The 115,343-nt window shown below is 47.3% G+C and carries 93 protein-coding genes, 1 tRNA gene and 1 riboswitch (1 of these 95 running past the window's edge); of the genes, 63 read left to right on the top strand and 31 right to left on the bottom strand.

Annotation, left to right across the window (positions count from 1 at the left end; all coding sequences use genetic code 11):
* A riboswitch (cobalamin riboswitch) is annotated at positions 1-40 on the bottom strand; it reaches 172 nt to the left of the window's first position.
* Positions 41-385: 345 nt separating this feature from the next.
* From FHW36_RS28675 to FHW36_RS28640, 8 genes are all read left to right on the top strand, one after another.
* Positions 386-2,548 (top strand): glycoside hydrolase family 31 protein, encoded by a 2,163-nt coding sequence (locus FHW36_RS28675; protein WP_145674650.1) that lies wholly within the window; start codon positions 386-388, stop codon positions 2,546-2,548.
* Positions 2,549-2,726: 178 nt separating this feature from the next.
* The gene (locus tag FHW36_RS28670) at positions 2,727-3,305 is read left to right on the top strand and encodes an RNA polymerase sigma factor (RefSeq protein ID WP_145674648.1); all 579 of its coding nucleotides are present in this window, start codon (positions 2,727-2,729) and stop codon (positions 3,303-3,305) included.
* A gap of 85 nt (positions 3,306-3,390) precedes the next feature.
* Positions 3,391-4,545, top strand: coding sequence for a FecR family protein (locus FHW36_RS28665; protein ID WP_145674646.1), 1,155 nt, complete (start codon positions 3,391-3,393; stop codon positions 4,543-4,545).
* Between the two features lie 175 nt (positions 4,546-4,720).
* Positions 4,721-8,149 carry a SusC/RagA family TonB-linked outer membrane protein gene (locus FHW36_RS28660; RefSeq protein WP_145674644.1) on the top strand — a complete coding sequence of 1,143 codons (3,429 nt, stop codon included), beginning with the start codon at positions 4,721-4,723 and terminating at the stop codon, positions 8,147-8,149.
* A gap of 12 nt (positions 8,150-8,161) precedes the next feature.
* Positions 8,162-9,634 (top strand): RagB/SusD family nutrient uptake outer membrane protein, encoded by a 1,473-nt coding sequence (locus FHW36_RS28655; RefSeq protein ID WP_145674642.1) that lies wholly within the window; start codon positions 8,162-8,164, stop codon positions 9,632-9,634.
* 10 nt (positions 9,635-9,644) lie between these two features.
* Positions 9,645-10,481 (top strand): DUF4843 domain-containing protein, encoded by an 837-nt coding sequence (locus FHW36_RS28650; protein WP_186452660.1) that lies wholly within the window; start codon positions 9,645-9,647, stop codon positions 10,479-10,481.
* A 58-nt stretch (positions 10,482-10,539) separates the two neighbouring features.
* On the top strand, positions 10,540-11,904 hold the full coding sequence (locus FHW36_RS28645) for a PKD-like family lipoprotein (protein WP_186452659.1): 1,365 nt from the start codon (positions 10,540-10,542) through the stop codon (positions 11,902-11,904).
* Between the two features lie 13 nt (positions 11,905-11,917).
* Entirely contained in the window at positions 11,918-13,051 is a 1,134-nt protein-coding gene (locus tag FHW36_RS28640; RefSeq protein WP_186452658.1) for a TlpA disulfide reductase family protein, read from the top strand.
* 159 nt (positions 13,052-13,210) lie between these two features.
* Here FHW36_RS28640 and FHW36_RS28635 read toward each other — a convergent pair whose 3' ends face one another.
* The 6 genes from FHW36_RS28635 to FHW36_RS28610 form a co-directional block, all read right to left on the bottom strand.
* Entirely contained in the window at positions 13,211-13,669 is a 459-nt protein-coding gene (locus tag FHW36_RS28635) for a nuclear transport factor 2 family protein (RefSeq protein ID WP_145674636.1), read from the bottom strand.
* A 74-nt stretch (positions 13,670-13,743) separates the two neighbouring features.
* Positions 13,744-15,282, bottom strand: a complete 1,539-nt coding sequence (locus FHW36_RS28630) for a DHA2 family efflux MFS transporter permease subunit (protein WP_145674634.1) — start codon at positions 15,280-15,282, stop codon at positions 13,744-13,746.
* 54 nt (positions 15,283-15,336) lie between these two features.
* Positions 15,337-16,071: an SDR family oxidoreductase gene (locus FHW36_RS28625; RefSeq protein WP_145674632.1), complete on the bottom strand. Its 735-nt coding sequence runs from the start codon at positions 16,069-16,071 to the stop codon at positions 15,337-15,339.
* 50 nt (positions 16,072-16,121) lie between these two features.
* Entirely contained in the window at positions 16,122-16,706 is a 585-nt protein-coding gene (locus tag FHW36_RS28620; RefSeq protein ID WP_145674628.1) for a TetR/AcrR family transcriptional regulator, read from the bottom strand.
* A 73-nt stretch (positions 16,707-16,779) separates the two neighbouring features.
* Positions 16,780-17,520, bottom strand: a complete 741-nt coding sequence (locus FHW36_RS28615) for a class I SAM-dependent methyltransferase (RefSeq protein ID WP_145674626.1) — start codon at positions 17,518-17,520, stop codon at positions 16,780-16,782.
* A gap of 76 nt (positions 17,521-17,596) precedes the next feature.
* A complete protein-coding gene (locus tag FHW36_RS28610; RefSeq protein WP_145674625.1) occupies positions 17,597-19,018 on the bottom strand; it encodes an arabinose isomerase in 1,422 nt (473 codons plus the stop codon).
* A 170-nt stretch (positions 19,019-19,188) separates the two neighbouring features.
* Between FHW36_RS28610 and FHW36_RS28605 the strand changes: the two genes are divergently transcribed.
* Positions 19,189-20,085, top strand: coding sequence for a helix-turn-helix domain-containing protein (locus tag FHW36_RS28605; RefSeq protein WP_145674623.1), 897 nt, complete (start codon positions 19,189-19,191; stop codon positions 20,083-20,085).
* 91 nt (positions 20,086-20,176) lie between these two features.
* Positions 20,177-21,652: an RICIN domain-containing protein gene (locus tag FHW36_RS28600; RefSeq protein WP_145674621.1), complete on the top strand. Its 1,476-nt coding sequence runs from the start codon at positions 20,177-20,179 to the stop codon at positions 21,650-21,652.
* A 69-nt stretch (positions 21,653-21,721) separates the two neighbouring features.
* On the opposite strand, the gene FHW36_RS28595 is transcribed toward FHW36_RS28600, so the two are convergent.
* Positions 21,722-22,921, bottom strand: a complete 1,200-nt coding sequence (locus tag FHW36_RS28595) for a glycoside hydrolase family 27 protein (protein WP_145674619.1) — start codon at positions 22,919-22,921, stop codon at positions 21,722-21,724.
* Between the two features lie 557 nt (positions 22,922-23,478).
* Positions 23,479-25,023, bottom strand: a complete 1,545-nt coding sequence (locus FHW36_RS28590) for a TROVE domain-containing protein (protein WP_145674617.1) — start codon at positions 25,021-25,023, stop codon at positions 23,479-23,481.
* 106 nt (positions 25,024-25,129) lie between these two features.
* On the opposite strand from FHW36_RS28590, the gene FHW36_RS28585 reads away from it, so the two are divergent.
* Positions 25,130-26,140, top strand: a complete 1,011-nt coding sequence (locus FHW36_RS28585; RefSeq protein WP_145674615.1) for a helix-turn-helix transcriptional regulator — start codon at positions 25,130-25,132, stop codon at positions 26,138-26,140.
* 20 nt (positions 26,141-26,160) lie between these two features.
* On the opposite strand, the gene FHW36_RS28580 is transcribed toward FHW36_RS28585, so the two are convergent.
* Complete coding sequence (locus tag FHW36_RS28580; RefSeq protein WP_145674613.1) at positions 26,161-27,552, bottom strand: glycoside hydrolase family 28 protein; 1,392 nt, start codon at positions 27,550-27,552, stop codon at positions 26,161-26,163.
* Positions 27,553-27,657: 105 nt separating this feature from the next.
* Between FHW36_RS28580 and FHW36_RS28575 the strand changes: the two genes are divergently transcribed.
* The 6 genes from FHW36_RS28575 to FHW36_RS28550 all read left to right on the top strand — a co-directional run bounded on the left by FHW36_RS28575 (position 27,658) and on the right by FHW36_RS28550 (position 35,179).
* Positions 27,658-29,301, top strand: a complete 1,644-nt coding sequence (locus tag FHW36_RS28575) for an acyl-CoA dehydrogenase family protein (protein ID WP_145674611.1) — start codon at positions 27,658-27,660, stop codon at positions 29,299-29,301.
* Between the two features lie 95 nt (positions 29,302-29,396).
* Positions 29,397-30,608 (top strand): acyltransferase family protein, encoded by a 1,212-nt coding sequence (locus FHW36_RS28570; protein WP_145674609.1) that lies wholly within the window; start codon positions 29,397-29,399, stop codon positions 30,606-30,608.
* A gap of 22 nt (positions 30,609-30,630) precedes the next feature.
* Positions 30,631-31,656 carry a sensor histidine kinase gene (locus FHW36_RS28565; RefSeq protein ID WP_145674607.1) on the top strand — a complete coding sequence of 342 codons (1,026 nt, stop codon included), beginning with the start codon at positions 30,631-30,633 and terminating at the stop codon, positions 31,654-31,656.
* On the top strand, positions 31,656-32,366 hold the full coding sequence (locus FHW36_RS28560; protein ID WP_145674605.1) for a LytR/AlgR family response regulator transcription factor: 711 nt from the start codon (positions 31,656-31,658) through the stop codon (positions 32,364-32,366). Before FHW36_RS28565 ends, FHW36_RS28560 begins: the two co-directional genes overlap by 1 nt.
* 106 nt (positions 32,367-32,472) lie before the next feature.
* Positions 32,473-33,591 (top strand): glycoside hydrolase family 88/105 protein, encoded by a 1,119-nt coding sequence (locus FHW36_RS28555; protein WP_145674603.1) that lies wholly within the window; start codon positions 32,473-32,475, stop codon positions 33,589-33,591.
* Positions 33,592-33,937: 346 nt separating this feature from the next.
* Positions 33,938-35,179, top strand: a complete 1,242-nt coding sequence (locus FHW36_RS28550) for a TCR/Tet family MFS transporter (protein WP_145674601.1) — start codon at positions 33,938-33,940, stop codon at positions 35,177-35,179.
* Between the two features lie 73 nt (positions 35,180-35,252).
* On the opposite strand, the gene FHW36_RS28545 is transcribed toward FHW36_RS28550, so the two are convergent.
* Positions 35,253-35,429 carry an ABC transporter permease gene (locus tag FHW36_RS28545; RefSeq protein ID WP_186452657.1) on the bottom strand — a complete coding sequence of 59 codons (177 nt, stop codon included), beginning with the start codon at positions 35,427-35,429 and terminating at the stop codon, positions 35,253-35,255.
* Positions 35,430-35,832: 403 nt separating this feature from the next.
* Here FHW36_RS28545 and FHW36_RS30640 point away from each other — a divergent pair, with 403 nt between their 5' ends.
* The 5 genes from FHW36_RS30640 (at position 35,833) to FHW36_RS28525 (ending at position 40,294) form a co-directional block, all read left to right on the top strand.
* Positions 35,833-35,997, top strand: coding sequence for a hypothetical protein (locus FHW36_RS30640; protein ID WP_168767565.1), 165 nt, complete (start codon positions 35,833-35,835; stop codon positions 35,995-35,997).
* Between the two features lie 228 nt (positions 35,998-36,225).
* Positions 36,226-37,113 (top strand): aldo/keto reductase, encoded by an 888-nt coding sequence (locus FHW36_RS28540; protein WP_145674598.1) that lies wholly within the window; start codon positions 36,226-36,228, stop codon positions 37,111-37,113.
* On the top strand, positions 37,113-38,288 hold the full coding sequence (locus tag FHW36_RS28535; RefSeq protein WP_145674596.1) for a mandelate racemase/muconate lactonizing enzyme family protein: 1,176 nt from the start codon (positions 37,113-37,115) through the stop codon (positions 38,286-38,288). The genes FHW36_RS28540 and FHW36_RS28535 overlap by 1 nt, the downstream gene beginning before the upstream one ends.
* Positions 38,289-38,307: 19 nt before the next feature.
* Positions 38,308-39,870: a sodium:solute symporter family transporter gene (locus FHW36_RS28530; protein WP_145674594.1), complete on the top strand. Its 1,563-nt coding sequence runs from the start codon at positions 38,308-38,310 to the stop codon at positions 39,868-39,870.
* A 10-nt stretch (positions 39,871-39,880) separates the two neighbouring features.
* Positions 39,881-40,294, top strand: coding sequence for an L-rhamnose mutarotase (locus tag FHW36_RS28525; RefSeq protein WP_186452656.1), 414 nt, complete (start codon positions 39,881-39,883; stop codon positions 40,292-40,294).
* A 1-nt stretch (position 40,295) separates the two neighbouring features.
* Here FHW36_RS28525 and FHW36_RS28520 read toward each other — a convergent pair whose 3' ends face one another.
* A complete protein-coding gene (locus FHW36_RS28520; protein ID WP_186452655.1) occupies positions 40,296-41,162 on the bottom strand; it encodes an AraC family transcriptional regulator in 867 nt (288 codons plus the stop codon).
* 409 nt (positions 41,163-41,571) lie between these two features.
* Between FHW36_RS28520 and FHW36_RS28515 the strand changes: the two genes are divergently transcribed.
* Entirely contained in the window at positions 41,572-43,884 is a 2,313-nt protein-coding gene (locus FHW36_RS28515; RefSeq protein WP_145674588.1) for a glycoside hydrolase family protein, read from the top strand.
* A gap of 111 nt (positions 43,885-43,995) precedes the next feature.
* Here FHW36_RS28515 and FHW36_RS28510 read toward each other — a convergent pair whose 3' ends face one another.
* Both FHW36_RS28510 and FHW36_RS28505 read right to left on the bottom strand, forming a co-directional pair.
* Positions 43,996-45,357, bottom strand: coding sequence for a DNA/RNA non-specific endonuclease (locus tag FHW36_RS28510; RefSeq protein ID WP_145674586.1), 1,362 nt, complete (start codon positions 45,355-45,357; stop codon positions 43,996-43,998).
* A 31-nt stretch (positions 45,358-45,388) separates the two neighbouring features.
* The gene (locus FHW36_RS28505; protein ID WP_145674584.1) at positions 45,389-45,790 is read right to left on the bottom strand and encodes a nuclease A inhibitor family protein; all 402 of its coding nucleotides are present in this window, start codon (positions 45,788-45,790) and stop codon (positions 45,389-45,391) included.
* Between the two features lie 185 nt (positions 45,791-45,975).
* On the opposite strand from FHW36_RS28505, the gene FHW36_RS28500 reads away from it, so the two are divergent.
* Together FHW36_RS28500 and FHW36_RS28495 are read left to right on the top strand one after the other, a co-directional pair.
* The gene (locus tag FHW36_RS28500; RefSeq protein ID WP_145674582.1) at positions 45,976-46,725 is read left to right on the top strand and encodes an AAA family ATPase; all 750 of its coding nucleotides are present in this window, start codon (positions 45,976-45,978) and stop codon (positions 46,723-46,725) included.
* A 30-nt stretch (positions 46,726-46,755) separates the two neighbouring features.
* A complete protein-coding gene (locus FHW36_RS28495) occupies positions 46,756-47,220 on the top strand; it encodes a GNAT family N-acetyltransferase (RefSeq protein ID WP_145674580.1) in 465 nt (154 codons plus the stop codon).
* Between the two features lie 32 nt (positions 47,221-47,252).
* On the opposite strand, the gene FHW36_RS28490 is transcribed toward FHW36_RS28495, so the two are convergent.
* Positions 47,253-48,104 carry a DUF6263 family protein gene (locus tag FHW36_RS28490; RefSeq protein ID WP_145674579.1) on the bottom strand — a complete coding sequence of 284 codons (852 nt, stop codon included), beginning with the start codon at positions 48,102-48,104 and terminating at the stop codon, positions 47,253-47,255.
* A gap of 219 nt (positions 48,105-48,323) precedes the next feature.
* On the opposite strand from FHW36_RS28490, the gene FHW36_RS28485 reads away from it, so the two are divergent.
* The 10 genes from FHW36_RS28485 to FHW36_RS28440 all read left to right on the top strand — a co-directional run bounded on the left by FHW36_RS28485 (position 48,324) and on the right by FHW36_RS28440 (position 61,563).
* The gene (locus FHW36_RS28485) at positions 48,324-48,689 is read left to right on the top strand and encodes a hypothetical protein (protein WP_145674577.1); all 366 of its coding nucleotides are present in this window, start codon (positions 48,324-48,326) and stop codon (positions 48,687-48,689) included.
* 219 nt (positions 48,690-48,908) lie between these two features.
* Positions 48,909-49,835 carry a signal peptidase I gene (gene lepB, locus FHW36_RS28480; protein WP_145674575.1) on the top strand — a complete coding sequence of 309 codons (927 nt, stop codon included), beginning with the start codon at positions 48,909-48,911 and terminating at the stop codon, positions 49,833-49,835.
* Between the two features lie 70 nt (positions 49,836-49,905).
* Positions 49,906-51,735, top strand: a complete 1,830-nt coding sequence (locus tag FHW36_RS28475) for an O-antigen ligase family protein (RefSeq protein WP_186452653.1) — start codon at positions 49,906-49,908, stop codon at positions 51,733-51,735.
* Between the two features lie 296 nt (positions 51,736-52,031).
* Complete coding sequence (locus tag FHW36_RS28470; RefSeq protein ID WP_145674571.1) at positions 52,032-52,265, top strand: hypothetical protein; 234 nt, start codon at positions 52,032-52,034, stop codon at positions 52,263-52,265.
* Positions 52,266-52,353: 88 nt separating this feature from the next.
* Positions 52,354-53,550, top strand: a complete 1,197-nt coding sequence (locus FHW36_RS28465) for a DUF4221 family protein (protein WP_186452652.1) — start codon at positions 52,354-52,356, stop codon at positions 53,548-53,550.
* 30 nt (positions 53,551-53,580) lie between these two features.
* Positions 53,581-54,048, top strand: coding sequence for a hypothetical protein (locus FHW36_RS28460; protein ID WP_145674567.1), 468 nt, complete (start codon positions 53,581-53,583; stop codon positions 54,046-54,048).
* A gap of 7 nt (positions 54,049-54,055) precedes the next feature.
* Positions 54,056-56,329 (top strand): hypothetical protein, encoded by a 2,274-nt coding sequence (locus FHW36_RS28455; RefSeq protein ID WP_145674564.1) that lies wholly within the window; start codon positions 54,056-54,058, stop codon positions 56,327-56,329.
* Positions 56,330-56,406: 77 nt separating this feature from the next.
* Entirely contained in the window at positions 56,407-57,993 is a 1,587-nt protein-coding gene (locus tag FHW36_RS28450) for a transglutaminase domain-containing protein (protein ID WP_145674562.1), read from the top strand.
* 58 nt (positions 57,994-58,051) lie between these two features.
* Positions 58,052-60,778: a TonB-dependent receptor gene (locus tag FHW36_RS28445; protein ID WP_145674560.1), complete on the top strand. Its 2,727-nt coding sequence runs from the start codon at positions 58,052-58,054 to the stop codon at positions 60,776-60,778.
* A complete protein-coding gene (locus FHW36_RS28440) occupies positions 60,775-61,563 on the top strand; it encodes a GLPGLI family protein (protein WP_246121247.1) in 789 nt (262 codons plus the stop codon). Before FHW36_RS28445 ends, FHW36_RS28440 begins: the two co-directional genes overlap by 4 nt.
* A gap of 59 nt (positions 61,564-61,622) precedes the next feature.
* Here the strand turns inward: FHW36_RS28440 and FHW36_RS28435 are convergent, their stop codons facing one another.
* Positions 61,623-62,951, bottom strand: coding sequence for an amidohydrolase (locus FHW36_RS28435; RefSeq protein ID WP_145674558.1), 1,329 nt, complete (start codon positions 62,949-62,951; stop codon positions 61,623-61,625).
* Between the two features lie 195 nt (positions 62,952-63,146).
* On the opposite strand from FHW36_RS28435, the gene FHW36_RS28430 reads away from it, so the two are divergent.
* The 5 genes from FHW36_RS28430 to FHW36_RS28410 all read left to right on the top strand — a co-directional run bounded on the left by FHW36_RS28430 (position 63,147) and on the right by FHW36_RS28410 (position 68,042).
* Positions 63,147-64,367, top strand: coding sequence for an amidohydrolase (locus tag FHW36_RS28430; protein WP_145674556.1), 1,221 nt, complete (start codon positions 63,147-63,149; stop codon positions 64,365-64,367).
* Positions 64,368-64,517: 150 nt separating this feature from the next.
* On the top strand, positions 64,518-65,375 hold the full coding sequence (locus tag FHW36_RS28425; RefSeq protein ID WP_145674554.1) for an AraC family transcriptional regulator: 858 nt from the start codon (positions 64,518-64,520) through the stop codon (positions 65,373-65,375).
* A 65-nt stretch (positions 65,376-65,440) separates the two neighbouring features.
* Positions 65,441-66,178: a helix-turn-helix domain-containing protein gene (locus tag FHW36_RS28420; RefSeq protein ID WP_145674552.1), complete on the top strand. Its 738-nt coding sequence runs from the start codon at positions 65,441-65,443 to the stop codon at positions 66,176-66,178.
* A 16-nt stretch (positions 66,179-66,194) separates the two neighbouring features.
* The gene (locus FHW36_RS28415) at positions 66,195-67,460 is read left to right on the top strand and encodes an FAD-dependent oxidoreductase (RefSeq protein ID WP_145674550.1); all 1,266 of its coding nucleotides are present in this window, start codon (positions 66,195-66,197) and stop codon (positions 67,458-67,460) included.
* A 99-nt stretch (positions 67,461-67,559) separates the two neighbouring features.
* Positions 67,560-68,042, top strand: coding sequence for a RidA family protein (locus tag FHW36_RS28410; RefSeq protein WP_145674548.1), 483 nt, complete (start codon positions 67,560-67,562; stop codon positions 68,040-68,042).
* A 117-nt stretch (positions 68,043-68,159) separates the two neighbouring features.
* Here FHW36_RS28410 and FHW36_RS28405 read toward each other — a convergent pair whose 3' ends face one another.
* From FHW36_RS28405 to FHW36_RS28395, 3 genes are all read right to left on the bottom strand, one after another.
* Entirely contained in the window at positions 68,160-68,789 is a 630-nt protein-coding gene (locus FHW36_RS28405) for a carbonic anhydrase family protein (RefSeq protein ID WP_145674546.1), read from the bottom strand.
* A 118-nt stretch (positions 68,790-68,907) separates the two neighbouring features.
* Positions 68,908-69,405, bottom strand: a complete 498-nt coding sequence (gene purE, locus FHW36_RS28400; protein WP_145674544.1) for a 5-(carboxyamino)imidazole ribonucleotide mutase — start codon at positions 69,403-69,405, stop codon at positions 68,908-68,910.
* Between the two features lie 6 nt (positions 69,406-69,411).
* Positions 69,412-70,530 (bottom strand): 5-(carboxyamino)imidazole ribonucleotide synthase, encoded by a 1,119-nt coding sequence (locus FHW36_RS28395; protein ID WP_145674542.1) that lies wholly within the window; start codon positions 70,528-70,530, stop codon positions 69,412-69,414.
* Between the two features lie 129 nt (positions 70,531-70,659).
* On the opposite strand from FHW36_RS28395, the gene FHW36_RS28390 reads away from it, so the two are divergent.
* Together FHW36_RS28390 and FHW36_RS28385 are read left to right on the top strand one after the other, a co-directional pair.
* A complete protein-coding gene (locus tag FHW36_RS28390; RefSeq protein ID WP_145674540.1) occupies positions 70,660-71,334 on the top strand; it encodes a TetR/AcrR family transcriptional regulator in 675 nt (224 codons plus the stop codon).
* A gap of 576 nt (positions 71,335-71,910) precedes the next feature.
* On the top strand, positions 71,911-72,225 hold the full coding sequence (locus FHW36_RS28385; protein ID WP_186452651.1) for an ABC transporter permease: 315 nt from the start codon (positions 71,911-71,913) through the stop codon (positions 72,223-72,225).
* 413 nt (positions 72,226-72,638) lie between these two features.
* Here FHW36_RS28385 and FHW36_RS28380 read toward each other — a convergent pair whose 3' ends face one another.
* From FHW36_RS28380 to FHW36_RS28365, 4 genes are all read right to left on the bottom strand, one after another.
* The gene (locus FHW36_RS28380) at positions 72,639-73,658 is read right to left on the bottom strand and encodes a PDDEXK nuclease domain-containing protein (RefSeq protein WP_145674536.1); all 1,020 of its coding nucleotides are present in this window, start codon (positions 73,656-73,658) and stop codon (positions 72,639-72,641) included.
* Positions 73,659-73,960: 302 nt separating this feature from the next.
* Positions 73,961-74,044 (bottom strand) — tRNA-Leu (locus tag FHW36_RS28375).
* Positions 74,045-74,173: 129 nt separating this feature from the next.
* Positions 74,174-74,623: a KTSC domain-containing protein gene (locus FHW36_RS28370; protein WP_145674533.1), complete on the bottom strand. Its 450-nt coding sequence runs from the start codon at positions 74,621-74,623 to the stop codon at positions 74,174-74,176.
* Between the two features lie 107 nt (positions 74,624-74,730).
* A complete protein-coding gene (locus FHW36_RS28365; protein ID WP_145674531.1) occupies positions 74,731-75,366 on the bottom strand; it encodes a LysE family translocator in 636 nt (211 codons plus the stop codon).
* A 108-nt stretch (positions 75,367-75,474) separates the two neighbouring features.
* Here FHW36_RS28365 and FHW36_RS28360 point away from each other — a divergent pair, with 108 nt between their 5' ends.
* Both FHW36_RS28360 and FHW36_RS28355 read left to right on the top strand, forming a co-directional pair.
* Positions 75,475-76,392, top strand: coding sequence for an alpha/beta fold hydrolase (locus FHW36_RS28360; protein WP_145674528.1), 918 nt, complete (start codon positions 75,475-75,477; stop codon positions 76,390-76,392).
* A gap of 139 nt (positions 76,393-76,531) precedes the next feature.
* Positions 76,532-77,179, top strand: a complete 648-nt coding sequence (locus FHW36_RS28355; protein ID WP_145674526.1) for an NADPH-dependent F420 reductase — start codon at positions 76,532-76,534, stop codon at positions 77,177-77,179.
* 11 nt (positions 77,180-77,190) lie between these two features.
* On the opposite strand, the gene FHW36_RS28350 is transcribed toward FHW36_RS28355, so the two are convergent.
* A complete protein-coding gene (locus tag FHW36_RS28350; RefSeq protein ID WP_145674525.1) occupies positions 77,191-79,098 on the bottom strand; it encodes an AAA domain-containing protein in 1,908 nt (635 codons plus the stop codon).
* Between the two features lie 158 nt (positions 79,099-79,256).
* Between FHW36_RS28350 and FHW36_RS28345 the strand changes: the two genes are divergently transcribed.
* From FHW36_RS28345 to FHW36_RS28335, 3 genes are all read left to right on the top strand, one after another.
* Positions 79,257-79,643, top strand: a complete 387-nt coding sequence (locus tag FHW36_RS28345) for a DoxX family protein (protein ID WP_186452650.1) — start codon at positions 79,257-79,259, stop codon at positions 79,641-79,643.
* 234 nt (positions 79,644-79,877) lie between these two features.
* Positions 79,878-80,276, top strand: coding sequence for a hypothetical protein (locus FHW36_RS28340; RefSeq protein ID WP_145674521.1), 399 nt, complete (start codon positions 79,878-79,880; stop codon positions 80,274-80,276).
* Positions 80,277-80,278: 2 nt separating this feature from the next.
* Positions 80,279-81,457 carry a hypothetical protein gene (locus FHW36_RS28335; RefSeq protein ID WP_145674519.1) on the top strand — a complete coding sequence of 393 codons (1,179 nt, stop codon included), beginning with the start codon at positions 80,279-80,281 and terminating at the stop codon, positions 81,455-81,457.
* 59 nt (positions 81,458-81,516) lie between these two features.
* Here FHW36_RS28335 and FHW36_RS28330 read toward each other — a convergent pair whose 3' ends face one another.
* The 6 genes from FHW36_RS28330 to FHW36_RS28305 form a co-directional block, all read right to left on the bottom strand.
* Positions 81,517-81,912 carry a DoxX family protein gene (locus tag FHW36_RS28330; protein ID WP_145674518.1) on the bottom strand — a complete coding sequence of 132 codons (396 nt, stop codon included), beginning with the start codon at positions 81,910-81,912 and terminating at the stop codon, positions 81,517-81,519.
* A 61-nt stretch (positions 81,913-81,973) separates the two neighbouring features.
* Entirely contained in the window at positions 81,974-83,209 is a 1,236-nt protein-coding gene (locus FHW36_RS28325; protein WP_145674516.1) for an RNA polymerase sigma factor, read from the bottom strand.
* A 59-nt stretch (positions 83,210-83,268) separates the two neighbouring features.
* Positions 83,269-83,607 (bottom strand): YciI family protein, encoded by a 339-nt coding sequence (locus FHW36_RS28320; protein WP_145674514.1) that lies wholly within the window; start codon positions 83,605-83,607, stop codon positions 83,269-83,271.
* 45 nt (positions 83,608-83,652) lie between these two features.
* Positions 83,653-84,117: a carboxymuconolactone decarboxylase family protein gene (locus FHW36_RS28315; protein ID WP_145674512.1), complete on the bottom strand. Its 465-nt coding sequence runs from the start codon at positions 84,115-84,117 to the stop codon at positions 83,653-83,655.
* Positions 84,118-84,251: 134 nt separating this feature from the next.
* Complete coding sequence (locus FHW36_RS28310; RefSeq protein ID WP_145674510.1) at positions 84,252-86,225, bottom strand: M1 family aminopeptidase; 1,974 nt, start codon at positions 86,223-86,225, stop codon at positions 84,252-84,254.
* Between the two features lie 50 nt (positions 86,226-86,275).
* The gene (locus FHW36_RS28305; RefSeq protein ID WP_145674508.1) at positions 86,276-87,073 is read right to left on the bottom strand and encodes a helix-turn-helix domain-containing protein; all 798 of its coding nucleotides are present in this window, start codon (positions 87,071-87,073) and stop codon (positions 86,276-86,278) included.
* Between the two features lie 151 nt (positions 87,074-87,224).
* On the opposite strand from FHW36_RS28305, the gene FHW36_RS28300 reads away from it, so the two are divergent.
* The gene (locus FHW36_RS28300; protein ID WP_145674506.1) at positions 87,225-88,751 is read left to right on the top strand and encodes a serine hydrolase domain-containing protein; all 1,527 of its coding nucleotides are present in this window, start codon (positions 87,225-87,227) and stop codon (positions 88,749-88,751) included.
* 68 nt (positions 88,752-88,819) lie between these two features.
* Here FHW36_RS28300 and FHW36_RS28295 read toward each other — a convergent pair whose 3' ends face one another.
* Positions 88,820-91,162, bottom strand: a complete 2,343-nt coding sequence (locus FHW36_RS28295) for a TonB-dependent receptor (RefSeq protein ID WP_145674504.1) — start codon at positions 91,160-91,162, stop codon at positions 88,820-88,822.
* Between the two features lie 172 nt (positions 91,163-91,334).
* Between FHW36_RS28295 and FHW36_RS28290 the strand changes: the two genes are divergently transcribed.
* The 14 genes from FHW36_RS28290 (at position 91,335) to FHW36_RS28225 (ending at position 114,026) form a co-directional block, all read left to right on the top strand.
* The gene (locus FHW36_RS28290; protein ID WP_145674502.1) at positions 91,335-92,171 is read left to right on the top strand and encodes a helix-turn-helix transcriptional regulator; all 837 of its coding nucleotides are present in this window, start codon (positions 91,335-91,337) and stop codon (positions 92,169-92,171) included.
* A 67-nt stretch (positions 92,172-92,238) separates the two neighbouring features.
* Positions 92,239-92,646, top strand: coding sequence for a DinB family protein (locus tag FHW36_RS28285; protein WP_145674706.1), 408 nt, complete (start codon positions 92,239-92,241; stop codon positions 92,644-92,646).
* A 17-nt stretch (positions 92,647-92,663) separates the two neighbouring features.
* A complete protein-coding gene (locus tag FHW36_RS28280; RefSeq protein WP_145674500.1) occupies positions 92,664-92,951 on the top strand; it encodes a DUF1330 domain-containing protein in 288 nt (95 codons plus the stop codon).
* Between the two features lie 280 nt (positions 92,952-93,231).
* Positions 93,232-93,870 (top strand): RNA polymerase sigma factor, encoded by a 639-nt coding sequence (locus tag FHW36_RS28275; protein WP_145674498.1) that lies wholly within the window; start codon positions 93,232-93,234, stop codon positions 93,868-93,870.
* A gap of 122 nt (positions 93,871-93,992) precedes the next feature.
* Positions 93,993-95,177, top strand: a complete 1,185-nt coding sequence (locus FHW36_RS28270) for a FecR family protein (protein ID WP_145674496.1) — start codon at positions 93,993-93,995, stop codon at positions 95,175-95,177.
* Positions 95,178-95,450: 273 nt separating this feature from the next.
* On the top strand, positions 95,451-98,786 hold the full coding sequence (locus FHW36_RS28265; RefSeq protein WP_186452649.1) for a TonB-dependent receptor: 3,336 nt from the start codon (positions 95,451-95,453) through the stop codon (positions 98,784-98,786).
* Positions 98,787-98,804: 18 nt separating this feature from the next.
* Positions 98,805-100,382: a RagB/SusD family nutrient uptake outer membrane protein gene (locus FHW36_RS28260; RefSeq protein WP_145674491.1), complete on the top strand. Its 1,578-nt coding sequence runs from the start codon at positions 98,805-98,807 to the stop codon at positions 100,380-100,382.
* A gap of 76 nt (positions 100,383-100,458) precedes the next feature.
* Positions 100,459-103,377: a glycoside hydrolase family 2 TIM barrel-domain containing protein gene (locus tag FHW36_RS28255; protein ID WP_145674489.1), complete on the top strand. Its 2,919-nt coding sequence runs from the start codon at positions 100,459-100,461 to the stop codon at positions 103,375-103,377.
* 77 nt (positions 103,378-103,454) lie between these two features.
* Positions 103,455-105,842: a glycosyl hydrolase family 95 catalytic domain-containing protein gene (locus FHW36_RS28250; protein WP_145674487.1), complete on the top strand. Its 2,388-nt coding sequence runs from the start codon at positions 103,455-103,457 to the stop codon at positions 105,840-105,842.
* 257 nt (positions 105,843-106,099) lie between these two features.
* Complete coding sequence (locus FHW36_RS28245) at positions 106,100-106,666, top strand: RNA polymerase sigma factor (protein ID WP_145674485.1); 567 nt, start codon at positions 106,100-106,102, stop codon at positions 106,664-106,666.
* A 77-nt stretch (positions 106,667-106,743) separates the two neighbouring features.
* A complete protein-coding gene (locus tag FHW36_RS28240) occupies positions 106,744-107,904 on the top strand; it encodes a FecR family protein (protein ID WP_145674482.1) in 1,161 nt (386 codons plus the stop codon).
* Between the two features lie 199 nt (positions 107,905-108,103).
* Positions 108,104-111,403 (top strand): TonB-dependent receptor, encoded by a 3,300-nt coding sequence (locus FHW36_RS28235; protein ID WP_186452648.1) that lies wholly within the window; start codon positions 108,104-108,106, stop codon positions 111,401-111,403.
* A 28-nt stretch (positions 111,404-111,431) separates the two neighbouring features.
* The gene (locus FHW36_RS28230; RefSeq protein WP_145674473.1) at positions 111,432-113,159 is read left to right on the top strand and encodes a RagB/SusD family nutrient uptake outer membrane protein; all 1,728 of its coding nucleotides are present in this window, start codon (positions 111,432-111,434) and stop codon (positions 113,157-113,159) included.
* Between the two features lie 30 nt (positions 113,160-113,189).
* The gene (locus tag FHW36_RS28225) at positions 113,190-114,026 is read left to right on the top strand and encodes a DUF5018-related domain-containing protein (protein ID WP_145674471.1); all 837 of its coding nucleotides are present in this window, start codon (positions 113,190-113,192) and stop codon (positions 114,024-114,026) included.
* Between the two features lie 51 nt (positions 114,027-114,077).
* Here the strand turns inward: FHW36_RS28225 and FHW36_RS28220 are convergent, their stop codons facing one another.
* Positions 114,078-114,617, bottom strand: a complete 540-nt coding sequence (locus FHW36_RS28220) for a prolyl-tRNA synthetase associated domain-containing protein (RefSeq protein ID WP_145674469.1) — start codon at positions 114,615-114,617, stop codon at positions 114,078-114,080.
* 121 nt (positions 114,618-114,738) lie between these two features.
* Here FHW36_RS28220 and FHW36_RS28215 point away from each other — a divergent pair, with 121 nt between their 5' ends.
* Positions 114,739-115,251: a hypothetical protein gene (locus tag FHW36_RS28215; RefSeq protein WP_145674467.1), complete on the top strand. Its 513-nt coding sequence runs from the start codon at positions 114,739-114,741 to the stop codon at positions 115,249-115,251.
* Positions 115,252-115,343: the final 92 nt, after the last annotated feature.

The following is a 115,343-nucleotide window of genomic DNA, read 5'->3' as shown; positions in this document are numbered from 1 at the left end:
CCAGGCTGGTAAGAGGTGAACCATATCACTTTTGTGTATCATCAAGACGTAAAGACTTTAGTCAAAAAGTCCATCCGGATTTTAACAGGGCAAATATAGATTAAAAGTTCGGTGGGTGGGCTAAAAAATATTCAGCCGGCTCCTGGTGATGAGCAGTTGCATGATTGGTAATGAATAAATTATCTTGTGAAAATACTGGTAGGAATCGGTCAAATGCTACTATGAAATCGATAACGGCCTTATTATCTTTCCATGTAAATTTAATAGTGAATGGCGGCTGAATGGCTGCTGAATAGCTGCTCACCAAACACCTGGAATTGAACAGTAATCTTAAACAAACAAACAGATGGGAGGGCGGTGTATTTAATCCCTTGCAATAATTTTTATGAAGACGAAATTGTTTTTTTTTCTGATCTGCATTTTTATCGGATCAGTAGCGCAGGCGCAGCGAGTACCTTTAAAATGGGAACAGGTAGCGCCAGGTGTCTGGAAAGCCACTGTAGGACAGCCGGATAAGGTAGATCTGTTGGGAACAGCAGGGGGAAGTCCACGGAAAGAGGCGTTGCAAAAGCTGGGAGAGCAGCCATTTCCACTTTCTTTGCCGGATTGTAATGCGGAGGTAAAGGAGGGAAAGGTTTACCTCCGTTTCCCTTTACAGGCAGAAGAACAGCTGTTTGGCCTGGGGCTGCAATTTAAAACGGTTAACCGCCGGGGGCAGGTGCTGAACCTTCACATGGACCACTATGGCGGCAGCGATAATGGCCGTTCTCATGCCCCGGTTCCTTTTTATGTTTCCAGTAAGGGCTATGGCGTGTTGGTAAACAGCGCCCGTTACATTACGGTATATGCAGGATCAGCGGTACGGGTGAACAGTGAACATCCTCCCAAAGTGTACGACCGGAATACAGAAGCCGACTGGAGTGCGCAGCCCTATTCTGATGCGGTGGAAATGTTGGTGCCAACCACCGGTACAGAGGTGTATGTTTTTGCCGGTAATACGCCGATGGAAGTAGTGCAACGTTATAACCTGTTCAATGGTGGTGGGGTGTTACCTCCCAAATGGGGACTCGGTTTTACGCATCGTATGCCTACGTTATCTACTGCAGACCAGGTGGAAGCAGAAGCAGGAGCATTCAAACAACATGGCTTTCCATTGGACTTTATCGGGCTGGAGCCGGGTTGGCAAACGAAAGCCTATCCCTGCACTTTTGAGTGGGATAAAACAAGATTCCCGGATCCGGCAGGTTTTGTAAAAGACATGAAGGCAAAAGGTATTCGTCTCAATTTATGGCTAAATCCTTACCTGTCGCCGGCTTCATCGCTGTACGAAGCAGCGAAGCCGTTATCAGGTTCTCATACAGTGTGGAACGGGCTGGTACCGGATTTTACCATGCAGCCCGCGCAGGAGCTGTATAAACAGCTTTTCAAAAAGCAGCATGTTGATATAGGTGTGTCCGGTTATAAAATTGATGAAGTAGATGGATACGATAATTGGCTATGGCCGGATGTAGCTACTTTTCCGTCCGGAACGAGCGCTGAGCAAATGCGCCAATTGTTCGGGGTAATGATGCAGCGCGCCACTGCCGAATGGTTCAAAGAGAAGGGGGTGCGTACTTACGGATTGGTGCGTGCTTCCAATGCCGGCGCGTCTTCGCTGCCATATGTGATCTATAATGATTATTACAATCATCGTGATTTCATCACGGCGTTGTGCAACAGTAGTTTTATTGGAGTACTCTGGACGCCGGAAGTAAGGGCTTCCAAAACAGCAGAGGAATGGTTGCGGCGTATGCAGTCGGCTTGTTTTTCCCCGATGGCTATGCTCAATGCATGGGCGGATGGAACCAAACCATGGAGTTTCCCGGAAGTAGAAAAACAGGTAAAGGACGTAGCATTACTGCGCATGCAGTTATTCCCCTATCTCTATACCGTTTTCTCTCAATACTACCTGGAAGGCAAGCCGCCGGTTAGAGCCATGAACCTGGTGGAGGGCTTCTCTTTTAATCATCAATCAGAGAAAGCAGCGTTGGATGGGACAGAAAATCCCTATCAGGTTGCCCTGCGGGAAGATGTAAAAGATCAGTTTATGCTGGGAGATAACCTCCTGGTAGCACCGATGTTTGCCGGCCAGGCCGATAGAAAGGTGATACTGCCGCAAGGCAAATGGTACGACTTTTACACCGGCGAATATGTTGGAAATGGCAGTATCATTGTTGCTAAGCCTGGCTTAGATAAGATACCCTTATACGTAAAAGACGGTGGCATTATTCCTATGATACCACCGGTATTGCATACTCCGGCGCCCGGAGAGCAACTTCCGTTGGAAATCCGTCACTATGGAGAAGCAGAAAGCACATCGGTGTTGTATGACGATGATGGGGAATCTTATGATTACCAGCAAGGGAAATATATGCAGTACCAGCTTTCCGCTAGAAAGAATAAGCAGGGAAAATGGCAGGAAAAGGTAGTGATAGAAAACAAGCAGGGAGTAAAGCAGGCATATAAGGATATTAAATGGCGGTTCATGCTTCCGGCTGGTAGTAAATAAGCATTTCCCGCAAGGAATAATTCTTTCGTTTGTTCTAATAAAGAGAAAAAAGGGGTGGAAACATCCCTTTTTTCTCTTTAGACCAGGGGCTGTTTGTCGCCGGTTAACATTTGCATACCACCATTAAAACAAAGAATCCTTTTACAAACCGAAACTATTTTTAGTTTTATGGTCAATTATGGGGAGGGATGAATTACTGCATGCAAATGACCAGGACCTTTTAGCAGAGATCGGCAGAAGGAATGGGCTTGCTTTCGACGTTTTATATAACCGTTACTGGAAGGATGTTTTCAACATCGCTTTTAAGCGTATACGTAATGCAGATGTGGCGCAGGATGTAGCGCAGGATGTATTTGTTCAGTTATGGACCAGGGAAAAAGCTACTCCCATTGATAATCTTCCCGGGTATCTGCGTATAGCTACGCGCAACGGAGTTTTCAGGCAAATGGAAAAGGAAAGCCGGTATGGCGACTTACCGGATGACAGCGAAGACCAGCTGCGAAGCTACGGCCTGGCTGACGGGCATGTGCTGTATAAGGAGTTCCAGGCCGCGTTTGAAGCACTCACCAATACGCTGCCGGCGCAACAAAAGCAGATTTTTAACCTGCGCTTCCAGGAAGGGCGCAATACGCAACAGATCGCCGAACAGCTGGGCGTATCAGAGAAGACGGTCAGGAACCAGATGGGCAGGGCCCTGGCCAAACTGCGGGAGTCGCTAATCCTGCTGCACGTTGCCCTGTTATTGACTATGAAATAACTCCTCATTCATATGTGAATTAAAAATATTTATTATCTGCGTGGGCGGATTTGAATATTTCTACTCATTCTAATAGAAACAGGCCATGATGGATAACCGCGAGCGGGAACTTTTCAAATTAATGCTAAATCGATTCAGAACTGGAAACGCCACTGGTGAAGAGATCGTGTTCCTGGAATCCTGGTTTGATTTGCATGACACGGAAGAAGAGCTGATCACAGCGGAGAATGAGTCGGCCTACGAGGACATGAGAGCCAGGCTGAAAAGCAGGATTGACGCCGAAATAGCGGAAGCAGTACTGCCAACGCAACTGAAGCGCATGCCGGTATGGCGATGGGCGGCGGCGGCAGCCATCGTAGCTGTGATCGGCATAGGCGCTGTATTTTTCCTGCGCCAACAACAGTCAACATCGCAACGGTCGCAGGCAAGGGCGTATGCCACCGGCGCGCCCACGCTCCGCCTGGCCGATGGCACGGTGATAGCACTCGACAGCGCTGCCGGCGGCCAGATCGCCAGCCAGCGAGGAGTCGTTATCACCAAAGAAAAAGACGGCACATTATTATATAAAACCACATCCGCTGAAAAAAGTGATCCTAACCAGGAAAATGTATTATCCACCCCGGCAGGCACGAAGTTCAAAATCGTGCTGCCGGATAATTCCACGGTATGGTTGAATGCGGCCAGCACATTGAAATATCCCGCCGCTTTTGACGCGGCCAACAGAACGGTTAGGTTAACCGGCGAAGCCTACTTTGACATTGCTGCCGATCCGGCCAGGCCATTTGTGGTACAGGCAGGCCAGCAGTCTATACAGGTATTGGGTACGGTGTTTAACGTAAATGCTTACCCGGAAGATGGGCTGTCTAAAACCACGCTCCTGCAAGGGGCCGTGAAAGTGAGCCACAACGGCGGATCGGTCGTGATCCAACCCGGTCAGCAGGCCATCTGCGAAGGAAGCACCGGCAATAGCATCCAGACGATCACCGCTGATACGGAAAAAGAAACGGCCTGGATCAACAACCTGTTCTCCTTTAAAAATGATAACCTGCCATCTGTGATGCGCGATGTGGCCCGCTGGTACAACGTGCAGATCAGGTACAGCGGTCATATACCGGAGGAAAGATTTTTCGGGGAAATATCCAGGAACAGCAAACTGGAAGATGTTTTAAAAATACTGGAGATCAACGGCATCACATTCGAAGTAAAAGACAACGTTATCACGGTAACCAATAAAAATTAATGCGGTCATAGCACCATCACTGTCAACTAAAATTTCAAGATTGTATGTATGAACGAATAATCAGCTAAAACCAACTTACCAAATCAACCTGCATGCGATAACGCCGGATGCCATCAGTAGTATCCGCTACCAGCCGGCGCTTATACGCTCATTTTATCGACTAAATCCGACCAACATGAAATTTAAGTTTCATTGTCCTCCTTTGTCGTTCGCGGCAAGGGCTGGGAAACGCTTGCGCTCACCTTTCAGATCGTGGTTCCTGCTGCCACTGATCGTATTACTTTATTTGCCTGTGCACGCAGCCAGCCAGTCTGTCACCATCAGCAGGCACAATGCCACGCTGGAAACCATTTTCGGCGACATTAAAAAACAAACCGGCTTTACATTTTTTTACAAGGGCAACGTAAATCCTGCCTTGCTCAAAACAGATGTTGAACTGAAGAATGCCAGCCTGGATGCAGCATTGCAGGCCTGCCTGAAGAAATTCAACCTTAACTACACCATCGTCAGCAAAACGATCGTCATCACTGCCGGAAATAGCGTTGACCATGGAGCGCCGTCCAGCAGCAGTACTGCAAAGGATAGCCTTGTTTACGGAAAAGTAGTGGATAGCCTTACCAGAGAAGCGGTGATTGCGGTTTCGGTATTTGTAAAAAACACCACCGCGCGGGCGCTCACCAACGACAAGGGGCAGTTTAGTATTAACGCCGATTCTGGCGATGTGCTCCTACTTACCAGCGTAGGTTATAGCACTAAAGAAGTACCCGTACGCGCTATCCGCAACCAAACCATCATCCTGTCACCCAAGGCCAGCTCCCTGAACGATGTGGTGGTAACAGGTTACCAGGTAATCAAAAAAGACAACTACACGGGTAACGCTATCGTTGTGAAAGGGGAAGACCTGAAGCGCCTCAACCCACAGAATATGCTCAAAGGCCTTGCTTCCTTTGATCCCTCGTTCCGGATAGCCGACAACAACCTGTTCGGCTCCGATCCCAACGCCATGCCCAAGATCAACATCAGGGGAACTACGGCCATGCCTAACGGCGAGATATTGGACAGGAACAATCTCTCCAGCTCCTACAACCTACCGGTATTCATCATGGACGGATTTGAAGTACCCCTGCAAAAGGTGGTAGACATGGACATCAACCGCATTGCCAGCGTTACCATCCTGAAAGATGCCGCCGCCACAGCGGTGTATGGTTCCCGTGCTGCCAACGGCGTTATTGTGATCACCACCAAAGCGCCGCAACCCGGCCGCCTGCGGTTATCTTATAATGCAGAGATGAAGGCTACCGCCCCGGATCTTAACGACTACAGTGTGCTCAACGCCACCGACAAGCTGGAATATGAAAGACGCGCAGGATTATATTCTTCCAAAAACAACACTGCCAATACACAAGATGAGCTGGATCAGCAATACTATTCAAAACTGAAAAATGTAGTGAGCGGCGTAAATAGCTACTGGTTGTCGCAACCTCTCCGCAATGCCTACTCACAGAAACACACTGTATATGTAGAAGGCGGCGACTCCAGCTTCCGCTATGGTGTAGATCTCCGGTATCAAACAGATCCCGGGGTAATGAAAAACTCCGGCCGTAACCGTTACAGCGGCGGCATGAGCTTTACCTACAATCCCAACCGCAGGTTAGTGCTGAAAAACGATCTGACCGTTACCCAGGTGAATGCCCGTAACTCCAACTATGGCGACTTTGCTACGTATGTAGCCATGAATCCCTATTATCCTATTTATGGAAACGATGGTAAACTGATCCGGGAAATCGCCAACTGGCGCGTGGATACGCATCAGCCAGGCAGTAGCCAATACAAGAATGTACCGGTATTGAACCCGCTCTACGAAGCCAGCCTGGGGAATTTCGATAAATCAGACTACCTGGAATTGATCGATGCATTTTCGGCCGATTGGCGCATCACGCCCGCCTTGCGCGTAATAGGCCTCATGAGTTTGAATAGTACCAGATCTACCACCGATAAATTTGTTTCCCCTTTCAGTAATGCGTTTTACCTGGACCCTCCGGAACAGGCCATGAACAAAGGCTCCTATGATTACACGGCTACACGCGCGCTCAACCTGGATGGTAACATCCGCATGGTATATAATAAACTGATTGGTCAGCACTCCATCAACGCGGTGCTGGGGGCTAACGTTACCTCGGCTACCAGCGATTACAAAGGCTTCCAGGCACGTGGCTTCTCAAACGATAAGTTCAGCAGCATTGCCTTTGCCCGTACCTATACGCCTAACGCTGCGCCCAGTGGCAACGTGGATGAAAGACGCCTGATCGGCTCCTTCTTCAGCGGCAGCTATTCCTATAAAAATAAATACCTCTTCGATGCAGCTGTTCGTTTGGATGGATCCTCCGCTTTCGGCGCCAATAAAAGGTTTGCGCCTTTCTGGTCTGGCGGTATTGGCTGGAATGTACACAACGAAGATTGGTTTAAAGGCAGCCTGCCTTTCCTGTCGAGGTTGAAACTTACCGGTACTGCCGGCGTGACCGGATCGGTGGATTTCCCGCCTTTCCTGGCAAGAACTACCTATAGCTACCAGACTTCCAACTGGTATTCTACCGGCATCGGCGCTATTGTAAACGGCTACGGTAATGATAACCTGCAATGGCAGAAAACAACCAACTACGAAGCCCGCGCGGAAATCGGCCTGTTGCAGGACAGGATTATTCTCACACCGGTGTATTATTATAAGTTGACCAAAGGGCTGTTGACAGATATCAATATTGCGCCTTCTACCGGTTTTTCTACCTACAAGGAAAACCTGGGCGATATGGCCAACAAAGGCTACGAGCTATACGTAACCATCAACGCCCTGCACAAAGAAAACCTGAACATCAATATCACTGGTAACCTGGCGCATAATACCAATACCATTGTTAAAATTTCCAACGCGCTGAAAGCTTACAATGAAAGTGTTAACAACTACCAGATGGATCCGAGCAAAGGCGCACAGGGAAAGCCATTGCTGCGTTTTGCAGAAGGACAGTCGTACAACACGATCTATGGTGTAAAATCACACGGTATCGACCCGCAGAACGGACGGGAGATCTATGAGAAACCAGATGGAAGTCTCACCTATGACTATGATGTGGCCTACACACGCCCTATCGGCGATTACACACCGAAAGCGGAAGGCTTCTTCGGCAGTAATATCACCTGGAAACGCTGGATGATGAGCTTCAGCTTCCATTACAGATTTGGCGGCGACATGTATAACCAAACGCTGGTGGACAGGATCGAAAATGCAGACCCACGTTTCAACGTTGACAGCCGGGCGCTGACCATGCGTTGGCAACAACCGGGCGATCAGGCGTTGTATAAGAACATCACCGATCTTAGCCAGACTTATGCCAGCAGCAGGTTTGTGCAGAAAGAAAACCTGCTGGAGCTGCAGTCGCTCTACTTTTCCTACGACCTGGCACAAGGTGTTGCCAAAAGCATCGGCCTGCAATCGCTGCGTGGAGCAGTAACCATGAATGATATTCTCCACATATCCAGTGTAAAACAGGAAAGGGGAATAGATTATCCGTTTGCGAGAAGTCTTACGTGTTCTATCCTTGCTACCTTCTAAACAGCCATGATCATGAAGAAATTAATAGTAATACTGAGCCTGGGCGCATCAATGATTTCCTGCAAGAAGTTCCTGGACATAAAGCCACAAACGCAGGTCGACAGAGATGAGCTGTTCAATTCAGAGCAAGGTTTTAAAGAGGCGCTCAATGGCATTTACACGCTTTGCGCCAGTCAATCGCTCTATGGCGGTCAGCTTACCTACAACATGCTGGATGTGCTGGGGCAGAACTACACCTTCAGCGACGTTACTAACCAGGACATTGCCAATTTCGTTTATACCGGCGGCGCAGTGAAAGGCATGGTCAACGATGTATGGGGCAATGCCTACAAGGCTATTGCCAACTGTAACTACCTGTTGCAAGCTATTGATAAAGATACCACCCTGTTCAGCTCCGGCAATTACCGGTTGATTAAGGGAGAGACGCTGGCACTGCGTGCTTATCTGCACTTCGATATGCTGCGCCTGTTTGCACCATCTTATGTTAATGGCGCCACGCAGAAGGGCATTCCCTATGTTACCAGGGTGGGCACCACTTCTACGCCATTTTCGCCCGTAAATGCAGCACTCGACAGTGTGCTGCGGGATCTTAATACGGCGAAGAACCTCCTGCAGAACGATCCGATCAGAAATGCCGCCTATACCGTTGGTTACCCGGGCGATGATAAGGCAACCGAACTGAAAAATGCAGATCTGTTTATGCAGAACCGCCGGCACCGGTTGAATTATTACGCGGTTTGTGGTGAGCTGTCGCGTGTGTATCTATACCGGAACGACTATAACAATGCATTGAATAACGCAGTAGAAGTGATATCGTCTGCGAAGTTTCCTTTCACCCGGCAGGAAGACTTTTTCCAGACAGATATCCAGCTGCGCGACCGGATCTTTTACAAGGAGTTGATCGGCTGCTGGTATACAGAAACCCAAAGTATCATCGAATCGTTGCAGGCCCGCTTTACCCAGCAGAATCCTGCCTATAGTGGTACCGCAGACCAGGTGAATGATATTTATGAAATCGGCACGGTGGGTGCGGAGGACTGGCGACTGAAACAATGGTTCCTCAACACCGCTTCCACCACCGGGGGGCCTGATCGTGCCGTGTTGCAGAAATACTACCGGAATGCGCAGCCGCTTACTAACATTCACCCGTTGGTAGCCCCGGCCATCCGGCTGTCGGAGCTCTACTACATTGCTGCGGAAGCCAGCTACGACAAGGACCCTCAACGCGCTTTGAATTATTATAACCAGGTACGTGCCGCCCGTGGCATCGGGTACCAGGTGAGCAGTGTGGCCAGCAAGGCAGCTTTTATCGATCTCCTGGTAAAAGAAGCCAGGAAAGAGTTTTACGGTGAGAGTCAGATCTTTTTCATGTACAAGCGACTGCACCATGCGGTGACCATCAACGCCACCAATTCCAGACAACCATCGAACAGCATTTTCGTATTGCCGTTACCGGATGATGAAAACGCATACAGAAACAATTAACAAGCACACCATGAAAAGATTAAGTATCATCACCGTTCTTGCCTGCCTGTTATTCAGCTGTAAAAAGGAGAATATTGCGCCTTACGATCTGACCAGGGATAATATCTACCTGAATTATACAAATACAGACAGTCTTGTTTATTCCTTTGCCTATCACCCGGATCTGGAAAAAGATACCATCTGGGTGCCGGTAATCATCTCCGGAAAAACTACGCACCAGGACCGGCACTTTTCTGTAGCAGCAGTGGATAGTGCCACTACTGCCATAGCTGGTAAGCATTATGAGCCGTTGAAATCGACGTATACTATGCCGGCAGATTCAGGGACCACCCGTATACCGGTGATCCTGCTCAACACAGACACTGCCCTGGTGAATAAATCGGTGAATCTTACTATCCGGGTATCCGGTGGTACCGACTTTGCCTCCAATTTGCCTGTGCCTATCCGCTCTAAGCGCCTATTGTATTCCAATCGCCTGGAAGAGCCAGCGTGGTGGTCATCCTGGGCAGGTTCCATGGGTAAATATTCCCGGGTGAAACACCAGCTGTTCCTCATCAGCAGCGGCACTACGGATCTTGTTATCGCTAATTCCTACCCGGATTGGTACATGGAAATTCCGAGAACGCTGTATTATATCGCCAATACCAGGTACCTGTTGCAATATCCTATGGCATGGGTATCAGAACATCCGGAGTCGGGGTATGTACTGCAGAAAAGAAACGACAATACCGGCGATTATGATTTCTTCAGCAAAGCCGCGCCTGCCAAGCGTTTTCTTCTGAAGTTCTATCAGTCGGCCAACAAGTATGTGTTTATTGATGAAAACGGGGAACAAGTTCTCTTCTAAAAATATTACTATGAACAACAGATTAATTGTTCTCTTATCAATATCGGTCTGCTGCTTTATGGCTTGCAAGAAAGATCTGGGCAATTACAGATACCATTCGCCTGCAGAACCGGTTATCTCAGGGCTTATCGATAGCACCGTTAATGCCATCGTGGGAGATTCGCTGATCATACGTCCGGGTGTATCCCTGGCAGATGGTGATCCCGCTAAAGACCTGTTTTTCGATTGGGATATCCTGGTGGCAGAAGAGGCCCGGGCGGACCATTACACCGGCTACCCACTGCGGATTGTTTATAACCTGAAACCAATGGTGCGGGAGGCCAAGTTAACGGTGACCGACCAACGAAATGGCATCAAGTATTTCTATAAGTTTAAGATCGATGGTGGTACCCGGTTTTCGAAAGGTGCTGCGGTATTGAGTGTAGATAATGGCGTTACCCGCCTGTCGTTTATCCGGCCCGACAGTTCCGTAAATGCAGACCTGTACCATGCTTTACATAATGAGGATCTGCCGGTTAACCCTGTACAACTGTTTGCCAAACCGCTGGCTTACCAGGAAAATACGGTAGAAGATTATTGGGTGATCTGTAAAGATCCTGCCAAACAAAGCGTGATTATCGACGGTAGTACTATGCTACGTAAACGTTATTTTGGAGAGCAGTTTTTCAATCCGCCAACGCCAATGGAAACGCAGGCCTTCAATGGTGCGCAAGGGGTACCTACCGGGATCGTTAACGGAAAGCTGTACCTGAGCATAACTTCTACTGCACCGTTTGCACCGGACTTTGGCAAGTTTTCCAGTATGCAAACCGGTAACTATTACCTGGCGCCCTTCTACAGCCGTTACAATTTCTTCTTCGGGTTTGATACCATCCGTCATGGTTTTGTGACCTTCGACGGCGGTGGCAACTTTATGGGGAGCGACTACCAGGTGGTGGGTACAGCGTTCAATCCTGCCAATATTGGAGCAGGAGAGCTGTTGTTCATGCAGGCGATCCCCAGCGTTTCGTATGCATATTACAAATCAGCTGATGGTAATGTATATGAATATACGTTTACCGTTGATATGAGTAACTATGATTTACGCACGATAAAGCCTACACGTAAACGTATTTTCAAGGGTGCTGCGTTGTTAACGAATAACAGTCGCTGGCAGCGTTCTGCAGTAGATATCTTCTATTTTACTGCCAACGATAGAATTTACCGGTACAACCCGGTGAATGAAGATTTGCGTCCCTTAGACGCCAACTTTGGCGGTAAAAAGGTGACCATGCTAAAACTCAGTACAGATGGTAATACACTTACTGCGGGAGTAGACGGCAGCGTATTGCTGCTGGATGTAAGCGTGGGTAAGAATGGCGTGGTCACCGGTCGTGTAGATGGTATCCCAGGTGAACCAGTAGATATTGTGTCAAGAAAATAAAAAAAATATAGTGATGAAAAGAATATTATTACTGGCGGCTGTTGCGCTGCCACTGGCCGGCCAGGCACAGCAGGGCGCCTTTACCATTGAAGGACATATCGGTAAGCTGAGTAGTCCTGCTATGGCGTATATCGATTATATGAGCAACGGTGTTGGAAAGGAAGACAGCGCCGTGGTTACAAATGGTAAATTTACTTTCACCGGTCTTAGCACAGGGTACTCTTATGCCCGTCTGGCGTTGAGCCATGATGGCTCCGGCAAACAAAAAGCCGTATATACCGGCGATGTGATCTACTTCTATTATGGAAAAGAAAAAATTAAGATCACGTCGGGCGATTCACTCGCCAATGCCACCTTTAGCGGCTCCAAAGTATATGATGAGTTTACCGCTTACAACAAAGCGATCGGCGGTACTATCATGGAGTTGAATAAATGGGCCAACGGGCAGGTGAGCGCGGCTACCCCGGAACAACAGAAGGATACCGCCTTTTTTGGCCGCATCAATGTGGAATACCGCCGGCGTATGAAGGCCCGCGCTGATGCACAGATCGTGTATGCCCAACAGCATCCGCAGTCGTACTTTGGCATGGTGGCGCTCTCAGAAGGTACCGGTACCCCGGTGGATGTAAAAAAGATAGCGCCGATCTATAATGCTATGAGTAAAAGTCTGCGTGAGAGCGACCAGGGCCGCGAACTGGGCCAACGTATACTGGCAGCCAAAACCATTCATGTAGGCGCGTCGGCACCGATGTTCACCCAACAGGACGTACATGGAAAGCCATTAAAGCTGGAGGATATCAAGAGTAAATATGTGCTGGTAGAATTCTGGGCCAGCTGGTGCGGCCCTTGCCGTGCAGAAAATCCAAATCTCACCAAACAATATGCGAAATATAAAAGCCAGGGTTTTGAAGTAGTAGCCATTTCATTAGACGATCATAAGGATAAATGGGAAGAAGCCATTGCTAAAGATCAGCTCCCATGGCTGCATGTATCCGATCTGAAAGGCTGGAATAATGAGGTGGGCCGTCAATACGGTATCCGTGCGGTACCGGCCAACTTCCTGCTGGACGAAAATAAAAATATTATAGCCATGAACCTTCGTGGGGAAGAATTGAATAAGAAACTGTCTGAACTATTCGGAAATTAAGATCGATTAATTGCTGCGAATATTACATTTCGTTATGAACGTGGCCGGGGCATGTCTATGCCCCGGCGATACTATTCCCTCTTAATAAAATGTCCTCCGCAGCTGCGGAGGACATTTTATATTATGTAGATAGCAAGTAGGGTTAAGGAGAAAAAAACCTTAAGGCGCCGTTTCCACGCATTGATCCTTGCGCCGCGTATCCAGTATATACTGTATTTTCCAGGTCCCGTCCAGTTTTACCAGCTGAAAAGAATTAACCCCGCAATGAGAAAATTGTCCGTTAAAGTAAAAGCGGTAAGGTGTCCATACGGTGGCCATTGTGACGTCTGACTGGATGCTGCCAAAAACAATTCTTTCATCTGCGCTATGCGGCGTTAGTTTACCAACGATGGTGGCAAAGTCGGCTGGGGTAGAATTGCGCAACACGGTGTTACCAGTTTTATCTGTTACGATAGATTGCAGCATAGCGCCGGGTGCAAAACAATCCTTGATGGCATTGCTGTCGGCTTGCTGCATGGCGGTAAACAGTTTGTTGACAGCGGCTTTAATCGTATCGGTGGGCGATTGGGCATTTGCTATGGCCGGTAGTAACAGCAACAAGATATAAAGGTGTTTCATCTTTTTTATACCAATATAACGTATTTGTGCTGATCTGCGATAACAGTAGCAACGTACACCTCCCTACGAAAATATCAATGATCCATGACTATCACGTTAGCTGCTTTTTTCTTTTGGCCGGAGGCAATGAATAGTAAGGGCAGGGTGAGGAGAAAGATCAGGCCTACCAGCAGGAAGGCATCGCTGAAACTGAGCAGGGTACTTTGTTTTGCTACGATATTATCCAGCAGTTTAACCGCCTGGTGTTGTGCATCGGTAGCTGTGAAACCCTTGCTCATGAAGGCATGTGCGTAGTTGTTGATGCGGTTGGCTACGGCGGGGTTGTTGGTGTCGAGATGGCTTACCAGGTCGTACCGGTGTTGGGCATGGCGATTGGCGAGGTAGGTATTCACGAGGGCGATACCAAAGGAGCCGCCCAGTTGCCGCATCATGTTGTTGAGCGCGGCGCCTTGTGGAATATCTGCCGGCGCCAGTGCCGATACCGCCAGGGTGGTAAGTGGTACGGTTACCAGTGCCAGTCCCACGCCGCGGCATACCAGGTACCAGCTGATGCTGGCAGCATTGGCATCCTGGTTGAGTTGCGACATCTGCCAGCTGAAAAGTATAAACAATCCCATGCCGGCAATGATGAGGAATATGGGCGACAAGCCACGTTGCAGAAGCCTGGCCGAAATCATCAATCCGCCGATGGCGAGGCAGGCGCCGGGCAGCAGCAGTAGGCCGGTTTGCAGGGGTGTAAAGTTCAGCAGGCGCTGGGCAAATACAGGCGTGAGGAATACAGAGCTGAAAATGCCCATGCCGGATACAAATGTGAGGATGGCGGCAATGCTAAGGTTCCTGCTTTTCAGCACCCGCAGGTTTACTACCGGTTCTTTGATGCGCAGTTCCCACCAGATAAAAATCATGATGCTGAATGTAGCGATCACCGTGAGCCAGGTGATATACGGCGCTTCAAACCAGTCGTCGGTTTCCCCGCGTTCCAATACCGTTTGCAGGGCGCTTACGCCTACGGCGAGCAACAGTATGCCGGTCCAGTCTATTTTCCGGCGGACAGAGGGGATGGCAGGTTCTTTCAGCAGCAACAGGCAGAGGATAGTAACGATAATGCCTATAGGCACATTGATATAAAATATCCAGGGCCAGGAATAAAATTCTGTGATATAGCCGCCAAGAGTGGGACCGATAGTAGGACCAACAAACACGCCAACGCCGAACAGGGCGCCGGCTACATTTTGTTTTTCTTTGGGGAACTGTTCAAATATAATTACCTGGGATACCGATAAGAGGGCGCCTCCGCCTATGCCTTGCAGGAAGCGGAAGAGCACCAGTATCCAGATATTGGACGCTTGTCCGCATAAGAAGGAGAACAGGGTAAATGCGATGATAGAGCCGATGTAGTAATTACGTCGCCCAAGTGTGGCGGAGAGGAAGCCGGTAATGGGTATGATGATAACGTTGGCGATGGCATAGGCAGTAATGACCCAGGAGGTGTCTTCCAGTGTGGCGCCCAGGTTGCCGCTCATATGCGATAGTGCCACGTTGACGATAGAAGTGTCTATCAATTCCATGATCGCTGCGGTGATCACCACCAGGATCAGTACTGTCCTTTTCATATGTAATAATTATATACCGATTGGTATATTTGTAAAGAAAAAAATAGTGCGCGTTTATAAGTTGCTGTTGAGTGCCTGCAAGGCGCTGGCGGGTGAAGATCGCATCAACTGGTAGATCTTTTCCGTATCGCCTACATGGATTTCATAATCGTTTGCAACCAGTGCATCCAGGAGCGCCTCCGCTACCTGTTCAGGAGGAATCCCTTTGCTGCCGCCTATTTCCCGGGAGAAGTGGGTATTAACCAGTGGTGGCATCAGTTCAAATACATGCAGGGGCGCCACGCTCATTCGCAGGGCCTGTGTATAGGAGTGGAGGGCTGCTTTGCTGGCGGCGTAGGTGGGTACCCGTTTAGAGGCGGCGAAGGCTACCACGGAGGATACATTAACGAGGGCGGCTTCTTCCTGGCGACTGAGCAGTGGAAGCAATTTTTCGGTGAGCTGGATCACCGACAGGTAGTTGGTCAGCATTTCATCGGCCGCTTTCTCAAAGGCATTGGCGCTGGCCGACAGCTCGTAAGCTACCGCATGGCCGGCGTTATTGATCAGCATATTTAACTGTGGAAAATCTGTCGTTACTGTTTTTATCAACTGGTTAACCGCCTTTTCACTGGTTACGTCACAGTTAATGGCGGTAACATTGGACAGTTGCCGGGATACGGTGTCCAGTCTTTCCTGGTTCCTGCCGGTGATGATTACCTGGTTATGTTGCCTGGATAATGCGGTGGCGATAGCCAGGCCTATGCCTGCACTACCGCCGGTAATGAGTACTGTGTTACCGGATGTTTTCATGTTGTTTGTTATTTTATACCAATCGGTATATTTTTAAAGAAAAAAAATGTTTATAAATCGTCGATGAGTTTTTCCACGGTACGCATAATCGCTTTCTGGTAATGCGTTTTACCGGTTAATTTAGTCATCATAATACAACCTTCAATGGTGGCAATCATGCTCAGGGCGGTTTGTTCGACGGGTACATCTTTACGGAATTCGCCCAGCTGTATCCCTTTTTCAAGGAGGGTGGTAATAGCGTTTTTCCAGCGCTGTATTCCATCGGCGGCTCTTTGCCTGAGCGCTGCGTGGGTATCATCTGCTTCGGTGGCGGTATTGAGCAGGGGGCAGCCACCTTCCGGGAAGGGATGTTTCTGGAAGTTGCTGTATACCTGTACATATACCATCAGCTTTTCCCGGCAGGTATTGTGCTTACTCATTTCCTGCTGAATGATAGTGGTTACCTGCTTCAGATTATGATCAAATGCGGCGAGGGCTACTTCGTCTTTATTGGCGAAGTTGCCGTAAATACTGCCTTTGGTTAGCCCCGTGGCGTTGGTCATATCATTCAGTGAAGTGCCCACATACCCCTTCTCATTAAAGACAGGCGCTGTCTTTTCCACGATGAATTGCCTGGTTTTTTCCGCTTTATTCATAACCCTTGCACTTTGTATCTGCAAAAATATACCATTTGGTATAAAAAACAATTTCTTTTTTTGAGAAGGCTATTTAAACAGCGGGTTTTATCACCGACAACAGCAGGAAAATAGGACGGCGGGCTTCGTCCTTCATCCCGGGATATTGGGTAATAATATCGGCGGTAGGCGCCGGTTCTTCCACGCGTTGAAGCAGAAAACCCGCCTGGAGCAGGCTATTGACCCAGGTAGTAACGGTGCGGTGATACTTGATCACCTCATTTTCCAGGAAGCGGGTATACCGGAGTCCTTCTTCCTGGTAGCGATCTACGGGCCAGTGTAGGCGGTTCCCGGCAGCATCATAGTACCAGTCCTGCGCCGCAAGCGCCGTAAAAATGGGATGCTCCACCGACAATACGAATGCGCCGCCGGGCTGCAGGCTGTCAAACACTTTGCGGCATACCTGTGCATAGTCTGCTATATAATGTAAGGCCAGTGAGCTAAGCACCACGTTAAACGTGCGCGGTGGAAAGTCGATATCTTCGATTGCCAGCTGCCGGTACTCAATATTCGGTTCGGTAGTGATATCCCGCGCACGGGCCAGCATCCTGGCCGAAATATCGACACCCACTACCCGGCTGGCCTTTTGAGAAGCCGCGTACCGGCAATGCCAGCCAAAGCCACAACCCAAGTCCAGCACCGCCGCATTTTCCAGGTCGGGCAGCATATCCCGGAGTACATACCATTCGCCTGCGGCCTGGAGTCCGCCGATAGAACGGGGCATCTGGCTGTATTGCTCAAAAAAAGAAGGATCGTCGTATTTATTTTGTTTCATCAGCTACAGTTGAAGGATGAAGGTAAAAAACAGCTGCCTATCCAACAATGCCTGACGCTGAAATCTTACGTGTTCTTTAACATACTTTCACGGTAGCTATCCCCAGGATATGTCCCAGCTTTTCAATGTTATCGGCAATATGTCCTATGCCAATGGCGCAATGATGCGCGGGACCTTCTTTACACCAGTTGTTCACAAATGTTTTAATATCCAATGGAAATTTATACCGGCTGTTGGTATTCCCAATCTGAAGGATAGGACCGGGTACCGACTGCCCTTCGGCTACCAATAGTTTTAACCGGCCATGGCCGGTTTCCACTACGGATAGCAAGGTAACGGGGCCATGTTTTACTTTCATTTCGATAGACAATCCCTTGCCTGGTTTGCCATGATATAGGCCGAGCGGCTTCAATAGCGGGCGGCCTTCCGCAATGGCAAGGTGGCCGGGACCATCATGGCCCATGAGCACGATGTCTTCATTAAAATCCAGTCCATAGAATTCGGTGAAAGAGCCCCCGGCATCAAAGAGATCCATGATTTTCATGGCCTGCACATTTTTTACTTCATACTCGCCTGCTACCGGTACCCGATGAGCCGTTAAGAGAGAATTGCCCGCAATCACGGAAGCAATCAGGTCTTCATACGCGTTATCCGTAGTACCTTCATAATAATAACAGAGGGAACCCAGTTGATGATGGGCTACCATTTTATCTAATGCCACGGCGGTATGCGCGGCGCGCACCAGTTCATGTGGCGGGCATTCTTCCAGTACTTCCATTTCCTGGTGTATCTGTTGCAGCTTATGATCTATTTCCGTTTGACTTACCTGGCTATGGAAGGCAGCGAGGTCGCACATTTCGAGATGTTGTATATGTCCGCCAAAAGTAGCGGCTTGTAGAGTAAGGTCGGTGTAGATATCTAACATACCGTTGTAATAATGGCCCAGCACTCCGAGCCGGTTGTGGCGCATGCCGGCGGCCACGGTGGCTGCGGCTTTCCAGCCGGCAATTTCCAGCCAGGCCTCTTCATCTTCCAGGGTGCCGGTTACCTGGTAAAAGGAGATGCCGGCCCGGTTAAATACGTTGGCAATTTCCGGTACGGCACAGGCCTGGCAATTAGCCAGCCATTCGCCCGTCATCAGTCCCCGGTCGCCCAGGCCATTGAACCAGCCATAATCTATGGCGGCAACAGGTTGCAGGTTAAGAATAACCACTGGTACTTTACATCCCTGTACTACCGGTAGTACGGTGGCAGAAAGTGCATAGGTAGAAACATACAGGAAAATGATACTCACATCTTCCTGTTTAAAAAGCAGGGCAGCAGAACGGGCTTTTACCACATCATCTACCAGTCCCGCATCTACCACAGTGACATAGTCGTCCGTTAATTTGCCGGCAATGTATGATTGGTAACCTTCCAATCGTTCCTTCAGTTGCGCGAATTGCGGCCAATAGGTGGCCAGCCCAATGCCAAACAGGCCCACTTTGATGGTTGTCATATATAAACATTTATGATGGAGATAAGTCCTTCAAAACTACCCGTAAAAGCCGGGCAAGGCCTATGATATTTGAGGTAAAAAGTATGATTTTTGACAGGATGACGGAATACTCCGCAGCAATCGTTATTTTTATATAACAACCGGAATATGCCACGTGTAAGTTGCTATATATGAAGAAGACCCCTGCTTCACATATCAAATATCTCACTGTCAATGATGCAGACATGCATTGGGGACTTACAGTTACCACCGTAGGCTACCAGTACATTTCTCCCAATAGCAGGTATCCTTCACCGGAACATCCTTCCCGTTATTGGTTTCACCCCGAAAAAGGAAGAGTATTGCCGGAATACCAGCTCATTTATGTTACCCGGGGAGGCGGTTATTTCAGCAATGCGCAGCAGCAAAATACTTACGTAGCAGAAGGAACAATGTTATTGTTGTTTCCCGGTGAATGGCATAGTTATATGCCGGCAGCAGATACGGGCTGGGATACGTATTGGCTGGGCTTCCGGGGACAAGTGCCGGATCAGTTGACCCACTACGATTTTTTCAACAGCCACACAGCATTGCATCCCGTAGGATTTAATGAGCAACTGGTAGACCTTTTCCGGCAAGTGCTTACACTGGCTACGGAAGAACGGCCTGGTTATCAGCAGGCCATTTCCGGTATTGCGCTCCACATGCTTGGCGCAGTTTACTTTGCCACCCGCAATCACCAGTTTCAAAATCAGCAGGTAGCGGCAAAAATAGAAAAGGCCAGGCTACTCATACGGGAAAACCCCGATGGCAGCTATACCCCCGAGGCATTGGCGGAGCGGTTGCATATGAGCTACTCCTGGTTCCGGCGGATGTTTAAAGAGTATACCGGTTTGTCGCCCGCGCAGTACCAGCAACAGATCAGGGCGCAGAAAGCCAAAGAGCTGTTGCTCAGCTCCGGCAAAACGATCAAAGAAATTGCCTACGAACTGAATTTTGAATCTGCCAATTATTTCACGGCCTTCTTCAAGCAACATGCAGGCAGCACGCCTGCTGTGTTCCGGAAAACAGGCCGCTCGCCACGGTAGTACCCGATGCAGTGATTTATCAGCACTTCGGCCATTCGCCCGGTGTTAACTCAATCCACGATATTTCTTAACATCCAATAAAACCCAGTTTATGAAAAATCCTTCTGTTGTTATCCTGTTGCTTTGCTTTTTTGCCTGGAGCTGTAAAAAAGAAATGAACCGTACCCTGGCCGGGAGTACTGTGGCGCCTCCCTCTGTGCACGCAACGCTTGCCCTGAGTTCCACTGCTGCTTTCAAAGGAGGCAACTGGGCCGATCCCAACGATAATTTTGTCGATGGCGCCGTAGTACCCAGCGGGCTGATTACCGGCGACGACTACGCCACCACTAAAGCCAAGGCAGGTAATATCCTTGCCTATTTTCAGCAACAAGGTATTAACACCGTACGTATGCCCGTAAACCCACCTTCTGTATTGCAGTCGTGGTGGGGCTCCTATACCGGCGCTATCGATGACGCAGTGGGCAAAGGTATGAACGTGATCCTTTGCTATTGGGAGGGCGCCAGCTCCCGCGATGGCATCGTGGATAATCTCACCGACTTCTGGAACATGTGGCAAACGATTACCAGCAAGTATGGTAATACGGCCAATGTGTACTTCGAAGTGTTTAATGAACCGCATGGTTACAGCACCGCCAATCTCAACAACCTGTATGCCCAATGGTTAACCAACTATCCCGCTATTCCGCATGGCCGTGTACTGCTGGATGGTGTTGGGTATGCTACCGATGTAAATGCGGTGGGCGCCGACAGTCGCCTGAACACCTGTTTGTTGTCTTATCATAATTATACCTGGTTTGATAACAACAAAACCACCGTAGCCGACTGGGAATCTGCCATCGAAGGCCTGGCCTATCCCGATCGTACGATCGTTACGGAGTTCGGTATCCCGATGACCAATGGCAAAGATTACCTGGGCGCGCCTGGCAGCGACCGGGAAATCGCTTATTTCCAGGGGATGACCAACCGCGTAAGGGCCAGGGGACTGGGCTGCGTATATTGGCCGGCATTAAGGAACGGCGATGGTTATAGCCTGTTTACGCTAAGCGGTACTACGTTGACGGTAAACAATACTTCCGGCTTTTCCCGCCTGCAATATGCCTGGGGAGGAAATGCCATTGCTATCCCGTTGGGTAGCTTCGATGCCAACGCCTGGTATAAGGTTGTTTGCCGCCAGAGTAATAAAGGGTTGGATGTAAATGGGTCCTCCACAGCTAATGGCGGTAATATTGTACAATGGGACTATTGGGGCGGCAATAACCAGCAATGGAAAATCACGTCAGTAGGCGGCGGGTACGCCAATATCCTGAATCGCAACAGTGGCAAGGCGTTGGACGTAAACGGTATTTCAACTGCTGCTGGCGCAAATATTATTCAATGGGATTATTGGGGTGGCGCTAACCAGCAGTGGCAGATCATCGACATCGGGTTCGGTTACTATGAAGTCATCAATAAAAACAGTAGTCAATCATTGGATGTAAATGGCGCTTCTACAGCTAATGGCGCAGGTATTATTCAGTGGTACCTGAATGGAGGAAGGAACCAGCAATGGTTGATTCAGAAGTTATAAAGAACAAACAGGCCGCCTCCATATTTTATGAGGCGGCCTGTTTGTTTACTAACTGGTAATATGGCGAAGCTATACTTTTTTCAATCTGAAAAGGCGGGTTTCATGCGATAATACTTTCCCTTTCCATTTGTTACCGGAAGTAACCACCTGGTGTTGCCACAGATCACGGATCTCATATTTTCCGGTTAAACCTATGTCCTTCAAGAACAGTGAATAGTTGGCTGCTTCGGGGCCGCGATTCAACACAGCCACCGCATAATCGCCATTAGCCAATGGTTTTACCAGTACATTCCATTGACTATCCTTGATTTTTCTGATGGCCTGTTTACCCAATGGGTCCTGGTTTACAGCAATGGCTTCTTCATTCAGAAGGATACGTTTGGTGGCTTCATTCATATGTCTCACATCGCAGGTTACTACCAGCGGAGCGTTCATCATGCACCATAAGCTCATATTGGAAGCGTATTCAATGTCATTACATCCAATTCCTCCCAGGTCGCCGGAAGGGCCTTTTTTACCGTATAAGCCCACAATCAGCATATCAGGGTCATTCCATCTGCCTGGCCCTGCATAGTCGCTCAGTTCTGCATTTACATCGAGGATTTCCATCAGTCCCTGTCCGCTGTTTTCTCCGGGCGCCCGTTGCCATTTGTCGCGCACATCGCCGGTAGTTCGCCATAGTTGTCCACCGGCATTGGCGGCCCATAACCATGGCTTACGATCGCCCCATTCGCAGATACTGAAAACGATATCCCTTCCGCTCTTCCTGAGTGCATTGGCCATTGTTTTGTATCGCAGCTTCGCGGTGTTGGAATCGGTAGGGGCATTGCAATAATCATACTTCAGGTAATCAACATCCCAGGAGGCAAAGGTGGCAGCATCCTGTTCTTCGAAATGGAGACTGGCTGTGTAGCCGGCGCAGGTTAGTGGGGCTGCATCAGAGTAAATGCCTAGCTTAATACCTTTCTGATGGAGGTATGCTGCCAGCGCTTTAATGCCGGAAGGAAATTTAACCGGGTCAGGGATGATAGCATTCCTGTTATCCCGGCCACCCTGCCAGCCATCATCAATCATCAGGAAACGATAACCTGCTTTCACCATTCCGGATTGCTCCATTGCATCCGCCATTTCACGTAAATCTTTTTCATTGATGTTATCAGCAAAATAGTTCCAGCTCATCCAGCCCATAGGAGGCACCGGCGCCAGTTGCTGCGCATGGCCATGGAGGAAGAACAAGAACGAAACAAGTGAAAATAGCCATTTTTTCATAACATAATTTATTAAAACACCGGGAGATAATACTGTTGAGGTACTGATATCTTCAGCTTCCTACAGTTGATATTTATATTAAAGGAAGCAAAGGTAATATTTCATCTTTTTAGATTTTTAATTTTATCGGGGTTGGAAAATGGGATTCGGCGGCAGTTTTCGGTGTTTTGCAATAAAATTAAAAAGCTACCTCATGTATTTATGAGATAGCTTTTTAAAAAAAGTAACAGGGCAAATAACGTTACAGGACTATGGCCGGTGTTTACTATTCACTATTCCGGTTGCCCGGAAGCAGGAGTTGCACCTGCATCTCCGGCCTGGCGAAGTAACCCATAACTACGGCACCTGTTTGAATATAGCAGGGTAAAAGGATAACGAGGAGATGTTCTTGTAAAGAGAAGTAACTCGTTCAAACGACACCTGCTAATAAGATGAAGAAAGGGTAAAAAGCGGATGAGTGTTTTCTTAAGGGAAGTAACTCATTCCAACGACACCTTTCTTCAAGGTTAATTTAACTGTACAATGGATGTATGGGGCAACAAAACAATGGATGCATGCTACAGTGTGGTACGTTGAATATGTGCCAGTGCATCTTCCCCTTTTTCGAGGGCTTCCAGTACTTCAAATACTTTATCGCTCCATCCCCCGATCAGGTGAATATCTTTGTCGTGGATATTCAGTGGTGCTTTACCGTAGCCGCCAAGGTCGAACAGGTATAGCTTTGCGCGGGGCGCTATTTTTTTATACTCGATCCATTGCGCTCCAATCTGGCTGTCTCCCAGTGCTTCCCGTTGGGAATCCCACAGCTGACAGTCGGTGAAGAACATGATCTTATCTGCCACGTATTTCCTTTTGATCAGGTCTTCCAGTACTTTATGGCCGTTGGTAGCATATCCGACTTCACCTTCGCGGCGATAGAACTCATCTATGTTGGCCAGGATATTTTTCCCTGACAAAGCGATGGTTTTCCAGGTATCACCAAACATACCACATAGCACGTGCGCTGATTTGTATTGCAGCAACATACCCAGGATAAGTCCAATATCGTAGCAAAGAATTTTGCTTCGGGGGGATACCGGTTGCTGCATGGATCCTGATACGTCGCAGGCTACCACCACTTTGGTGTTGGCGTCGAAACCTTTCAGGTGTTGTACGCTGATCTTTAACGCTGTTTCCAGCGCCTCCTGCAACATGCCCGTCATTCCGTGCTGCACAGATTTCAATTCCCGGTAGGCAGCCAGGAAACGGAACGGCAACTGTTTGGAAGATAATACCGCTGCTTCATCTGATAAATATGCACATACCTGTTTGATATGCGCCTTGCTCACATCATGTGCCAACATGTTACGCAGGTTACGCAAGGTAGCCATATAGCCAAGTGCGTTGGTACTGATCAGCATTTCCCAGGTACGGCAAAAAGCGTCTTTCTTGGCCTGGTCAGATTTAAAGGTCTGCTGCCCTAATGCCGACAAGGTAGTTTCCCAGGTATAAGGGGTAGCCAGTTCGCGCTGTGCTATTTTATTAAACAGCTGCTGTTGGGCCTCGTCTTTCGCTTTGGGATGTACCAGGAAAAGTGCATCTCTCAGGGTAACAGCTCCTTTACGGTCGTATTTGGCAAACTGGTATTCATCAAATTTGTTGAATGCCTGCGCCAGCCCTTTCTGTATTTGTTTACTCAGCTGATGTAGTTTTTTCGTATGCCCGCGGTAGTTAATCTTTGCATAACAGGCGAGCAATTCCGTGATTTCGTCGGCTCGCTGCACCACACGGCGCACCGTGGTGCTTACCAGTGCATCGCCGGAATGATGGAATCCCAGCAATACGGCCATGGCCAGCGGCACGCTGCGCAGGTACATTTTTTCCCGGGCGTAGATGGCCAGTTTGGCCACAAATACCGGGTCGGTTTGCGCAATCAGCTCATACATACGGTTCATCCGTTCATCACCTGTTTCATAAAACTGATCGTTGAAAGAAGCAGTTACCACACTGCTATACAGTTCCATTTCAGGACTCATTGCATAAGCAGCGGCACCTTCATGATTACGCGGCTGAAAGTATTCCGCTTTCGCCGTATGTAGCCAATGTGTTGTGTTGAATTTCATATACCGTTTGTTATGGTGTGATTGATGATACAAAGATGTCAGTGCATGTGCGCAATGTTTTTGCGCACTTCTATTTTTTTTATATTTTTAGGAAAATTTTTTTGAGATGCCTGTTAACCGCAATGCATTAATCCGCTACAAAACCATCGACGCCTGCCTCAGAAACCGCCGCCGGCGCTGGACATTGGCTAACCTGATCGACAAAGTATCTGAGGCCCTGTATGACTATGAAGGCATCGACAAAGGCATCAGCCGCAGAACTTTACAGGCAGATATACAAATGATGCGCAGTGATAAGTTGGGCTACAATGCCCCCATTATTATCGTGGAAAAGAAATATTATACCTATGAAGACGCGGACTACAGCATTACCAACATTCCCCTGAGCGACAACGACCTGTCGAGGATGACCGAAGCGGTGGAAGTACTAAAACAGTTTAAAGGCTTTTCCCATTTCAAACACCTGAATGAAGTGGTGCAAAAGCTGGAAGGACACGTATATGCTTCTGCCCATGATCAGAAAACGGTGATTGACTTTGAGAAAAATGAACATCTCAAGGGGCTGGAACATCTGCACCTGGTATATGAGGCCATCATAAAGGAACAGGTGCTGGAACTACAGTACCAGTCGTTCAAAGCGCAGGCCTCCACTAAAATGCTGTTTCACGCCTGGTGGCTGAAAGAGTTCAAAAACCGCTGGTTTGTAGTGGGCACCCGGGATAATAGTCCTGCTATTACTACGCTGGCTCTGGACAGGATTGTAGCGATAAGTATCAATGAAACCGTTTTATATCTCCCTAACAACAACGGTCATACGCCGGAAACCTACTATGAGCATACCATTGGTCCCAGCGTAATGGAATTACCTCCGGAAGAAGTCATTATAGCCGTAACCGCCGAACACGCGCCCTATGTGATTACCAAACCGTTGCACCATAGCCAGCAGGTAATTGCGAAAGATAAGGATGGTATTACGATCTCCATACGGGTGGCGCATAACCTGGAATTGCAAAGGGAAATACTGGGTTTTGGTAATGGGATGCAGGTGCTGGCGCCGGAAAAGCTGCGCCGGGCCATCCGGTATAAGCTGGAGAAGGCAGCGGAGGCATATAAATAGGCTATGCCTCCGGCGATTATTTAAGGGGCGGTGATGACCTGGCCATTCAGCCGGCAACGGCTAAACTCCGCTCCGCTAACGTCTTCCAGCCGGAAAGCCGGACGGCTATCCGGTTGTCGGGTATGAACGCGGATGTTATCGAACATAATATTTTTCACATGCCGTACATAAAAGGCAGCTGCTGGTAAGATATTACCAAACATCCTGTTTTCCGGGTATGCGGCAATATTCTCTGGCACGGCAGTTACCTCTTCTGCTTTGTCAATGCCGCCGGGAGCGTTGATCTGCACATTGCTGATGGACACATTCTCTATATAACTACCAGGTATACCCGTAACAGCAGACGTTAATGCGCTTTCACTGGTGGCGATAACGTCATGAATAGATACATTTTTGAGCACACTCACTGCCTGTGTTACTTTGCGGCTCCGGTCGCCCAGCCGGATAAAGACAGGCGTTTGCACATCCTGCATGGTAATATTGGATACGATTACCTGGTCCATTACTCCGCCATCTACCACTTCGAGCGCAATGCCGGCAATGACTGTGGTATCCTGCGTGATCTTCATCCAGGGAAAGGCTTGCTTCCAGTGGCGGCGCTTTTCATCGCTGGCCTTGTGTATCACACAGTTGGACACCGTGATGTTTTTGAAACCGCTGGCAGAGCCGGTGCCAAACTTGATGGCGTTGCAGTTGCTGCGTACCACGCAATTGGATACCACCATGTTTTCACATAGCGTATGATCGCTTTTGAAACAGAGTGCATCATCATCGCTGTCGATCAGGCAATCTGAGATGATCACGTTTTTGCTGCCGTTGATATCAATGCCATCGTTATTGAAATTACAATGACTGTAAACATTCAGTCCCCTGAGCACTACACCATCGCAGCTGGCGTATTTCTGTACCCAGTAAGCGGAGTTGCGGATGTGGATATCCCGGATGCTGATATGCCGGCTGTTTTCGATATAAATCAGAATGGGGCGTACTGCGCCGGTTTTGCTGTCGTCGCCCAGCTGGAAGTTAGGATGCCCGCCTTGTCCATCGAGGGTGCCCTGGCCGTAGATTGTCACGTTTTCGATGTTGTTGCCGTAAATCAACGCTGGCGGCTGTCCTTTGGCATTGCCGGCAAACACTTTGCGATAGGTGTCCAGGCGGGTGCTGCCGGCCAGCGTAGCGCCGTTTTCCAGGTAAATGCTGATGTTGGAGGTTAAGAAGAGTGGACCGGTGACAAAGGTGCCGGCGGGAATAATGATGGTACCGTTTACCCCGGCTTCAATCGCGCGTTGAATGATCGCCGTATTGTCTGTTTTGCCATCTCCTTTGGCGCCCATATCGGCAATATTGATCGTATTGGCAAATAGCTGCATGGTAAACAGGCAGGCCATGAACGTGGAATAAATACTTTTCATGTTAGGTCATTTTACCTTATCAGAAGGTGGCTGCAATGTTAATCGTTTTGCAGGATAAACGCAATGCCTTATTTCGTTAAATTTAGATAGCCAAAACATACTACTATGTTGCCCCACGATTTTGATTTCCAGACCTCGCTGAACCAGGCGCCTGTATTGGCCGACTACAATTCCTTTACCACCCATGCCGCCTTACAGCAGGCGGTGAAGGCTTACGGCGGTGGCTGGGCCATGGAGCTGGGCGCCGCTTTCGGCGCCGTCATGGGTAGCCGGCAAATGATACAGGCCGGGGAACTCGCCAATAAATATGGGCCGGTATTAAAAACCCATGACCGTTTCGGTAATCGTCTCGATGTGGTAGCGTACCATCCTGCTTACCACGAAATGATGACCGTAGCCATCCGGTATGGCTTTCATTCCATTGCCTGGACCGAACTGCCCGGCGCCTACGTGGCACATAGCCTGCTGGCTTACCTGAAGCAGCAAATTGATGAGGGTAGCAGCTGTCCGCTTACCATGACATTTGCTGCAGTGCCCTCGCTGAAAATAGCCGGCGACATTGCCAAAGAATGGCTTCCCCTGGTATTATCCAATACGTACGACGAACGACACCTTCCTTATTTCGAAAAAAAGGGCGTCACCTTCGGTATGGCCATGACCGAACCACAGGGCGGCAGTGATGTGCGGGCCAACATCTCCTTTGCCGTACCGGCAGGTGATGGCAGCTATAAAATTACCGGCCGCAAATGGTTTTGCAGCGCGCCCATGAGCGACGCTTTCCTGGTGCTGGCTCAAACAACGAAAGGATTGAGCTGCTTCCTGGTGCCGCGGTTTACGCCAACAGGAGAAAAAAACAAGCTTTATTTCCAGCGGCTGAAAGACAAGTTGGGCAATAAATCCAACGCCTCCGCGGAAGTAGAATTTCATGCCGCCTGGGGAAAGATGATAGGAGAAGAAGGCAGGGGAGTGGCCAGCATCATGGAAATGGTGCGGCATACCCGCCTGGATTGCGCGGTAGGCTCCGCTGCCACCCTGCAGCGCGCCTTAACAGAAGTCGTTCATCACTGCCATCATAGGAGCGCTTTCGGGAAAAAACTGATCGCACAACCACTTATGAAGAACGTAGTGGCCGACCTGTGCCTGGAATCGGAAGCCGCTACCACGCTGGCTATGCGGCTGGCGCTCGGCTTCGACGAGGCACTGCAAAATGAAGAAGCCCTGTATTTTACCCGCATCGCTACCGCCATCGGAAAGTTTTGGAATACCAAAAGAGCGGTGCTGGCGCTGGGAGAAGCCGTGGAATGCCTGGGGGGCAATGGCTATGTGGAAGAGTCCATACTGCCGCGTTTATATCGCGATGTACCGGTAAACGCTATCTGGGAGGGCTCAGGTAACATCCAGGCATTAGATGTGCTCAGGTCTGTACACAAGGAACCCAGGAGCCTGGAAGCGCTCATGAATTACTACACGAAAGCACAGGGACTGGATCCCCGCCTGGATAAACAGCTGGAGCAACTACAACAGCTACTCGCTCAACCGACCCACCTGGAATACAATGCCCGCGCTATCATAGAAAAAATGGCCCTGGCCATGCAGGCCATTGAATTGATCCGCATTGCTCCTGCACCCATAGCGCAGGCGTTCTGCCAGGCCCGGCTGTCGGCCGACAGGAATATTACCTGGGGCGCCCTGGCGCCGGAAACGCCGATGGATGATATTATTCAGCGCATTTACCAGGCGCCCGCCTGAGCATGATTTGTCCATTGACCAACAAAAACCGTCCATGCGTCAAATATCTTTTTCCACCGGGTGGCTGGGGGATAGGTTTGTAGAAAATTACCATCATGCAAACCACTTCCCGACAAACTTACCTCGACTGGCTTCGTATTATCGCCATCATTGGCGTATTGTTTTTCCATTCCGCCATGCCTTATGTGGCCTATTGGGAATGGCATATCAAGAACCCGGAAACCAGCCACGTGCTGTTGGAAATGAATGATTTTCTGCACCGCTTCCGCATGCCCCTGCTTTTCTTTATTTCCGGTACGGTCAGCTATTATATGCTGCAGCATAGGACCGGTGGCGGCTTCCTGGGACTGCGTTTCCGTCGCCTGTTTATCCCGCTGTTACTGGGCATATTGGTCATTGTGCCACCACAGGTATACCTGGAAAGGCTTACCCAGGGATATAAAGGCAATTTCTGGCAGTTTTATGGAGAAATGTTTACTACCGGCGTATATCCCAAAGGCAATATGAGCTGGCATCACCTGTGGTTTATCTGCTACCTGCTGGTATATGATATTGTTTGCGCGCCACTTTTTGTATGGCTGGGCAAACCTAATGGACAACGGTTTTTACAACAGTTTGCTGTTTTGGCAAAAGGCGCAAGGGTATACCTGTTAATGCTGCCCAGCATTGTGTTGTATGCTTCATTGGTGTTTAGATATCGCGCTACCGGCGACCTGGTACACGATTACCTGTATGCACCTTATTACCTGTTATTCCTGCTGGCCGGCTTCCTTTGTATTGCCTGCCCGATGTTAATGGACAGCCTGGAACGTAATCGCCGCTTATCCCTCGCCATTGGCTTTATTAGCCTGGTATTTATCGACTATCTCCGCTGGACGCACCTTGATGCCATCCATTTTCTGCCTGGCTTTCCCATGGGAGTGAGATACCTGGCAGTGGCCATACATGCGCTGTGTGCCTGGATGTGGGTATTTACCGCCATTGGTTACGGGAAGAAATATCTCAATAAGCCCAGCCGCGTATTAGGCTATGCGAACGAGGCCGTGTATCCGTTTTATATATTACACCAAACGGTGATCGTTATATTGACCTACTACCTGGTACAGGTATCCGACGGTATAGGTATGAAGTACCTGTTTACCGTAGTGGTCACCTTTTTCGTCAGCATGACGCTCTTCCATTTGTTTATCCGGCCATATGCTTTTATGCGCCTGTTATTTGGAATGAAGCCGCTGCCACGAAAGAAAACCATCGAAGAAAATGCCGTGGTGGTCGACACCCCCTCTGTTTTAACTATGGGCGCATAAATAGTTGTAACTTACTGATAGTATGAAAATATTCTGGAGATATATTTTCCCCGCCATTTACGGCGCGCTGGTATATTACACGATCCGGCTGCTCACGGATAGTCTTTCGGGGATGCAGTTTTGGCATCGTCCGCTCCGGCTCAACATCACAGAGGTGGGCATGAGCATCCTGGTGGCTTACCTGTTTTTATGGTTGCTGAATGGCTTGTTGCGTTATTTCGACAAAAAGTGGCAATCCAATTTTTCTACCGGCAGAATTGCCAGGGAGCTGGGGGCTATCTTTTTACTGAGTATCATGATACAGAACTTATTCCTGACGCCATTTGCCGCGCTCACAGATGATGGTTTGCAATGGTTCGACCTGGCGGATATTAATGTGATCCCGTTATTGTATGCCCTCATCTATTACGGTTTCCGACGCAGTAACGGCTATTTGCAGGCATACGTGCAGAACCGGCTGCAGCTGGAAAAAATTACCAATGATAAATTAGCTACAGAGTTGAAGTTCCTGAAAGCGCAGTATCATCCGCATTTTCTCTTCAACGCTTTAAACACCATTTATTTCCAGATGGATGAGGATGTAGCGGCAGCAAAGAAAACAGTGGAACGGTTTGCTGAGTTACTGCGCTACCAGCTATATGATCAGCAGGAGATGGTGGATATCAGCAGTGAGATACAATATCTCCGGCATTTTATCGACTTGCAGCAGATCCGGTCTTCGTCCAAGCTGCAATTGTCCGTACATTTCGATGAACAGTTGGGTAGCCAGCAGGTGTATCCTTTGCTATTTCTACCGCTGGCGGAAAATGCGTTTAAATACGCCGGCGGGCATTTCAAGGTGAATATTGCCATGCAACAGGCGGAGGATGGGATACTTTTTTCCGTTAGCAACGACATACCGGCGCATGTACCGGGGAGCAAAACCGGTGGTATAGGGTTGGAAAACCTGAAACGACGGCTGGAGTTGTTGTACCCCGATAAACATACGCTGACAACACAAATACAAGACAATACTTTCGTGGCCGCATTAAAACTTACCTTGCGCTGATGAGTAACCTAAGCATCCGATGTATTATTACCGACGACGAACCCCTGGCATGGAAAGGGTTACAGGGATATGCGGAGAAAACCGGGTTCCTGGACGTGGTGGCTATTTGTGAAGATGCCGTACAACTGAATACCGTGCTAAAGCAGCAACCAGTGGATCTGTTGTTCCTCGATATAGAAATGCCTTATATTTCCGGGGTCGAATTTCTTAAAAATTTTCCGAATCCTCCCAGGGTTATTTTTACCACTGCCTATGAAAGGTACGCCATGCAGGGATTTGAGCTAGACGTACTGGACTACCTGTTAAAGCCGATTTCATTTGAACGGTTTTTAAAGGCAGCTAATAAGGCGTATGATTACTTTGCCAGCCAGGATACTGCAGAACAGCCCTATGTTTTTATTAAGACAGACAGCCGCCTGGAAAAAGTATTATACGACGAAATCCTGCTGGTGGAAGCCCTGGAAAATTATGTGGCGGTGTATACTACCGATAAGAAGATGATTACCCATGCCACCCTGAAGTCGGTGGTAGATATGTTGCCCGCCCGGCAGTTTATTCAACCACATAAGTCTTACCTCGTAAATATGAAAGGTATCACCGCCATTGAAGGGAATATACTGCATGTAGGTCCGCACCAGGTGCCGGTGAGCAAGTACCAGAAAGACGCCGTGATGGAGAAAATCATCAACAATCGCCTGCTGAAGAAATAAAACATTTCCCCGGTTATTGCATAGCTTGTATTTAATTGTTAAATTGACAGTTAAATAGAAGTTATATATTCTGCTCATTCCACGTTAACAGCAATCAATAACCAAGATGAAGAAGTACGGGTACCTTGTTTTTTGCCTTTTTAGCCAGTTGGTGTTTGCACAGCAGCTGCCGCCGCGTAACGCGATTTTATCACAGCTGCAACTAGCCAATCAGTATTTTATGCAAAAGTGGCCGGATCCAGGCAAGCCTACCTTCACCAATAAGGAACGGCCTTCCAATTTGTGGACCCGGGCGGTATACTATGAAGGGCTGATGGCGCTGTATGGGATAGACCGGCAGCCCGCGTATTATGATTATGCCGTATCCTGGGGCAACAGCCACCAATGGGGGTTATGGGGTGGTACCATGGTGAGGAACGCAGATAACCAATGTTGCGGACAAACCTATATCGACCTGTACCTGTTAGATAAAAAGGAAGAGAGGATCCGGGATATTAAAGTGGCGATGGACAATATGAAAGCCTCTTCAAAAGTGGATGACTGGTGGTGGATTGATGCCCTGCAAATGGCGATGCCGGTATATGCCCGGTTGGGAGCAGTGTATAAGGATACCAGTTATTTTAATCGCATGTATACCATGTATGCCTATACGAAATATCATCATGGAGAAAAGGGGTTGTACAATGCCGCTGATCATTTGTGGTGGCGCGACAAGGACTTTGTACCGCCGTATACCACCCCGGATGGCAAGCTATGTTACTGGAGCCGGGGCAATGGCTGGGTGGTGGCGGCGCTGGTGCGCACGCTGGAATTATTGCCTGCCAGCGATCCCCACTATGCAGAATATCTCCGGGACTACCGCGACATGCTGGCTGCATTGTTGTCGTTACAACGTACCGATGGTGCCTGGAACGTAAGTTTGAAGGATCCCAATGATTACGGCGGCCTGGAGTTGACCGGCACCGCCCTTTTTGTATACGGCATGGCCTGGGGCATTAACCACGGATTATTACCGCGGAATGAATACCTGCCGGCTGTTACCAGGGCCTGGAAAACATTGTCGACCCAATGTGTGGATACCAATGGTCGCCTCGGATATGTACAGGGAACGGGCAAAGAACCCAAAGATGGTCAGCCGTTGACTTTCGATAAAGTACCCGACTTTGAAGATTATGGATTGGGGTGTTTCCTGCTGGCCGGTACGGAAGTGTATAAATTAAAATGATTTATTTTACAGGATCCGGTTTATTGTTAATAGCCCTTCGTTGTAGGCGGAGGGCTAATTTTTTGCCGATAATTTTCGCTGGTGAACGCGGAAAAATAAAAATGTTATAACAGCTATTTGCCCCAGCTATCAAGGATTCCCCGGTTTTTCCTATTTTTGCCGTTTACCGTTTTTACCGGCAGAACAGGTGCTTTTACCGATATTGTCCGTATGCTAGCCTAAACATGTTTTAAGAAAGAAGATTGTACTGCTAATTTTGAGAATGGATTCTTCAGCGGTGGAGGGAAACCATTTATTGTATCGTCATTAGTATTTAAACAGCCAAACCCGTAAATCTCCAAATCATATGCAAACTTCGAAGAAAGCCGCCATGAGCTTTATTTTTATCACATTGTTGATAGATATAATGGGATGGGGATTAATTATTCCTGTCATGGCCGACCTGATTGCGCAGCTGAAAGGCATCCCGGTAAATCAGGCCAGTCCGTATGGCGCTATGTTATTGTCAGTTTTTGCTATCATGCAGTTTTCATTTGCTCCAGTGGTGGGTAACCTGAGCGATAAGTATGGTCGTCGCCCCGTATTGTTATTATCATTATTCGGTTTTGGTATCGACTACGTAATCCTGGCCCTGGCGCCTTCTTTTGGATGGTTGTTTGTAGGCCGCGTAATTGCCGGTATTACCGGCGCCAGCTTTACTACGGCTTCTGCCTACATCGCGGATGTAAGCACCGACGAAACCACTAAAGCGAAAAACTTCGGATTAATTGGCGCTGCTTTTGGGCTGGGCTTTGTGCTGGGCCCCGCATTGGGCGCACTGTTAGCGAAATGGGGTATCCGTGCACCGTTTTATGCTGCCGCGGCCCTGTGTTTGCTCAACTGCCTGTATGGCTACTTCCTGTTGCCCGAATCCCTCAGTAAAGAAAACCGCCGTCCATTTGAGTGGAAGAGAGCAAACCCTTTTGGCTCCCTCAAGTTTCTAACTTCCCATCCTGAAATCGGAGGACTGGCACTCAGCTTTTTCCTGATTTACCTGGGAGCACAGTCTGTGCAGGGTAACTGGAACTTCTTTACCATCTATCGTTTTCACTGGAGTGAGCAAATGGTAGGTATTTCCCTGGCAGTAGTAGGAGTGCTGGTAGGCGCTGTACAAGCGGGGTTAACCAGGGTCATCAACCCGAAGATCGGGAATGAAAAGAGTATCTACATCGGTTTATGTCTCTACACATTCGGACTAATACTCTTTGCCTTTGCTTCGCAGGGCTGGATGATGTTCGTGTTCCTGGTGCCTTATTGCCTGGGTGGTATTTGCGGACCTTCCCTGCAATCCGTGATTTCCGGTCATGCGCCCGCAAATCAGCAGGGCGAGCTGCAGGGCGCTTTAACCAGCCTGATGAGCCTTGCTTCCGTGATTGGTCCATTGATCATGAACAGCACATTTTCGTACTTTACCACAGATAAAGCGCCTTTCTATTTCCCGGGGATACACTTCCTCATTGGTGCTGCCTGTATGCTGATCAGTGTGATCCTCATCAGCCGGGTAATGAACCGCGACCGGCGTATGCAGCCGGAGCTGGTGAAGAAATAATCAGATTGCTTTTAAAACAGCAAAGGACAAACCGCGTGGTTTGTCCTTTGCTGTTTTTTATGAAGATGAATACTTACTCCGATCTTAACGATTTTACGGGATTCATCAGTGCAGCCCTTATCGATTGATAGCTGACGGTTAGCAGTGCAATAAGCAGCGCACCGCCACAGGTACTGAGGATGAGCCACCAGGAAATGTTTGTACGATACTGGAAATTTTTCAGCCAGTCGCTCATGAAGTAATAGGCCACCGGTACGGCAATTACCAGTGCAATGAGACTGCCATGCCGATAGACAGACCGGCTATATTGATCAGTGAAAAGGTTTTGTTTTTCAGGAGATTTCTCCAGGCAACTTTAGTATGACTTCTTAGCATGTCAAAATAGTTTGAACCGGAGTAGCAAGAAAGTTGACACTCCCGTAAAGTGCTTTGTATCTGTAGGTTACAGATTTTTGGCAACGGCAAAATGTTCGCTTATGAACAACGTATGTTGAAAAAGCGGACGATCGCCCGGTACGGGGAAAATAAGCAATTTTTCTTGTGACAGCAGTCCCGAGGCGCATCCCGTAAAACAGGGATTTATGGCGGGGGATGAATAGTTCTCATCCGGGGTGATTAAATTCGGTGATTGTTAACTTAAAAAATTGCCACCAATGAAACAGCACACCTCAAAAAAAATGCAGCTGGGAGTTATTAAAATTGCTAAGCTCAATGCGGCCGCAAATGCTACGCCTGCCCAGCCCAATCAATTATTGAGTAATTCCAGCTGCGGACATATCTGTCCGACTGTTTGCTCTTTAAACTGCACTACGCTGTAGAGCTGTACAGCAGAAAGCAGAAAGCAAAAAGCTATTGTAGCGGATCACCAACGCGATTTAAATATTCGCCAGGATCATCCACTACAATAGCTTTTTGCTTTCTGCTTTCTGCTTTTCTCCTGGTGCTTTCTGCTCTCACAATCAAAATAACATGTAAATTAGTCAAGATGCAACTGGTGTATTGCTATCAAAGCGGGTTACATTTGACTAGCTAGAAAAATTCCACACATGAGCTTTGATCAACTGGTATTGGGAACGGCCGGCATTGGGGGGATCTGGGGAGCGGTAGTACGGGAAGATTCCATACAAACCATTCTCCAGGCGCTGGAAGCTGGTGTTACGGCCATTGATACTGCCCCGGCTTACCGGGATGCAGAAGAGATGGTAGGAGCCGCGCTGCGGCAGTGGGCAGGCCCGCGACCTTTTATCAGTTCCAAAGCGGGGCGTTTACCCGGCAAAACCGCCGAAGACGCCCATTATGATTATAGCCGCTGTGCCATGTGGCGCAGCGTGGAAAATACCCTGCACAAGCTGCAGGTAGATTCCCTGGACCTGCTTTTCCTGCATGATCCCGAAGGCATGTCGGAACTTGAGTTTGCGGCAGCCGTTGCCGTAATGCAGGAGCTGCAGCAACAAAAATATACCCGTGCGCTGGGCATAGGAGGCAATCCTCCGCCTTTTGCCTGGAAATGGTTGCAGCAGGGCATCTTCAGCACCCTGATGGAATTTAACAGGCTCAATGCCATACAAACGCCGGCGCTTCATACTTCCTTATCGGCCTGCGCGCGCGCAGATATCCACTACTATGCCGCCAGCCCATTGTATATGGGGCTGTTGGGCAAGTCGCTGGAAAATTTCAGTACCACGCCACCGGCCTGGTTGCCCGCTGCGGCGGTTGGCAAAGCCCGGCAACTGGCGCTGCTGGCGGAAGAAGCAGGAATAACCCTGCCCACGCTGGCACATCGGTTTTTGCTATCCATACCCAATATATATAAAGTGGTGATCGGTGCCTCCAACCCGGCGGAGCTGACAACCACCCTGCAAGGCTTCGGGGAAGGCCCGCTGCCGGCGCATCTGTATGAAAAAATTTTACAAATCAGTCAGGATAATCAGTAATGAACCAATCTATCTCATACGAAGTATTTAATATCAGGAGCGTCCGCATCCAGGTGCTGGAGCCTGTTCCCGCCGTTACCCCGTTCCAGGATGCCACCATGGGGCCCTTCCTCACATTTGGACTGGCCATGATCATCATCGAAGATGAAAACGGCATTCAGGGAGAAGCCCCGGTTTTTTCCAGTTATACCAATATCCTGGAATCCTGCTTCCTGCCTATCCTGCTACACAGCAGGAATGTGCCTTACAGCGAACTATATACCCGCCTCTACTGGTCGATACGCAATGAGGGCTTCCGTGGCGCAGCTGCCGCCATGCTCGGACAGGTAGACATTGCCCTGCACGACCTGGCTGCACGCCGGGCAGGGAAAACCTTGCACCGGTACCTCGGCGCTACGCGCGATGCCGTGAAAATGTATGGCAGTGGCGGCGGTACCAACTATACATTACAGCAACTGGAAGCGGAAATGCGCGTATTCCTCGATGCAGGGGCAGATTGCTATAAAATGAAGATCGGAAAGGATTTCGGATCGAGGTTAGCCGAAGATGTAGAGCGGGTTAAATTTGCCCGCAGTTTCCTCGGACCAAAGGTAAGGCTGGCCGTAGATGTGAACCAGGTGTGGTCTGCCGAACAGGCGCTCCGCTTCCTGGATGCCACCGCTGACCAGGATCTTGCCTGGCTCGAAGAACCGGTACATTCGGCAGCGGTAGACCAGATACGCGTTTTGTGCTCGCAATCGCCCGTACCTATCGCCTTCGGCGAATCGGAGCGTACTTCCAAAGTATTTCCTACCCTGCTGGAAATGGGGGTCAGGCATTTACAGCCAGTGCCCACACAGATTGCCGGTGTGCGGGAATGGATGGAAGCCCGGGACCTGGCCGCATCGGCCGGGGTAGAATTTTCTTCTGGTGGATACTCTCTGCATACAGCGGGACTCATGACAACGGCCCATCCTGATTGTCACGTAGAATACCTATATTCCATTATGCATGGGTTAGAACAGTATTTTTCCGTGAAACCGGAATGGAAGCAGGGAGCCTTTATACTACCCGATATTCCCGGTATCCCGGTAAGAATAGATTGGGAGTATTGGAACCGTGCCGGCAAGGTGATCCGCAGTGCGCACTGGAATGCCACGGAAGTAAATGCTTACCGGCCCAACGTTACGTTATGATCCATAAAATCTCGATACCTTGCAATTTACGCTAACCACTCCCGATTACGGGGTATTATGCCTGTATTTCATAGCGCTGTTCATGACAGGATTTTACCTGAACAGGTATAACCGCGCTGCCGGACGGGATATATTCCTGGGTGGGCGCTCCCTGCGCTGGTGGCAGATAGGTTTCTCGATGTTTAGCGCCAATGCGGGGCCCTCGATGCTGGTTGGATTTGCCAGCATAGGATTTACCCAGGGCGTGGTAGGCAGTAATTTCGAATGGCTGGCATGGGCATTTCTTTTCCTGTTGTCCATGTTTTTCCTGCCGCATTATATTTCCACGAAAGTATCTACCATGCCACAGTTCCTGCTGGTGCGGTTTGGGAAGCCTTCCTATAATTTCCTGGTGATCTATAGCCTGATATCCATCCTCGTGGTTTGGCTGGGAAGCGCCCTGTATGCAGGGGGACTCATTATTTCACAGGTATTCGACATCTCTTTATTACATGCCGTGCTCACTATTGCGGTGATTGCCTCCAGTTTTACCGCAGTAGGAGGATTAAAGGCCGTGGTAAGAACCGGCATTTTTCAATCGCTCATCATCATCCTTTCTTCTATTATTTTAGGTTGGCTGGCGCTAAAGAAAATTGGCGGAATACAGGCATTTACAAAGGGGGCGCCAGCCGATTACTGGAAGCTTTTCCGCCCGGCTTCAGACCCCCAGTACTCCTGGATAGCCATCCTGCTGGGATACCCGGTGGTGGGCATTTATTACTGGTGCACTGATCAAACCATTGTACAAAAAGTGCTCGCGGCCAAAGATGTGCGGGAAGGGCAATATGGTGCTATTTTTATCTCTTTCCTGAAAATTATCATGCCGTTTATCTTCATATTTCCGGGTATCATGTGTTTTGTATTGTACCGGGATATTGCCCAGCCAGACAATGCCTATATTACGCTGGTTACGCAGGTAATGCCGCATGGCCTGCTGGGTCTCTGTATAGCGGCCCTGATAGCTGCATTGATTGATACGGTTTCTTCGGGACTCAACTCTTTCAGTACGGTGTTTACGTTGGATGTATTGTCGCGTGTCCGGGAAATGGACGACCGTGCCAAAAGACGTACCGGCCAATGGAGTACTTTGCTGGCGGCGGTTTTGGCGGTAGGCGTAGCCTGGCTTTTCTCCTTATCGGGGAAGGGTTTTTTTGAACTGAGCCAGGGATTGGTGTCTATCCTGGCACCACCTTTATCGGTGGTATTTGTTGGAGGCATTTCCTGGAAGCGGGTGAACAAAACGGCGGCGGAAGTAGTGTTGTATGGAGGAGGACTGGTATGCTTGCTGGTAGGGGCCTGCCATGTATTGAATTTTCCGTCGAAGGCTTTCTGGCCTCATTTCCTGTTGCTCTCGTTTTACCTGTTCCTCGCTATGTTGATTGTGCTGATTGGTGTAACGTTATGCACCAAGCCGCCCACCGAAAATGTATTACCCTCTATTGTAGAATCGTGGAAGGAGCGGGCGCCGGGCAGCAGGCGGGTTTGGGTGCTGTGGGCATTACTGGCGCTGGTGATGGGAGCCATCTATATTTACTTTAGTTAAAGATATGCATATGATGAAAATACTTTTGCTGGCAGCAGGTATCCTGTTGGCTGTCAGCTGTAGCGTACATAAATCACATTCAGTAGAGAAGGTATTTGTGGTGAATATTAAGCCGGGAGAAGAAAATCTACAGGCTTATCTCAACTATCACCAGCATATATGGCCGGAAGTAGAAGCGGGATTCAGGAAAGCAGGCTATGAAGACATCCGCCTGTTTCGCAGCGAACATACCGTAGTGATGATCGTAACCGTGCCGGAAGGCGCTGACCTCGATGCCATGGGAAAGAAGGCAGAAGCCTCGCATCCCCGCTGTGCGGAGTGGAATCGGCTGATGGCGGGTTACCAGGAAGGGGTGACCGGTACATCACCGGGACAAACCTGGAGCGCCATGGAACCACTTTACCACTTTAGCGGAAGCCGGTAAGTTATTCGGCGGTACTGTACTGTTTTACAAAATCCCTTGGAGATAAGCCCTTTACTTCTTTGAAGTGTTTATTGAAATTAGACAGGTTGTTATACCCGCTTTGGTAACAGGCTTCTGTAACATTATGTTTCTTCTCGAGCAATAACTTGGCGGCATGGCCTATCCGTACTTCTTTTACAAAGTCGATGAGCGTGCGGTTGGTGCGCGCTTTAAAGTAGCGGCAGAAAGCAGCTGGGGATAACGGTAAAATATCCGCCACCGTTTTCAGGGAGATTTCTTCCTGGAAATTCTTGAAGATATAATCAAATACCTTGTTGATCTTTTGTGCTTCCGTGGAGGAGTCTACCGCGTTGTAATAAGGCGACGACAGCACTTTGCCCTCTTCTGATTGAGCCAGCGTATCCAGTAAATTAAGCATCAATACTACCCGGGTCATACCGGAGGTAAACAGCATTTGCTGCATAAGCATTTTAGCTGTTCTTACTGTGGCGCCGGAGAAAGAAACACCTTTGGCGGCCCGTTCAAACAGCTCGTTCAGTTGGTGCGCTTCCGGTTTATCGAGCAGTTGCTGACCCAGGAAGGTAGGGAAGAAGTGGATCACTGTGGCCTGTGGCGGTATCATGGGATCCAATACCGTATAATATTGCCAGCAATGTGGCAGGTAGCTACCTAATAATACCAGCTCCGTACCTTCAAAATCCTCAATATGATCGCCAATGAAACGCTTACCGGCACAATTCTCAATTAAGGCAATTTCGAAGTTGATATGCGACTTTAGCGCGGTATATTTCTTTATCTCCAGTATTTCAGACCGGATGGTAAAAGATTGATCTGGAGGAAATGTAAAATTCTCGTATATGTATTGCATAGATAACGCGCTTTGTTCACCTGTAGGCCCCAATGAGATAAAAGTACTCATTTTAAATGAAAGCAGCACAATTGCAAAAAAAGCATAGCTAATAGTCAATTTCGGGGTGGCTGGCGCGTGAATATTATTGGAATTTTAAGGCAGCAAAGTATAATGCTTTTTGCAAATATAAAATCCCGTGATGATCATCTTTCAAAATACAGGTAAGTACTTGTTCAACTGTTATCAGCCGCCGGTGGCCGATTATAACCGGCGTATATTGTGCACAATCGCCAAGGTGGCCCCGGCTATTTTTAATGTATGAAAAGCGGCTATAGGCATGGCAGCACGGGAAACAGGATCTGATAAAATACAGCTCGAGTCTGTGAGCATCATCACTACACAAGTAGAAAAATTATAAGCACAACATATGAAGAGAGGCGGCATCGCCCTGTGGCTGCTGGCGGCGACAAGTATCGTTCACCAGGTGAAGGGGCAGGCACAGGCAAAAGATTTATTGCGGGCATTACAAGGCGGCATTCATGTGTCGTTACAACAATACCAGGGCGACTCCCTGATGCATCAATGGACATTTGATGGAAATACGCTCACCAACACCCAGGGCCGGTGGCAGCTGGAATGGCAGCAATCGGCCATACCGGGAAGTACTGCCGGCCAGGAAATTACGCTCACCTGCAAGCTGTTGGAGGGCACGGCGCCATCCACCGCGGTGGCAGTTGACTTTGGCTTTGGACACTGGCAACGGGAAAATTATGTGATGGTGCCGGCTATCGTGTATAATGGCAACCGCTACCGGGCTATCGGTAATGGCTATAACCCCGATTATCCGAAAGACATGTATTACAATCCGGCAGTACCCATTACTATTTCCAATAACCCCCGTTTGTCGGTCAGCGCTGCCGGGCCGTCTGGCCTGGAATTAAGTACCACCAATACTTCTGTGCCGGCTATGAGCTTCTATGCACCTGCTGCGAAGAAAGGATGGATGGTACTAACGGAGCAGGCTACACGTTACGGCAATAGTGGCCTGAACATCCGGGAAAACGATAGCCGCGATAGCTGCACTTTTACTATTACAGCGCCGGCCATGCGTAAGATGGCCGCAGGTTTTGGGGATTTTCATCCCAGCGGCGACCAGGCGCCCGACTGGCATGCAGGGAATGAGGTCACGATCAGGTTCCGGGTATATACTTTTTCTGCCAGCGGCATCCCCGACCTGCTGAAACAATTTATGACCTTGCGTAAATCACTGGCAGGTCCCAATCATCCGCGTAACCTGGTGCCCATGAGTAAGCTGGCAGCACTGGGAACGGATATCTGCCGGAATAATTTCGTGGAAACAAAAGCGGGCAGTTACTACCTGCCGGAAAATAGCCGGAATTTCCAGTTGGGATGGGTAAGCGGTATGATCAACACCTTCCCTATGCTGGCGCTTAACGATGAAAAAGAACGCGCTCGCGTAGCACGCGAATTGGATTTCATTACTTTCCGTATGCAAGGGAAGAGTGGTTTCTTCTATGGATTTATCAGTGAAGCGGGAGCGCTCGGTACAGAAAAAGGCTCTTCTGATTTTCCTGCCTTGCAGGCCATGGTCCGGAAAAACGGGGATGTGCTGTTTTGGTTAATGAAGCATTTACTACTGCTGAAAGCGCAGGGGCATGCACAAACGATTCATCCTGAATGGGAAGCGGCTGCGCAGAAACTGGCAGCAGCCTTTGTGCAGAACTGGCAGCGCTATGGTGAATTTGGACAATATATTGTACCGGAAACGGGAGAAATTTCCGTTTTTAATTCCAGCGCCGGCGCCATTGTTCCGGCGGGACTGGCACTGGCAGCAGATTATTTCCACCGGCCGGAGTGGCTGCGTACCGCGGAGGCAGCAACTACCTTTTATTACCAGCGTGATATCGTAACACGCGGCTTTACCAGTGGCGCCTGTGGTGATATTTCGCAGGATGCTGATTCGGAAACTGCCTTTGGATTCCTGGAATCGCTCATGGCGCTCTATCAATATACGAAACAACCGGTTTGGCTGGAACGGGCAAAAGTACAGGCGGCTCTTTGCGCTAGCTGGACAATGGCCTATGATCCTGTTTTCCCGCCAGGCAGCGAAATCGGGAAACTGCAATGCCATATGGCCGGCGCCGTATGGGCCAGCAGCCAGAATAAACATGCCGCCCCCGGCATTTGTACCTCGTCGGCCGATTACCTGTTTAAATTATACCGGGCTACCGGCGACGAACGTTATGCGGCATTGATCCGCGATATACAACATGCGCATACCGAAGCGGTAAATATGCCCGGGCATATCACCACTAACTACCTGATCGGATCCAGCATGGAGCGCATCCAATTGAGCGACGCAGAAGGCAAGGGAAGTATCGGTAATTTTATACATACCCGCAATTCGTGGACAGAAACCAACGGCATCCTGATGGCGATGGAATTACCTGGTATTTATGTGCAGCCAGGTGAAGGAAAGTTATTTGTATTTGATCATATCACCGCAACACCAATCGGGGAAGACAAAGGCGTTGTTACATTACGTCTTTCCAATACTACCGCCTATGATGCTGCTGTAGCGGTAATGGCAGAATCGACGGAGGCTGCGAAGAAGCCGCTGGGCTACACTGCCTTCCTGCATTGGCCGAAAGTGGCCGTAGCTGCCGGGGCAACAGTGAATATAAAAGTGGCTAAAAATGGTGAAGTAACGGTATTGTAAGCATAAAGCAAAAGCTTAAAGCAAAAAGCTATTGTGGAGAAGAACGTAGCGAATTTTAAATACTCGCTACGTTCTTCTCCACAATAGCTTTTTGCTTTAAGCTTTATGCTCCTACTGCACATCTATTTTCGTTTCCAGGCTGTCTTGCAGGGTGGTACGAAGATTAGAGAGGAGGTTATAACCGGTAACGTTTTCGATATCGCGTACAGTGGTTTTGTATTGGGTCCAGTCGGTGTTGATGCTATTGTTATTGGGCGTATTTACCGCAATAACCCGGGTAGCACCGTTGATGCGGCTCAGGTCATTGTTACCGGCGGGCAGTACTACGATCACTTTCCAGATATTGGCCGGTACGGTTACATGGCCATTGTCGATGGTGTTGGTAACGCCGCCCAGGGAGCCGGTACCGCCTTGTCCGTAGGAACCATCGATTACATATACTTCGTTGCCGGCGTTTACGAGGTCGCGGGTATAATTTTCGAGGTTAGCCCAGGTTTTCTGGTTGTTATTGGGTGCCTGGGGCATCATGTTGGTCATCAGGAACGTAGCGGAATTGGCATCAGTGGTGGAGGTTCTGTCGCCTGACGGGCAGTTGTGTCCGCGGTCGAACCCGGAGCCGGTATAGCTGCTGTTTTGCACCTGGTACCAGCCGGCGGGCAAATCGGTATCGGCCCGGAAGTCGTTGCTCCGGGAAACGCTTCCCAGATCGGATGCCTGTATGTGCCAGCTCACCCAGTTAGGGGTACCACGGCTACGGCTATATGATAAGCTGTAGTAAGTTTTTACCATCAGGTAGTTGTTTTCCGACGAAATATCGGCCAGGGCGTTGCTCGGGTTTCCCAGCAGCATATTGTTATCATCGCCCGGGGTGGTGCCACCACCGGTACCGCCGCCACTACTGCTGCCGGAAATGAGGGTAATGTCGTCGATGTTGATACGGTTGCTGCTGCCGGAAGTCTTGCGGATGGAGATGCGCAGGCTGCCGGTCGCCGAAAAGCTAAAGGTGGCTGTTTGCAGGCTGCCAGAGGTTGTAATGGTATTGCCTTGTTGCGTCCAGGTTTGGCCATTGTCGGCAGATATCCACAATTGCCAGGTACTGTTGGCATCTGTGCCATAGGTACCATGTTTTACGGTAACGGTTACCGTACCGGAGGCATTGGTGCTGAAGTTGGTCGTAACGCTACCGGTATTCCGGATGCGGATGGATTTGGAACCATTTTTCAGATCGGCTGCTAACGTGCCGATAAGCGCATCGTCGAGTGTCCAGGAGCCGCTGGCCAGCGATACGCTGCCGGCAGCGTAAGCAGTTTTAGTGCCGGATTCAACATCTTCGCTGAAGAGGGTAACAGATTCTGTGGTAACGTTGCTGGGTTTTTGGATGTCCTGGGGCCTGATATCTGCCTCTTTTTTACAGGCAGTAAACAGGAAGGCTCCCAGGCAAATGACAAGGCATTGCCTGATAAGTGCTTTCATGATGAGGATTTACGGGTGTACGTGATATGGGTTATGATTCTATCGCTGTGGTTATTAATGCAACGCAGCTGTTGTCTGGCTGATGGCAAACAATGTACACGGGAATGTTGGTATCTCCTTCTACACGGAATACCTGGATACGACTAAAATGTTCCTGCAGGAATTGATACAGTGCGGCGAATTTTTGTGCGTTGGCGACCATCGCTGTGTCGTTTGGATCGGCGATACGGGTTACCGCATTAAAAAAGTCTGCTGTGTTTACGGGGGTTAATGCGTTAGCAGCCACCTGGTGGATGCCGGCAATTTTTACCCGTACATCGTTGTCGTTCAACTGGCCCCATTGCTCAATGGTAAGCGGGTACTCAGATTCGCTGAAATAAAGTAGGCCCTCGGTTTTGTTGCTTAGGTTTTCCAGTAACATTTGCGCTTGCATGATGTGAAGTTAGGAGAATTAACCAAATGTTTTTATCATGATCATATTGGTAACAATACTTTAATGTAACCCCAACCAGGAAGGATAAAGAAAAGATATGCTGTTATTATGAGATAACTAATCTACCGGATGGCGTATATTTATAGTACCGTGTACCGCCATTTGTTCATTAAATAAGCTATCGCATGCTGCAGCAGAAAGGTTTAATGGAAGTTAGCCTGAAGAAAGATAAGATCCCGTCTAAAGATCAATACCCGTTTAATATTCCCGCCCTCCGGAATTTTTCTTCCATGAAATTTCATCCTAAGGTGACTTACCTGTCGGGCGAAAATGGGATGGGAAAGTCTACCCTGATAGAAGCCATTGCAGTAGCTTGCGGATTCAATCCTGAAGGAGGTTCCCGGAATTTTACCTTTGCTACCCATAACTCCCATTCGGTACTGCACCAATATCTGACGGTGGCCAGGGGTGCTGTAAAGCCACAGGATGGTTACTTCCTGAGAAGTGAAAGTTTTTTTAATGTGGCTACCAATATTCACGAGTTGGACAAAGAAGGAGGGGGAGGAAAGATTATTGATGCTTATGGCGGCGTACCATTGCATGAGCAGTCCCATGGCGAATCCTTCTGGGCGCTGTTTACACATCGTTTTGGCGGCAATGGATTGTATATCCTGGATGAACCGGAAGCAGCGCTTTCTCCATCCCGGCAAATGGCCATGCTTGCCCGGATGCATGATTTGGTGGAGCAGCAGTCGCAGTTTATCATTGCCACGCATTCTCCCATCGTAATGGCCTATCCTCATGCCATCATCTACGAATTAACTGAAAACGGTATTAAGAAGACCCGCTATGCGGAAACGGAAAATTATAAAGTTTCTCACCAGTTTATCAATAACTATGAAAATCTCCTGAAAATCCTGATGGGGGAGGAATAGGAGGAATACAAACAGTAAAATTGAGGGTATATGATCCGACCTTTTAAACCAACAGATGAAGGCGCGTTAATCGGTATCTTCCAACTAAACGTGCCACAGTATTTTGATCCCAGGGAAATAGAAGACTTCCGGCAATACTTAGCCCGGCATAGCGACACCTATCTCACTATCGAACATGACGGGAAGATTGCAGGTGGCGCCGGGTATTACATCAATAGCCTCCATCACTCCGGGAGTATTACGTGGATCTTCTTTCATCCGGATGCGGCGGGTCGTGGACTGGGAAAGGAGGTAGTTGCCTACTGTATAAAAATCTTTAACGCAGATCCGGGCATAGAAAAGCTGGTAGTAACAACATCTCAACTAGCCTGGAAATTCTTCGAAAAATGTGGTTACCAGTTGGTCCGTACAGAAAAGGATTATTGGGGAAAGGGACTCGACTTATACCTGATGGAGCGGGATAATACGCCATTTGAGGAGGGGCGCCAGGAATAGGCAGCCGCCTATTCCTGGTTGATTAGTTGGCCCTATTCTACATCTATTTTTACATTTGTTTTAGCCTTGCAATTGGCACTCATCGTCATACCGGAAACACCGAATTCAAACTGGAACTGGATATCAGAATTAGATTGTTCGGCTGTTTTTTTGTCGATATCAAAGATCATGGCGCCGGTGCCGGTACCAACACCTTTGCCCTTGTTGGCGTCCTGGGTACTCATATCCATGGTAATGTTCTGTTTCAGGTCGAATATGGCTTTGTTGCCCCTGATTTCTTTCAGGGTATACTTTGTAAGTAATGTCATTTTCATATCTGCCTGTGGTATGGGGAGATTCATGGGCACTTCCTGGTCGAAGGAGTCGCCGATTTTTAGTTCATTCTCCGGGAACTTGATGCTGGCCTGTATGCCGTTAATCATTTGACAGAGGGCCGCTTTCAGTGCTTCATCAGATACTCCTTTAATGGTATCAATGGTAATTTTTCCGTCTCCAATAGTAGTGCCTTCTATGACGGCATTGGCAAATGGGTTAGCATTTTGGGTGTTTTCCTGGCCGTTAACAGACTGGGTAATGCTTAAACTATCATAAGTGATCGTCAGCGGTATTTTTTTATCTGCCCGCACCGCGCCGGTCTTTGTGGTGGTGGTTACATTCTGGTTCATTTGCATCATAACGGGCAGCTTCATGCCGCCGGCGGTTATCTGGGCTATCATAGCCGAATCGCCTTTCACCATCATCTCCATGTCTGTCAGGTTAGTCATGGTGGTTTTGTAAGTCTTGTTCGGGGCCAGCGCTACTTTAAACAATACCTTTTTCTGGGCATAGGTGAGCTGGGATAAGCCGCCCAGGAGCAGCAGCAAAAACAAACGATAGTAATTCATTGCTATATAGATTTTCTCAAAGATGAAGAATTGTTTGGGATTTTCAGGAAAATCCTTTTCAGGCAGGTAAATGCCTCTCCTACAACGGTTTTTATCAAGGAGGGTCCATCCGGCCGTGAGGTTGGCCCCAATCCGCAGATACGCTTCCCCCTTTTTATTTGGGGGGCGGAGGCTGCCAACGTAGGTATATTCTCTTATTCAACTTATAATCAGCATACTATGAGAAGCAGATTCATTGCCATATTCATTCATGGTATAGTATTTATGATACTTCAGTATATGCCCTTACAACATGATAGCCGAACCGCACTCTGGGGCCTGAATAAAGCTGCCGATCACCCCGGGGAGAATGCTGTGCTGGCTGAACCTGGATCCTGTACAGTATGGATTGCGAACTATTTTTCCTGTGCACTCACTACAGGTATTAGTTATGATCTGCTGAATGTAGCAAAGACAAGGTTGGCTGTAGGTGGGCAATTTGGCGTATTCTTTAATGAAAGGTCCTTGTGTGACTTTTACGGAAAGCATCCATTGGGCCATGGAGATTTATCTCCGGCTGTATCCCGGATTAATGAAGATGAGTAAAAATCACTAGTATGCCGTTACGCAATAAAAAACATTTCTACACCTATTTGATCTTAATAAAAATGTTTTTATATTAGATGGCGTTAGTAGTTAACCTTAAACATACTAACCGATGAACAAATCCCAGAGTGCCCCGATCCACGTGCCCTTGAAAACAAAAAAAATGGCCTATGATAACAAATATAAAATAGATTTCCCCGTTCCGCGTGTTGATAAACGATGAGCACCAGGAATGCAATTAGCCAAAAAAAACAGCATATTGATCAGATGAAACCCGGTAGTAAAAGTGTCTTCATAAAGGCAGGATATGTCTTGTTGGCATCTGTTGTTACATTATTCCTGCTCCGGTTTTTTTTCATAGATGTTTATAGGGTTCCTAGTGAGTCTATGATGAATAAATTGATGACAGACGACTATATTCTTATTAATAAGACGGCTTATAGCAGCTATTTTGCCAGGTTCATTACTGCATCCCCACAGCAGGGAGATATTTTTGTATTTACGATCAATAAAGATATTCCAGGCTTCTTTGTAAAGCGGTGTATAGGGCTGCCTGGCGCTGTAGTGGCAGTAAACGACGGTGAAGTAAGCGTTAATGGGAAGCCATTACCCGAGCCGCTGAGTGTTCGTCATTATTATAAGATCTGGTTTAATGATTATCAACAGGTGAAAACTGCCATTGAAGAGATGGAGGTTGATAAATTTAAAAACGGATTCAGGCATTTTCCACGTTACGTTCTCCTGGCGCTTGATAATTTCCAGAAAAATAAAATGAATCGCGGTGTAGATTCTATAAAAATATGGAATCGTAAAAACGATCCGGATAGTGGGAAAATAAATCTGCCTGAGTTGAGTGAAAATATTCTCGATATGTCATCACTTAAAATACCATTTAAAGGAATGACGATACATTTTAATCAGCCGCAGGATACGGTATACCGTAATACTATCAGGACGTATGAAGACAGCAGCTTTCGCCTGGAAGGCAACGTCGCTTTCATAGCAGGGAAACAGGTTTCCGTTTATACCTTCAGGAAAGATTATTTCTTTATGATGGGTGATAATCGCGATATCGCCATTGACTCCAGGCATTATGGACTCATACCAAAAGACAACCTGGTAGGGAAGTTTATACAGCAATTTTGACAAATGAGCCGATAACCCTTTAATAGTATTGTAATCCATGTTGCCTATTGAGCCCGTTAGAAGAATTATCATGAATGTCCTGTTAGCGATACTGGGTGGTGTTTTCCTGCTATTGCCTTCAGTTTATAGCTCCCAGTTCATTGAGCCAACACAGACGACCAAATTCATTTTTTTTAGTGAGGGCATAGCCGTCGTTTTTTTGTTGCTGGCATGCTATACATTATATGGTAATAAACAGTTCAGCATTTCTCTTTCGGTCCTGGACATAGGGCTAGTGATCGTATTACTATATATCTCGGTTAACCGGTACTATCTGCATCCGCTGCATGGGTTCTCCCAGCGCTGGCTGGAGTTGACCGGGTTAGCGATATGTTACATAGTGCTGCGAAGGCTACCGGTCAGGATGTATACCTGGCTTTTGCTGGCGATAACTGCCGGCGGTGTATTACAGGCACTCTCAGGTATATTACAGCTGTTGAGCATCATGGATAGCCGCAATACTTATTTTCCGATGACCGGCAATTTTTTCAACCCCGGCGGCTATGCTGGCTATCTTGCGCTGGTGGCAGTCGTTTCTTTTGGATTATATCTTCACCGGAATACTTTGCAGATATCCGAAGGGGAGAGCAGGCGGGTGAACCGTTTTGTTGCGTGGCTGATGATGTGGCTGCCTTTGACGGCACTTGTTGGTTGTGCAATAGTATTACCCTGCCTGCGTTCCCGCTCCGCCTTCCTGGCGTTAGCTGCCGGTATTGGAGGCGTGTGGTGGCTGTATCGTAACCGGAACAACCATAAGTCGGCCGCCTGGCCCCTTAAGCGTATCGTAATGGCGGCGGTATTGCTGGCTGGTTTGGGGTATGCATTTTACCTGCTTAAGCGCCACTCTGCCGATGGACGTATGCTCATCTACCAGGTGTCGGCCACGCTGGTACAGGAACATCCCGTTATTGGCGTGGGGATGGACCGGTTCAAAGCGTATTATATGGATGCACAGGCGCATTGGTTTGAGCAGCAGGGAGAGGCAGCGGCTGATGCCGCGCAGTTGGCAGACAATACTTTTTACGCCTTTAATGAACCATTGCAGTTTGTGGTAGAAAATGGAGGGATAGGCTTTCTGTTGTTGGTGGCTGTTATATTTTTTTTCTGGAGATACCCGTCCGGGCAATCGTATATGCCTGTACGAGCCACGGCATACGGCGTTTTGCTGGCCAGCCTGTGCTTTGCCCTGTTTACCTATAGTTCTGATAACCTGGCAATGAAGTACATTATCGTATTTGCCCTGGCGATATTGTCGGGAACGGGCAGTAAAGTGCTCGTCCATATCAGCCTTCCGCTCGACAGGGGACGGATGGCGGTACTACCTGTTTTATCCTTGCTCGCACTGTTGCTGGTATATGTGTATGGGAATATGATTAACAGCGCGCGGAAGTCCTTTGCCGGATGGGGAATGGCGCAAAAGGCCTATGTGATGGAGATGTACAGGGAAAGCAACCGGTACTTTGAAGCAGTATATCCTGAATTGTGTACCAACGGAGAGTTCCTGATGCAGTACGGTAAGTCGCTCGCCATGGTGGAGAACTACCAGCAGGCATTGGCAGTTTTAATGCAGGCGAGGCAATACCAGCGTTCCAGTGTGATTGAAACGGCCATAGGCGATTGCGAGAAGAAGGCTGGCAATTACGCCGCAGCAGAGCAATCTTATTTGAAAGCGATGAACATGATCCCCAATCGTTTTTACCCGCTTTACCTGTTAATGACCTTATACCAGGAAAACGGGGAAACAACGAAGGCGATGATGATGGCGCGTACGATTAAAGCAAAGAAAGTAAAGGTGCCCTCGAAAGCCATATTAGAAATAAAAGGCTTCGCTGATAACATCATAAAAGCGCGCGACCAGTAATAGGCTGCTGAGTTACAACAAAGAGGTTTTTGTGTCAATGCACGATGTCATGCAACTACGAAGGTGGTTGATGCCGGCGGAGCTTTGCGCAGAATGGAGGTACTTAAATACCATTTAATGATCTGTAAAAACCGCTGAACTATGACAGGATAACAAGCCACTTTAGGGCATTAACCAGGTTAATGTTTGCCGCATAAAAGTTATGTCGCAGAAATACTTGATGGAAGTAGTATTCCCTGTGTTGACTTTCAGAAACCCTTTTTATTTATCATTTTTTAGTTTTTAAAAACGCTGTTATGAAAAAGAAAATCCTCGCTGCAGCTGGAATCGCTGCTATTGCTACTGTTGCTTTCTTCGCAACTAAAACCCAAGCCAGCAATAATGATGTTGACTTGTCATCTCTTGTGAAAGTTAATACTGCCAGTGCAGAATGTTCCAGCGCACATGGCTTCGGTGGTGGCAAGTGCTTAATGCTGAGCCAGATCTGTGTGGGAGATCCAGGGAATAATGAGTGCGATTTCGGCTGGTAATAGTTAGCCACAATTTTTTATCCTGATAGGGAGGTATTCGTGGTAGCAAACCTACATGCGGATACCTCCATCTTAAAAGCTTATGATCATGAATGTAAAATTGATATTGCCCGCTGTTATTTCCCTTGCTTTATTTTTTGGCTGTTCATCCAATAGCAATGTGGTAACATTGAAGAATGACAAGCAGGGAACATTGATACCCACGGTGAAGCTGGCTATTGCCGGTGAAAAGAAATTTCCATTAGACAGCATCAGTGCTCCCAAGATACCCTATATGCAGGTGTTTTCGGGAGATAGCAATACCACCTGCCTGAGCTTTCTGAATACTTATGCCAGCGCCATCTATATTTATGATTATGCTACTGCCGTAGTAAAGAAAGTTATTAAGTTCAGCAGGGATGATAAAGATGGTGTCAACAATCCCCTGGGATATTACCTGAAGAATAAAGACTCCATTTATATCTATAATAAGAAGAATAATCAGTTGGTATTGTTAAATGATTCGAGCCGGGTATTGTCAAGAATTTCCCTGATCAATGAACAGCCCTTCCACGAACTGTCCTGGACTTTTTTTTATCCACAGTATTATCCATCTACAGCGGCGCCTCTGATGGGAATAGGCAATCAGATCGTGTTTCCCGGTCAGTATATGTTTTCGCTGCCGGATACTATTGCCCGCCGGTTTAAATTTGAGTCGCATATCGATTGCAGCAATAACAAAGTCACTTTCTCCCGGCAATACCCCGACGAATTATATGGACATAACTACTTCTGGGAAAATGAAGGGTTATTTACCAACGTATATAGTGACATAGCTCCGGACCACAAGATGGTATATAGTTTCCCGGTATCTCACCAGGTATACCTGGCCAATACTGGTAAAGAAGGCTATACACCTGTATATGGTGGTAGTAATGAAGCGGGTACTATTACTTCTTTCAATAAGAAATTATCCGGAGAAGAACTGGTATTAAAAGTATGTCAAACTGATTTATACGCTGCCATCAAATATGATCCTTACCGGAAAGTATATTACCGTCTTCTGAGGAAAGCCATACCGGATGCTACCCCCACCAGCACCATTAAGGATAAGCCTTTGTCGGTGATTGTATTCGATGAAAATTTTAAGTACATGGGTGAAACCACCATTGGTACCTGTAACGATTTTAACTGGGAGAATGCTTTTGTTACTGCAGAAGGATTGAATATAGAATACCTCGATAAGAATGACCGGTCTGAGGCCTACCTGTATTTGAAAATATTTAAACCGGTTAACCTGAAATAAAGCATTGTCAACTACAATAAAAACGATATTATGAACCGCCTTTATGTTTTAATGACCCTGTCTATACTGGTATTTAGCCAGTGCAAAAGCTTCAAGAAATCGGATAGCGACCTGGAAACGGAAACCATTTCCAGCGGGCTAAAGAAAGCCAGTTTCCAGGCTCCAAAAAAATGGATGGTGATATTGCCCGGCCTGGGATGCAATGGCTGTATACAGGAGGGAGAAGCTTTTATGAGAGATTTTATTGATTCTACCGGTATATTTTTTATATTGACAAAAGTACAGTCGGTCAAAATTCTGCAACAGAAAATTGGCAAGCATATCAATAACCGGGTGAATGTTTTTATTGACAATGATGGGATGTTCAGCCTGCCTACGAAGAATGTGATTTACCCTTGTATTGTACAACTGGACAACGGAAAAATTGTTAAACACCAGTTTCAGTCGCCTGCCAACGGACAGGCGTTTGAATGGCTTAAAATACAAATGGAACAATAGTAACCCTATGATAAGACACTTGGTATGCCTGGCCCTTGCGTTATTGGTAATTGCTAACGCTTCCTTTTCCCAGGGAAACAGGGGAGATATGGATAAACTGGCAAGTCAGCTCGACTCCGTAAGGCAGGTGATGCAAACGTCCCTCTACCTGCGTCCCAGCAAGGATATTTATATCAGCGGGGAAGATCTTTGGTTCAATGCGTTTGTATTGAATGCGATCGATTTTACGTTATCGGCACTCGACAATACGCTGTATCTGCAGCTACAAAAAGTGGGCGCCGACAGTGTATTGTGGGAAGAAATGTACCCGGTGCTCAACGGGATATCCTATGGCCATGTATATCTACCTCAAACCCTGTCTAACGGCGAATATCTGCTGAAGGGATATACCGCCCATTCTTACGTTTCCGGTCAGCCTTATTATTACGCGGTTGCCCGGATCCGGGTATTTAACGAGCCACAGGAGATCCGGGCCCGCAAAATCCGGCAACTGCAAAATAATGTGACATCCTCCGAGGCGGTGCAATTCCGGGTATTCCCGGAAGGAGGCCACCTGTTGGCCGGTGTGCCCAACCGCATTGCCTTTAAGGCGGTTAATAAAAATGGGCAGCCAGCGGAAGTAAAAGGAACGCTGCTGAAAGGCGATGTACCGGTATTGAATTTCAAGACCGTTCACGCGGGTATGGGAAGTTTCCTGTTTACGCCTGAAAAGGGCGCCATATATCGTATACGGCTCAACTACAGTAAAGATAGCCTGTACCCGTTACCTGTGGCACTGGAGGAGGGCCTGTGTATGCGTTTGCTGAAGAATGAAGGAGATAGCCTGGTGTTTAAAATTATTGCGCATGATATGCCGCAGAAAGAGAAATTTTACCTGCGGCTGCAGATCAGGGGCGCAGTGGAAGCCATTGCAGCCGGGGAAGTGGGCGATAGTATGGAAGTGAAAATCCCTATCCAAAATTCCGCTCCGGGTGTTGGGGAAGTGACGCTTTTCGATGCACAGCAGCGGCCCATGGCAGAACGGCTGGTATACCTGCATCCGGACCGGCAGTTCCATATCAGCTTTAGCCAGGTGAAGAATGAATATGCGCCAAAGGAGCAAGTGGCTTTAAAAATTAAGACAACTGATGACAGTGGTATGCCGGTACCTGCCGTATTCAGTTTATGTGTATATGATGACCTGTTCCATAGTGCAGAGAATACTGGTAATATGCTCAGCTATTATTATCTCTCTACACAAATACGGGGAAAGATCTATAACCCTGCCTACTATTTCGATAGTGCCCACGCCGATCGCAAAGCGGCGTTGGACCTGCTGTTGCTGACACAAGGGTGGCGCAGTTATACCTGGAGCAAAGAGGCGATGGCCGAACGCAAGCCATTGCCCCCGGTTTTATCGGATACCTTACAGGCATGGGTTACACCGGATAGAAAAGCTGGAAAAGAAAAGCAACCGGTATCTCTTATGTTGTACAACTACAACAAGACCACGAGCCAGTTTGCCGCCGTGGATAATGCCGGTAAGTTTTACCTGACACCAGCCAACCTGGCCATTGGCCCGCGCTTTTTCATTCAGTATTTCTCAGAGAAAACATATAACATACATGTAGAGGATCCGTTTGAGGCCATCCGTAAGGCTATTACTGCTCATCCTACGGTGTACCTGTTGCCGGATACTTTTCCGCTGGCAGGAAAGCCGCAGGTAGATACGACTTACATCCCCTATGGAAAAACGCTGAAGGAAATTACGGTAACAGGCAAAAGTACGGTGTATACAGATAAGTACCTTGGCTACCTGGATAGCATCGCTAAATATGAAGGTAATACTGATTACGTGGGAGAATGCGGCTGGTTGAATTGCCCCGATGGCCGCACCAATATAAAGCCGGTAGAAGGGAAGACTTATCATGTTTTTTCGTCTGATGTTACATCACACCGGCAAGGTGTCATCTTAACCAGGGATAATCACAAAGACGTGGTATATCACTATCCTAAGTATACAGAAGAAGAATTGCTAAAGGTTACTAAAATGGCCATTGTAAAAGGCTATTACCAGAGCCGTGAATTTTATGAACCGGATTATGATAAAGAAAGTAACCCAGGCATTGATACCAGGAATACCTTATTGTGGAAACCCGTGATAGTCACTGATAAAAATGGAGAGGCCACTGTCCAGTTCTTTTGTTCCGATATAGCCCGTCAGTTCATGGGGATAGCGGAAGGCGTGACTGGTGAAGGAGTGCTGGGCGTTGGCGAGTTTAAGTTCCGGATCCGGCAGTAACCCGTTTGGTGGGGAAGTCCAGATGATTTACCCGCTGCTGAAATGGCAGTGGGGCATTGTCTTTTAAATTCAACCTCATGAAAAAGAAACTCCTTTATATCTTATTACCTGTTTTTCTTTGCGCTTGTGGTACCCGGGAAGACACGATGGCCGTTAAATTGAAGCCCGCCCTGGACTACGCCGGTATCAATGCGGCGGAACTAAAGAAAGTGATCGCGCATTATTCACAAAATCCCGGTGATTCGCTGAAGCTCGCAGCGGCTATATTCCTCGTGGAAAACATGCCCGGTAAAGGTACCCTGCGGTATTCACCTATCACCAACTGTGGACTTTTTAAAGGAGAGTTGTTTACAGGTGATACTATCGGGATCGATAGCGTCAATAAAATCAAGAGAAGAATAGAAGATTCGCTGCAATGCGGCCCCATTAAATTTGTGAACCCTATTTTCCTGGCAGATAGCCGCACCATCAGCGCCAGTCTGCTGATGGAAGATATCGAGTATGCTTTTAAGGCCTGGCAATTGCCCTGGGCAAAATCCCTCACTTTCGATGAATTCAGAGAATTGATTTTGCCGCACCGGGTACAGAATGAACCATTGCAGCACTGGCGGAAATGGTGTTGGGAGCACAGCGAATGGATTTTCAAGAAAGCGGGTGGCAGCACCGACCGGATTAAAATTGCAGGTGTGGTAAACGACAGCCTCGGTAAATTTTATGGATATATCCACGACGCTATCAACTATTTTCCCGGCACCTTTACGATGGACCAGCTGCGTGTAACGCGGGGCGGGCGTTGTGAAGATTTAAATATGATCGTAGGCTACTGGCTCCGCGCTATTGGCATTCCCATATCGACCGAGTTTACCTTCTACTGGGCCAACGGCAACTTTGGTGGGCATTCCTGGCTGGCCGTACTGGACACCACCGGTAAATTTGTACCAATGAATGCCATTTATGATAAGCCCGTGAGGGATTCCCTGCTTTTTCAAAATATGCGGCTGGCCAAAGCCTACCGCTACAGCTACCGCATAGATGGCCATACCATCCTGGATGAAGGTCAGAATTTTCAAAGTTATCATGATATTACCCGAGAATACGTATCCACCATCGACTACGCGATGAAAGTGCCGGATGGGCAACATGATAAAATATTCCTGGGAGTGCTCAATGGTAAATACTGGAAGCCATTGCAGGTAAAAACAACCAGGAACGGTGATAGCATAATCTTTAAGGACATTGCCAACACTGCGTTGTACGCTCCCATTGTGCTACTGGATGGCAAGGAGGAAAACACAAGGACTGTTGGAACGCCTTTTCTGGTGACGGAGAGCGGCCATATCCAGTACTTCCGGGAAAATAAAGACTCATTGACCGACTTCGCCTTGGATATAGCCAAATTACCGCCGGCACGGTACAATAAGAAATGCCAGGTGGTTTACTGGGATAATACCCGGAACGATTGGGTACCCGCGGGTATCATGCAAACATTGAAAGACGATCCGGATAAACTAAAAAAACAGAAAATTAAAAAAATGATTGTATTTTCCGCAGTACCGGCAAATGGTATTTATCGGGTGCTCAATGCGGAAATAAAGCAGCACGATAAATCATATGGCCGACCCTATGTGTACAACGAAGAAATGAAAGCATTTCATAACTACTAAAAACAGGTTGTCAAAAAGACCATTTGTTGCTTAGCCTACATTTAAATTCTATCGTTCAATGACGAAAAATGCCCTGAGCCTGATATTTCTGCTGACTATTTTATTCCATTACAAAGTCGATGCTCAAAACAGTACGATCAAAGGGACTGTGGCAGACAGCAGCGTGAAAGCGCCGCTGCAAAATGCAGTAGTGGTATTGCTGCAAGCCAGGGATTCATTTATCATCGCCAGCACAAGGGCAGGGAAGGAGGGTGAATTCAGCTTTCAACAGCTTGCTGATACCGCCAGCTATGTGTTATATTTTTCTTATCCGAAGTATGCCAGCTATTCTCACCGGGTAAATATGAAAGAAGCTGCCGGTAAAACAGTGGCACTGAACAATGTTTATCTTATCCCGAAAAGCAAATTACTGAAAGAAGTCATCGTCAAATCGCAGGTGGCCGCCATCAAGATCAACGGCGACACTACCGAGTATAATGCAGGCAGTTTCAAAGTGCAACCCAATGCTTCCGTGGAAGAACTGTTACGACAGTTGCCCGGATTGCAGGTAGATCAATTTGGTAATATTACCGCACAAGGACAAAAGGTAAAGAAAGTGCTGGTAGACGGCGAAGAATTTTTCAGTGATGATCCTACACTCGTTACACGCAACCTGCGGGCCGATATGATCGACAAGGTGCAGGTATACGATAAGAAGTCGGATGCCGCGGCCTTTACCGGTATAGAAGATGGGGTGAAAGATAAAACCATCAACCTGAAAGTTAAAGAAGATAAAAACCACGGGGTATTCGGAAAAGCAGATGGCGGCGTTGGTACGGATGAGCGATACAATGCCCAGGCCATGATTAACTTCTTCAAGGGGAAAAGACGTATGTCGGCATATGCCACCACGGGCAATATCGGAAGATCGGGGCTGGGGTCGGCTGATAGAGGGAAGGTAGGCTCTGATGAAGAAGGCAACGGCAATTATTCCGGTAAAGGATTGCCCACGATCACCTCAGGTGGATTTCACTATGATAAAAAATGGACCGGTGATAAAACATCTTTCAATGGTAATTATAAATTCTACCTGCAGCATGTAATTGGCTCAGAAACCACTAGCTCGCAAAATAACCTTCCTTCCGGCGTTATTTTAAGTAATACCAATAACCACTTTGAAAATAACAGCACCGATCATAAGCTGAATGCAAAGTATATTTATAAATATGATTCCACGGCCACCTTTACGGTGTATACAGATGGTACACGCTACCGTAACGAAAGTTCGAACAATGGTACGTCACAGAACAGGCGCGGCGATTCTAGCCTGATGTATGATAACCAGAAGTCCAGTACCAATAAGTATGACTTCAATACCTATAATATCAACTTGTCGTGGGAAAAGCGGCTGAAAAAGAAAGGACGCACAATATCCGTATACTGGAATAATAACTTTTCAGATGATGCCACGAACGGCGAAAGTGTTTCGAATAGCACTTTTTATAACGACAAAGATCATGTAGATAGTACGTCATTACTGCATTTACGTAGGAAGATGAATGACGACTGGCGGCTCCTGCATCTCAATGTTATATATACGGAACCGCTTTCCAAAAGATGGTCGATGCTTGTGAACTATGACCTTGATAATGAGTCATCGCACGATGACAAACGTTCTTATAACCTCCAGGACATCAAAGTGATTGATACCGCCTTTAGTAGTAAAATGAATACCACCTCCTGGGGGAATCAGGGCGGACTTTCATTGAACTATGCCGCAAAAAAGATTATCCTGAAGGTGGGGAACAATGTTAAATTTGTTCAGCTGAATACCGAAAGTGTCTACAGCGCCGTAAAGGTGAATAAACAGTTTGTAAGCCTGAACCCTAATCTGAATTTTGACTATAAATTCAGCAATTACCAGTCCCTGAACTTTAGCTACAATGGGAACGGTAATAATCCCGGACGTTCCCAGATATTGCCGTTTAATTTCGACAATAGCCAGCTTACCACCTTGCTGATGAATACAGATCTGAAAAATAGTTTTACCAATGAATTCTCAGCCAGGTTCAATGCAGCAAAAATAGCGGCGCAGGTATATTATGGGGTAACAGCGGGTTATACGTTGGTTAACGACCCGATTACCCAGGCTATCACTGTAGACCCCGCGGGCGCCTATACTTACCAGTATGTGAACATGAACGGCTATGCCAACCGGAATTATCATATAAACACCTACTACTCGAAGAAGATCAGGCTGATTGATTTGCAGGCGGGAGTGGGACTTGGATTAAATGGTGGAAAATCCTTTAGTCCCATCAACAGTGTGGTTAACCAACTGAATTATAACACGTTTACGTTGTCAACCGAGTTGTTTAAATCGAAGCCCCGGCAATACAGCTTTTACCTGATGGGTAGCGGAGGGTATACCAAAAATACTTCCTCCCTGCAACCTGATTCAAAGAACAGCTATTTCTTTTATGCACTGAACCCGTCGCTGGATATTTATTTTTTGAAGAAGTTCCAGTTCCATACAGATGTTGACTACCAATGGCAGCAGAAGACACAAACATTCAGCGATAATTTCAAACGGACTATCTGGAATGCATGGATAGGGCATGCCTTTTTGCGCAAAGACCAGCTAATGGTGAAAATTTCCTGTAATGATATCCTGAATCAGAATAATGGTTATGCCCGTACAGCTACCAACACATTTTTCTCGGAGAATATTTACACCACCATCCGGCGTTATTTTATGATCGGTGCTACCTGGAATTTTACAAAATTTAATAGTATTAAACAGTGAGAAAGAGCATTCACATTTTTGCGATCATCGCGCTGACGAGCTGTTTCCTGCCGGCTACGGCACAGCGGGCGGTGTTTGTCAACAGCGGGAAAATAAAGTTTGAGCGGAGAGTCAATACATTCGCAGCCATGCCCATTTTCCTGAAAGAAACCCGGACTATAACGGATGATCAGTTAATCACCTTCATGAAAGACTACCGGAATACGGCACCCCAGTTTTGGGCCGATAGTTTTGAACTGTATTTTAACGGGGAACAGAGCCTTTATCAGCCGGCTAATCCCGATATGAACTATTCTGAAACTTTCCAGATACCGGTAGCCTACAAAAATAAAGTGTATAGCAATTTCTCTGACGGTACTGTGCTTACGGAAAAAGAAGCTTTTGAGCATATCTATTTTATCAAAGATGGCCCTAAGCAACTTAAATGGAAGCTGACGGAAGAAACCCGGGAAATTGCCGGCTATGAATGTCACCGTGCCAATGCCCTGTTGTTTGATTCTATCTATATCGTTGCTTTCTATACCGATGAAATTCCTACGCATGGCGGTCCGGAGTCCTTCAACGGCTTGCCGGGAATGATTTTGGGAGTGGCAATACCGCATCAGCATATTACCATTTTTGCTCAAAGCATTGCCAGTATGGACACTGGGCCAGGGAGCTGGAAAGTTCCCGCGCCTGGAAAAAGCGCCCTGATCAATAACAAGGATTTCAATATTAAAACCGCCGACATGCTGAAACAATTTGGTTTGACGTCGGCGTGGGTCCAGTTTTTTATGGATTTGTAGCAAAAAAATAAGGACGGGAAATTGTTCCCGCCCTTCCACGCAGCCTCAATACAGTGTAACTAGTATACGATTTGCCCTTTATTGATCAGCGATTTTACGGGAGATATCCTTGCTACTGCTTCTGCAGAACAGCTGGCATCTACCAACACCAGGTCAGCGGTATCGCCGGCTTTAGGCCACTGCTGCACGCCTTTATCATCAAGCGGAAGTACATTTCCCGTAGCCAGTTTAAGACTCCTCGACAGCAGGAACTCACTAGAGTAGCCGTATAGCTGAGCCATGGTATGGGCTTTTTCCAATACGCTTCCGGACCCAAAGGAGCTCCAATGGTCAATGATGCTGTCGTTTCCAGTCATCACATTTACGTTGTGCTTATAGAGTGTAGGTATAGGCATAATCAATCCGCCGAAGGGAATGGTAGAAACGATCCCTATGCCTGCGGCGCCCAATTGCTCTGCAATTTCCTCCTGCTTTACTTTGTCGATCTTAGCCAGTACAAAGCAGTGGCTTAAGAATGTTTTATGCTGAAGGGCAGGATGCTCGTTTACTTTCTTAATCAGGTATTCTACAGTTTTTAACCCGGACTCTCCTGATTCATGCAGGTGGATATCGATCCCTTTTTTATTGTCCAGTGCCAGTTGTACCGTGAAATCTATTGTTTTTTCAATAGCGCCATCAATGGTATAAGGATCAAGGCCACCGATGAAATCGATGTCCATCTTTGCTGCTTCCCGGAGATAGGGAACGGAGTTGGTATAGAATACGCCGTGCTGTGGGAATGCGACCAGTTCGGCGCCAAAGGAATTCTTTTTGTTTTCCAGTGCCTTCTGCAGGTTAGTAAGCGATTGCAGCCTGGATGTAGGTTCAATATTGACATGGCTCCTGGCGAAGTGAGTGCCTTTAGACTGCAGCAGCTCCACCAGCTTTTCTGCCCGGTAAGTGGAAGTTTTCAGCATTTCCGGGAGAATTTTCTGTTCCAGGGCTATCATGCCCTTCACGCCACCAGGACCTCTCCTCGTGGCCTGCCACGGGCCTCCGTAGAAGGTTTTGTCGAGGTGGATGTGCATATCCCTGAAGGCAGGGAGCATCAGCCAGCCTTTTGCGTCAATGGCATTAGTGGCAGCCGGTTTATTGGCAGTAATACTTTTGATCTTTCCGTCTTTGATGTCAACGCAGAACAAATCGGTCGTTGTGTGGACTACTTCTCCTTCTTCATAAACAAATCCTGTTTCCAGTCGCACGTTTTTTAACAGGTAGCTTTTCCCGCCTGCTGCATCACCGGCAAAGGCATCAGCAGTGCCCAGTAAGCCGGAGGCAAAAGCCACGCCTGCCAGTCCCAACCCCGACATTCTGATAAATTCCTTGCGGGATATTTCGGTTTTCTTCATAGTCCCAGTCATTTTTATGCAAAATTAGCTTTCATGGTTGTTTAAGCTGTGAAGGATTCATGACATCTCTTGAAAGATTTATCAATAGTTCACGGGTAATTATAAATCTTTCAAGTATCCGGATAGATAATACAAAGTTCCGGAGATATTTACCATTTACTTTGCCACAATAATCCGGGAATAAAAAAGCATCAAATGGATAAAATAACAAACGACGGCCGCTATACATTTAAGAATGTATTGCTGGAAACGGGCTTTGAATATGATGGCGATGAGGTGGTAAAAACAAAGACTGCACTTTTCTGTGTTGAGATAGCTGACGGTAAGATTACGGTAATCACCCCCAATGATCCTGCCCTGGACGCCATAGATGCGAAAGGCTGGCTGATGCTTCCTGCATTTAAGGATATGCACGCCCATTTGGATAAGATGCTCTATGGACTGCCATGGCAGGCGGTATCGGGCCAAAGAAGAACCGTGAAGGATCAGATTGCGTATGAGCAGAAAATGATCCCCGAATGGCTGAAAACATCCATTGAGCGAACAGAAAAGTTGGTTAACTTCCTGCAATCAAACGGTACACACTTTATCCGTTCTCATTTCAATATCGATCCCACTTCCGGCTTCGAGTCTTTAAAGCACCTGGAAATAGCGCTGAAAAATAAAGAGAGAACGGTAGGCGCGGAGTTGGTGGCCTTTCCACAGCATGGGCTGTTTTATACTAACACGGCGCCACTACTGAAAGAAGTGGTAAAAATGAACATTGATTTTATTGGCGGGGTTGATCCCTATTCCATTGATGGAAGCATAGAAAAGCCAATGGAGCTGATTACACAGCTGGCTATCGATCATCATAAGGGGATCGATATTCATTTGCATGAAGCAGGAGAAACCGGTGTGAAAACCATTGAATACCTGATCAACAAAGCCAATGAAAACCCGGTGCTTCGCGGCAAAAGCTTTGTAAGCCACGCTTTTGCACTGGGGCATCTTTCCCCGTTGGAAGCGGAACGTATGGCTGCCCGCCTGGCAGAAGCCGGCGTGGGCATTGTTTCTTCTGTGCCTTTCGGCAATACTATTATGCCCATTCCGCTGCTCAGGAAACATGGTGTGGAAGTGCTGGTGGGGAACGATAATATCCAGGATCACTGGAGTACTTTCGGACCTGGCCACATGCTCCGGAAGGCGAAGCTCATTGCAAGCCTCTATGGCTATAGCTCTGAATGGGCGCTCTCCAGGACATTGGGATTTGCCACCAGGTATTTACTTCCGTTGGATGATAAAGGAAACCAGCAATGGCCTAAGGCAGGTAACGAAGCCAACCTGGTATTCATGGAAGCGTCCTGCTCTGCTGAAGTAGTGGCAAGGGTTTCACCGGTTAAATCACTCGTGCATAAGGGTAATATTGTATTCTGATAAGTGCGCGTTTATCCACCCCATTATAAATCTAACAGGATCGTCTTATTATTCAGGTGGATTGGCCTTGGTATTTTCAACGCCAATCCATTTTTTATTGCCATAAATTTCCATATTTTAGAAGTTGAACTCCCAACTTAATCTGCTGATATGAAGATTTATGACAATACGGGCTACATCCCTGTCTTAGGGATTCATGAATTCAGGAAAGGCCAGCTGGCCGGCAGGGAGGAATTCCTCTTCAACGAACTACATGGTGAACGTCATATCGACAGGCCGCACAAGCATGATTTTTTTATCATCAATTTGTTTGAGTCAGCCAAAGGAGTGCATACTATCGATTTCCACGACTATCCAATCGGGAATAAACAAATTCATGTGCTGTTTCCCGGCCAGGTACATACCTGGAGTATTAAGCCCGGCACAACAGGCTACCAGCTGATGATACAGCAAAAATTTTTCGAGCGTTTCGCCTCTTTCTTCCGTTTTTCGTTTTCGAATTATATGAATCACCCGGTGATTCCGCTGACCAGCGACAGTTTCAAATTGCTGAAGTATGAGTTTGACGCCATCCGGGATGAACTGAATTCGCCCCACTCTGTGCAGGAAGTGATCAGCGCCCGCGCAGCGGTGATTGCTGCGACTGTGAGTAAGGAAGCAGAGCATATTTTTACTGATTTGAAGGTGTTCCAATCTAATCCGAGGCTGGCGCAGTTTAATATGCTGATTGATAAATTTTACAAGCGGGAAAAGCTGGTGGGGTACTACGCCGCCAAGCTGCACATCTCCGCCAATTATTTAAATATCCTTTGTAAAACCCATCTCGATGTATCGGCTACCAGGTTGATCCAGCAACGGGTGCTGCTGGAAGCAAAGCGGCTACTACAAACAACCGATATTTCTATAAAAGAAATTGCGTTTGAACTCGGTTTTGTTGACCATGCCTATTTTTCCAACTTCTTTAAAGCCCAGGCAGGCCTTACACCTACGCAATTCAGAGAAGGATAATAGCGCAATTGCCGGAAGGCCTCTTGAGTGGAAGTAGATGCCCGCATTAATCATAATAAAGTAGCATGAAACTAAAAAGTATACAACCCGTTAAGGGCCTTGCTGATTTTGTTGAAAGCTTTTGGATGATCCGAAATGATTCAGCAGAAAGCAAGGAAATTATTGTACTGCCCGACGGCCGGTTCGATATTATTTTTTCTGCTACTGCTAACGAGCCTTTTCATGCTACACTTCGGGGATTGGATACCCATCCTCATCAGGGTGTTGTTCCGGGGCAGGTGACTATGTTTGCAGTTAGTTTTAAATTACTCGCCATCGAGTATTTACTCGATATCAAAATGGCAGCCGTCTTAAATGAAGGACAGCGGTTACCGGATGGGTTTTGGAATATGGGACCTCATGATCTTGAGGATTTTGAAGGGTTTTGTGAAAAGATTTCAGCCACCATGCTTGACAGGATTGAATCAGACATCGACAACCGTAAAAAAGAATTATTTGACCTGATTTATGCTTCCAATGGCACGCTCACCGTGCACGAGTTGTCGGATCGGGTAGCCTGGAGCCGCAGGCAGATCAACCGGTATTTTAATGAGCAATTTGGGCTTTCATTAAAAGCCTATTGCAATATTTTTCGATTTAAAGCTTCGTTACAGCAGATTAAAGCCGGAAGGCTCTTCCCGGAATTGAACTTCGCCGACCAGACCCATTTTATTAAAGAAATCAAGAAATTTTCCGGAGTAGTCCCGAAAGAATTAGCCAAAAATCAGAACGGCCGATTTATACTATTATCCGACGCGTTGTGATAATAATTTTGTGGCCATGAAAATTGATGACAAAAAGATTGCTATCATCGGCGGCGGCCCCGGTGGTTTAACCTTAGCAAGACTCTTACAACTGAAAGGCGCCCATGTAAAAGTATATGAGCGGGATATCAATAGGGATGTCAGGGTGCAGGGCGGAGCGCTGGACCTGCATACGGAATCAGGTCTGGCAGCGCTGGCCCAAGCCGGGTTAATGGATGAATTTAAAGCGCAGTACAGGCCCGCCGCAGGATTGATGCGGGTGGTAGATGACCAGTTAAATATTCATTTTGATGAACATGCCAAAGGTAAAAAAGGAGATTTTGGTGATAAATATCATCGGCCGGAGATTGACCGGGGACCGTTAAGGCAGCTGCTGTTGAATTCACTGGATCCGGATACAGTTGTTTGGGATAGCCATGTTTTATCGATTGAACACACGCAAGATGCCTGGAAATTAGTTTTTCAAAATAGACATACCACTTCGGCAGATTTGATTATCGGCGCCGATGGCGCCAATTCTAAGATCAGGCCCTTTGTTACCCCCATCGCACCCTACTGGACGGGCATTACTATGCTGGAAGGATCGTTGAAAGACGGAGCGAAAACGGCTCCCGTTATCTATGAATTATTAAAAGGAGGAAAGGTATTTGGTTACGGAAAAGAGAGAACGCTGATCGTCAGCTCAAAAGGCGATGGCAGTTTTGGATTTATGGCCAGTTTTAAATCTGGAGAACATTGGGCAAAAGAAAGCGGTATCGATTTCAATGATCATCGCCAGGTATTCACCTGGTTCAAGGAGGAATTTTCTGCATGGAGCCCGGTTTGGTGGGAGCTGTTTGGAAGCCCGGATACCATTTTTACCCCGCGCCCGCAATATTGTATGCCCCTGGATCAAAAATGGGTGGCCAACGCTAATATCACTTTACTCGGCGATGCAGCTCACTGGATGCCACCTTTTGCCGGCGAAGGTGTAAATATGGCCATGCTCGATGCGTTGCAACTCGCCGAAGCGCTTACCAACCCGGCATTCAGTGATACTAAACAAGCCATTGGCCACTATGAAAAGCAGATGTTGGGCCGGTTCGCTAAAATAGGCCAGGCTACGTTGTTCAATACAAAATGGATGCACCAGCCTAATGCATTAAAGGATATGTTGGCCATGTTTGGCAAAAGCAAATTAAAACAGGGGGTATTCATTGCCAGGTATGTTATCGAGACTAATATCGCACCGTTTATCCGCAAAATTTTAAGACGGCCGCCTCCGAGGGAAGTATTCCGTTAGGAGAGAATGGCTGGAAGCTATATCGGGGATACGTTAAAAGATAGTTCATCACCCCGATGTGGTTGTAAATGTTTATCTTGAAATAAACTATTTGTCGCTATGAGAAAACAATTCATTTTAAGTATTGTACCCCTATTGCTGATTACGTTATTGGTTAGTGCGCAGTCAGACAAGTCGGCCGTTCACTTCATTAATCCGCCCGAAGTAGCTAAGCCCAATGGATATTCACAAGCCGGCGTTATCAACCTGGGCACCCATAAAATGATCATACTTTCAGGGCAGGTGCCATTAAACGCCAAAGGTGAACTTATTGGAAAGGATAATTTTGAGCAACAAGCGGAACAGGTTTTTGCTAATATTCAGAAAATAGTAGAAGCTGCCGGTGGAAAGATGTCGGACGTCATAAAACTTTCCTATTTTATTCTGGATACAAAAAACCTGAAAACGCTTCGTACTGTCAGGGATAAATATGTAGATGTACAACATCCGCCAGCGAGTACGCTAGTGCAGGTCAGTAGCCTGTTTCGGGATGACGTATTACTGGAGATAGAGGCAACTGCTGTCGTGCTTGCTGATAAATAACAGATCAGGTTGAAACTTTAGGCCCGCATAAAATAAAAAAGGACAGACCGAAGTTTGTCCTTTCCGGCACCCGGAACGGATTCAATAGATAATCACTACGTAATGAGAGTTTGGTGATTACTCCTCAAAGAAAGTCACTGCTCCGGTTTCCAGGTGATAGATACCACCTACAATCTTTATTGTTCCGCTATCTGCTAGTGCTGCTATAATAGGACTTTCTGTTTTTAATTGTTCCATTACATGGCGCACGTTATTTTCAGTTACGTTCTTTACAAATTCTGTATTCTTTCCGGTCCTGTTTTCTACGGGGGTTGATGTTTCACTGTCAATAGCAGGCTTTATCTTGTCCAATAACTGCGTGAGGTTACCGAGGAGTACATCATCGCAAGCACCTTTTATAGCTCCGCATTGCGTATGCCCCAGCACCACGATTATTTTTGAGCCTGCCAGTTTTGTACCGAACTCCATGCTACCAAGTATATCCTGGTTGAGGACATTACCAGCTATGCGTATACTGAATATATCCCCTAATCCCTGATCAAAGATAAGTTCCACAGAAGTGCGTGAATCCATACAGCTAAGTACGGTTGCAAATGGATACTGCCCATCTCTTGTGGCATTTACCTGGCTCAACAAATCCCGGTTGGCTCTCAGGTTATTAACAAACCTTAAGTTGCCTTCTTTCAGATATTGAAGTGCCATTTCTGGGGTAAGGGTACTTTGCGATTCCCTGGAGTGCTTGTACATATTTTGAAGTTTGGAAATTGTTTTTATAAAGATCAACAGGCAGCAGGTATTTGGGTTAACAAAGCAAATACCTGTGGACTAATTGCTCATGGCATTAAAAATTTATGGTGTAAACTTTCTATGCGATTTGATCCAATGTTTCATTTTGCTTGTTAACCTTGTCGTAATTTTCTTTTTTTAGTGCGGCAAGCATCTGCCTGATTGTGCTGTTATTCGTGCCTAAAATCTGTGCAGCCAGTAACCCGGCGTTGCGTGCGCCATTAACGCCTACTGTGGCTACGGGTATGTCGCCTGGCATTTGCACTATAGATAAAAGGGAATCCCAACCATCGAGAGAGTTTGCAGACTTAATAGGTACGCCAATAACCGGCAAAGTAGTAATAGCGGCTACCATACCTGGAAGATGTGCTGCGCCACCAGCGCCTGCGATGATGATCTTCAAACCACGTTCTTCTGCAGTAGCAGCATATTCAAACATTTTTTGAGGGCTACGATGTGCCGACACAACGCTAAACTCGTAACCTATCTCAAACTTCTTCAGCACCTCTATTGCCTGACGCATAATAGGTGCATCGGAACTACTGCCCATAATAATGCCTACCTCTACCTGTTTCATATTTTTTTAATTTAAAATTTTTCGTATTGATGCAGCTTTTGCAATGACGTTTTCAATTGTATTATCAGTGACCGTTACATGCCCAATTTTCCGGCCAGGTCTGTTACCTTCTTTTCCATACCAGTGAAGGTGGGCTCCCGGTATATCTAATAAGCGATTTAGTTTCCCCCGTTTATCAGTATTTAATGTTGCGCCTTCCAGTATATTCATCATTAAAGATGGGAAACGGAGGCCGGGGTCGCCCAATGGTAGTCCAAGTACGGCACGGAGTAATTGTTCATATTGTGATGTGATGCTGGCTTCTATTGTGTGATGGCCACTGTTGTGCGGCCTTGGGGCCAGTTCATTTACTAAAAGTTTGTTCTCTTTTGTGACAAACATTTCTACAGCAAGGATGCCTACCAGCTTGAGTGCATCTGCAACTTCCCCGGCAAGAATTGTAGCTTTTTTTAATATTTCCTTATCTATCTGAGCGGGCGCTATCTGGTAGTCAAGTACGAACTTCTCCTCAGAAAACACCATCATCACAGGATCATAGCATGCAACAGCGCCGTACTCATTTCTTGCTACGATTACGGAAATTTCGTGTTTAATGTCAACTAATTCTTCCACTACACATGGTGCGTCAAACGCGGCTGCAATATCTCCCTTTGTTTTCAAAACCATCACGCCATATCCATCGTATCCGTCACGACGTTTTTTCAGACAGAGGGGTAGTTTATTTTCATATTGGTACAAGTCTTTTTTGCCCTGGATGGCTTCGCCAGGTACCACTGGTATATGATGTGACAGTAAAAACTGTTTTTGTGTAAATTTATCCTGTATTACTTCAATCGTATCAGGCGCCGGAAAGATCCTTACTCCTTGCTTTTCTAGCTGTCGTAAAGCGTTAATATTTACAGCTTCCTTTTCTATTGTAATTACATCAAGGCCCTTACCAAACTCCAAAATGGCTTCAAAAGAAGCAGGATCGCCGCAAAAGAAAGAAGACGTATAACGTGAACAAGGCGCATGAGCGTCCTTATCCATAATCGAAGCACTGAGACCGAGATCTATGGCCTGTCGTATAATCATCGCACCCAGCTGACCGCCCCCTAAAATTCCTATTTTCAAATTTTCAAGCATAATCTACAATTGCCGCAAAGATATAAAAACTATTTAAAATGATAGTAATACTATTATAGATTATAGTAAATTTATAGAATACGAGCAGTCTACTATTAAATCGTATTTTAGCCAACTAATTACTTAAGTATGGAGTTGCAGTTGCAGATAAAAATGAATCCCAACCTTTACCTGAGAGATCCGGACAGTACCGAACTTGGCCGTAATATCATTCAGCACAGTATAAAGCTGATTCATGATATTGGCTTTGAGGACTTTACTTTTAAAAAGCTGGCAATTGAAGTCGGAAGTACAGAGGCCAGCATCTATCGGTATTTTGAAAACAAGCACCGGCTACTCACCTATATTACTACCTGGTTCTGGACATGGCTGGAATACCAGTTGATATTTCATACCAACAACCTCAAGCATCCAAGAGAAAAGGTAGATATCGTTATAAAGCTGCTGACCTTTGAAGTCCAGGACAAATTTATCGTGGAGCATATCGACAAGAGCCTTTTACACGGGATAGTAATCTGCGAAGGTGATAAAGCGTACCTTACAAAGAATGTGACGGAAGACAATAAGTCTATGTTATTTAAACCATATAAAGACCTCTGTCATCGTATTGCTGAGATCTTCCTGGAGTTAAATGCTGAATTTGGGTTTCCTCATTCCCTGGCGAGTACCTTGATAGAAACTGCTCACCGGCAGATGTACTTTAAAGAACACCTGCCGCGCTTAACTGATTTTGGTAAATCCAAAAAAGTAAAACCATTGGTCGAATTTCTTCAGCATCTGGTATTCAAGTCGCTGGAAAATTGATGAGAACAATATAGTTCTACCGGAATGATGGTGTAATAAAAACTTTCCGCGAAGGTCACACGTGCAACTGAAGCAACGCGAGCAGGCTGCTTTCAGCTACCTGTACGATCACTCCAGATCATGGTAGTCATCTCCAATAGCCCCCCCCGGCTACCAGCCGAAAAATCCTCCGTTTTAAATCGTGATGAAAGTAATACGGGAAGACCTGTGATTGCTCCTAACAGGGGGCAGGCCTTCATCTGATAGACGTTATCTGGTTCTTAAAATCGAACACCCCTTGTCCGTATCCGTACAGAATTTCATAAAAGATGGCAGTCATGGAAGTGTAAACGTGGCCACCACAGTGGTTAAGCAGGTATCCAGATAGGTGGTATGGTAGTTGTCACTAACTGGCTCAATGCCTGCGCTGACATTAAAAACGTTGTGTGGTTCGATATAACTACCATACCGGGGTTATTTACAGTCAGATTTAATTGAAAAAGAAATCAGGATGACGCAAAGTTTCAGGTTGATCGCTTTTTTTCTGGCCATAGTTACGTTGCTGTTGTCTGCATCAGGCTTATTTGCCCAAATTCGTTGAATATAGACAAGCGCAGTAAAGAAATTGGTATTCGCAAAGTACTTGGTGCATCGGTACTGCAAATTATTGGATTAGTTAACCGGGAATTTATCCGCATTCTCCTGATTGCATTTGTGGTTGGTTCAGCTTTGGGCTACTTGTTTACCAGCAAGCTTATTTTCCAGTTTATTTACAAGTATCATGCTGATACCGGCCCAACGCCATACATAGGTACATTTTTAATTGTATTGCTTTGCTGCAGTGTTATCATTGGCACTAAAGTATTTCAGGCAGCTAAAGCAAATCCCATAGAACGATTACGCGCCGAATAGTGTTTATTCCCGGGCAGATTCTATTTTAACTTCGTTTAGTGAAAAATTACAGATATTTTCCTGATGCTAGCCTGGTTGGCAAAACGATCTGGGATTAGAGCTGATAAGCAGGGCAAGAAGAAGAGGAAAAAAGAAGAGGCCGGAGAATTCTCCGACCTCTCCGCTTTAGTGCACCGGAGTGTACTTTTCTCGAACCAAAGGCTACTTCCGGATAGCATGCAGTACAAGTTCAGCTAGTAGACCAAGTGAATTATTATTCTTTTCATCAGCTTAAAAATGGATCATCTAGATTTTATTTGCTGATGAAAAGAGAGTGTTGATAGGCCATTGCCTGGCTGCCAGCTATGTTTTGGTAAAACCCAAACGATCAATTTCCTCATGCTGACGCATTCGAAGTATAATTGACTACGCTATTACTCCAGCACCTTCTTATGTTCAATCCTCTCCTTAGCTTCAAGGAAGAGATGATGTATCTTTTTCTCCAACTCTTTTTTAGGAGGTAGTTCTGTCCAGTATTCCGCTACCACAATCCCATCCTTGTGCATTTCCAACAACTCTACTCGTTCTCGTTTGCTTTCAGCACATAAGATCAAGCCAATCGGGGATTGTTCTCCTTCTTGCTTTTCGTATTTATCCAGCCACTTTAAATACAATTCCATTTGTCCCTTGTGTTGGGCTTCGAATTTCCCCAGTTTCAATTCAACAGCTACGAGGCGTTTTAAATTTCGATGATAAAACAACAGATCTAAATGAAAATCTTCGCCGTCAATAATCATCCTTTTCTGACGCTCTATGAAAGCAAACCCTTTTCCCAGCTCCAATATGAAAGCTTCTAGTTCCCGAAGTATAGCTTCTTCGAGATCCTTTTCCATATAGGTATTTTGTAACCCCAGAAAGTCCAAAAAATACGGGTTTTTGAAATTGTCATTAATAGCTGGATGGTTACTGGTATTTTGTATATTCGCAATACCTGTCCGCTCAAATGTTTTGGTTGAAATTTGTTTCCGCAAATCTCTTATACCGAGCGCCTGATTAACAGCCAACTGTGCATAGAATAGCTTTGCATCCGGATTCTTCAACGGCAATAATTCCACGAAATGCGACCAACTCAGTTGTTGTGACAGCGGTAAGATAATCTCCAGTTTTGTGAATTGCTCGGCAAATTGCATCATTCTCCTTAAATTCCTTATCTCAAAGTTTCTTCCATATTGACTCTTTAATTGTGTCGACAGTGTCGACACAATCTGTTTTGCATACTCCGCCCGCTTATTTCTAAGGATTTCATCGTTAATGCGTTTGCCAATCTGCCAGAAAAGTATAGTAAGGGTACTGTTAGCATGTGAAAATACTTGCCGCTGGCTTTGCTCGATGAGCTGTGAAAGCTCATTAAATAAAGATTGTTCTATTGATGTTGCATTTTTCCCTCTTGCCATTATACTTATTCTTTATCAGCAATCCAATATTTTGGAATGCCGGATTCATGTTAAATGAATAACCTGAAAATTAGATAAGGAAAGAATGGGAAGCGTTAATTGGAAGTTAATGCAGTGAGAAAATAATGCAATTGTATAGGAAAATGTGGTTCGATTTCTCTGGGAAAAACTCACTTTCTCCGGACTCAATTATCGAACCGCCCCACTCAACAAAGTCATTCAGATAATACCCGCGCCAGCCGCAGATCTTCCCGAAAATAAAAATGGACAAACCAAGATCAATCTCGATTTGTCCACTTTTGTGCCCAGAACTGGATTCGAACCAGCACACCCTTGCAGGCGCTGCGACCTGAACACAGTGCGTCTACCAATTTCGCCATCTGGGCAACTGATATTGTGTCAGGGGTTGCAAAGATAAGCAGACAAAGCATTTCGCCAAATTTTTTTTCAGATTTCTGCTATTTTATTGGCATTGCTACTGAGAAATGTGATGGAACCTGTTGCAGACAGCGTGTTTAAGCCTCCATCGCTTTGCTTACCCGGCGATACACAAACTCATGGTAAATATGCCGGCGGCAAAACCTGCCTGGCGTATCGGAGTTGATCAGCTTCACATATAATGCTTTGGGTACATCGAGGTACTCGTAGCTGCTGCCATCCTGGAAATTCAATTGCAAGGTTTGTTTCTCGTAACTGAAATCCAGGATGGTAGAGGCAGAGATAGTTTCAGTATACTGGGGCAACGCGGCGGCAATAGTTTCAGGAGCGATGCTTACCAGGAAATGGTAGGCTTCTATCACTGCTTTACTTTTGGCTTCTGCTTCCAGCTTTTGTTCCTCTTCAAAGTCTACTAATTTATCAGGATGCAGTTCCTTCATCAGGTTCCTGTAAACGCTTTTTAATTCTTTTAACTCGGTTGTTTTGGTTACGCCCAGCAACTTCCGGTAATCAACTATTTTACTCATCACATATGGGTTCAAAAATAAACAGGCTGATCACCAGGAACCGGCTACCATCTATTTTGCGGTAAAAAAGCGCAAAGATACCCCGTTTTAAGCTCCCCGGCAAGGAATTATTTCCCCTTATCCAGCGCCATTTTCAGGGCAAGACTTCCGAAAATGCCCGCCATAAACCACTTTTGCGTTTTCACCCACCGGGGATTGGCCGCAAACCAGCTCGTCACCCGGGCGGCAAATAATATGATGATAAAATTTACAGAGATGCTTACACAGATCTGGGTGATGCCCAGCATAAAACTCTGGGCAAGCACCGACCCATAGGCAGGCTTAATAAACTGGGGGAAAAACGACAGGTAAAATACTGCCACTTTGGGATTGAGCATATTGGTAAATAACCCCATACTGAATAACTTCATAGGGGAATCGGCAGCTAAGGTCCGGGTGTTGTCGAATAATCCCTTCCCTCCCGGCTTTACCGCCTGCCAGGCCAGGTAAAGGAGGTAAAGGCTGCCCGCCATTTTTAGCCCGGTATAGGCGAAGGGAACAGCCAGCAACACGGCTGTAAGTCCAAATGATACCAGCGTAATGTGAAAAAGGAACCCGCAGGCCACCCCGGCCAGGGAAATCAGCCCCGCTTTCTTGCCCTGTGTTACGGAGCGGGAAATTAAATAAATCATATTAGGCCCGGGCACTAATACCATGAGCAACGCGGCAAACGCAAATAATAAGAGTTGACTGATCGGTAACATGATACGCAGATAAAGAGGTGGTAAGGTACAAATAAAAAAAGCCACCCCATGCCAGTTCAGGAAATAGCCGTACTTTAATAGCCAGTTTATTGTTTCAACCTGATCTATATGAAAATACCCGCGTTGTTAACCATGCTGCTGGCCTTTATTGTAACAGGCCATGCACAGCAACTGGACTCTCTCAAATACCCGAATGGTTATCTTTACTTTCATACCTATGGCGCCGGAGCGCCGGTAATTGTTTTGTCTGGTGGCCCCGGCAACTCTTGCTTGCAGCAGGAAGAAGTAGCCATAGAACTCAGCAAAAAATACCGCGCCATTTTACCGGAACAACGTGGCACCGGTTTATCGATTCCCGTACCATTTGATAGTACCACTATTACCCTGCAATCGGCGGTGGAAGATCTGGACCGGTTGTTACAACATCTTCATCTTAAACAGGCCGTTTTTTACGGTCATTCCTGGGGCGCTATGCTGGCCATGAGCTTTGCCGCGAAGTACCCCGATAAGGTACGCGCACTGGTACTGGTAAATCCCGGCTATTACAAATTTTCGCCCGACCTGCTCACTACGCATGTCAATAACCTGCGCTCCCATTTAGGTACTGCAGATTTGGTATTATGGGATTCACTGGGCAAAAAGATAGAAGCGGGTAAGGGAACAGCCGCAGATTCTGTGTTGTATAACCGAACCATCCGGCTTGGTTATATTTATAACAAATCGCTGATCGATAGCTTTATGGCAAAGATCTATGCAGCAAAGCCCAATGGGACAATGCAGCAGCTCATGATCAGCGATCTGAACCGGGTGCATTACGATCTCAGTAAAAATTTATTTCATTATAAAGGCCCGGTACACATTATTGCCGGCGCCCAGGATGCACTGGCGTTTTATACGTATGAACTGAAAGTAATCCGCCCTGCCATACAATTGTACTGGATCCAGCAATCCGGCCATTTTCCCATGTTTGAGCAACGCACTGCATTTAATAAACAACTGTGGGCCGTAATGGCTGCCTGGCCATAAATGGAAAATTATCAGCACTAAATTCGTATCTTCTGGCGCTATATCATCCCGATATTAGCACAGTAGACCGGCATTGCGCAAAATACCCCGTATTAACACCGACATATATTGTAAAAAACGTTTCAAAAACAATGCAACTATGAAAGTAGGTATTATCGGATCCGGCGACGTGGGACAAACGCTGGCCACCGCATTTTTAACTGAAGGACATGAGGTAATGCTGGGTACCCGTAACCCGGATAAAGAAGAAGTGAAGAACTGGAAGAGCAAAAATCCGAAAGGCCAAACCGGCACCTTCGAGGCTACTGCCCAATTCGGTGAAATGCTGGTACTCAGTGTAGCCGGCAGCGCGGCAGAATCGGCCGTACAACAGGCCGGCCTGTCCAACTTCGCCGGTAAAGTGGTGATCGACACCACCAACCCCATTGCAGCCGCACCGCCTGAAAGCGGGGTGCTGAAATTTTTTACAGAGCAGAACAGCTCCCTGATGGAAAAAATTCAGGGCCTTATTCCCGAAGCCAGCGTGGTGAAAGCTTTTAATAGCGTAGGGAATGCGCTGATGTACAAACCGCAGCTGCCGGGAGGAAAGCCTACCATGTTTATTTGTGGTAATAATGCCGCCGCCAGGACAACGGTAACGGATATACTGACGGCCTTTGGCTGGGAAACAGAAGATATGGGCACTGCGGTAGCCGCCCGCGCCATAGAACCGTTATGTATCCTGTGGTGTATACCAGGCTTTTTGCAGAATAGATGGAACCACGCCTTTAAATTGCTGAAGCCGTAGTCGCCACCCCACTAGATATCCATAAACTCCCAGGCACTCTGGTAAGCGTTTTTACTTTCTGCATAGCTGATAAAGCTGGCATAAAATCCAAACCCCGACAGGGTGCCGCTATCACCTATTACCACCAGCTTCTTACGGGCGCGTGTCATGGCAACGTTCATGCGGCGGGTATCCGACAAAAAGCCGATGTTGTTTTCCGTATTACTCCTGGTCATACTGATATATACAATATCCCGCTCCTGTCCCTGGAAGCTGTCGATGGTATTCACGGATATTTTATCAGCATAAGGAAGCAGCGTCGGTGAGTGCTGAAGCTGTTCTTTCAGTAACTGTATTTGTTGTTTGTAGGGAGAAATAACTGCCACCGTAGGAAAATCTTTCGGCTGGTAATACGTGCCCAATGAGGCTACCAGCTGGGTGAGATGTTTAAACAGGAATACGGCTTCTTCCGGGTTGGTGGTACTGGTGCCTTCCAGCTTTTCATCAAAGCCGCAACCGGCGGTATCTACAAACGACAGCGGACTGTCTTCCGAAAATAGCAGGTGGCCGGCCACGGAGGCATGTGCTTTCAGTTTATCTCCGTAAAAAATACGCGAAGAATATCCCATAATGGTTTCATGCATGCGATATTGTTCCTCCAGCAGGGTAACGCTTTCGGGGTATAACGCGGTACACTTTTCCAGCAGGGTGGTACTTAGTCCTTTCCGCGCCGCTTCGTCCGACTTAATGGTGGGCGACAGCTGACAATGGTCGCCTGCCAGTACTACCTTTTGTCCTTTCAGGATGGGAATCCAGCAGGCCGGTTCCAGTGCTTGCCCCGCTTCGTCGATCACCACAGTATGATAGCGCTGATTTTTTACAGTATAGTGGTTAGCCCCTACGAGGGTAGCGGTGATGACCTGCGCTTTGGTAATGAGGTCGTCGATGATATATTGTTCGGTATTACCGACTTCCTTCATAATTTTGCGGGCTTCGTCGAACAGGGCTTTGCGTTGTTCCCTTTCCGCCTTGCCGAAGTTGCGCTTGTATTTGTGGGCCATGTCCCTGAATTCGTTGGCCTGTTTTTTCAAACGCTTAATTTCCTTTACACTGGGGTGCTCCGATACTTTGCTGTCGAGCGTGAGCGACATGAGTCGCTCAGATACCCGGGCAGGGTTGCCTACCCGTAATACATTGAGTCCTTCTTCCGACAACTTTTCGCTGAGCAGGTCTACGGCCGTGTTGCTGGGAGCTACTACCAGTATCTGCCGGCCATCCTGGCGGATAAGTGCCTTAATGGCCTGTACCAGCGTAGTGGTTTTACCGGTGCCGGGAGGGCCATGTACGATCGCCAGGTCATTGGCAGTCAATATTTTTTGAACCGCCGCCTGTTGAGAGGCATTCAATGCGGGATTGGTATAAGGTGGCAGATCGGTATGAAAAGCGGGCGCCATTTCCCCGGTAAGGATTTTCACCAGGCGTGCGCTGGGGTCCTTGTCGGGTAAGGCATCCGCCTGTTTAAGGGCAGCCTGCATTTCATCGTAGCTGTTATCGTCAAACAGCAGGTCTATACCCAGTTTGCCGTCGTTGGCCCAATCGGGCAGCTCATCGGTGCGCAGGGTGATTTTCAGCCGGTTGCCGCTCTGGTAGGAGATGGTACCGTCTAAATGGTCGTCTTTGCGGTTATGATTGGAAAACAGCACGGCAGAGGCGCCAAAACGGAGTTGATGTGGAATATCCTGGTGGGTAGTGCGTTCTATTTCAACGGTGAGGTAGTCTCCCCGGCTCATTTCAGACCCCCTGATGGCAATAGGATACCAGCTTAGCCCATTTGCCCTGCGTTCGGCTACAGACGTGCTTTCGGTCATTTGCTGATAAGATTTCCGGTCTTCTTCCCGCTCCGTTTTGAGCAAATCAAGCTGCTTTTTGAAATAATCCATGGCGCAAAGGTAAGATGTTCTGCTTTGTCGCAATCGGCCATTAAGAATGTCGGATTCCCCCAGCAGGAATCCTGGAGAATCGATCTAAGTTTGTATCGTCAATCACACACAAGAAAACAAACAAAAAAATTAAATGTATGGAAACTCAAACATTGTATATGAACACAAAGAACCCTTCTAAAAGCGCCAATATTACCGGCTGGGTTATTACCATCCTCTGCGTACTGTTCCTGCTGGTAGATGCAGTGATGAAAATAGTTAAAGCGGCTGCTTCTGTACAAGGCAGCGCACAGCTGGGCTGGCCTGAAACCCAGGTACAGGGCATTGGCATCGTACTGCTGCTGGCTACTATCCTGTATGCCATTCCCCGTACGGCCGTATTGGGAGCTGTATTTGTAAGTTGTTACCTCGGTGGGGCCGTAGCCGTTATGAGCCGGTTAAACGCGCCTTATTATTTCCCTATTGTTTTTGGCATCCTGATCTGGGTGAGCCTGTTCCTGCGTATTCCTGCCCTGCGCATGCTTTTTCCCCTGAATAAAGCATAAAGCTGAAAGCAAAAAGCATAAAGCAAAAAGCCATTGAAGCGAATAATCTTTGCGAATATGTAAATCGCATTGGTCATTGCCTCAATGGCTTTTTGCTTTACGCTTTTTGCTTTATTTTTGTAGGGATCCTGTGAGCCGAAATGAAAATCTCTATGCGTAACGCATTACCAACAATACGCCTTTGCCAGCCTTTCGACACGCATCATCCATATTCATTCAAAAATTGTCAGCCCTATGAATCACTACACAGCCGGAAACGGCACTCAACAAATTAAGTTAGCTGTTGATATCTCTACCAATGGATTTGCCTGGACACGATGTTTTTCCATTGCGCCAGACAACACCAAATTGCCCATACCGGATGCAGTATCGGACGCTTCCGGCGATATCAATACCATGGCAGTCGGCAGCGCCAAAAGCCTGCAGGGTAGCTTTGTACACATCGTTACCAAAATAGAACTGTTTTGGGACGATATCGATACCCGGAAGATTGAATTCGGGAAGATAGGCACCCGCTATACACTGGATGGCGGTACAGACGGACGCAAAGAGTTTACTACACCGGACCAGACCCTTAACGCCAACGGCGATTTTACCACGATCTATATTTTGATGACTATTAAACTGGACTAATCATGCCGTTATATAAACACCTACTAATAGGGCTGTTGACGATGGGGGCCAGTCAGCAGCTTTTTGCACAGGAAACCACCGCAGATAAACTCAGCATACCCCAAACCAGCGCTTTTAAGCTGGTAGATGTATCGCCTACCCTGATTGAGTCTCCCGCTACGCCTAAGGCTTTCGGTGTATCGGTATTACAGAGTTTTGCGGGAGATGGATGGCCGCAGAATTATACCGCCCAATTTACACCGTACTGGTGGGCACTCCCCAAAAAGCGGGATGTCTTCCGCTTTATAGGTGTAAAAAGAGATACCAGTCACCCTGCCGCCGCCTGGAAAATGCAACCTTTTTCTGCCCTGCAATTCACCAATATTTCGGTGGCCTTTATCCGGAAAGATATGATCCCGGATACTTCCGGGCTGTCGCAAAAAGTATTTTCTATTGGCTTTCACTCCACCCTGGTAAGGGCTTACCGCAGCAGTTACGCTACCCGCCTGCACGCCCTGGTAGATACCCTCACACAAAAGCAGCAAGCCGACATACTGGATGCCGTGAGCTCCGATCCGGCCTATGATGCCGCGGTTACCAGCGGCGATACAGCTACGATCGCCCGCATTCTCCGGCAGTATACCGCCCGCAAAAATGAAGCGCTGACTGCCCTGATGACACGGGTGAAAAACCAGCTGACAGAAAAACCGCTTTTTCAATGGGATATTGCCGGCGCCTATGCTACCTACGGCATTGCGGATACTACCTGGAAAACAGGAAGGGTAGGAGTTTGGACTACTTTGTCACTCAATACGCCGCTCAATTTTGATGCAGCGGTACCCAATACCAATTACCTCAGCATAGCCGCCTATGGCCGGTATATGTATGATGCTTATGCATTGGAGAAAGGTATGGTAACGGGCTCCAACAGCTTCGACCTGGGCGGACGCCTGTCGTTTGAATTTGATCCCTTGAGTTTCGGCGTGGAAGCCGTTTACCGCAAGTACGCAGTGGATGAACACCTGAAATCGCAGCGGGTGGTGGGGTACGCCAACTACAGGATCGCAAAGAATATCTATATCAATGGCGCCTTTGGCAATGACTTCGGATTGGATAAATCCCGCATTCTCGCCATCTTTGGTATCACCCTGGGATTTGGTAACGAAAAGCTGGACCTGGGCCAGCTGCCACCGTTGCCCTGAGTATCCCCGGTATACGCTACCTGCCATGGGCACACACCACAGCAGGTAGCGTACACCGCTTAGGCCAACGCCACATAGCGCCTGCTCTCCGGCCGCAACGCCCAGGATATTATGGCAAATGCCAGGAATAACAACGGGCCTATCAGCTTTACAGCACTATCGCCTACCGCCAGGTGGGAAAACGCCGCCCCGCTCAAATCAAATACTGCCCCTGCATAAGCCCATTCCTTTAATCGTGGCTGCCCCGGTATCGCAATCGCAATGGCTCCCAATACTTTCCATATACCCAGGATCATAGAGAAATAAACAGGATATCCCAGGTGCGTCATCCCTGCTATGACCGCAGGTAGCCGGAGAACATCGCCTACCCCGCCGGATCCCAGCTGGAAAATAACAAGTGCAGTAGCTATCCAGTAAATAATGATACGGGCCTGGTGTTTTTTTTGTTCTTTCATAGCAGATGTTTATGGAATAAGAACTGACACCATCGGAATTGGACAGGTTAAACAGATTTTTTTAGGTAAGCTGATCTATTTTCTCCCGGATACCTTGTTTTTCTGCATCCGTTTTAGCCAGGTCGTATGCTTTTTGCAGACTGGATAAGGCTTTGGCATTATCTATCTCTTTATATAGTTCGCCCAGCAACAAGAAGTAAAAATGATTATTTGTCAGCTGTAATTTCTCTGCTTCAACTAAAGCCGCTTCCCGGCCATTGGCTTTATACAGGGCGAAGGTCCTGTTGAGCGCTACACTGGGGGAATAATTGATAAGTAATAACTGGTTATAGAGTTGAAGGATTTCTTCCCATTTTTCAGGGCTGTCTTCTTTGATACAATGCCAGTAGGCAATGCGCGCTTCCAGGTGATAAGAGCTGATTTCCTGGCCCTGGGCCGACAATCCCAGGAAATGTTCTCCCTGGTGAATGAGTGCCTGGTCCCACAAGGCTTCGTCCTGCGCTTCATACAATACCATAGTATCATCGGGCGCCTGCCGGGCGCCGAACCGGGAGGCATGGAAACACATGAGGGCAATCAGGGCGTTGGTGGCAGGCAAATTGGTCGCCTCATATCCGGTGAGCATAAGTCCTAGCCGTAATGCTTCCACACACAGGTCTTTCCGCAAAATCTGGTTCTGCGTCTGGGAGTAATATCCTTCGCTGAAAAGGAGGTAAATGATGTGCAATACGTTGTCCAGCCGCTTCACAATTTCATGCTCTGGAGGCAGCTCCATTTTTATTTTTTCAGTGCGTAGTTTTTCCTTGGCCCGGAACAACCGTTTATTGATAGTTTCTTTATTGGAAAGAAATGCTTCGGCAATTTCTTCAATACCAAAACCGCAAAGGATGCGCAATGCCAGCCCAATCTGTGCTTCGCTGGCAATGGCGGGGTTGCACACCGCAAACAACATTTGCAGCTGGCTGTCTTTAATCTGCTGAGGCGAAAACTCCAGTGCATCGCCTTCGGTACTTTTTTCGTTTCTATAGGTAATTTCCGGTAACACTTTCTGTTCGTAAATTTTATTTCTCCGGAAATGGTACAACGTTTTTTGTTTGGCTACCATATATAACCAGGCAGTGGGATTGGCCGGCATCCCTTTTACACCCCAGGTTTCGGTGGCCTGTAAAAAAGTTTCGCTGACAATATCTTCCGCCAGTTCTATATGTTGTAATCCATACAGGTGGCTGATAACAGCTACCATCTTGGCAAATTCCTGTTGAAATAAATATTTGAGTGAAGCGGTTTCCTTTTCCATATAATATGACAAAAACCACTCCCCGGAAAGAGTGGATTTTTGTGAAGAGATATAATCTTTTATTGCATGATAGCCCTGATTTCTACGCTACCATTGGCATCCAATGCAGGACAGCCATGCGCCAGTGTAGTAGCTTCTTCCAGGGTATCGGCTTTTACAATCATAAAGCTACCCAGGCGTTCCCTGATTTCAACAAAGGGGCCATCGGTGATTACGCCACCAGCTTTCAATACCTTACCATCGGTTTCCAGCCGGCGTCCGGTGGCGCTCAGTTTACCCTGGGCGGCAATACCGCCTACCCAGTCGGCCCATTTTTTTCCAATGGCCTGCATTTCTTCTGGAGTAGCCTGACTGTAATCGTAACTGGGTTGGCGGAATATTAACATGAACTCTTTCATGACGTATTATTAGTTTAAATAGTGAATGAATGTACGATTAAATTATTAGTTGGCTTTTGCGGTAAACATGCCTGGTTGATAATTGCCGGCTACCGGACGGAAAGCAATATTAATGCGGTTATAGCCACTGATAGTGATGGCAGCGATGGTTAAGTCGATCAGCTCTTCTTCAGAAAATTCCTGGCGGGCGGTTTCATATACATCATCCGGTGCCTCGTTGGCGTTGATGGCTTCTACCCAGGCAAAAGCGGCGCGTTCGCGTGCGGTATATACGGGTGATTCTTTCCAGGCCGGCAACATATACAGGCGTTGCTCTGTTTCGCCCATTGCACGTAAATCTTTGGAATGCATATCCAGGCAATAAGCGCAGCCGTTTACCTGTGATATCCGGAAATAGATCAGGTGGAGGAGAGGTTGTTCAATGCTGGATTTACCCAGGTACATGCCTAAGCCAAATAATGCTTTCAGTGCGGATTGTCCTTTTTGCAGATAGTTAATTCTAGGTTCCATGATGTCGTTATTTAATTATTGAATGTTTGTGTTTATACTTCAATAATGCTCGGGTAAATCCGAATTGGACATCTTGCCGGAAAAATTCTCAATTTTTTTTTATTTTCCTTGTAAATCCCCTACAGTACAGCACTTTAATTTTCCAATAAAGCTACTTTTACCGCCATACCATCCATTTTTTGGTTGGCTTCATCGGCAATAATGGCATTTCTGCCGGCCCATTGCATTAGCGTGGTATTGTGCTGGCCAGCGGCAATCTGCGCTATGCGGAAATAAGTATATGCCAGTAACTCCGGTACCCGCGATGCACATTGCAGGGCGCGTTGATAATAGTCCAGGGCTTCTGCAGGTTTATTCTGTGTGCTCGTGATCCGTCCCAGCTGATACAACAGCGAAAATTCCACCCCCGCGGTGTCATGGGCAATACCTTCTTTTAAATAAGAATGTGCCAGGCTGATCGCTTCATCGTCCTTACCATCCATCCGCAGGCGTAGCACCCGCCCTGGTTTCGCCTGGGCATAGGCTATCCGGGCCAGCGAATCCTCCCAGTGCAATACCTTAAAATAAGGATCTACCTGCACCGATGCTACAGCGCTGTTTACCGGCAGCTGAAATGTTTCACTACGGGCGACGATGCTAATGTTTTCCATAGACTGATGCCCATCTTTATAAGTAACCAGTACTTCCAGCGGCAGCTGGTAAAGGCTGTCTTTTTGGGTAATGGTTAGCTGGAGATGATTACCTTGTTGTTGCCACTGCTGCTCCCAGGCCGGCGCCCCGGTACGTTCGAACCATTGCTGGTAAAACCATCGTAAGCTGCTGCCATGGGCGGTAGCTATTTCCTGGAGGAACTGGTCCCAGCTCAGGCCATCGCGACTGTATTTGTTGCCGATGGTTTGCATGGCTTTGTGAAAAACAGGTTTCCCTACTACATTAGATAATAATTCCAGCGCCAGGAATCCCTTACTATCTCCCAATGTATGGCCATTGCCGCCGGTGAGCGCCGACAAAGGTTCATCATTGCCCGCTGCCACATTTTTAAGATAGCCCAGCCCGCTCTGATCGCGGAGGTAACCGGCGTACCCGGTTTTCCGGTAATAAATGGCATGTGCACTATCAAAATGGCTCACTACCTGCAGGGAGCCATACTGCGCCATGCCTTCCGACAACATGTCGGCGCCGCTACTGCCCTTCGACAGGATCTTGTTACCCCACCACTGATGTCCTATTTCATGGCCAAAAAGGGCATAGTTAAATTCATGCAGTGCACCAGTGGGCATCACCACCCCACCTAATACACTGGCGCCACCAATACCAGTACGTTCCGATACGGCATCGGGAAATTCAATGATGGAAAAATTAGGTATCGTTAAAGGACCAAACAGGGTGGTGAGATAATCCAGTACCATAGCGGCTTGCCGGGATAGCTGGCTGCCATTTACACTTTTACTGAGACTATAAGTATAAAAGAGATACTTGCCCTGGTATTCCTGCCGGGTATAGTGGCCAATATATAGTGAGAAGATATCGGGCTGATCGTACCGGAATTCGGTCGTTTGTCCCACGGCCGTTGAACCGGCGGAGCTCATCCTGCTGGCAGCCATCACGGGCGTAAAGCCGGCAGGCGCGGTTACCCGGATAGTGCCGCTGCCCCGTATAGCGTTGTCGGTACCATCGGCGGCGCGTGTCATCACCTGTGGGTACCATGCAGAGCCATATCCACCGGCCATGCAGAAGCTGCTGTCGATGTAAAACTGGAAAGCCGGTGCAGCGCCCCTGTCCAGGGTATAGCTAAAGCGCAAGACCGTACCTTCCGGTAGCGGGCGGCTAAACCGCCAACGATAAACAATATCGCCGGATTCGTTGGTGCTGGTGTCCATGGAGGCATTCCTGCCTTCCAGCTGCAACCTGGGATGGCCCTGGCCCCGGCTCATCACGATGGTGACGGTATCAGTAGCAGGTGTACTGGTAGCAAACCGGAGGTGGCCTGTTACCAGGAAAGCTTTCTTTTCCGGATTAGCCTGTACCTGCAACTGGTAACTAAGCTGGCGCTGGGCACATAACCACAGGGGACATAACAGGAACAGCAAAAGGATAAGTCGGCGCATCTTTTTTAGTACAAAGAAAAAGACGGATCACCAATAAAAATGGAACCAGATTAACTATTCAGGAGTTTCCTGAATTGATACGGCGTACTGCGATAATGCCGGCGGAATATCCTTACCAGGTGGGAGGCGTCCGAAAAGCCGGTGGCGAAGGCAATATCGGCAATGGGAAGCGCAGTGGTAAACAACAGGAACATAGCTTTCTTTACCCGCATTTCCAATTGATATTCGCCGGGCGTCATGCCTTCTTTTTCCCTGAATGCGCGGGCCAGGTAAATAGGATGTACATAAACCCGGGAAGCGAGTGAATGAATGGTGTGATGGGTATCAAATTCGTTTTCCAGGATAGCCTTTGCTTTCGACAACCAGGGTAGGCGGGAAGGGATTTTAACAGCACTTACATCCGACAGCCAGTCCAGGACATATTCTTCAGGCATGCTGCTGGAAGGATCCTGCAGAAAAGAATATAACAGCTGGTACAGATACTGGAAGGTGCCCGTTTTGTACACTGTTAGCCTGGAGGGTAATTGTTGTGATGGCGCCAGCTCCTTTAACCCGGGATATTTAAATTCAATATTCAGGCATCTGCCGGGAATGGCGTGGAACCGGTTGGCATGTGTATAGCCGGCAGGGCGGAACAGTACTTCTCCGGGTAGAATGGCTTGCTGCCGGCGACCCGCCACCTCCTCATATCCACCACTGATCAGCAGGCTGAGGTACGCATTTTCATGATAGTGATCATGCAAGTGCGTATTGGGCTGATATGCGGTGATATTCAGCTTGAAAAGCGCTGTTTCATTAAACTGCTGCTCCTTACCAAAATAATGTCCGGCAGAGAGAAGGATACTCATAAGGCTGGCCGGTGAAAAAATAGCAGTACCGGCAAAACAAATATACAGGAAAAACAGCCGGTTTCGTCACAGCATTTGCTGCTTTCACCACATGTGAATGTTATTTTGATGTAAGCGCTATAATATTGATCATCCTTATAAAATCATATTTATGCGATTACTCATTACGGGAATAATATGCCTGCTGGCAGCGGCTATCCAGGCTCAAAACCGGGATATAGCCCTGAAGGCTTATTTCGACAGTATTTCTGTTCACCATCTGTACGATGGAAATATTGTCCTGGCAGAAAATGGGCATAAGGTATACGCTTTTTCCGGCGGATACGCTAACTATGCTACCAAGCAACGTAATACCATCGCCTCCCGTTTTAACCTGGCCTCCATTTCAAAAGTATTTACGGCTACGGCTATCCTCCAGTTAAAAGATAAAAAGCAACTGAGATTGGAAGACCCGGTGGCCCGCTACCTGCCGGCATTCCCCTTCCCCGGTATAACGATCCGCCACTTGCTAACGCATACCTCCGGATTGCCTGACCTGGAATTATATGAAGAAACGGTTAAACAGTATCCTGATTCGGTGATTACCAATGCTGCCGTACTACCCCTGCTCCGGCAATGGAACAAAGGTCTTTATTTTACGCCGGGTGATCAATTCCGGTATTGTAACACCAACTTCACGTTGCTGGCCCTGATCTTAGAAAGGATCACCGGCAGCACATTTCCTGTCTATCTCAAAAAATATATTTTCAAACCTGCCGGTATGACGGATACTTATGTAGCGGTATACGGCAGTAGCAATTTCCAGGATAGCCTTCGTGTAAAACAACAGGTAAAACCTGCATTCTATGACTCCGTATATACAGATGCGGTGCAGGTAATGCGTTACAGGTATAGTGAATATAATAACCAGGCAAGCATAGGGCCATCCAACGTAGTCACTACAGTAGACGATATGATAAAATTCGATAACGCTTACTTTAATGGAAAACTGTTGAAGCAGTCTACTATAGAAGAGGCTATTACCCCATTAAAGCTCAATAATGGCAAAGTATACACGGAGCATATGGATACTATGCTGGGAGAAGGAACTGGGCAGTATGGTTTGGGTTGGGATATATTTATACAGCCAGGTTATGGAAAAGGCGTGGGGCATGGCGGATTTAAATTTGGATTAGCCACATTTTACTATCATCAACTGGAGCGCAAACAGGTTATAATAGCTTATACTAATGGCAACAGCCGCTTTGGGGAAAATGTAACCTCTTGTTTTTATATATTGAATCACCGGCCACCTATGCCACTGTATTTTAAAATGTCTGTCGTGCGGGCATACGCCCTGGCACTGACCACGTTCGACGCCAACCATGCAGCTTGTATGCTGCATCTTTACAAAGCAGATACTTCCCATTATTATTTTAGTACCTGGGAGATGAATATGCTGGGATATGATTTCCTGTACCAGTCTGCTGCCCAAAAGCACCAGCAATGGTCGCTGGAAACATTTAAACTGAACACTTTTCTGGATCCAGGTAACTTCAATGTATACGACAGCTATGGGGAAGCATTGCTGGAAGCGGGCTACCGCGAGGATGCTATCAGGATGTACAGGAAATCCCTTGAATTGAACCCTACCAGCCCGGATGGGTTAAAGGCGATGAAGAAATTGGGTCTACTTTAATCATTATAAAAACAGGCAGCCGGTTATTTTCCAGCTGCCTGTTGTACATAGGGGTGATATATAAATGGTTAGTAACTCACGGAGATGCCTATATTAAATGCCGCGCCTTTGCCCTTCGCATAAAACCCTGGAATCATAAACCACTGCGATCTTGCAGGGAAGTAATCGGCATTGAAGAGGTTTTCAACACCCAGTGTCAGCAAGGTGCTGCGCGAAACGCGGTAACTGGCATTCAGGTTAAAGAGATGATAGGGCTTTACGATACCTTCATAGCCTTTGTACAGTCCGCTGGGCAATTTTTCAAAGCGGTCCCGTTTCATAATACCCGTATAATGCAGCTGTACTTCCAGCGTATTCAGCGGACGATAGCTGATGCTGCCGCCTATTTTAGGCGCAGCAATACGGCGGTTGTTGAGGTATACATCGTAGTGACTGGCGCGCCCGGTATCGGCTTTGCCCTCTGCATAGCTGAAAGTGGCATTCAGGTCCAGTTTACTGAGCGGGCGGTATTGTACCGCTGCTTCAAAACCGTATATACGTTCCGGTGTCCTGCTTACCACGAATAGATCGGTTTTGGTATCGTATACCATTTCAGCGCCCAGCCTGGAGGTGCTGATAAAGCCGGTAAGTTCAAAACGTAATTGCTGCATTTTACTCACAAATCCCAGTTCATAGTTATTGACCTGTACAGCTTCGGTATTGATTTTCTTTAAGTCATTCACTTTGGCGTCGCGGAGTGCCAGGCCTACGTCAGATACGGAAAAGCCCTGGGAGAAGCTGATATAGGGGGAGAAGAGAGGAAGGCGGTTATAACGAACGCCTACGTTGAACAGGGTAGCGGTATAGTTAAGATCTCCGCCTTTTACGGCAAAGCTGGGCGTTATCGTAGCACCGCTGGCGTTAGTAATACGTAACGTCGTATAATCGTTCACACCTATTTTCACGTTCTCGATCCGGATACCGCCTTTCACGATAAGGTCATCCATCAAAGTCCACTGCGTTTCTGTGAAAGGAGCGATGTTGAACATATTCATCTCCGGTACCCATACCCGCCCATCTACCAGTGGCTGGGAGGTAATGTCGTTTACCAGGTCGGTACCATAAGACAAACTGCCTTTGTTACCTACAGGTGAATTGAACAGGAAGCGGAATCCCTTTTTCTTTGATAAAGTATGCGATTGTCCATCGCCGCCTTCAAAGCGCCCCAGGGATACGTAAAAGATATCATCGCGCGATTCGTAGTAAGCATCGGTTTGCAGGCTGGTGCCGCCAATAAGGCTGTCGGCATGCCAGGAAAGCTGGAGATTATGGTTGCCGTTGATACCGGTAGGACTGCCGGCCTGTTTACCCAATACGCCGGTAGCCGGTTTGCCGGTGAGATAATCGCCATTTACCAGGGTATACTTGGAGTTTTGCAGGCTGCTATACAGGTTATACATGAGCTGAATATGGTGGCGGCGATTGGGCGTATATCCCAGCTTCACAAAGGCATTGTAGCTATCGGTTTCTCCCAGGCTGTAGTTAGGGCCTACCAGTTGTCCTTTGGCATCTTTCCATTCACCGGTACGTTCATACACGCCGTTTACCACGTAATCAAATTTACCGGACTTTCCGTGCAACAACTGCCCTATACGTCCACCCACACTGTTTTTGAGGCCAGCGAGCGATCCGGTAAGGTTTACACTCGTTCTGCCCCCGATGGCTTTATCTTCTTTGGGAGTCAGGGTAATATAGTTGATTAAACCACCGGCAGCGCCGTTACCATAGATAGCGGTAGCGCCTTTGATCACGTCGATGCGCTCCAGCACAGCCGGGTCAATAGAGCGCAAATCTACTTCTCCATTGCGCAGGGGAGTGGATTGCGGGATACCATCAATCATAATGAGTACGGATCTTCCGCGCAGCGACTGCCCCACATTACTGTTGGTTTGGGCAGAAGGCGCCAGCCCGGGGACTTCATTGGCCAGTATCTGGGTAATATCGGTGGTAACCGCCATGTTGTCTTCCAAGGTTTTACGGGACAGCACCGTTACAGACGACGGGATATTGTCAAGCATTTCTGGTTTACGGCTGGCAGATACTACTACTTCTCCCAGCTCCCGGGAAGCAGGTGCCAGCAGCCAGTCGACCGTTTGCTCCCCTCCGGCCTGCAGCGTTTTGGACTGGGTATCATATCCCATTAAGGAAGCCGTTAACACTATCGCGCCGGATTGACTGGTTTCGATATTGTATTTTCCATCCTTGTCTGTATAAGCCGCGGTAGCGGTACCCTTAATCTGCACCATGGCGTACCGGAGGGGGGCGCGCCCTGAACGCACTACGCCATTAATAACGGTTTGCTGGGCAGAGGCTACTAAAGAAAAAAGACAGGAAAATAAAATAGCTACGAATAGGTTGGTTGAAGTTGACATGTGTTCCGCTGAAATTTTTTGCAAAGTTAAGAGAGGGAGAACACAGCGGCGATCGTATCGGGAATTTGATTTATAGAAATGGGAAAATTTATTTAACTTATGAGTTTACTTTTCCTCCTGACATAGGGCTGTCGCAAAGCCGGCTTACGTTTGTATCATCAAATTAAAAAACATGGAGGCAGATATTCAAACACTTTACCAGTCAGCTATTGGCACTGTACATAATTTCCTGTGCCAGTGCCGGCAGTGTAAAGTGTCGGGTAAAGAATACCAGGAAACATTTTCTATTGCTTATATCCGCAAAGGCAACTTCCGGTTTAAAGTGTTTAGAAACGACCTGGATGCTTATAGCGGTTTATTTCTCCTGTGTAAACCTGGTTATGAGCACCAGGTGGCGCATATACATGATATTCCGGACGAATGCACTATTTTTTCTTTTCCGGCAGAAAGCGCGGCGCTGTTACAGGAACAGGCCGCCGGGTTTGACTGGTTTTTTCACAACCCGGATATACAGTCGGTGCTGGTAAAAGCTACGCCTGAAATGGAACTGCTGCATCAGCATATTTTCCACCTGCTTGGAAAGCCACATTATCCGCAACTATGGGTAGAACAGCTGATGACAACACTCTTTTTACGGGTATTATCGGCGGGGAATGATTTGAAATGGCCGGTATTGAGTGATAAACAAAAAAGAAATTATTTGCCGGTGATAGAAACCGTAAAGGCGTTTATCCACGAAAACCACACCGACGTCATTACCTTGCCGCAACTAGCGGCATTGGGACACTTGAGCCCTTTTCATTTTAACCGGTTATTCAGGCAGGTTACCACCACCACACCTTATCATTATTTATTGCAGGTGCGGTTGCAACAGGCACACCTGCAATTGCGCCATACCAATCTGCCGGTCACAGACATCGCTTTCTCCTCCGGCTTCAACAGCCTCGAACATTTTTCAGCGGCCTATAAAAAACAATTTGGAAAATCACCATTAGCTACCCGCTGTTAAAAAGCGCAATTTTCCTTAAATAGATGGGATAGCCGCCGGTTAATTTTGTGGTATCAAATCAATAATTATGAAAACGCAATTATTAACCACCCTGGAAAATGCCAGGAATTATACCCTGGGTGTGGCAGCGGCGATGCCGGCAAAGAACTACGATTTTAAACCTGCAGCCGAAGTATTCTCCTTCGGAGAGTTGTTACATCATATCGGTTATGGCATCGGTTGGTGGGAAGAAAATTTTATGCGGCAACAATCGTCCGACTGGAACCCGCCGGCCCCTGCTTCCGGTAAGGAGGCAACGATGAGTTATTTAGAGGGCGCTTTTGCTGCATTGAAAGAAAGCGTGGAAAAGCATGCCACTACTGATAAAGCGATAGCAGGATTTTATGCTACTATCGATCATATTACGCATCATCGCGGACAGGCTACTACCTACCTGCGTTGCAGAGGTATTGTGCCTCCGGAATATATTTATTAACCTATAATAGCTGTTTTATGCCAGTGTACTATGTAAATAGTTATGATATTACCAACATGGAGGAGTATGCCCGGTATGGCCCGCCGGTAGCGGAATTGTTGAAGAAATATGGTGCTGAAATATTGGCGGCCGATCTGCAGGCTATTGGGGTGGAAGGTAGCCCCAGAACGATGAATGCCATTATCAGATTTCCGTCGGAAGCAGCAGCGCTGCAATGTTACAGCGATCCGGAATACCAGCCCCTGAAAGCTATCAGGTGGAATTCCTGTAGTAGTGGAAGCATGATCCTGGTACATGGACTATAAAGTAAGAGCAATGGACATTCCATTGCTCTTATTGCTTTAAATAAAGTTGTTTATAAATGTTAAAATAATATCTATTTGTGCGGAAATAAATAACCTTTTTGGTATAAATATAGCCCCATGGCGAAAATAGCTTATGTCTGCCGGTCGTAAATAATGGAAACCAGGTTTTCGGGAAGTATATTTTCTGTATTTTACATTTTGTATCCAATGGTATTGACTGGTTTTTACCATTATACCTGGTAATTCAACTTGTTATTTCTAAAATTGCCCGGCATCAGAAATGAATCTGAATGCCGTTGAACTGGGGTTTTTAAAGAGGATGGATAATAATTCAGGACATGAACTTGCACTTTTCCGCCAGATCGCAATGGGCGATGAAGCTGCGTTTGCGTCGCTGTTTCATTTGTATGTTCCAAAAATAAAGCCCGTAATCACCCAGATTATCCGGGTAGAAGGACCAGAGAAAGATATTATCCAGGAGATATTCCTGGGCATCTGGTTAGGAAGGGAAAAATTGAACGAGGTAGCCATGCCCCATAACTGGATCTTTAAGATGGTCTATTTTCGTTGTTATACCTGGCTGCAGCGGCAAGGGACCAGAAATAAGGCCGTACATATCCTGGGTCTTGAAAACCCGCTTGTTTCCAATTTTACGGAAGAAAATCTATCTTTCTCAGAAACTGCGATGCTGGTAAAGCAGGCCATCCAACAACTCCCGCCCCAGGCGAAGAAAATTTATACGCTAAGCAGGGAAGGAGGGCTGAAGATTACCGAAATAGCCAGTCAATTAGACTTATCTCCCCAAACAATTAAAAATTCCCTGGTCCGCTCCCTGAAATCCATCCGGGAATTCCTTATAGAACATGGAGTTATCCTTCCGCTCATCCTCCTGGAGATGGGAGTTTTATTTTTTTGTTAAAATTTTTTTATCCCGATAGGTACTATCGGTTATTTGGCGGTACGTATAAATACAGAGGGCTGTTTTTTCCATGTTTCCTGTGCTACGTTATCAACTGAGTATTACATTTAAAAACCACGGTATTGCCTGATATAGAAAGACTTACATATCTGCTGACGCGTATCCGTTCGCAGCAGGCCAGCAAAGAAGAGTACCAGGAGCTGCTTTCCCTGATCCATGCAGATGAATCTGGTGAGGTAGTAGCGTTGATGGATGCTTTCCATGCTTCGGAAACGCCGGTAACAGATGCCGGAGGGTACGATCATACCTATTGGCAAGCCATATTAACAGAAATACTCGACACCGATAAAGTCATAGAAAAGCAGCCAGTGCGGTTCCTGTCATTGAAAAAATGGTGGGCGGCCGCTGCGGTCGTTGCCATCGCTGCTGCCGGGATCTATTTTCTACGGCCGCATAAAGTGCAACCGCCTGTTGTAGCCACTAAAGCCCCTGTACGCGATGTAGCCCCAGGCGGAAATAAAGCCATGTTAACCCTGGCTGATGGTTCGCAGATAACATTGGATAGCGCCAGCAACGGTCTATTGGCTACCCAGGGGCAAACAAAAGTGACCAAATTGTCCAACGGGCAACTGGTATATGATGAATCGGCCAACCCGGAAGGACAGGTGTTATATAATACCATGAGCACCCCTTTGGGAGGGCAGTATAAACTGGTATTGCCCGATGGGTCTACTGTATGGCTCAATGCAGGATCCTCTATTACGTACCCTACTGCCTTTATTGGTAAGGAGAGAAGCGTATCTATTACCGGTGAGGCCTTCTTTGATGTGGCGAAAAATGAAAAAATGCCTTTCCTGGTAAAAACAAGGGGCACCGTGGTAGAAGTACTGGGTACACAATTCAATGTCAACGCCTATACAGACGAAGCAGCCATTGCCACCACCTTACTGGAAGGCGCGGTACGCGTTAATCTGCGCCAGCAGCAACTGCAGCTCCGGCCCGGGCAACAAGCCAGGATAGCGCCCCAGGCCGATAAAATAGCCGTGGTAGACCACGTAAACCTGCAGGAATGCGTTTCCTGGAAAGACGGGTTCTTTTCATTCGATAATGCTGATCTCCCCACCGTTATGCGGCAATTGGCCCGGTGGTATAATATAGAAGTGAAATATGAAGGAGCTGTCCCTCAGCGCTCATTTACCGGGGAAATCGGCAGAAGCCTCTCCCTGTCACAGGTATTAAAGGGTTTAACTAAAACAAGAATCAAATATAGAATCGAAAATGGCAACAGGATCGTTATCCAGCCTTGATTATTGAACAATTAAATAATTGAACAATGAATAAAACTAAGTCCTGACAGTAGCCCTGCAGGCTTTCCACGCATTTTTAAAATGAAAAAAACCGGGGATAAAGATTGGCGTCCTACCCCGGCTTTGGCTCAGTTTAATCAACAAACAAGTCGGTAAACATTATTTATTAATTCAACCAAACATTGCAAAAGTATGCAAGTAAATGCTATTTGTAATTCCGGTACCCGCAAATATTGGAAATATGCGGACGTATCCACCAAAATCCTGTTAGTTATGAAGCTAACTTCGTTTATGCTGCTGCTTGCCGCATTGGAGGTCAGTGCCAAAGGTAATGCCCAAACAGTGACCTACTCGGCTAAGGAGGTGAGTTTAAGGAAAGTGCTAAACATTATTAAAGACCAAACCGGTTATGTTTTCTTCTACGATAAGGAAGATATAAAAGACAGCCATCCTGTATCCCTGAACCTGAAAAATGCTTCTCCGCAAGTAGCTATGGAAGCGGTGCTGCGGGATCAAAAACTCAGCTTCGACATCCAGGGGAATACAATATTTATTACTAAAGCTGAAACGCCGGTAGTTGCCGCCACCGTGGCTAATACACCGCCGCCGGTAACCCTTACCGGTAAAGTAACCGATGAAAACGGCGCACCGGTTCCCGGCGTATCTATAGTAATAAAAGGCACCCAGAAAGGGGCTATCACTGACCCCGGTGGCGTATTCCATATTGCCAGCACCGGTGAAAATGTGACCCTCCTGGTGACCAGCATTGGTTACGAAAGCCAGGAAGTGAAAGTAGCCGCCGGCCAAACACAGGTGAATATCAGGCTGAAACCAGATGTTAGTTCCCTGAAACAATTGGTGGTAGTAGGTTATGGCGTTCAGAAGAAAGCCAATCTCACCGGCGCCGTTGCCAGCATCGGCACCAAAGAATTGACCAACCGGCCTGTTACCAGCTTAGGTAATGCGCTCCAGGGAACCATGCCCGGTGTAACTGTTACTGCTGCTGCCAGCGGCCAGCCAGGCTCCGATGCAGGAACCATCCGCATCCGGGGTATCGGTACACTGAATAATGCTGATCCTATTGTGGTAGTAGACGGGGTGATCACTACCCTCGCCAACCTGAACAACATCAACCCGGACGATATCGCCTCCATGTCGGTGTTAAAAGACGCTGCTTCTGCTGCTATCTACGGTTCCCGTGCAGCCAACGGCGTTATCCTGGTAACTACCAAGCAGGGTAAAAAAGGCGTTACACAGGTAACTTACAATGCTTATGTAGGAAAGCAGAAAGCTACCGGTCTCCCTGACTTCCTGCCCTCCTGGCAGGCAGCTACCCTGTTTAACCAGGCGAGGATCAACGAAGGGAAAACCGCCCGTTATACGCCAGCAGAAATTCAGAAGTTTAAAGATGGCTCCGATCCGTTTAATTATCCTAATACAGACTGGCTCGGTATGTTTTATAAAGGAAGTGGTATTCAGCAAAACCATTACCTGGGCTTATCAGGTGGGTCAGAAAAAACACAGTACAATTTGTCGCTGGGCTTATTCGATGAAAATGGCCTCGTAAAGAAAACAAATGCTACCCGCTATACTGCCCGCCTGAACCTCACTTCTGAAGTAAGGAGCAACATACACGTAAATGCGAATGTGGGCTTTACCTCTACCGGCAAAAAGGAACCCAGCAACCCTTATACCGGCGACTTTACACAGCTGGTACGCCAGATCAACCGTATCTCTTCTACCGTACCTTATAAATATGCAAATGGTTACTACGGCGCTATCGGCGACGGTAACCCCATGGCATGGCTCGAAGGCGCCAGCCTGAACCAATATGCGTACTACGACCTGATCAGCAACGTAGGCGCTGACTGGGAAATCATAAAAGGACTGCATTTCAAGCCCTCTATCGCCTACATCATGAAGATGAACCGTAATAAGAAGTTTATCGCCGATCAGCAGTACTATACGGCTAACGGTGACAGCTCCTTCTACCAGGGTCCTTCTTCTGTAAGAGATGAAAATTATCTGACCAACACCCTGACACAACAGGCTTTATTGGAGTATAGCAGATCGTTTGCCAAACACAATTTCAAGATCCTGGGTGGTTATTCACAGGAACATACAAAAGGGACTTTTGATGATGGTTATCGCAAGGGATTCCTTAACAATCTTCTGACAGATGTAAACCTTGGTTATACCGATGGCCAGACTACCAGCGGGTATACCTATGAGCTGGGCTTACAGTCTTATTTCGGGAGACTGAACTACGACTATGATGGTAAATACCTGTTTGAAGCCAACCTTCGTTACGACGGTACCAGCCGCTTTGGTCCGGATAACAGGTGGGGCTTGTATCCTTCCTTCTCTGCGGGTTGGAACATCGACCGGGAAAACTTTTTTGCTAATATAAAAGAATATGTTTCCAACCTTAAGTTAAGGGCTTCCTGGGGGCAACTGGGTAACCAATATGTGAAAACATACGACGCCGCCAAGTATCCTACCTTCCCTTACTACCCATATATCCCCACTGTTAGTGCTGGTCAGAACTATATATTTGGTGGTACGAATGCTACCATTGCCACTGGTTTTGCGCCGGTAAATGGAGCCAATCCTAATCTGCAGTGGGAAACTACCACTGAAAGCGGTGTAGGCGTGGATGCAACATTCCTTGATAACAAGCTTAACTTCACGGCAGACTATTTTAATAAGAAAACAACTAATATTCTTCTGACGGTACCTGCCGCAGCTACTTATGGATTAAATGCTCCTGTACAGAACGCGGGGGCCGTGCTGAATAAAGGATGGGAGTTTTCCCTCGGATATAGCGACAGAAAAGGCGACTTCTCTTATAGCGCTAATTTCAATACCGCTATCATCAATACCAAAATAACAGACCTTCACGGAACAGGCCCCATCATTGATGGATATACAGTGCAACAGGAGGGTCTTCCTATTAATGCATTGTATGGCTACATCGCAGAAGGTATCTTCCAGTCTGCAGACGAAATCGCCAAAGCTCCTAAACAGTCCTCCAACACCGCTCCAGGTGATATCAGGTATAAAGACATAGATGGTGACGGTAAAATCACTAGTGCCGACCGGCAGTACCTGGGTAACTATTTCCCTAAAGTAACTTTTGGTCTTAACCTGAGTGGTTCCTGGAAGAACTTTGATGCAAGCATCTTCCTGCAAGGTGCTGCCGGTGTGAAAACATACATCGACGGCGGTAAACTCGGCCAGGTTGGTAGCTCAGTTGGAAGACCTACCACCGCGCTCCTGGATACCTGGACGCCTGAAAATACCGGCGCCGCTTTGCCCCGTATCTGGAGCAGCTATACACAGAATGATCCTAATGGTACCCCTTCTTCTTTTTGGGTGAAAGATGGATCATACCTGCGTCTGAAAAATCTGCAGATAGGATATACACTCCCTGAAAATCTGCTGAAAAGAATTGGCCTTACTAAGGTACGTTTCTACTACAGCGGCCAGAATATCCTGACATTTGATCACCTCTACAAATGGATAGATCCGGAGGCACCTAATACTAGCAGTATTTACTACTACCCTCAGGTAAAGGTGAATACACTGGGTGTCAATGTTAGTTTTTAACCAATAAGCATAACGATCATGAAAAGGAACATACTATATATATTTCTCTTTGCTTCTTTACTGGAAACGGCGTGCCAGAAAGATTATCTCAGTAAACAACCTACAGATGCATATAACAATGATAATCTCTGGTCATCTCCCGCTGGTGTTGCTGCTGCTTTAAATGGCTGTTATAATGGTTGGGAAGGCGATTACAATCTTCTTTATATGGATGCTGTGAGCGATAATAGTTACAGCCAATGGTATTGGGATAATTACCAGCACCTCGGTAATGGTACAGCTTCTGCGGCAGACCCAAATGTACAGAACAGGTGGGATTATAAAACAATCCAGAAATGCAACTGGTTCATGGAAAACGTAGACCGCGTGTCGATGGACACTAAATTAAAAACAAGATACAAAGCAGAAGCTCGTTTCTTAAGGGCCTACCAGTATTTCACGATGTCACAGCTTTACGGAGATGTCCCATTGGTACTAAAAACCTTAAGTACGCAGGAAGCGGCAGTCGTTACAAGAACACCCAGAGCCGAAGTGCGTAAGTATGTGCTTGATGAACTGGCTGCTATTGCACCCGACCTTGAGGTTAGCTATAGCGGTACCGATGTAGGACGCATTACACAGGGCGCTGCTCTTTCCCTGAAAGCCAGGGTGGAATTGTATGATAAGAAATATGCAGACTGTATCGCCGATTGTAAAAAAGTAATGGGATTAGGATATACCCTCTATCCCAAATATCAGGACCTGTTCCGCATTGCGAACGAAAACAACAGCGAAGTAATCCTGGACGTACAATATAAGGCCAATGACCTGCCTAATGGCGATATTGGTATCATGCCTTCCTCCGGCTTCGGTGGCTGGGCTTCCCTGAGCCCCACACAGTCATTGGTGGATGCCTACGAAATGAAAAACGGCAAAACCATCGATGATCCGGCTTCCGGCTATGATGAGAATAATCCCTATAATAATAGGGACCCCCGCTTATCAGCTACGGTGGTATATCCTGGACAGTTGTATGAAGGTAAATACTATAACTCCATTGAGGCCGGCAAGGATGATTATTACAACGGTAATAACAATTCTCCAACTGCTTATATAGAGAAGAAATTCACTTCTCACCTGTCCGATTTTCCGGATATGTGGAACACGGGTTTGAATATGATCGTGATCCGCTATGCAGAAGTATTGCTAACCTACGCAGAAGCACAAATAGAATCTGGTGTAATCGACAACACAGTATACGATGCATTGGACGCTATCCGGAAACGTGCCGGTATGCCGGTGGTAGACAGAGCGGTGTACAATTCACAGGATAAACTGCGTACCCTCGTAAGACGCGAGCGCAGAGTGGAACTGGCATTGGAAGGCCTCCGCTGGTATGATGTACAACGCTGGGAAATTGGTCCTACCGTTAGAGCGGGCGTAGTATACGGTTCCAGGTTAGGAACGGTAGATGCTGCCACCGGTAAGCTTACACTCACAGGCGATCATGTAAAGGTAGAAACAAGAACCTTTAATGCGGGCAGAGATTATCTTTGGCCGGTGCCGCAGAAAGAGAGAGACCTGAACAAGGCACTGTCTCAAAACGCAGGTTATTAAGTTAGCCGACTTTTATATATATTCAAATCCCGCGAATTGCAAAATACGCGGGATTTTTTTTCTTAAAAGATAACATATGTATCGTTTGAAAGCTAAATTATTATTCACTGTTATCTGCCTGTTTGCCCTTTTACCTGTTACCGCACAAAACAGGACTGTACTTAATTTTAATACCAACTGGGCTTTTCATCGTGGCGACACTACCGGGGCAGAAAATATTTCGTTTAAGGATAACAGTTGGGCTGCCATCAGCATTCCTCACGTGATGCGCATAGAAAAGAAACACAATGGCGGCAACCAGGTATACCAGGGTATAGGCTGGTACCGTAAGTATTTCCGGGTACCGGCTGCTTACCGCAATAAACGAATAACCCTGTGTTTTGACGGTGTGCAAATGAACTGCGACATCTATCTCAACGGAAAAAAAATTAAAACCCATACCGGCGGATATATAGGTTTTGTGGCTGATCTTTCTGATCATATTTTTTTTGATAAAGACAATGTATTGGCCGTAAGGGTAACGAATACTGATGATCCCCACACCACGCCTGGTAAGCCGCAGGAGCACCTCGATTTTAATTATTTTGGTGGTATTTACCGGAATGTATCCTTGCTGGTAACCGATCCCTTATTTATTTCTCACCCGCTGGAAGCCAACCAGGTAGCCGGTGGAGGGGTATTTATTAAATATCCTGCCGTGAGCGAAGCCGCTGCAGTGGTGGAAGTTAACACCCATGTGGTAAACAATCATCTCACAAGTGCTAATACCACCCTGGTTTCCAGGCTCCTGGATAAAAATGGAGAGACCGTCGCCACAGCTACCAGTCGCGCGAAAGTGGAAACACAGCACGATAAAAATTTTCAGCAACAACTGACGGTGGCGCATCCCCAGCTGTGGCATCCCGGCCATCCTTATCTCTACCGGCTGGTATCACTGGTATACAGAAATGGTAAAGTAGTAGACAGTATACTCACTTATACGGGCATACGAAAATTAGCCTTCCAGGCAGATGGATTTTATCTGAATGGGACCAAACTATTCCTGCGGGGCGCCAACAGGCACCAGGCTTACCAGTATGTCGGCGATGCTGCTTCTGACCGTATGCAATACCTGGATGCGCTACAACTAAAGAAAGGTGGTTTTAATGCGGTGCGGGCCGCCCATTATCCGCAGTCGCCCGCCTTCCTGGATGCATGCGACTCGCTGGGGCTGCTGGTGATTGAATGCGAACCTGGCTGGCAATTCTTCAGCAAGGATACCACTTTTATCAATCATACGTTGACGGATATACGTGAAATGATCCGCCGCGATAGAAACCACCCGGCAGTCTTCTTATGGGAAACATCATTAAATGAATCGCCCACACCGGCTTCCTGGATGGAAAAGGCGGTAGCCGCAGCTCACGCCGACATGCCGGAAGACCAGCTATTCCTGGCCGACGACTACAATAGCCGGAGTAAGAATTATTACAACGTTTCCTATAAAGTAGTCAACGAAGATGGCACCGATCCTATGCCATCGCAACCCTTCCTGACACGCGAGTGGGGCGACTCCTGGATGGCGGATGCCGCAGGAGAGAATAGCCTGCGCGCCTCCCGGATCTATACAGAAAAAGGAATGATTAACCAATGTATCCTCCGGCAAAATGCACTCAATGGTGAAACATCCGAAGCAGCCGGTGGTTACTGGGATCATGGAAAACTGGATGCCAATCCCAGGATTGGTGGTTATTTCGTGTGGAGTTATAATGACTATACCAGGGGCTCCGATGCCGTTACTGCCTTTAGTGGGGTAGTGGACCTGGACCGTTATGAGAAGTTTGGTTACTATCAGCTGAAAGCCATGCAAGATGCGCATAACCCAGTGTACGGCCCTATGGCGTATATTGCCAGTTATAACAACCAGCCTTCGGAAGACAGCAATATCTTGGTGTTTTCCAATTGCGATGCTGTAAAGCTATATCGCAACAATACCTTCCTGGGCGAAATGACACGCCGCGAAAATGCCGCTACTGCTCCTTTTGTGGCTGCTAAAGGCGGCAGCCCCTATTTCCTGTTTCATACCGGTAAATATGAAGCCGGTACCCTGAAAGCAGTAGGCATGATGAAAGATGCGCCTGTTTGCACACACACGGTACAAACGCCATTAGCTCCCCATCACCTGGAAATAATAATCCCCGAAGGGCTGACAACATTCCCCGCAAATGGATGGGAGATGACCCCGTTTTATGTAAAGGTGTGCGATAAGAATGGCACTGTGGTAGCAAATCAAACAGCCGGGCAATCTTACCAGGTGCATATCAGCGTAAGCGGGGCAGGGAGTCTCATTGGAGGAAATATCCCCGCCACAGGTATCTCTCCACAACAAACGGAAGGTGGGATTGCCTATGGCATTATTCGCCATAGCTGCCAACCAGGTAAAATCGTGATACATGCGGAAACAAAAGAGGGCTTGTCGGTGGAGAAAGTAATTAACACGGTTGCCACCAATACAGCGTTTGTAACGGACGGTAAACATCCACATTGGGCAGATGAAAATAAGATAGTAGTAGCGGCGGCTAAAGAAACCACAGCTGCCAGCGAAGCGCTTCATCCCATTACGCTTACTGGTAAGCCGGTTAGCGTAACGCCTGTCACAAATCAGGAGAGAATACCGCTTATTACCGATAATAATACCACCACTGGCTGGACGGCAGGAACTACGGCGTTTCCTTTAAACATAACTATCGACCTGCAAGAAAATTATCAGCTCACCGGCAGCCGGATAGTATGGGGAAAAGACAGCGACTGGTACATTTACAGTATTACAGTGTCAACAGATGGAGAGCATTGGATTACGGTAAAAAATGCCATACGTGCCTCGGGGCAGGACTACAAGCCGGTAACATTTGATCAGCCGGGTGTGCGGTATGTACGTTTCCAGGTAACGGGAATTCAACCAGAGAGTAGCAAAGTGGCGATCCGGGAGATAGCATTGTATGGAGAGAAGAAATAGCTGTGCAATTTTGATCATTATCACTGTTATTTTTGCAGCGGAGTAACAAGCCTCCTGCTAAATGATACATTTGGAAGATGATTATCAAGCTGGTTCCCTTCCTGTTATTATTTGCCACACCGGTGGCTGCACAAACGAAACATATACCCGGAAATGAGCGCTGGACGGCCTGGTCGGCGCAACCAGCCACAAAATGGGAAGATGCCTTTGTTACCGGTAACGGCCATCATGGTATGATGATGATGGGAACACCTGGTAAGGAGCGCATTATTTGTGTGCACGAGGAATTGTTGCTCCGCGCATGGGACCGCAATAAGATAGCAGTAGCCAACATTGCAGGGATGCTCCCCGCTGTCCGGCAATTGGTAGATGCCGGTAAATTGGATGCTGCCGCAGCCCTGGCAACTGATGAGGCCCGCAAACAGCTGAGCAATATGGGAGCGCCACAGGCATGGCCGGTGTCACCACATCCGGCATTTGATCTCGATATACATACCGATAACCAGGGTAGCATCAGTCATTATAAACGTTCGCTCAACATGGAAACCGGCGAAGCGCGTAGTACCTGGCAGGATGCCGGTGGGGGAGTGGAGTATAAGATATTCTCTTCACGTACCGCTAATGTAAATGTGGTACACATCCGCGGTATCAACGGCAGGAGGCTGTTTACTACGCTTGCCCTACATGAAACGCCTGGTCGCCATGGCGAGGTAGATGGAGTGGATGTGAGCAAAGCATTCCGTGAGAGCAGTACCCATGCCGGTCCCGGTGGATGGCTGGCTTATCATGCGCAATATGCCCGCGATTCCGGTGGCTATGAAGGCCTGGCCCGCGTTACCACCAAGGGTGGCCAGATGCAGGCCGACAGTAATAGTATACAGGTCAGCAATGCCAATGAAATACTCGTGGTGCTGCGGATCACTCCTTTACAATATGGCGCCACCACGCAACGCGTAGCGGTGCAAAATGAACTGACCGCATTGCCCCTTAGTTATGATGAGCTCTTTAGCCCGCATGCTGTACAGCATGCCGCTATGTTCCGGAGAGTACAGTTCGACCTGGGCTGCGCCACACAATGGGCTAACATGCCTATTGAAAAAATGTTGGCGGAGGCGCATCAACAAGGCCCTACACCGCTATTCCTGGAGCAAATGCACGCTATGGGGCGTTACCTGCTGATGGCCTCTTCCGGAAAGTATCCGCCACCACTGCAAGGCATCTGGGGCGGCGGCTGGACGCCCGCCTGGAATGGAGGATTTGTCTTCGATTCCAATGTCAACCTGGCTATATCGGCTATCTCCACCGGCGACCTGTCTGAATGCGCCGAATCGTATTTTGGTTACGTAGAACGGCTGCTGCCCGCCTGGCGACTGAATGCCAAAAGCTACCTGGGTTGCAGGGGCTTCCTCGTTCCTCATTACAGCGATCCGGAAAAAGGCTACCTCAATCATTTTGGCGCCGGTTATCCCTGGATGTACTGGCCCTCCGGCGCCGGCTGGAACCTCATGCCCTTCTATGAACATGGCATGCTCACCGGTGATACCACCTTCCTCCGTCAACGGGTGTTGCCGTTATATGAGGAAATGGCGCAATTCTACGAGGATTATCTTACCAAAGAAAAAGACGGTTATTATCACATCTCTCCCGGTATTTCCCCCGAGAATAATGTGGGCAATAACGAAACTACCCTGTCGAAAGACGCGACTATCGATATTGCCGTAGCACGTGAAGTATTTGACCACCTGCTGAAACTAGGTCGATTGTTCAAGCTGGACAAAGCCCAAACAGACAAATGGCAGTACTACCATGATCATATAGTGCCTTACCGCATCAATGCGGATGGCGCACTGGCAGAATGGGCACCACCGGATTACCCGGATAACTATGCCCACCGGCATAACTCGCACTTATACCCGGTATTTCCGGGAACGGAGTTCCTGCAAAGCAGCAACGATCCCCGGTTGCTACAGGCTGCCAGGGTAGCGTTGGCGAAACGTTTTAAAAATGACACAGAGTCTGCACATGGATTAATCCACCTTGCGCTGATGGCGGCACGCCTGCATGATACGGCAAAAGTGGCTACCAATCTGCAACGATTCGCACAAAGACATTATGTATACAATGGATTGATCACCTCGCATAACCCGGAGCATTCCATTTATAACCTCGATGCAGCACTGAGCTTACAACGTCTGCTGTCGGATATGCTCGTGTTTTCGCAACCGGGAAAGGTGGAGTTGCTGCCAGCCTGTCCCAATAGCTTCCCCGGTGGAACATTATCCGGATTACGGATACATGGTGGCCATAAACTCGACATCACCTGGGCTCATGGCACATTGGTAAGCGCAGTGGTACATGCTGGCCCTAATGACAACTGCGAATTTGTTTATGGCAGTAAGTCGGTCACTATCAAAATGATGGCAGGAAAGCAATACCATTTTAATCATCAACTACAGTGGAGATAACTTTTTTTATAACTCGTGAAGCAGATGTAACAGGCCGTTCTTTTCAGGACGGCCTTTTTTTATTGCCATTGTTGATAAACAGTACTACAATCGATGTAAATAATTGTCGCTAAAAAACTATAAAAAAGTGACAATATTATATTAGGAAGATAGCAGAATTAATTGGAGTTTTAACAAAGCGTCATAGATAGATCACTGCGATAAAACAGTGTTACACCACGTTATTTTAATCTCTTTACCAGATATCCTTTTGATAAATGTATTCCAGCCATACAGATGAACAGTTGGTAGCTTTGCTGGCCAACGGTGATGAGAGTGCATTTAATGAGATCTACAACCGGTATTGGAAATGGTTGCTTTTTATTGCGCACAAACGTCTGCGTGATACAGAGGCGGCCCGCGAAGTTATTCAACAGGTATTTCTGAACCTCTGGCATAAGCGCAACCGTATTATGATTGCTTCGTTGCCACAATACCTGGCGGCTATGGCGAGGCATGCGGTATATCGCCACCTGGCCAACGAAGGCCGGAGACAAGAAGTGCAAACCAGCGCTATGATACAGGCAGAAAGCTCAGAGGCTTTTGATTTAGACAATAAACAACTGCTGGAAATACTGGTCAAATACGCTCATGAGCTCCCCGCAAAATTCAGTATCCTATTTATCCACCATAAATTGATGGACAAGCCCCTTGAAGAAGTGGCAGAAGAATTGGGGGTATCGCCCCGCACCGCCGAACGCTATATCGGAGAGGTAATGAAGATCATGCGCAATAAACTACGCGCCTTGCGTACCGCTATATTCACCACTTTCCCTCTGTGGTGAAACTTTTTTAAAAAAAGTGGTGATTTGCTGCGTACAACTTTCCGTTTCATGTATCTATTATAGTAAATCCCGGATCTATGCACCCTGACAAGGACGCAATACAACAGCTTGCCCGGAAATACATGGATGGTATCGCCAGCGATGAAGAGATAAGAATCCTCCACGAATGGTACGACCACGTAAATCCCGGAGAGATGGAAGCGATATTCACTGACAGCAGTGAAACGCAGTTCGGCGCCGATACCTGGCAACGCTTACAGCAACAGATCTGCGCTGAAAAGCCACCCCGGGTGAAGATGCTGCTGTTGCGCCGGTGGTGGGCCGCCGCTGCAGTATTGTTACTGGCCGGCGGGCTCTGGGCTGTCCGGATGCATAACAACCGCCATAAAAGCCCAGTGGTAGCGGCCAGTAAGCCGTTGCATGATGTGAAGGCGCCTTCCGCTAACCACGCCGTATTAACATTGGCCGGTGGCAGGCAAATATTACTCGATAGTGCCGGCAATGGCCTGGTGGCCAGCCAAACAGGGATGAATATCATGAAAAATGATAGTGGCAGCATTGTATACGTGGCCGATGGAAGTCAACACGATATACAATATAATACGCTGACAATCCCCGCCGGGAGTAAACCTTTATCAGTCGCATTATCCGATGGGAGCAGGGTGTGGCTGAATGCGGCATCTTCCCTGACCTTTCCGACTACGTTTTCCGGTAAGGAAAGAAAAGTGCTGATCAATGGAGAAGGGTATTTTGAAGTAGCTACTAATCCACAGGCTCCTTTCGTGGTAGCACGTCCTGATAAAGGCCTGCAGGTGCAGGTATTGGGAACAGCGTTTAATGTGAATGCCTACGACGGTGAGCCCGACATCCGCGTTACCCTGATCTCGGGCGCGGTGAAAGTTTCCCGGGGCCCGTCGCAGCAGGCCGTTACAATGGCTCCCGGCCAGCAGGTACGTCTCTCCCCAACAAATATGGAAGTGCTGAAAGAAGTGGATATGGACGTGGTCACGGCGTGGAAAGATGGATTATTTGTGTTTGACGGAACGGATATCCAGGTGATGATGCGGCAGGCAGAACGTTGGTATAACATTACGGTGAAATACCCCCATGGTGCGCCGGCAGAACATTTTACCGGATCCCTCTCCAGGGAGGCCAGCTTATCACAATTCCTGAAAATACTCGACTACAGTGGCGTAACAGCCAATATTGATGGTAAAACTGTATTTATTAATCCTTAAAAATAAGTCTATATAAAACAAGAAACCGGCAGTGTAGCAGCACTGCCGGCGGAATGTTCAGGCGAATATAGTCCAATTAACCAATTGCTTTTATCAACCTAAACAACATGAAATTATGAAATTAAGATTTCATAAGCAATTCCTCGTTAGCAGATGGAAGGCGAATTGCTTCCGACAATCAACCAAAATCCTGTTAGTTATGAAAGTGACGTGCCTCCTTGTATTATCGGCCTGTTTGCAGGTATCGGCCGAAGGATTTGGTCAAAACATCACCCTACATGTCAAAAATGCGCCACTGGCCAAAGTATTCCGGGAAATCAGCCGACAAAGCGGTTACCAGGTTTTTGCCAACGACCGCCTGCTGAAAGGCATTGGCAGAATAAGTGCCGACCTGCAGGAGGTTTCTTTGAAAGCAGCCCTGGATGCCTGTTTTAAAGACCAGCCGCTCAGTTATGTTTTTGTAGGTAAAACAGTAGTGATCAAACAAGAGGAAAATACAGCACCGGCAGCACCGTTTATCGAGGTGAAAGGAGTGATCAGTGATGATAAAGGAAACCCTCTACCCGGCGCTACTATCCGTGTGAAAGGAAAGAAGAAGGCAGTAGTGTCCGACAGCCAGGGTGCCTTTACCCTGGTGGCGAATCCGGGCGATCAGCTGTTGATCTCTTTCATAGGATATGAAGACCAGGTGGTGGCGGTAACCGCGCAGACAGACATCCGGATTACCATGAAATTAGCTTCCAGCAAGATGAATGAGCTTATAGTAGTGGGATATGGTAAACAAGCAAAGCAGCAGGTAACCAGCGCTATCACCACAGTGAAGACCGACAATTTTAAAGATGCACCTTATACAGATATACAATCAGCACTGGCTGGCCGCGCGGCCGGCGTAGTAATCAACTTTAGCGGCGGAGAGCCAGGCAGCGTGCCGTCAATGACCATCAGGGGCGGTGAGCCGCTGATCGGACAAAGCGCCCCGTTATATGTAATCGACGGTATTATTCGCGACCAGGACGCCTTTACGGCATTGAATACAAACGATATCGAAAGTATCAGTATCCTGAAAGATGCTGCCGCTACCGCTGTATATGGTTCCAAAGCTTCCGCAGGCATTGTACAGGTAACTACCAAAAGCGGGCAAACAGGCAAGCCGAAAGTGTCTTACTCCAATAATATGGCCTGGAATACGCCCAATCTCTTTCCCAAACTGATCAATAGCTACGACAAAGCATTGGTAGGTAATGCCATCGGAGAAGCTGCCGGTAACGGAAAATATTCTGTGTATTCGCAGGATCAGTTGAATAAAATTAAAAGTGGTACCGACCCGGATTATCCTAACACCGATTGGTATGGTTTGAGTTTCCGAAAGTATGCACGGCAACAAAATCATGCACTGTCGGTAAGCGGTGGCACCAAAGAAACCAAGTATTACGCCGGCCTGGGATATTTCAACCAGGGAAGCAACTATATTAATAATTCATTCCGGGTACAACGCTTTTCTTACAATACGAAAATCAGTACCTCCTTTGATCCGATAGGGCTCAATATTGCCCTGGGGGTAAATGGTTATTATACTTACAGCACGCAACCGCCTGCCGGCTCCGGTTCTATCTTCAGTCATATCGTGGCTAAAAGCCCCCTGGAGCAAGCCTTCAACAAAGACGGCAGTTTTTCACCATTAGTAGACCATCCCCTGGCCGAGATCTATTCACCTGGATACAGCCGGAATGAAACCATGTTCAACGATGGTAACCTGACCTTCACCTGGAATGTACCCTGGATAAAAGGACTTACCTTAAAAGCATTGGGTGATTATACCTTTATCTCCAACCCGTCTAAAACTTTTAGTGTACTGGCAACGCAATACAATACGGACGGCACTATCTACCCTACGCCCAAGCCTTCATTGACAGAAAGCAGCAGTAATTCCCGGGCATACAACGTAGAGTTCCAGGCAGATTACAATACTGCTTTCGGAAAGCATTCATTGGGTGCTACACTGGTGTCTATTACCCGTGGCGGCAATAACAAGTGGTTCAGCGCCCAACGAAAAAATTTTGCGTCCACCGCTATCGACCAGATGTTTGCCGGAGATGCAGCTACGCAGGTAAACGACGGCTCTGCCAGCGAATGGGGAGAGGTAGGATATGTAGGCAGGATCAAGTATGATTATGCTAAAAAATACCTGCTGGAATTTGCCGGCCGCTATGATGGTTCCGATTATTTCCCTCCATCCAAACGTTTTGGCTTCTTTCCAGCCGTGAGCGCCGGCTGGATAATATCGGAGGAAGGATTTTACAATGACCTGAACCTCGATAAAGTATTTTCTTACTTCAAATTCAAAGGTTCTTACGGTAAGGTAGGCGCTATTGGTGGTACCAAATATGCTTATCTGCCGCAATATGGCGTACATACCCAAACCTACGTAGCCAATGGTAACCTGGTAAATGGTTATTACGAAGGTGGTCTCACCATCGCCAACCAAAACATTACCTGGTTTTCTACCCGCTCAAGGGACTTCGGCATCGAGTTCGAGACCTTGAAGAAAAAGTTGAGCGGTAACATCGATTATTTCTATACCCGCACCACCAATATCCTCGGCAGTCCGGCCTACCGGTATACCGATCCTTTGGGACAAGGCCTGCCACAGGTACTCACCGATGCGGCTACCCGTAAGGAGGGATTCGATGCAGCTATTAATTACAACTTTAATATCAATAGAGAACTGAAAGGTTATATCGGTGTTAACTGTACTTACTTCAACTACCTGTGGGAGAGAACAAACGAAGACAGCGCAGCACTCACAAATCCCTACACCCGTAGCCAGGGTGTAAACCAGGACTACTATGCGGCCATGTACGGCTCCCGCGGCTTATACCAGAACCTGGATGATATTATGAATAACCCCAGCCGTATCACGTCTTCTGCCTTGAGTTTGGGAGATGTGTGGCTGGAAGATACCAATGGTGATGGTAAGATCGATGCGCAAGACTTCCGGCGCCTCGGTAAGTCCACTTCTCCACGATTCACTTTCGGTATCCCATTCGGCCTGGAATTCAAAGGACTGAAGCTGGATGCACTCATCCAGGGATCAGGCACCCGCAATGTATACCTGGGCGGCTACCTCCAAGGCGGTGAAGGCTTTGGCAGGATCAATTTTGATTTCCAGAAAAATTACTGGCTGTCATCCAATAAGGAGGCTGAATTCCCCCGGGCAGGCAACAACACTATGAACTCTAATAATAACTATACCTCCAGTACCTTCTGGTTGAAGAATGCCCGCTTTGTACGCCTGAAGAGTGTAACGCTCACCTATAATTTCAGGCGGCTGCTGAAGAAAACAAGCCAGTTCAATGAACTGTCCGCCTTTGTGAGCGGTAACAACCTGCTCACCTTTTCACCGGTAGATAAGTTCTTTGATCCGGAATTGGCAGATAACAATAACTTCTTCTACCCGGTCAACAAAACATACTCGGTGGGTATCCGTGTCGGCTTCTAACTTTTATATATCCAAAAGTCTGAAAACAATGAAATACTATATAATACTGATCATGGCGTGTATCCTCACCTTTACTTCGTGTAACCGGGTAATGGATACCAAACCGCTGAATACCTATACAGGCAGCGATGTGTGGAGCAACTATGACCTGGCGCAGGGATATATATATGAGTGTTACTCCAACTGTATGGGATATATTTTTTCCTGGAACTATGATGCTATCACCAAAAGTGTACGCAACCATCCCTGGGGTGGCGCTTTTACATCAGAAAAAACAGAGCAGATAGACCGTAACAACGATGAGGGGTGGAGTGCCTTCGGAAATATCCGCCGCGTGAACCTGGTGCTGAAGAATACCTCAACCGCACCGTTTACTGCTGTACAGAAGAGTACTTTCAATGGAGAAGCACTTTTTTTACGTGCGGCCATTTATTCTAACCTGGCATTTCGTTTTGGTGGCGTACAGTTGGTAAAGGAGGTATTGAGTGTAGAAAGCGATTTCAATATACCCCGCTCTTCACTGAAAGATACGTATGATTTTATATTGAGTGATCTCGACTCAGCAGCTAACCTGCTGCCACAAACCAATGAGCGGGGACGCGCTACCAAGGGCGCTGCTTATGCATTAAAGATGAGAGTAGCTTTGCAAGCAGGCGCCTATCTCAATGATAACAACTACTACAGGGCAGTAAGAGCCGCGGGCGATAAGCTTTTCGCATTGGGGCAATACAACCTCGACGACTATTCCAATCTCTTTAATGCCTATAGTTCAGCGGTGGCATCAACAGAGAACATCCTGATATTAGAAAGAAAGAATACCAATACAGATTTCACCAGTACGCCCATGCAATGGCTGGTGTGCAACAGCGATCAGATAAGCTCCAAGCTGACAGCCGCTGCTATGCAAAAATATCCACTGAAAGAATCTATTGAAGGCTGGATGAACTATGCCCCCACACAAGACCTGGTAGATGATTACCTGGTAACGGATACAGACGGTAAAGAGAAGAAATGGGATCAAACCTCCTATATCACTACCGCAGGCAGCGCCTATGAAAAGATGTATAAGAACAGGGATAAACGATTTTACGCTTCTATTGTCTGCGATAGCTCTAAATACTTTGGAAACTGGGCATACCTGAGAGCCGATGGCAACGCATCCTCCAATGTGCAGCCACTGAACGGTGGTAACATCAACGGCGGCGCTTCTGTTACCGGCTACCTGTTTGCAAAATATGTATACCAGGCAAAGAAACTCTGGTACTCCGATCCTACAGATTTCTGCTACAGTGTACTCCGCCTGGGAGAAGCCTATCTCAATTATGCGGAAGCGTGTATCCGTTTAGGTGATGAAGGCGCAGCACGCACCTATATTACCAAAACATACCAGACACACGGTGGTTTCAAAAATGCGATTATTTCTGCCAATGAAGACTTATGGAATGATTACCGGAGAGAGCGGCATATAGAAATGATCCTGGAAACCGGCGACCGTTACTGGTCATTGCTGAGATGGGGAATGCAACTTACCGGTGGCCTGAAGCAAGGTTATGAAAATACCGGTATGGCCATCCCAGAGTTGAATGGCAAACAACATGGTATAGCCATTTCCTCAGATGGTAAAAGTTACCAAGTGTTTGAGATGAATGAACAGAATGGACAGCCGCTGAAATTTACGCCTAAACGTTACCTTTTCCCGGTACCGCAGGCAAAGATCATCGCATTGCCGAGTCTCTCACAGAATGCAGGGTGGTAGCCTGTTTTAATTAATTCAATCTTGTTCAGTATGAAAAACAAATATATCAACCTAATTATAGTAGCGCTTAGTTCGCTGGCGCTGGTGTCTTGTTTGAAAAAAGACCTGCCGCAGATGACCAACTCCGGGCTAAACGATATCAGCGACTTTAACCTGTATTACAAATATGTAGACACCATTGTTGATAACAAAGGCACGCCGCAGGAGAACACACGTATCCAGGTGGAAACGGTACAGTTGAGCAGAACTAAAACCATCTCAAATGACACGGTATACGTAACACCTGGCTTCCCAGCCGGTTTCCCGCGCAATGAAAAGCCCAAGGTAACCCTGGGCAAAATCTGGGGATATGCCAACATCCCGGAAGCGGCCATCATTGCTCCCGTTGGTACTTCTCCCGCATTGGGCAAGCCCGGCGATTTTACAAAACCAGCGGAATATGAAGTAACAGCAGCCAACGGCAACAAAAAGAAGTGGGTGGTGGTAGTCTCCCCACTGCCAGTCGTAAACGCCTGGGAAGGCACCTACCTCGAGAGCGGCACACTCAACCATGCATCTGCCGGGCTGCAAACCTGCCCGGTTGGATTCACGCAAGACCTGATCACCGTGAGCGCCACCAAATTGAAGGCCACCGCCGGGTTTTGGTACTTCAACAACTCAGGTATCACCTACTTTATTAACGTGAACGCAGATAACACGGTTACTATTTCCAGTGATCCGGACGCCGTGGTAGCCATACAGCAGGAGGCAACGCCTGCATCTACCTATGATCCGGTAAACAAGCGCTTTACACTGTATTATTACTATTACAGCGGAGGTAACCCAGCCAACTGGCGCAAGTTTAACACAGTGTTGACGTTGAAGTAAACGATGCACATAACAGAACGGCAACCTCAGCGGTGGCCGTTCTGTTATCATTTAGATCTCTATAATCTTCGGCACATGCCCGGCATATGCCAAAAAATCCTGCATAACCCAATCCATTGGCACTTTCATATAGCTCGTAGTAGTACCGTCGCTGCAACCATACCATTCTTCCGACAAAATATCTTTGTCAATGATCACTTGTATCTGATGCGCTTTGTCCAACATAACCCCGAAGATAGTAGTCGCTCCAACAGAGGTGCCTAACATGCTATCCAGCAATTCCACCGGCGCAAACGACAATCGTGAAATGCCCAATGCGGCGCTGAGATCTTTCGTCTTAAAAGGTTTATCAGCAGTAGTAACAAACAGATAGAAATTGGTTTGCTGCCGGTTACAGAGGAATAACGTTTTTACCGTTTTCATATTCAGCTGTTCGTTAATCCGGGTACAATCCTCCATCGTGATCGCTTCATCGTTATCTACCCGTTCAAATGGTACGGCTAATTTTTCTAAGGTATCATAAACCATTTCCTGTAACGGTGTCTTAAAGGTAACAGGAGCGGTGGTTTTGGGTTCGCTTACGTAAATCATTCGTGAAACGGGTTTAGCTATAATTTGTTAATGTACGAAGATAGAGATAATCAAGCGGTGGTTACAACTCCAGATTTTTAGCTAACTTCCACATTTACGTTGATCTTATTTAATTCTTTCTATGGAATCTAAAGCTGCTAAACAGATAGGAGGACAGTCTGTCTTTGTTGCGATATTATTTGCCGTCATTGTTTTAGAAATTTTCTGGCTGATGATGGGAACCGGGGGAGACCTGGCTAATGACCTGATTTTCTTTATAGCAGCACAGGCAAATATATTTGTTGTTACTTTTTTTATACTTCTTTTTAGTGTTACTTATTTTTTAGGTAGATACGCGGGAAGGGATATCTTAACCTTTAATAAAAATCACATTTGGATTGGAATTAAATATGCTTTACTGACAAGTGTGATCAATTGGATTTATCTGCTCATTATTTATCAGGTAAATAACATACTGGCACATGCCTGGAATGCTGTCCTCGAAGCCCTGTTGACTTTGACTATTGCGGTATTTATGGCGTGGATGTTTGCAGCGAGGAGAATCCGGTTGAAAGGGATCAAGGATCAAGGGATCAAGGATCAAGTAGAAAACTTGGGGGATTGTCCCAAAATTGTTTTTTTGCAATCTAACTAGATAGGACACCGTGGATAAGAATTTAAATCTTCTCTTAGAAGCCCTTCTTCCCGAGGGGATTTTGTATTATTTCGAGCTTACAGATGCTTCTC

It is taken from the genome of Chitinophaga polysaccharea (assembly GCF_007829335.1).
Lineage (GTDB): Bacteria > Bacteroidota > Bacteroidia > Chitinophagales > Chitinophagaceae > Chitinophaga > Chitinophaga polysaccharea_B.
Note: the sequence above shows the minus strand (reverse complement) of the source record. Positions and strands in the feature narration are given on the sequence as shown.

Bases quoted from the DNA above. Each gene is read 5' to 3' on its own strand.
- FHW36_RS28610 (WP_145674625.1), bottom strand. From the start codon at position 19,018: ATGACAACCATCAAAGTGGGCCTGTTTGGCATTGGGCTGGCCACCTAT.
- purE (WP_145674544.1), bottom strand. From the start codon at position 69,405: ATGAAACAGGTAGAGGTAGGCATTATTATGGGCAGTAGTTCCGATGCA.
- FHW36_RS28550 (WP_145674601.1), top strand. From the start codon at position 33,938: ATGCAAACTTCGAAGAAAGCCGCCATGAGCTTTATTTTTATCACATTG.
- FHW36_RS28505 (WP_145674584.1), bottom strand. From the start codon at position 45,790: ATGCAAGCGCAAATGTTACTGGAAAACCTAAGCAACAAAACCGAGGGC.
- FHW36_RS28485 (WP_145674577.1), top strand. From the start codon at position 48,324: ATGAGAAGCAGATTCATTGCCATATTCATTCATGGTATAGTATTTATG.
- FHW36_RS28660 (WP_145674644.1), top strand. From the start codon at position 4,721: ATGAAATTTAAGTTTCATTGTCCTCCTTTGTCGTTCGCGGCAAGGGCT.
- FHW36_RS28315 (WP_145674512.1), bottom strand. From the start codon at position 84,117: ATGGAACCTAGAATTAACTATCTGCAAAAAGGACAATCCGCACTGAAA.
- FHW36_RS28340 (WP_145674521.1), top strand. From the start codon at position 79,878: ATGAATCACTACACAGCCGGAAACGGCACTCAACAAATTAAGTTAGCT.
- FHW36_RS28470 (WP_145674571.1), top strand. From the start codon at position 52,032: ATGAAAAAGAAAATCCTCGCTGCAGCTGGAATCGCTGCTATTGCTACT.
- FHW36_RS28395 (WP_145674542.1), bottom strand. From the start codon at position 70,530: ATGCTTGAAAATTTGAAAATAGGAATTTTAGGGGGCGGTCAGCTGGGT.
- FHW36_RS28605 (WP_145674623.1), top strand. From the start codon at position 19,189: ATGAAGAAGACCCCTGCTTCACATATCAAATATCTCACTGTCAATGAT.
- FHW36_RS28635 (WP_145674636.1), bottom strand. From the start codon at position 13,669: ATGAAACACCTTTATATCTTGTTGCTGTTACTACCGGCCATAGCAAAT.
- FHW36_RS28275 (WP_145674498.1), top strand. From the start codon at position 93,232: ATGAATCTGAATGCCGTTGAACTGGGGTTTTTAAAGAGGATGGATAAT.
- FHW36_RS28490 (WP_145674579.1), bottom strand. From the start codon at position 48,104: ATGAATTACTATCGTTTGTTTTTGCTGCTGCTCCTGGGCGGCTTATCC.
- FHW36_RS28350 (WP_145674525.1), bottom strand. From the start codon at position 79,098: ATGGATTATTTCAAAAAGCAGCTTGATTTGCTCAAAACGGAGCGGGAA.
- FHW36_RS28585 (WP_145674615.1), top strand. From the start codon at position 25,130: ATGCCTGTTAACCGCAATGCATTAATCCGCTACAAAACCATCGACGCC.
- FHW36_RS28390 (WP_145674540.1), top strand. From the start codon at position 70,660: ATGGAGTTGCAGTTGCAGATAAAAATGAATCCCAACCTTTACCTGAGA.
- FHW36_RS28510 (WP_145674586.1), bottom strand. From the start codon at position 45,357: ATGAAAGCACTTATCAGGCAATGCCTTGTCATTTGCCTGGGAGCCTTC.
- FHW36_RS28215 (WP_145674467.1), top strand. From the start codon at position 114,739: ATGGAATCTAAAGCTGCTAAACAGATAGGAGGACAGTCTGTCTTTGTT.
- FHW36_RS28630 (WP_145674634.1), bottom strand. From the start codon at position 15,282: ATGAAAAGGACAGTACTGATCCTGGTGGTGATCACCGCAGCGATCATG.
- FHW36_RS28465 (WP_186452652.1), top strand. From the start codon at position 52,354: ATGAATGTAAAATTGATATTGCCCGCTGTTATTTCCCTTGCTTTATTT.
- FHW36_RS28285 (WP_145674706.1), top strand. From the start codon at position 92,239: ATGAAAACGCAATTATTAACCACCCTGGAAAATGCCAGGAATTATACC.
- FHW36_RS28405 (WP_145674546.1), bottom strand. From the start codon at position 68,789: ATGTACAAGCACTCCAGGGAATCGCAAAGTACCCTTACCCCAGAAATG.
- FHW36_RS28500 (WP_145674582.1), top strand. From the start codon at position 45,976: ATGCTGCAGCAGAAAGGTTTAATGGAAGTTAGCCTGAAGAAAGATAAG.
- FHW36_RS28575 (WP_145674611.1), top strand. From the start codon at position 27,658: ATGTTGCCCCACGATTTTGATTTCCAGACCTCGCTGAACCAGGCGCCT.
- FHW36_RS28455 (WP_145674564.1), top strand. From the start codon at position 54,056: ATGATAAGACACTTGGTATGCCTGGCCCTTGCGTTATTGGTAATTGCT.
- FHW36_RS28625 (WP_145674632.1), bottom strand. From the start codon at position 16,071: ATGAAAACATCCGGTAACACAGTACTCATTACCGGCGGTAGTGCAGGC.
- FHW36_RS28595 (WP_145674619.1), bottom strand. From the start codon at position 22,921: ATGAAAAAATGGCTATTTTCACTTGTTTCGTTCTTGTTCTTCCTCCAT.
- FHW36_RS28305 (WP_145674508.1), bottom strand. From the start codon at position 87,073: ATGAGTATCCTTCTCTCTGCCGGACATTATTTTGGTAAGGAGCAGCAG.
- FHW36_RS28250 (WP_145674487.1), top strand. From the start codon at position 103,455: ATGATTATCAAGCTGGTTCCCTTCCTGTTATTATTTGCCACACCGGTG.
- FHW36_RS28460 (WP_145674567.1), top strand. From the start codon at position 53,581: ATGAACCGCCTTTATGTTTTAATGACCCTGTCTATACTGGTATTTAGC.
- FHW36_RS28220 (WP_145674469.1), bottom strand. From the start codon at position 114,617: ATGATTTACGTAAGCGAACCCAAAACCACCGCTCCTGTTACCTTTAAG.
- FHW36_RS28640 (WP_186452658.1), top strand. From the start codon at position 11,918: ATGAAAAGAATATTATTACTGGCGGCTGTTGCGCTGCCACTGGCCGGC.
- FHW36_RS28415 (WP_145674550.1), top strand. From the start codon at position 66,195: ATGAAAATTGATGACAAAAAGATTGCTATCATCGGCGGCGGCCCCGGT.
- FHW36_RS28525 (WP_186452656.1), top strand. From the start codon at position 39,881: ATGATGAAAATACTTTTGCTGGCAGCAGGTATCCTGTTGGCTGTCAGC.
- FHW36_RS28665 (WP_145674646.1), top strand. From the start codon at position 3,391: ATGATGGATAACCGCGAGCGGGAACTTTTCAAATTAATGCTAAATCGA.
- FHW36_RS28245 (WP_145674485.1), top strand. From the start codon at position 106,100: ATGTATTCCAGCCATACAGATGAACAGTTGGTAGCTTTGCTGGCCAAC.
- FHW36_RS28450 (WP_145674562.1), top strand. From the start codon at position 56,407: ATGAAAAAGAAACTCCTTTATATCTTATTACCTGTTTTTCTTTGCGCT.
- FHW36_RS28515 (WP_145674588.1), top strand. From the start codon at position 41,572: ATGAAGAGAGGCGGCATCGCCCTGTGGCTGCTGGCGGCGACAAGTATC.
- FHW36_RS28420 (WP_145674552.1), top strand. From the start codon at position 65,441: ATGAAACTAAAAAGTATACAACCCGTTAAGGGCCTTGCTGATTTTGTT.
- FHW36_RS28425 (WP_145674554.1), top strand. From the start codon at position 64,518: ATGAAGATTTATGACAATACGGGCTACATCCCTGTCTTAGGGATTCAT.
- FHW36_RS28225 (WP_145674471.1), top strand. From the start codon at position 113,190: ATGAAAAACAAATATATCAACCTAATTATAGTAGCGCTTAGTTCGCTG.
- FHW36_RS28335 (WP_145674519.1), top strand. From the start codon at position 80,279: ATGCCGTTATATAAACACCTACTAATAGGGCTGTTGACGATGGGGGCC.
- FHW36_RS28495 (WP_145674580.1), top strand. From the start codon at position 46,756: ATGATCCGACCTTTTAAACCAACAGATGAAGGCGCGTTAATCGGTATC.
- FHW36_RS28380 (WP_145674536.1), bottom strand. From the start codon at position 73,658: ATGGCAAGAGGGAAAAATGCAACATCAATAGAACAATCTTTATTTAAT.
- FHW36_RS28645 (WP_186452659.1), top strand. From the start codon at position 10,540: ATGGCTTGCAAGAAAGATCTGGGCAATTACAGATACCATTCGCCTGCA.
- FHW36_RS28255 (WP_145674489.1), top strand. From the start codon at position 100,459: ATGTATCGTTTGAAAGCTAAATTATTATTCACTGTTATCTGCCTGTTT.
- FHW36_RS28365 (WP_145674531.1), bottom strand. From the start codon at position 75,366: ATGTTACCGATCAGTCAACTCTTATTATTTGCGTTTGCCGCGTTGCTC.
- FHW36_RS28300 (WP_145674506.1), top strand. From the start codon at position 87,225: ATGCGATTACTCATTACGGGAATAATATGCCTGCTGGCAGCGGCTATC.
- FHW36_RS28355 (WP_145674526.1), top strand. From the start codon at position 76,532: ATGAAAGTAGGTATTATCGGATCCGGCGACGTGGGACAAACGCTGGCC.
- FHW36_RS28535 (WP_145674596.1), top strand. From the start codon at position 37,113: ATGAACCAATCTATCTCATACGAAGTATTTAATATCAGGAGCGTCCGC.
- FHW36_RS28330 (WP_145674518.1), bottom strand. From the start codon at position 81,912: ATGAAAGAACAAAAAAAACACCAGGCCCGTATCATTATTTACTGGATA.
- FHW36_RS28615 (WP_145674626.1), bottom strand. From the start codon at position 17,520: ATGAAACAAAATAAATACGACGATCCTTCTTTTTTTGAGCAATACAGC.
- FHW36_RS28445 (WP_145674560.1), top strand. From the start codon at position 58,052: ATGACGAAAAATGCCCTGAGCCTGATATTTCTGCTGACTATTTTATTC.
- FHW36_RS28475 (WP_186452653.1), top strand. From the start codon at position 49,906: ATGAATGTCCTGTTAGCGATACTGGGTGGTGTTTTCCTGCTATTGCCT.
- FHW36_RS28295 (WP_145674504.1), bottom strand. From the start codon at position 91,162: ATGTCAACTTCAACCAACCTATTCGTAGCTATTTTATTTTCCTGTCTT.
- FHW36_RS28670 (WP_145674648.1), top strand. From the start codon at position 2,727: ATGGGGAGGGATGAATTACTGCATGCAAATGACCAGGACCTTTTAGCA.
- FHW36_RS28410 (WP_145674548.1), top strand. From the start codon at position 67,560: ATGAGAAAACAATTCATTTTAAGTATTGTACCCCTATTGCTGATTACG.
- FHW36_RS28655 (WP_145674642.1), top strand. From the start codon at position 8,162: ATGAAGAAATTAATAGTAATACTGAGCCTGGGCGCATCAATGATTTCC.
- FHW36_RS28520 (WP_186452655.1), bottom strand. From the start codon at position 41,162: ATGCAATACATATACGAGAATTTTACATTTCCTCCAGATCAATCTTTT.
- FHW36_RS28430 (WP_145674556.1), top strand. From the start codon at position 63,147: ATGGATAAAATAACAAACGACGGCCGCTATACATTTAAGAATGTATTG.
- FHW36_RS28290 (WP_145674502.1), top strand. From the start codon at position 91,335: ATGGAGGCAGATATTCAAACACTTTACCAGTCAGCTATTGGCACTGTA.
- FHW36_RS28370 (WP_145674533.1), bottom strand. From the start codon at position 74,623: ATGAGTAAAATAGTTGATTACCGGAAGTTGCTGGGCGTAACCAAAACA.
- FHW36_RS28540 (WP_145674598.1), top strand. From the start codon at position 36,226: ATGAGCTTTGATCAACTGGTATTGGGAACGGCCGGCATTGGGGGGATC.
- FHW36_RS28235 (WP_186452648.1), top strand. From the start codon at position 108,104: ATGAAAGTGACGTGCCTCCTTGTATTATCGGCCTGTTTGCAGGTATCG.
- FHW36_RS28360 (WP_145674528.1), top strand. From the start codon at position 75,475: ATGAAAATACCCGCGTTGTTAACCATGCTGCTGGCCTTTATTGTAACA.
- FHW36_RS28280 (WP_145674500.1), top strand. From the start codon at position 92,664: ATGCCAGTGTACTATGTAAATAGTTATGATATTACCAACATGGAGGAG.
- FHW36_RS28435 (WP_145674558.1), bottom strand. From the start codon at position 62,951: ATGAAGAAAACCGAAATATCCCGCAAGGAATTTATCAGAATGTCGGGG.
- FHW36_RS28560 (WP_145674605.1), top strand. From the start codon at position 31,656: ATGAGTAACCTAAGCATCCGATGTATTATTACCGACGACGAACCCCTG.
- FHW36_RS28565 (WP_145674607.1), top strand. From the start codon at position 30,631: ATGAAAATATTCTGGAGATATATTTTCCCCGCCATTTACGGCGCGCTG.
- FHW36_RS28260 (WP_145674491.1), top strand. From the start codon at position 98,805: ATGAAAAGGAACATACTATATATATTTCTCTTTGCTTCTTTACTGGAA.
- FHW36_RS28600 (WP_145674621.1), top strand. From the start codon at position 20,177: ATGAAAAATCCTTCTGTTGTTATCCTGTTGCTTTGCTTTTTTGCCTGG.
- FHW36_RS28675 (WP_145674650.1), top strand. From the start codon at position 386: ATGAAGACGAAATTGTTTTTTTTTCTGATCTGCATTTTTATCGGATCA.
- FHW36_RS28590 (WP_145674617.1), bottom strand. From the start codon at position 25,023: ATGAAATTCAACACAACACATTGGCTACATACGGCGAAAGCGGAATAC.
- FHW36_RS28240 (WP_145674482.1), top strand. From the start codon at position 106,744: ATGCACCCTGACAAGGACGCAATACAACAGCTTGCCCGGAAATACATG.
- FHW36_RS28320 (WP_145674514.1), bottom strand. From the start codon at position 83,607: ATGAAAGAGTTCATGTTAATATTCCGCCAACCCAGTTACGATTACAGT.
- FHW36_RS28265 (WP_186452649.1), top strand. From the start codon at position 95,451: ATGAAGCTAACTTCGTTTATGCTGCTGCTTGCCGCATTGGAGGTCAGT.
- FHW36_RS28325 (WP_145674516.1), bottom strand. From the start codon at position 83,209: ATGGAAAAGGAAACCGCTTCACTCAAATATTTATTTCAACAGGAATTT.
- FHW36_RS28230 (WP_145674473.1), top strand. From the start codon at position 111,432: ATGAAATACTATATAATACTGATCATGGCGTGTATCCTCACCTTTACT.
- FHW36_RS28570 (WP_145674609.1), top strand. From the start codon at position 29,397: ATGCAAACCACTTCCCGACAAACTTACCTCGACTGGCTTCGTATTATC.
- FHW36_RS28620 (WP_145674628.1), bottom strand. From the start codon at position 16,706: ATGAATAAAGCGGAAAAAACCAGGCAATTCATCGTGGAAAAGACAGCG.
- lepB (WP_145674575.1), top strand. From the start codon at position 48,909: ATGAGCACCAGGAATGCAATTAGCCAAAAAAAACAGCATATTGATCAG.
- FHW36_RS28580 (WP_145674613.1), bottom strand. From the start codon at position 27,552: ATGAAAAGTATTTATTCCACGTTCATGGCCTGCCTGTTTACCATGCAG.
- FHW36_RS28650 (WP_186452660.1), top strand. From the start codon at position 9,645: ATGAAAAGATTAAGTATCATCACCGTTCTTGCCTGCCTGTTATTCAGC.
- FHW36_RS30640 (WP_168767565.1), top strand. From the start codon at position 35,833: ATGAAACAGCACACCTCAAAAAAAATGCAGCTGGGAGTTATTAAAATT.
- FHW36_RS28310 (WP_145674510.1), bottom strand. From the start codon at position 86,225: ATGCGCCGACTTATCCTTTTGCTGTTCCTGTTATGTCCCCTGTGGTTA.
- FHW36_RS28345 (WP_186452650.1), top strand. From the start codon at position 79,257: ATGAACACAAAGAACCCTTCTAAAAGCGCCAATATTACCGGCTGGGTT.
- FHW36_RS28555 (WP_145674603.1), top strand. From the start codon at position 32,473: ATGAAGAAGTACGGGTACCTTGTTTTTTGCCTTTTTAGCCAGTTGGTG.